At 71.2% G+C, this 110,250-nt stretch carries 104 protein-coding genes and 8 pseudogenes (1 of these 112 only partly in view); 43 read left to right on the top strand and 69 right to left on the bottom strand.

Features of this window, described 5'->3' with window-relative positions; all coding sequences use genetic code 11:
* Positions 1 to 63, bottom strand: partial view of an aKG-HExxH-type peptide beta-hydroxylase gene (locus ABT084_RS08450; RefSeq protein ID WP_351039569.1) — the 5' end (the start) only. It extends 753 nt beyond the left edge of the window; 63 of the gene's 816 nt are visible here — the first part of the coding sequence; the start codon lies at positions 61 to 63; its stop codon lies beyond the left edge, outside the window.
* A 626-nt stretch (positions 64 to 689) separates the two neighbouring features.
* Here ABT084_RS08450 and ABT084_RS08445 point away from each other — a divergent pair.
* Complete coding sequence (locus tag ABT084_RS08445) at positions 690 to 1,985, top strand: MFS transporter (protein ID WP_351039566.1); 1,296 nt, start codon at positions 690 to 692, stop codon at positions 1,983 to 1,985.
* Here ABT084_RS08445 and ABT084_RS08440 read toward each other — a convergent pair.
* The 3 genes and pseudogenes from ABT084_RS08440 to ABT084_RS08430 all read right to left on the bottom strand — a co-directional run.
* A complete protein-coding gene (locus tag ABT084_RS08440; protein ID WP_351039563.1) occupies positions 1,980 to 2,531 on the bottom strand; it encodes a YciI family protein in 552 nt (183 codons plus the stop codon). The two genes, ABT084_RS08445 and ABT084_RS08440, sit on opposite strands and share 6 nt — an antisense overlap.
* A gap of 82 nt (positions 2,532 to 2,613) precedes the next feature.
* Positions 2,614 to 2,907: pseudogene (locus tag ABT084_RS08435) on the bottom strand (MerR family transcriptional regulator); the annotation flags it as partial.
* 46 nt (positions 2,908 to 2,953) lie between these two features.
* Positions 2,954 to 3,392 (bottom strand): annotated as a pseudogene (locus ABT084_RS08430) (helix-turn-helix domain-containing protein); the annotation flags it as partial.
* Positions 3,393 to 3,621: 229 nt separating this feature from the next.
* Here ABT084_RS08430 and ABT084_RS08425 point away from each other — a divergent pair.
* On the top strand, positions 3,622 to 4,053 hold the full coding sequence (locus ABT084_RS08425; protein ID WP_351039560.1) for a VOC family protein: 432 nt from the start codon (positions 3,622 to 3,624) through the stop codon (positions 4,051 to 4,053).
* Positions 4,054 to 4,318: 265 nt separating this feature from the next.
* Here ABT084_RS08425 and ABT084_RS08420 read toward each other — a convergent pair whose 3' ends face one another.
* Positions 4,319 to 4,924 carry a hypothetical protein gene (locus ABT084_RS08420; protein ID WP_351039557.1) on the bottom strand — a complete coding sequence of 202 codons (606 nt, stop codon included), beginning with the start codon at positions 4,922 to 4,924 and terminating at the stop codon, positions 4,319 to 4,321.
* 254 nt (positions 4,925 to 5,178) lie between these two features.
* On the opposite strand from ABT084_RS08420, the gene ABT084_RS08415 reads away from it, so the two are divergent.
* From ABT084_RS08415 to ABT084_RS08400, 4 genes are all read left to right on the top strand, one after another.
* Positions 5,179 to 6,210 carry a YihY/virulence factor BrkB family protein gene (locus ABT084_RS08415; protein WP_351039555.1) on the top strand — a complete coding sequence of 344 codons (1,032 nt, stop codon included), beginning with the start codon at positions 5,179 to 5,181 and terminating at the stop codon, positions 6,208 to 6,210.
* A gap of 344 nt (positions 6,211 to 6,554) precedes the next feature.
* Entirely contained in the window at positions 6,555 to 6,962 is a 408-nt protein-coding gene (locus ABT084_RS08410) for a phage holin family protein (RefSeq protein ID WP_351039552.1), read from the top strand.
* Positions 6,959 to 7,489, top strand: coding sequence for a DUF3618 domain-containing protein (locus ABT084_RS08405; protein WP_351039549.1), 531 nt, complete (start codon positions 6,959 to 6,961; stop codon positions 7,487 to 7,489). Before ABT084_RS08410 ends, ABT084_RS08405 begins: the two co-directional genes overlap by 4 nt.
* The gene (locus tag ABT084_RS08400; protein ID WP_351039546.1) at positions 7,486 to 7,752 is read left to right on the top strand and encodes a DUF4235 domain-containing protein; all 267 of its coding nucleotides are present in this window, start codon (positions 7,486 to 7,488) and stop codon (positions 7,750 to 7,752) included. Before ABT084_RS08405 ends, ABT084_RS08400 begins: the two co-directional genes overlap by 4 nt.
* A gap of 47 nt (positions 7,753 to 7,799) precedes the next feature.
* Here ABT084_RS08400 and ABT084_RS37975 read toward each other — a convergent pair whose 3' ends face one another.
* The 3 genes from ABT084_RS37975 to ABT084_RS08385 form a co-directional block, all read right to left on the bottom strand.
* The gene (locus ABT084_RS37975; protein WP_502968866.1) at positions 7,800 to 8,000 is read right to left on the bottom strand and encodes a hypothetical protein; all 201 of its coding nucleotides are present in this window, start codon (positions 7,998 to 8,000) and stop codon (positions 7,800 to 7,802) included.
* A 466-nt stretch (positions 8,001 to 8,466) separates the two neighbouring features.
* On the bottom strand, positions 8,467 to 8,646 hold the full coding sequence (locus tag ABT084_RS08390) for a hypothetical protein (protein WP_351039745.1): 180 nt from the start codon (positions 8,644 to 8,646) through the stop codon (positions 8,467 to 8,469).
* A gap of 10 nt (positions 8,647 to 8,656) precedes the next feature.
* Positions 8,657 to 9,571, bottom strand: a complete 915-nt coding sequence (locus ABT084_RS08385) for an alpha/beta fold hydrolase (RefSeq protein WP_351039543.1) — start codon at positions 9,569 to 9,571, stop codon at positions 8,657 to 8,659.
* Positions 9,572 to 9,655: 84 nt separating this feature from the next.
* On the opposite strand from ABT084_RS08385, the gene ABT084_RS08380 reads away from it, so the two are divergent.
* The 3 genes from ABT084_RS08380 (at position 9,656) to ABT084_RS08370 (ending at position 11,710) form a co-directional block, all read left to right on the top strand.
* Positions 9,656 to 10,327, top strand: a complete 672-nt coding sequence (locus ABT084_RS08380) for a TetR/AcrR family transcriptional regulator (protein ID WP_351039540.1) — start codon at positions 9,656 to 9,658, stop codon at positions 10,325 to 10,327.
* A 408-nt stretch (positions 10,328 to 10,735) separates the two neighbouring features.
* On the top strand, positions 10,736 to 10,909 hold the full coding sequence (locus ABT084_RS08375; RefSeq protein ID WP_351039537.1) for a LapA family protein: 174 nt from the start codon (positions 10,736 to 10,738) through the stop codon (positions 10,907 to 10,909).
* A 63-nt stretch (positions 10,910 to 10,972) separates the two neighbouring features.
* Entirely contained in the window at positions 10,973 to 11,710 is a 738-nt protein-coding gene (locus tag ABT084_RS08370; protein WP_351039732.1) for a hypothetical protein, read from the top strand.
* A 61-nt stretch (positions 11,711 to 11,771) separates the two neighbouring features.
* On the opposite strand, the gene ABT084_RS08365 is transcribed toward ABT084_RS08370, so the two are convergent.
* Positions 11,772 to 12,335, bottom strand: a complete 564-nt coding sequence (locus ABT084_RS08365) for a nitroreductase family protein (RefSeq protein ID WP_351039534.1) — start codon at positions 12,333 to 12,335, stop codon at positions 11,772 to 11,774.
* A gap of 163 nt (positions 12,336 to 12,498) precedes the next feature.
* Positions 12,499 to 13,860, bottom strand: a complete 1,362-nt coding sequence (locus ABT084_RS08360; RefSeq protein ID WP_351039531.1) for a PucR family transcriptional regulator — start codon at positions 13,858 to 13,860, stop codon at positions 12,499 to 12,501.
* 245 nt (positions 13,861 to 14,105) lie between these two features.
* Between ABT084_RS08360 and ABT084_RS08355 the strand changes: the two genes are divergently transcribed.
* Positions 14,106 to 15,473: a lipase family protein gene (locus tag ABT084_RS08355; protein ID WP_351039528.1), complete on the top strand. Its 1,368-nt coding sequence runs from the start codon at positions 14,106 to 14,108 to the stop codon at positions 15,471 to 15,473.
* Between the two features lie 311 nt (positions 15,474 to 15,784).
* Here the strand turns inward: ABT084_RS08355 and ABT084_RS08350 are convergent, their stop codons facing one another.
* The 4 genes from ABT084_RS08350 to rpmB all read right to left on the bottom strand — a co-directional run bounded on the left by ABT084_RS08350 (position 15,785) and on the right by rpmB (position 18,675).
* On the bottom strand, positions 15,785 to 17,092 hold the full coding sequence (locus ABT084_RS08350; RefSeq protein ID WP_351039525.1) for an FAD-dependent monooxygenase: 1,308 nt from the start codon (positions 17,090 to 17,092) through the stop codon (positions 15,785 to 15,787).
* A 341-nt stretch (positions 17,093 to 17,433) separates the two neighbouring features.
* Positions 17,434 to 17,922 (bottom strand): hypothetical protein, encoded by a 489-nt coding sequence (locus ABT084_RS08345; protein WP_351039522.1) that lies wholly within the window; start codon positions 17,920 to 17,922, stop codon positions 17,434 to 17,436.
* Positions 17,923 to 18,133: 211 nt separating this feature from the next.
* Positions 18,134 to 18,439, bottom strand: coding sequence for a 30S ribosomal protein S14 (gene rpsN, locus ABT084_RS08340; protein ID WP_351039520.1), 306 nt, complete (start codon positions 18,437 to 18,439; stop codon positions 18,134 to 18,136).
* Positions 18,439 to 18,675, bottom strand: a complete 237-nt coding sequence (gene rpmB, locus ABT084_RS08335; protein WP_351039518.1) for a 50S ribosomal protein L28 — start codon at positions 18,673 to 18,675, stop codon at positions 18,439 to 18,441. The genes rpsN and rpmB overlap by 1 nt, the downstream gene beginning before the upstream one ends.
* Positions 18,676 to 18,742: 67 nt before the next feature.
* On the opposite strand from rpmB, the pseudogene rpmG reads away from it, so the two are divergent.
* From rpmG to ABT084_RS08305, 6 genes and pseudogenes are all read left to right on the top strand, one after another.
* Positions 18,743 to 18,906 (top strand): annotated as a pseudogene (rpmG, locus tag ABT084_RS08330) (50S ribosomal protein L33).
* A 37-nt stretch (positions 18,907 to 18,943) separates the two neighbouring features.
* The gene (locus ABT084_RS08325) at positions 18,944 to 19,189 is read left to right on the top strand and encodes a type B 50S ribosomal protein L31 (RefSeq protein ID WP_351039515.1); all 246 of its coding nucleotides are present in this window, start codon (positions 18,944 to 18,946) and stop codon (positions 19,187 to 19,189) included.
* Positions 19,189 to 20,340, top strand: a complete 1,152-nt coding sequence (locus ABT084_RS08320; protein ID WP_351039513.1) for a CobW family GTP-binding protein — start codon at positions 19,189 to 19,191, stop codon at positions 20,338 to 20,340. Before ABT084_RS08325 ends, ABT084_RS08320 begins: the two co-directional genes overlap by 1 nt.
* Before the next feature lie 70 nt (positions 20,341 to 20,410).
* Complete coding sequence (gene rpsR / locus ABT084_RS08315) at positions 20,411 to 20,647, top strand: 30S ribosomal protein S18 (RefSeq protein WP_351039510.1); 237 nt, start codon at positions 20,411 to 20,413, stop codon at positions 20,645 to 20,647.
* Positions 20,648 to 20,924: 277 nt separating this feature from the next.
* The gene (locus ABT084_RS08310; RefSeq protein ID WP_351039508.1) at positions 20,925 to 21,995 is read left to right on the top strand and encodes a permease; all 1,071 of its coding nucleotides are present in this window, start codon (positions 20,925 to 20,927) and stop codon (positions 21,993 to 21,995) included.
* Positions 21,992 to 22,828, top strand: a complete 837-nt coding sequence (locus ABT084_RS08305; protein ID WP_351039505.1) for a TIGR03943 family putative permease subunit — start codon at positions 21,992 to 21,994, stop codon at positions 22,826 to 22,828. Before ABT084_RS08310 ends, ABT084_RS08305 begins: the two co-directional genes overlap by 4 nt.
* 122 nt (positions 22,829 to 22,950) lie before the next feature.
* Here the strand turns inward: ABT084_RS08305 and ABT084_RS08300 are convergent, their stop codons facing one another.
* The gene (locus ABT084_RS08300; protein ID WP_351039502.1) at positions 22,951 to 23,562 is read right to left on the bottom strand and encodes a CGNR zinc finger domain-containing protein; all 612 of its coding nucleotides are present in this window, start codon (positions 23,560 to 23,562) and stop codon (positions 22,951 to 22,953) included.
* A 103-nt stretch (positions 23,563 to 23,665) separates the two neighbouring features.
* Between ABT084_RS08300 and ABT084_RS08295 the strand changes: the two genes are divergently transcribed.
* On the top strand, positions 23,666 to 24,574 hold the full coding sequence (locus tag ABT084_RS08295; protein WP_351039499.1) for an SDR family NAD(P)-dependent oxidoreductase: 909 nt from the start codon (positions 23,666 to 23,668) through the stop codon (positions 24,572 to 24,574).
* Positions 24,575 to 24,694: 120 nt separating this feature from the next.
* On the opposite strand, the pseudogene ABT084_RS37970 reads toward ABT084_RS08295, so the two are convergent.
* Positions 24,695 to 24,877 (bottom strand): annotated as a pseudogene (locus ABT084_RS37970) (IS110 family transposase); the annotation flags it as partial.
* A gap of 266 nt (positions 24,878 to 25,143) precedes the next feature.
* Between ABT084_RS37970 and ABT084_RS08290 the strand changes: the two are divergent.
* Positions 25,144 to 25,299: pseudogene (locus tag ABT084_RS08290) on the top strand (integrase core domain-containing protein); the annotation flags it as partial.
* Between the two features lie 45 nt (positions 25,300 to 25,344).
* Here ABT084_RS08290 and ABT084_RS08285 read toward each other — a convergent pair.
* A pseudogene (locus ABT084_RS08285) lies at positions 25,345 to 26,324 on the bottom strand (IS5 family transposase).
* Positions 26,325 to 26,404: 80 nt separating this feature from the next.
* Between ABT084_RS08285 and ABT084_RS08280 the strand changes: the two are divergent.
* On the top strand, positions 26,405 to 26,695 hold the full coding sequence (locus ABT084_RS08280; RefSeq protein ID WP_351039496.1) for a hypothetical protein: 291 nt from the start codon (positions 26,405 to 26,407) through the stop codon (positions 26,693 to 26,695).
* A gap of 92 nt (positions 26,696 to 26,787) precedes the next feature.
* Here ABT084_RS08280 and ABT084_RS08275 read toward each other — a convergent pair whose 3' ends face one another.
* A complete protein-coding gene (locus ABT084_RS08275) occupies positions 26,788 to 27,981 on the bottom strand; it encodes a hypothetical protein (protein WP_351039494.1) in 1,194 nt (397 codons plus the stop codon).
* Positions 27,982 to 28,172: 191 nt separating this feature from the next.
* Between ABT084_RS08275 and ABT084_RS08270 the strand changes: the two genes are divergently transcribed.
* Entirely contained in the window at positions 28,173 to 28,781 is a 609-nt protein-coding gene (locus ABT084_RS08270; RefSeq protein ID WP_351039492.1) for a Tat pathway signal protein, read from the top strand.
* Between the two features lie 474 nt (positions 28,782 to 29,255).
* Here the strand turns inward: ABT084_RS08270 and ABT084_RS08265 are convergent, their stop codons facing one another.
* From ABT084_RS08265 to ABT084_RS08255, 3 genes are all read right to left on the bottom strand, one after another.
* A complete protein-coding gene (locus ABT084_RS08265; RefSeq protein WP_351039490.1) occupies positions 29,256 to 29,594 on the bottom strand; it encodes a MerR family transcriptional regulator in 339 nt (112 codons plus the stop codon).
* A gap of 823 nt (positions 29,595 to 30,417) precedes the next feature.
* On the bottom strand, positions 30,418 to 31,320 hold the full coding sequence (locus ABT084_RS08260; protein ID WP_351039487.1) for a SigB/SigF/SigG family RNA polymerase sigma factor: 903 nt from the start codon (positions 31,318 to 31,320) through the stop codon (positions 30,418 to 30,420).
* A 229-nt stretch (positions 31,321 to 31,549) separates the two neighbouring features.
* Positions 31,550 to 32,107 (bottom strand): cysteine hydrolase family protein, encoded by a 558-nt coding sequence (locus ABT084_RS08255; protein WP_351039485.1) that lies wholly within the window; start codon positions 32,105 to 32,107, stop codon positions 31,550 to 31,552.
* Positions 32,108 to 32,427: 320 nt separating this feature from the next.
* On the opposite strand from ABT084_RS08255, the gene ABT084_RS08250 reads away from it, so the two are divergent.
* Complete coding sequence (locus ABT084_RS08250; RefSeq protein ID WP_351039483.1) at positions 32,428 to 32,901, top strand: hemerythrin domain-containing protein; 474 nt, start codon at positions 32,428 to 32,430, stop codon at positions 32,899 to 32,901.
* Between the two features lie 294 nt (positions 32,902 to 33,195).
* Here the strand turns inward: ABT084_RS08250 and ABT084_RS08245 are convergent, their stop codons facing one another.
* Positions 33,196 to 33,609 carry a winged helix-turn-helix transcriptional regulator gene (locus ABT084_RS08245; RefSeq protein WP_351039481.1) on the bottom strand — a complete coding sequence of 138 codons (414 nt, stop codon included), beginning with the start codon at positions 33,607 to 33,609 and terminating at the stop codon, positions 33,196 to 33,198.
* Positions 33,610 to 33,710: 101 nt separating this feature from the next.
* On the opposite strand from ABT084_RS08245, the gene ABT084_RS08240 reads away from it, so the two are divergent.
* Positions 33,711 to 34,562 (top strand): alpha/beta fold hydrolase, encoded by an 852-nt coding sequence (locus ABT084_RS08240; RefSeq protein WP_351039478.1) that lies wholly within the window; start codon positions 33,711 to 33,713, stop codon positions 34,560 to 34,562.
* A gap of 183 nt (positions 34,563 to 34,745) precedes the next feature.
* Here the strand turns inward: ABT084_RS08240 and ABT084_RS08235 are convergent, their stop codons facing one another.
* From ABT084_RS08235 to ABT084_RS08220, 4 genes are all read right to left on the bottom strand, one after another.
* Complete coding sequence (locus tag ABT084_RS08235) at positions 34,746 to 35,057, bottom strand: STAS domain-containing protein (protein WP_351039475.1); 312 nt, start codon at positions 35,055 to 35,057, stop codon at positions 34,746 to 34,748.
* A 184-nt stretch (positions 35,058 to 35,241) separates the two neighbouring features.
* Positions 35,242 to 36,612 carry a hypothetical protein gene (locus ABT084_RS08230; protein WP_351039473.1) on the bottom strand — a complete coding sequence of 457 codons (1,371 nt, stop codon included), beginning with the start codon at positions 36,610 to 36,612 and terminating at the stop codon, positions 35,242 to 35,244.
* Complete coding sequence (locus ABT084_RS08225; protein WP_351039470.1) at positions 36,609 to 37,613, bottom strand: NADP-dependent oxidoreductase; 1,005 nt, start codon at positions 37,611 to 37,613, stop codon at positions 36,609 to 36,611. Before ABT084_RS08225 ends, ABT084_RS08230 begins: the two co-directional genes overlap by 4 nt.
* A gap of 182 nt (positions 37,614 to 37,795) precedes the next feature.
* Positions 37,796 to 38,482 (bottom strand): SDR family oxidoreductase, encoded by a 687-nt coding sequence (locus ABT084_RS08220; RefSeq protein WP_351039468.1) that lies wholly within the window; start codon positions 38,480 to 38,482, stop codon positions 37,796 to 37,798.
* 113 nt (positions 38,483 to 38,595) lie between these two features.
* On the opposite strand from ABT084_RS08220, the gene ABT084_RS08215 reads away from it, so the two are divergent.
* Entirely contained in the window at positions 38,596 to 39,156 is a 561-nt protein-coding gene (locus tag ABT084_RS08215; protein WP_351039465.1) for a TetR/AcrR family transcriptional regulator, read from the top strand.
* Here the strand turns inward: ABT084_RS08215 and ABT084_RS08210 are convergent.
* Positions 39,119 to 39,490, bottom strand: coding sequence for a hypothetical protein (locus ABT084_RS08210; protein ID WP_351039463.1), 372 nt, complete (start codon positions 39,488 to 39,490; stop codon positions 39,119 to 39,121). The two genes, ABT084_RS08215 and ABT084_RS08210, sit on opposite strands and share 38 nt — an antisense overlap.
* Before the next feature lie 552 nt (positions 39,491 to 40,042).
* On the opposite strand from ABT084_RS08210, the gene ABT084_RS08205 reads away from it, so the two are divergent.
* Positions 40,043 to 40,504: a DeoR/GlpR family DNA-binding transcription regulator gene (locus ABT084_RS08205; RefSeq protein ID WP_351039460.1), complete on the top strand. Its 462-nt coding sequence runs from the start codon at positions 40,043 to 40,045 to the stop codon at positions 40,502 to 40,504.
* A 147-nt stretch (positions 40,505 to 40,651) separates the two neighbouring features.
* Here ABT084_RS08205 and ABT084_RS08200 read toward each other — a convergent pair whose 3' ends face one another.
* Positions 40,652 to 41,383, bottom strand: a complete 732-nt coding sequence (locus tag ABT084_RS08200) for an SDR family oxidoreductase (RefSeq protein ID WP_351039457.1) — start codon at positions 41,381 to 41,383, stop codon at positions 40,652 to 40,654.
* A 79-nt stretch (positions 41,384 to 41,462) separates the two neighbouring features.
* Here ABT084_RS08200 and ABT084_RS08195 point away from each other — a divergent pair, with 79 nt between their 5' ends.
* The gene (locus tag ABT084_RS08195) at positions 41,463 to 42,311 is read left to right on the top strand and encodes a LysR family transcriptional regulator (RefSeq protein ID WP_351039729.1); all 849 of its coding nucleotides are present in this window, start codon (positions 41,463 to 41,465) and stop codon (positions 42,309 to 42,311) included.
* A gap of 218 nt (positions 42,312 to 42,529) precedes the next feature.
* Here ABT084_RS08195 and ABT084_RS08190 read toward each other — a convergent pair whose 3' ends face one another.
* A complete protein-coding gene (locus tag ABT084_RS08190) occupies positions 42,530 to 43,579 on the bottom strand; it encodes an alpha/beta fold hydrolase (protein WP_351039455.1) in 1,050 nt (349 codons plus the stop codon).
* Between the two features lie 211 nt (positions 43,580 to 43,790).
* Between ABT084_RS08190 and ABT084_RS08185 the strand changes: the two genes are divergently transcribed.
* A complete protein-coding gene (locus ABT084_RS08185) occupies positions 43,791 to 44,552 on the top strand; it encodes a helix-turn-helix domain-containing protein (protein ID WP_351039452.1) in 762 nt (253 codons plus the stop codon).
* 35 nt (positions 44,553 to 44,587) lie between these two features.
* Here the strand turns inward: ABT084_RS08185 and ABT084_RS08180 are convergent, their stop codons facing one another.
* The 4 genes from ABT084_RS08180 to ABT084_RS08165 form a co-directional block, all read right to left on the bottom strand.
* Positions 44,588 to 45,178 (bottom strand): hypothetical protein, encoded by a 591-nt coding sequence (locus ABT084_RS08180; RefSeq protein ID WP_351039449.1) that lies wholly within the window; start codon positions 45,176 to 45,178, stop codon positions 44,588 to 44,590.
* 104 nt (positions 45,179 to 45,282) lie between these two features.
* Positions 45,283 to 47,259 carry an RICIN domain-containing protein gene (locus ABT084_RS08175; RefSeq protein WP_351039446.1) on the bottom strand — a complete coding sequence of 659 codons (1,977 nt, stop codon included), beginning with the start codon at positions 47,257 to 47,259 and terminating at the stop codon, positions 45,283 to 45,285.
* A gap of 538 nt (positions 47,260 to 47,797) precedes the next feature.
* Positions 47,798 to 48,211 (bottom strand): rodlin, encoded by a 414-nt coding sequence (locus ABT084_RS08170; RefSeq protein ID WP_351039443.1) that lies wholly within the window; start codon positions 48,209 to 48,211, stop codon positions 47,798 to 47,800.
* A 145-nt stretch (positions 48,212 to 48,356) separates the two neighbouring features.
* Positions 48,357 to 49,262: a LysR family transcriptional regulator gene (locus tag ABT084_RS08165; protein ID WP_351039440.1), complete on the bottom strand. Its 906-nt coding sequence runs from the start codon at positions 49,260 to 49,262 to the stop codon at positions 48,357 to 48,359.
* Between the two features lie 80 nt (positions 49,263 to 49,342).
* Between ABT084_RS08165 and ABT084_RS08160 the strand changes: the two genes are divergently transcribed.
* Positions 49,343 to 50,407, top strand: coding sequence for a DMT family transporter (locus ABT084_RS08160; protein WP_351039438.1), 1,065 nt, complete (start codon positions 49,343 to 49,345; stop codon positions 50,405 to 50,407).
* Positions 50,377 to 50,907 (top strand): YbaK/EbsC family protein, encoded by a 531-nt coding sequence (locus ABT084_RS08155; protein ID WP_351039435.1) that lies wholly within the window; start codon positions 50,377 to 50,379, stop codon positions 50,905 to 50,907. The genes ABT084_RS08160 and ABT084_RS08155 overlap by 31 nt, the downstream gene beginning before the upstream one ends.
* 155 nt (positions 50,908 to 51,062) lie before the next feature.
* Here ABT084_RS08155 and ABT084_RS08150 read toward each other — a convergent pair whose 3' ends face one another.
* A complete protein-coding gene (locus tag ABT084_RS08150; protein WP_351039432.1) occupies positions 51,063 to 53,102 on the bottom strand; it encodes a M4 family metallopeptidase in 2,040 nt (679 codons plus the stop codon).
* 579 nt (positions 53,103 to 53,681) lie between these two features.
* Between ABT084_RS08150 and ABT084_RS08145 the strand changes: the two genes are divergently transcribed.
* Entirely contained in the window at positions 53,682 to 54,455 is a 774-nt protein-coding gene (locus ABT084_RS08145; RefSeq protein ID WP_351039429.1) for a maleylpyruvate isomerase family mycothiol-dependent enzyme, read from the top strand.
* 160 nt (positions 54,456 to 54,615) lie between these two features.
* Here the strand turns inward: ABT084_RS08145 and eno are convergent, their stop codons facing one another.
* The gene (eno, locus tag ABT084_RS08140; RefSeq protein ID WP_502968872.1) at positions 54,616 to 55,863 is read right to left on the bottom strand and encodes a phosphopyruvate hydratase; all 1,248 of its coding nucleotides are present in this window, start codon (positions 55,861 to 55,863) and stop codon (positions 54,616 to 54,618) included.
* Between the two features lie 32 nt (positions 55,864 to 55,895).
* On the opposite strand from eno, the pseudogene ABT084_RS08135 reads away from it, so the two are divergent.
* Positions 55,896 to 56,057: pseudogene (locus ABT084_RS08135) on the top strand (MarR family transcriptional regulator); the annotation flags it as partial.
* A 165-nt stretch (positions 56,058 to 56,222) separates the two neighbouring features.
* The gene (locus ABT084_RS08130; RefSeq protein WP_351039426.1) at positions 56,223 to 56,882 is read left to right on the top strand and encodes an MSMEG_1061 family FMN-dependent PPOX-type flavoprotein; all 660 of its coding nucleotides are present in this window, start codon (positions 56,223 to 56,225) and stop codon (positions 56,880 to 56,882) included.
* Between the two features lie 25 nt (positions 56,883 to 56,907).
* On the opposite strand, the gene ABT084_RS08125 is transcribed toward ABT084_RS08130, so the two are convergent.
* The 7 genes from ABT084_RS08125 to ABT084_RS08095 form a co-directional block, all read right to left on the bottom strand.
* On the bottom strand, positions 56,908 to 58,191 hold the full coding sequence (locus tag ABT084_RS08125; RefSeq protein ID WP_351039425.1) for a JmjC domain-containing protein: 1,284 nt from the start codon (positions 58,189 to 58,191) through the stop codon (positions 56,908 to 56,910).
* Positions 58,188 to 59,468 carry a hypothetical protein gene (locus ABT084_RS08120; protein WP_351039422.1) on the bottom strand — a complete coding sequence of 427 codons (1,281 nt, stop codon included), beginning with the start codon at positions 59,466 to 59,468 and terminating at the stop codon, positions 58,188 to 58,190. Before ABT084_RS08120 ends, ABT084_RS08125 begins: the two co-directional genes overlap by 4 nt.
* A complete protein-coding gene (locus tag ABT084_RS08115) occupies positions 59,465 to 62,143 on the bottom strand; it encodes a DUF4135 domain-containing protein (RefSeq protein ID WP_351039419.1) in 2,679 nt (892 codons plus the stop codon). The genes ABT084_RS08120 and ABT084_RS08115 overlap by 4 nt, the downstream gene beginning before the upstream one ends.
* A 113-nt stretch (positions 62,144 to 62,256) precedes the next feature.
* Complete coding sequence (locus ABT084_RS08110; RefSeq protein ID WP_351039416.1) at positions 62,257 to 62,424, bottom strand: hypothetical protein; 168 nt, start codon at positions 62,422 to 62,424, stop codon at positions 62,257 to 62,259.
* Between the two features lie 71 nt (positions 62,425 to 62,495).
* The gene (locus tag ABT084_RS08105; RefSeq protein ID WP_351039413.1) at positions 62,496 to 62,645 is read right to left on the bottom strand and encodes a hypothetical protein; all 150 of its coding nucleotides are present in this window, start codon (positions 62,643 to 62,645) and stop codon (positions 62,496 to 62,498) included.
* Between the two features lie 471 nt (positions 62,646 to 63,116).
* The gene (locus ABT084_RS08100) at positions 63,117 to 63,485 is read right to left on the bottom strand and encodes a GNAT family N-acetyltransferase (RefSeq protein WP_351039410.1); all 369 of its coding nucleotides are present in this window, start codon (positions 63,483 to 63,485) and stop codon (positions 63,117 to 63,119) included.
* A gap of 192 nt (positions 63,486 to 63,677) precedes the next feature.
* Positions 63,678 to 64,088, bottom strand: a complete 411-nt coding sequence (locus ABT084_RS08095) for a RidA family protein (protein ID WP_351039407.1) — start codon at positions 64,086 to 64,088, stop codon at positions 63,678 to 63,680.
* Positions 64,089 to 64,310: 222 nt separating this feature from the next.
* Here ABT084_RS08095 and ABT084_RS08090 point away from each other — a divergent pair, with 222 nt between their 5' ends.
* A complete protein-coding gene (locus ABT084_RS08090; RefSeq protein WP_351039726.1) occupies positions 64,311 to 65,414 on the top strand; it encodes a pentapeptide repeat-containing protein in 1,104 nt (367 codons plus the stop codon).
* Between the two features lie 168 nt (positions 65,415 to 65,582).
* Here the strand turns inward: ABT084_RS08090 and ABT084_RS08085 are convergent, their stop codons facing one another.
* Positions 65,583 to 66,422 (bottom strand): hypothetical protein, encoded by an 840-nt coding sequence (locus ABT084_RS08085; protein WP_351039404.1) that lies wholly within the window; start codon positions 66,420 to 66,422, stop codon positions 65,583 to 65,585.
* A 1,081-nt stretch (positions 66,423 to 67,503) separates the two neighbouring features.
* Between ABT084_RS08085 and zapE the strand changes: the two genes are divergently transcribed.
* Positions 67,504 to 68,565 carry a cell division protein ZapE gene (gene zapE, locus ABT084_RS08080; protein WP_351039401.1) on the top strand — a complete coding sequence of 354 codons (1,062 nt, stop codon included), beginning with the start codon at positions 67,504 to 67,506 and terminating at the stop codon, positions 68,563 to 68,565.
* 310 nt (positions 68,566 to 68,875) lie between these two features.
* Here the strand turns inward: zapE and ABT084_RS08075 are convergent, their stop codons facing one another.
* Complete coding sequence (locus ABT084_RS08075; protein WP_351039398.1) at positions 68,876 to 70,105, bottom strand: MFS transporter; 1,230 nt, start codon at positions 70,103 to 70,105, stop codon at positions 68,876 to 68,878.
* Between the two features lie 119 nt (positions 70,106 to 70,224).
* Positions 70,225 to 71,166: a RimK family alpha-L-glutamate ligase gene (locus ABT084_RS08070; protein ID WP_351039396.1), complete on the bottom strand. Its 942-nt coding sequence runs from the start codon at positions 71,164 to 71,166 to the stop codon at positions 70,225 to 70,227.
* Positions 71,167 to 71,492: 326 nt separating this feature from the next.
* Here ABT084_RS08070 and ABT084_RS08065 point away from each other — a divergent pair, with 326 nt between their 5' ends.
* Entirely contained in the window at positions 71,493 to 73,001 is a 1,509-nt protein-coding gene (locus ABT084_RS08065) for a DUF4246 domain-containing protein (RefSeq protein WP_351039393.1), read from the top strand.
* A 3-nt stretch (positions 73,002 to 73,004) separates the two neighbouring features.
* Here ABT084_RS08065 and ABT084_RS08060 read toward each other — a convergent pair whose 3' ends face one another.
* On the bottom strand, positions 73,005 to 74,768 hold the full coding sequence (locus tag ABT084_RS08060) for a BCCT family transporter (RefSeq protein WP_502968865.1): 1,764 nt from the start codon (positions 74,766 to 74,768) through the stop codon (positions 73,005 to 73,007).
* Positions 74,769 to 75,042: 274 nt separating this feature from the next.
* Here ABT084_RS08060 and ABT084_RS08055 point away from each other — a divergent pair, with 274 nt between their 5' ends.
* Positions 75,043 to 75,483: a VOC family protein gene (locus ABT084_RS08055; RefSeq protein WP_351039390.1), complete on the top strand. Its 441-nt coding sequence runs from the start codon at positions 75,043 to 75,045 to the stop codon at positions 75,481 to 75,483.
* Positions 75,484 to 75,531: 48 nt separating this feature from the next.
* Here the strand turns inward: ABT084_RS08055 and ABT084_RS08050 are convergent, their stop codons facing one another.
* The 7 genes from ABT084_RS08050 to ABT084_RS08020 form a co-directional block, all read right to left on the bottom strand.
* Positions 75,532 to 75,957 carry a hypothetical protein gene (locus ABT084_RS08050; RefSeq protein ID WP_351039387.1) on the bottom strand — a complete coding sequence of 142 codons (426 nt, stop codon included), beginning with the start codon at positions 75,955 to 75,957 and terminating at the stop codon, positions 75,532 to 75,534.
* Positions 75,954 to 76,277, bottom strand: a complete 324-nt coding sequence (locus tag ABT084_RS08045) for a hypothetical protein (RefSeq protein WP_351039384.1) — start codon at positions 76,275 to 76,277, stop codon at positions 75,954 to 75,956. The genes ABT084_RS08050 and ABT084_RS08045 overlap by 4 nt, the downstream gene beginning before the upstream one ends.
* Positions 76,274 to 77,269, bottom strand: a complete 996-nt coding sequence (locus tag ABT084_RS08040) for a GTPase family protein (RefSeq protein WP_502968871.1) — start codon at positions 77,267 to 77,269, stop codon at positions 76,274 to 76,276. The genes ABT084_RS08045 and ABT084_RS08040 overlap by 4 nt, the downstream gene beginning before the upstream one ends.
* A gap of 182 nt (positions 77,270 to 77,451) precedes the next feature.
* Positions 77,452 to 79,830 (bottom strand): sensor histidine kinase, encoded by a 2,379-nt coding sequence (locus tag ABT084_RS08035; RefSeq protein WP_351039381.1) that lies wholly within the window; start codon positions 79,828 to 79,830, stop codon positions 77,452 to 77,454.
* Positions 79,827 to 80,525 carry a response regulator transcription factor gene (locus tag ABT084_RS08030; RefSeq protein WP_351039378.1) on the bottom strand — a complete coding sequence of 233 codons (699 nt, stop codon included), beginning with the start codon at positions 80,523 to 80,525 and terminating at the stop codon, positions 79,827 to 79,829. The genes ABT084_RS08035 and ABT084_RS08030 overlap by 4 nt, the downstream gene beginning before the upstream one ends.
* A 113-nt stretch (positions 80,526 to 80,638) precedes the next feature.
* Positions 80,639 to 81,058 (bottom strand): peptidase inhibitor family I36 protein, encoded by a 420-nt coding sequence (locus ABT084_RS08025; protein WP_351039375.1) that lies wholly within the window; start codon positions 81,056 to 81,058, stop codon positions 80,639 to 80,641.
* A 143-nt stretch (positions 81,059 to 81,201) separates the two neighbouring features.
* Entirely contained in the window at positions 81,202 to 82,224 is a 1,023-nt protein-coding gene (locus tag ABT084_RS08020; RefSeq protein ID WP_351039372.1) for a winged helix-turn-helix domain-containing protein, read from the bottom strand.
* 235 nt (positions 82,225 to 82,459) lie between these two features.
* Between ABT084_RS08020 and ABT084_RS08015 the strand changes: the two are divergent.
* Positions 82,460 to 83,077, top strand: a pseudogene (locus ABT084_RS08015) (DMT family transporter); the annotation flags it as partial.
* A 49-nt stretch (positions 83,078 to 83,126) separates the two neighbouring features.
* Here the strand turns inward: ABT084_RS08015 and ABT084_RS08010 are convergent.
* The 3 genes from ABT084_RS08010 to ABT084_RS08000 form a co-directional block, all read right to left on the bottom strand.
* Positions 83,127 to 84,563, bottom strand: coding sequence for an endo-1,4-beta-xylanase (locus tag ABT084_RS08010; protein WP_351039370.1), 1,437 nt, complete (start codon positions 84,561 to 84,563; stop codon positions 83,127 to 83,129).
* Between the two features lie 252 nt (positions 84,564 to 84,815).
* Positions 84,816 to 86,108 carry a glycoside hydrolase family 6 protein gene (locus ABT084_RS08005; RefSeq protein ID WP_351039367.1) on the bottom strand — a complete coding sequence of 431 codons (1,293 nt, stop codon included), beginning with the start codon at positions 86,106 to 86,108 and terminating at the stop codon, positions 84,816 to 84,818.
* A gap of 121 nt (positions 86,109 to 86,229) precedes the next feature.
* Positions 86,230 to 87,204 (bottom strand): glycoside hydrolase family 6 protein, encoded by a 975-nt coding sequence (locus ABT084_RS08000; RefSeq protein ID WP_351039364.1) that lies wholly within the window; start codon positions 87,202 to 87,204, stop codon positions 86,230 to 86,232.
* Positions 87,205 to 87,534: 330 nt separating this feature from the next.
* Here ABT084_RS08000 and ABT084_RS07995 point away from each other — a divergent pair, with 330 nt between their 5' ends.
* Positions 87,535 to 88,566, top strand: coding sequence for a LacI family DNA-binding transcriptional regulator (locus ABT084_RS07995; RefSeq protein ID WP_351039361.1), 1,032 nt, complete (start codon positions 87,535 to 87,537; stop codon positions 88,564 to 88,566).
* 563 nt (positions 88,567 to 89,129) lie between these two features.
* Here the strand turns inward: ABT084_RS07995 and ABT084_RS07990 are convergent.
* From ABT084_RS07990 to ABT084_RS07975, 4 genes are all read right to left on the bottom strand, one after another.
* Positions 89,130 to 90,143: a LacI family DNA-binding transcriptional regulator gene (locus ABT084_RS07990; protein ID WP_351039358.1), complete on the bottom strand. Its 1,014-nt coding sequence runs from the start codon at positions 90,141 to 90,143 to the stop codon at positions 89,130 to 89,132.
* Between the two features lie 219 nt (positions 90,144 to 90,362).
* Complete coding sequence (locus tag ABT084_RS07985; protein ID WP_351039355.1) at positions 90,363 to 90,938, bottom strand: DinB family protein; 576 nt, start codon at positions 90,936 to 90,938, stop codon at positions 90,363 to 90,365.
* A gap of 188 nt (positions 90,939 to 91,126) precedes the next feature.
* The gene (locus tag ABT084_RS07980) at positions 91,127 to 92,446 is read right to left on the bottom strand and encodes an aldehyde dehydrogenase family protein (protein ID WP_351039352.1); all 1,320 of its coding nucleotides are present in this window, start codon (positions 92,444 to 92,446) and stop codon (positions 91,127 to 91,129) included.
* 62 nt (positions 92,447 to 92,508) lie between these two features.
* Positions 92,509 to 92,940, bottom strand: coding sequence for a MarR family winged helix-turn-helix transcriptional regulator (locus tag ABT084_RS07975; protein WP_351039718.1), 432 nt, complete (start codon positions 92,938 to 92,940; stop codon positions 92,509 to 92,511).
* Between the two features lie 213 nt (positions 92,941 to 93,153).
* Here ABT084_RS07975 and ABT084_RS07970 point away from each other — a divergent pair, with 213 nt between their 5' ends.
* Positions 93,154 to 94,254 carry a hypothetical protein gene (locus ABT084_RS07970; protein ID WP_351039350.1) on the top strand — a complete coding sequence of 367 codons (1,101 nt, stop codon included), beginning with the start codon at positions 93,154 to 93,156 and terminating at the stop codon, positions 94,252 to 94,254.
* Between the two features lie 143 nt (positions 94,255 to 94,397).
* Here ABT084_RS07970 and ABT084_RS07965 read toward each other — a convergent pair whose 3' ends face one another.
* Positions 94,398 to 95,129 (bottom strand): DUF4839 domain-containing protein, encoded by a 732-nt coding sequence (locus tag ABT084_RS07965; RefSeq protein WP_351039347.1) that lies wholly within the window; start codon positions 95,127 to 95,129, stop codon positions 94,398 to 94,400.
* Between the two features lie 69 nt (positions 95,130 to 95,198).
* Positions 95,199 to 96,152, bottom strand: coding sequence for a hypothetical protein (locus ABT084_RS07960; protein WP_351039344.1), 954 nt, complete (start codon positions 96,150 to 96,152; stop codon positions 95,199 to 95,201).
* Positions 96,153 to 96,276: 124 nt separating this feature from the next.
* Here ABT084_RS07960 and ABT084_RS07955 point away from each other — a divergent pair, with 124 nt between their 5' ends.
* The gene (locus ABT084_RS07955) at positions 96,277 to 100,476 is read left to right on the top strand and encodes a S8 family serine peptidase (protein ID WP_351039341.1); all 4,200 of its coding nucleotides are present in this window, start codon (positions 96,277 to 96,279) and stop codon (positions 100,474 to 100,476) included.
* Positions 100,477 to 100,583: 107 nt separating this feature from the next.
* Here the strand turns inward: ABT084_RS07955 and ABT084_RS07950 are convergent, their stop codons facing one another.
* On the bottom strand, positions 100,584 to 100,925 hold the full coding sequence (locus ABT084_RS07950) for a hypothetical protein (RefSeq protein WP_351039339.1): 342 nt from the start codon (positions 100,923 to 100,925) through the stop codon (positions 100,584 to 100,586).
* Entirely contained in the window at positions 100,915 to 101,544 is a 630-nt protein-coding gene (locus tag ABT084_RS07945; RefSeq protein ID WP_351039337.1) for an RNA polymerase sigma factor, read from the bottom strand. The genes ABT084_RS07950 and ABT084_RS07945 overlap by 11 nt, the downstream gene beginning before the upstream one ends.
* A gap of 136 nt (positions 101,545 to 101,680) precedes the next feature.
* Between ABT084_RS07945 and ABT084_RS07940 the strand changes: the two genes are divergently transcribed.
* On the top strand, positions 101,681 to 102,052 hold the full coding sequence (locus ABT084_RS07940; protein WP_351039335.1) for a hypothetical protein: 372 nt from the start codon (positions 101,681 to 101,683) through the stop codon (positions 102,050 to 102,052).
* A 62-nt stretch (positions 102,053 to 102,114) separates the two neighbouring features.
* Here the strand turns inward: ABT084_RS07940 and ABT084_RS07935 are convergent, their stop codons facing one another.
* From ABT084_RS07935 to ABT084_RS07925, 3 genes are all read right to left on the bottom strand, one after another.
* Positions 102,115 to 102,594, bottom strand: a complete 480-nt coding sequence (locus tag ABT084_RS07935; protein ID WP_351039333.1) for a pyridoxamine 5'-phosphate oxidase family protein — start codon at positions 102,592 to 102,594, stop codon at positions 102,115 to 102,117.
* 58 nt (positions 102,595 to 102,652) lie between these two features.
* A complete protein-coding gene (locus tag ABT084_RS07930) occupies positions 102,653 to 103,066 on the bottom strand; it encodes a VOC family protein (protein WP_351039330.1) in 414 nt (137 codons plus the stop codon).
* Between the two features lie 110 nt (positions 103,067 to 103,176).
* Positions 103,177 to 103,512, bottom strand: a complete 336-nt coding sequence (locus ABT084_RS07925; RefSeq protein ID WP_351039327.1) for a VOC family protein — start codon at positions 103,510 to 103,512, stop codon at positions 103,177 to 103,179.
* A 167-nt stretch (positions 103,513 to 103,679) separates the two neighbouring features.
* Here ABT084_RS07925 and ABT084_RS07920 point away from each other — a divergent pair, with 167 nt between their 5' ends.
* From ABT084_RS07920 to ABT084_RS07910, 3 genes are all read left to right on the top strand, one after another.
* Positions 103,680 to 106,466 carry an ATP-binding protein gene (locus ABT084_RS07920; RefSeq protein ID WP_351039324.1) on the top strand — a complete coding sequence of 929 codons (2,787 nt, stop codon included), beginning with the start codon at positions 103,680 to 103,682 and terminating at the stop codon, positions 106,464 to 106,466.
* A gap of 130 nt (positions 106,467 to 106,596) precedes the next feature.
* Positions 106,597 to 108,015: a serine/threonine-protein kinase gene (locus ABT084_RS07915; protein WP_351039322.1), complete on the top strand. Its 1,419-nt coding sequence runs from the start codon at positions 106,597 to 106,599 to the stop codon at positions 108,013 to 108,015.
* Positions 108,016 to 108,243: 228 nt separating this feature from the next.
* Positions 108,244 to 108,795 carry a YceI family protein gene (locus ABT084_RS07910; protein ID WP_351039320.1) on the top strand — a complete coding sequence of 184 codons (552 nt, stop codon included), beginning with the start codon at positions 108,244 to 108,246 and terminating at the stop codon, positions 108,793 to 108,795.
* Positions 108,796 to 109,034: 239 nt separating this feature from the next.
* Here the strand turns inward: ABT084_RS07910 and ABT084_RS07905 are convergent, their stop codons facing one another.
* On the bottom strand, positions 109,035 to 109,310 hold the full coding sequence (locus ABT084_RS07905; RefSeq protein ID WP_351039317.1) for a hypothetical protein: 276 nt from the start codon (positions 109,308 to 109,310) through the stop codon (positions 109,035 to 109,037).
* 51 nt (positions 109,311 to 109,361) lie between these two features.
* Positions 109,362 to 109,997, bottom strand: coding sequence for a hypothetical protein (locus tag ABT084_RS07900; protein ID WP_351039314.1), 636 nt, complete (start codon positions 109,995 to 109,997; stop codon positions 109,362 to 109,364).
* Positions 109,998 to 110,250 lie beyond the last annotated feature (253 nt).

Genomic DNA, 110,250 nt, shown 5'->3' with positions numbered 1-110,250 from the left:
GACGCGCTCCTCCTCGGCGGCGAGCGTCGAATCGACGTATCTGCTGTCCGCGAGCGCGGCCAATTCCGCTTTACAGTCAGGTGTGTTGCAGATTCGGCGCAATGCCTGGTCGAGTCCGTGCCGAACGGTGGGTTCCAGCGCGGTTTCCGGAAGGATCCGGCGTCGGCCCGGGCCGGTCGGCCACTCATCGGGGGCGATGCATTCGAGAAGGAAGTCGTAGGTTTCGTATAATCGGTTGAGGATTCCCGCCGGTTCAGCGAAGACGGGATGGCGGGAGAGGGTCAGGAGCGCAGGCTCTTGCATACAGTGGTCCCTGTCGAAGAACGTCCGGCGCTCATTGCGCAATTCGAGCTCATTGCGTCACTCATTGCGTCATTCGAGGGGCGCGGCGGACGGCACGGGTCAACAAGACTGTCGGCAAAGTCGAGGACGCCGCAATCGCAACTGGCGTTCCTTCGACTCATCGACCGTGCCACGGGAAGGGAAGGCGCGTCAACCGCCACAGGCGACGGATCCAAACAAACCGGCGGCGCCCATGGGGAGTTCACACATTCCGTCGAACAGCGTGAATGGTTCGCCACGGAGGGGGCATGCGGGGGTGGAAGTGTGCCTGCTCGTGGCACGGCCGTTCCTTCGGGTGTATGCGTGTGCGCGCCGCGACGTCCCGCCGACGAAAGAATCCGCTACCCATGACATTCGCCGGTCCTCCCTCTCGTCCGGCCACCGGGTCCCGGACGCCGACCCTGCGCCGGCTCGTCACCGCCAACGCGCTCAGCGCGGTGGGGGACGGCGCGCGGTTCGCCGCGCTCCCCCTGCTGGCGGCCTGGACCACCGGCGACGTGTTCTGGGTGTCCGTGGTCGCCGCCGCGGGCCGGGCGGCCTGGCTGCTCGCACCCGTCATCGGCACCCTGGTGGACCGCATGCCGGGGCGCCGCCCGATGGTCGGCGCGGATCTGGCGCGCTGCGTGATGATGCTGGTGCTGTTCGCCGTCGTGGCGACGGGGCGGACGTCGGTGACGGCGCTGGTGCTGCTGGCGTTCGCCTCGGGGGTGGCCGAGGTGTTCTTCGACTGCGCCGCGCAGGCCGTCGTTCCGGTGCTGGCCGCGGACCACGAACTGGAACGGACGAACGCCCGGGTCATCGCCGCGCAGATCACCGGAACGGGGTTCGTGGGGCCGCCGACCGGGGCCGCGCTGTGGGCGGTGTGGCACCCCTTGCCGTTCCTCCTGGACGGCGTGACGTTCCTGGCGTCGGCGTTGCTGCTCATGGGCCTGCCGTCGCGGGCCGCGCACGCCGGGGCGGGGGCCGACGAGCGGGGCCTGCGCAGCCTGTTGCGCGACACCTGGGCCGGGCTGCGGTTCCTGGGGCGGGACCAGGTCCTGCGCCGGCTCATGGTGGTGGTGGCGGTCCTGGGGGTGGGGCAGCAGGCGGTCTACGCGGTGCTCGTCGTGTACGTGGAACGCAAGCTCGGGCTGCCGGCCTACGGTTACAGCCTGATGCTCGTCGCGGGCGCGGTCGGCAGCCTCGCCGGAGCGAGCGGGGCGGCCCGGGCCGCGCGGTGGCTGGGGTCCGGGCGGAGCCTGAAACTGTCGGTGTCGGTGTCGGCGCTCAGCTATCTGGTGGTCGCCCTGCTGCCGTGGTGGCCGCTGGTCACCCTGATGCTGGCCCTCAACAGCGCCGGAGTGGTGCTGTGGAACGTGTGCACCGTCTCGCTCCGCCAACGCCTCGCGCCACCGCACATGCTGGGCCGCGTCACCAGCGGCTACCGCCTGGCGGCCTGGGGGGCCATGCCGATCGGCGCGTCGGCGGGCGGAGCGCTGGCCCAGCACGCCGGGCTCGGCGCCCCGTGGGCCCTGGCGGGCCTGCTGCTGCTGGCCTGCCTACCCCTGCTGCGCGGCGTACCGCCGGGGAAGTCTGCGGCGGGGTCGGGGGCGCGGGATGCGGGCCGCGCCCTCACCCCGCCCGCCGACCCCTCCGGCTCATGACGGGCGCCCCCCGCACTGCCAGAGGTGCACCTCGACATCGGCGTACCGGTCCGGGGTCAGGACGGCGCCTGCCGTCTGCGGATCGGGCGCCCGGACCAGCGCCGCCGTACCCAGCCAGGTCGCGCCGTCGTCGGACAGCAGCGGCCCGTAGGCGATCAGTTCGTCCCGTTCCGGTGGCAGGGCGAGGTCGGCGGCCTCCCCTCCCCCGAGGCCGAGCACCAGGTACCGGTTGCCTCCGGTCCGGCCGCCGGGGAAGTCCCACATGGTGCGGCCGAGCGTGTTGCGCCAGCGGCGCAGCAGCACGTCCCGGTAGATGCCCGCCTGGTAGCCGGGCTCGTCGAAGGCGAAGGCGCGGGCGGCCGCGGGGTCGGGCAGGTCGAGTATGTGCACGCTCCCGGTGGCGGTTTCACCGTCGTCGGTGAGGGTCGGGCCGCGGGCGATCATCTCCTTCGCGTACTGGTCCATGTAGGACCAGTGCTCTTCCAGCAGGTCGTCGCGCAGAGCTGCGGAGTCGGGCCGGTCGCGGTGGTAGCAGAGGAATTCCATGCCCACAGGGTCGCTTCGGGGGACGGCCGAGTCGAGCGGGTTTCACCGCGGGGGCGGCTCCGCCCGGCGGTGGGCCGCTACAGGCCGCTGTCCCCGGGTGCGGGGATCCGGCGCGGCGGCGGTAGTCGGCGTTGAGGCGCTGGGCTTCTTCGAGTTGGTCTTCGAGGATGACGATGCGGCAGGCGGCCTCGATCGGGGTGCCCTGGTCCACGAGTTCGCGGGCGCGGGCGGCGATGCGGAGCTGGTAGCGGGAGTAGCGGCGATGTCCGCCCGGGGAGCGCAGTGGGGTGATGAGGCGGTGCGTGCCCAGGGCGCGCAGCAGATGCGCACCGTGCCCACCGTGCCCACCGTGCCCATCCACGCCACCTGGCACCACAGCCCCACCCGCACGCAGGGGGACTCACCCGACACCTCACCCACGCCTGACGGTGGGGCATCACGAGCCCGGTGCCTGGATAGCCGCCATCGGCGATGGTCGCCGTCTCGCCGACGGCGCCCTTCGCGCCGGATTCCGCCCATGCCCTGCAGTCCTTGCGGTTGCCGGGCAGCGGCCGGCCGACCACGACGACGAGCCGGGTGTCGGCGTCGATGACGACCTGGTGGTTGGTCGATGATCCGGTCGGCAGCGGACTTGGACACGCCGAAGAGTGGGGCGAGCTGGCGCAGCGTCATATTCGTACGCCAGTAGGCCGCGACCAGCAGCACCCGATCCTCTAAGGGCAGGCTCCATGGCCGCCCGCGACGTGCCTCGCCAGGAATTTCGCGGCGCATGACGGTCATCAACTTGCCGAAGGAGCGGGGGCTCAGCCCGGTGAACGGGGCTGTCCAAGACGGTTCCGACGCCGTGATCACACCAGCCACTCCGAGATCACCTCATCGTAGCCACCGTGACCGTGCTGTCCCGTAACTGATCTTTGGCAGCACGAGAGTGGCCGGCCGGGATCGCGTCCCAGGTTCCCTTCGGCCAGGCAGTCGCCTCGGTTCACCCCTGCGACCGCACGACACAGCAGCGGGTAGCAGGCGCCTCCTCCCGACCACGTGCGGACCTCCCGACCTGGGGAGATGCGCAGGGCCCTGTTATCGTGCGCCGATGTCAACGATCAAAAAGTTCCAAGTGACCTTCGACTGCGCGGAGCCTGCGCGCCTCGCCGCCTTCTGGTGCGAGGTGCTGGGGTACGTCCTGCCGACGGTCCCGGAGGGCTTTGCCACGTGGGAGGAGTACCACCGCTCACTGCCGCCCGAGGATGAGATCTACTTCGCGTGCACTGACCCCTCGGGTGCTGCCCCGCGCTTGCTCTTCCAGCGAGTTCCCGAAGGCAAGGTCGTCAAGAACCGGGTGCATCTCGATGTGCGGGCCGGCGCCGGGCTCGTGGGTGAGGTGCGCCTGGCCACACTCGAGGCCGAATGCGCACGGCTGATGGCGCTGGGCGCGAAACACGTGCTGACGCAGCGCGCCGATGGCGTCAACGAGTCGTGCATCACGATGCAGGACATCGAGGGCAACGAGTTCTGCCTCGCCTGATTCTCGCCCGAGACGGCGAGGTGGGGAGCCGTCTCCGGCTTCGGGAACATCGGTGCAGCCGGCCTATGTTTCCGACGGCCGACCTCCCGTCGCCGCACCGATAATCACTCTAAGCACCCACGGTTTTACATACTGCGATTGAGCGGCTCCGGTTTCTCTCGGCTCGACCGGACAAGTCCTAAGCGACTCGAGAACAGAACAGGGGCCGCTCGGCGGTACGCGCACCCACCGCGCCGGGGGCGGTCCGCCACCCCCGCTCCGCCCGTCAGGGCCGCAGGCCGGCCCTCCTGAGTGCGACCGTGCAGAGTCCGGCGATGACCTGCTGGTCGCCGCGACGCCATGCGTCGGCGAGACCGCCCTCAGGTTGCGGGAGTGCCGCGAGGTCGCCCAGTGGGCCGGTAAGGGCGCGCAGGGCCAGCAAGTCGGCGCCTCCGGGCGCCTGGAGGAGTTGCCGGACGTTGGCGCTGCGCCGGATCCAGCGCAGACGCGGGGGGAGCCACAGCAGCAGGACGAAAGCGACGGGGACGGCGATCAGTGCCGTGGTGGTCAGGTCGGCGATCTGGCCGACGGTGTCCTGGAGCGACTGCCCGGCGTCGGCGAACCCTGTACTGGCGTCGGCTGCCGACCGGAGAGGATTCTTCAGAGCGTTACCGACGAGCGGGACCTTCGAGGCCGCGTCGGCGGCGTGGGCGAGTTCGGAGGCGAGAGCGTCGCCCGAGGTCTCGACCTTCCGCCCCGGCACGGCCAGCAGCATGACCGCTTCCCGAACGGCGAGAGCGAACCACACAGCGGCGGCCACCAGGGCCACCGCGATCACGTCCCCGAGCACCTGTCGGTTGCGGCGTGCCGGAATCTGAGCGTAGAGACGCATCGACGGGCTCCCGTTCGGGTCATGGACGTCGGGAGGACCGGTCCCGCCGGATCAGGACCGGACGGCCGCTCGACCGTACGTCCGAGTCGACTCTTCCACCGGCCCGCACACGTAAACGTCCAAGACCGAGGGGCCGCTGCGAAGCGATGCATGCCGGGCTGCACTGGGCGTGACTTTGTCGCGAGAACAGGCTCTTGTTCCTTATTGCGCCGCATGGGCGGCATGGGTACGGCGGGAGTGGAAATGCGCCGACCATGAAACCCACAAGGACGCCGGAGCCCGGGGAAGGCCGGCCGCCCGGCGGCGAGGCCACGGGTCCTGACCGGCAGGGCGAAGAGCGGGCGCCGGATCGGCTCTCGCAGTTGCCCAAGCGGTCCTGGAAGGCGGTGCTGCGCGGGACGCTGAAGGAGTTCAAGGACGACGAGCTGGCGGACCGGGCGGCGTCGCTGACCTACTACGGGGTGCTGGCCCTCTTCCCCGCCCTGCTGGTCCTGGTGTCGCTGCTGGGCATCGCGGGCGACTCGGCGACCAAGCAAGTGCTGGACAACCTGCAAAAGCTCACCCCCGGAGCCGCTCGGGACGTGATCAGCAACGCGGTGCAGCAGTTGCAGGGCAACGCCGGCATCGGCTCGCTGGTGGCGATCGTGGGTCTGCTGGTGGCGATCTGGTCGGCTTCCGGGTACGTGGCCGCGTTCATCCGTGCCTCGAACGCCGTCTACGACATGCCCGAGGGCCGGCCGGTGTGGAAGGTCCTGCCGCTGCGCGTCGGGCTGACCGTCGTGCTCATGGTCCTCGCCGTGGCCAGTGCGCTGATCGTGGTGTTCACCGGCACTGTGGCCCGGCAGGCGGGATCGGCGCTGGGGGTGGGCGACACCGCGATGACGGTGTGGTCGATCGCGAAGTGGCCCGTCCTGCTGGTCCTGGTCACGGCCATGATCGCGCTGTTGTACTGGGCCGCGCCCAATGCCAAGGGCCGCGGCTTCAAGTGGGTGACCCCGGGCAGCTTCCTCGCGTTGGTGATCTGGATGATCGCCTCGGCCGGGTTCGCGTTCTACGTCGCGCACTTCGGCTCGTACAACAAGACGTACGGCACGCTCGCAGGCGTGATCATCTTCCTGGTGTGGTTGTGGATCACCAACCTGGCCGTCTTGCTCGGCTTGGAGTTCGACGCCGAGATGGTGCGCCAGCGCGCGATCGCGGGCGGCCACCCCGCGGGCGAGGAGCCCTACGTCGAGCCGCGGGACACCCGGCAATGGAGCGAGGAGGACCGCCATCGCCTGGACTGAGTGTCCAACGGCCCGACTGAGGGGAACCAACGGAGCATGAGGGTGCTGGCCGGTGAGCAGGACTGTGAGCAGCGGCTGACGCGGCGCATCGCGGGTCTGGGGTTCCCGGTCGGTGCGCCGGCTGCTGCCCGCCATCGAGGAAGCGGCCGGGCACACGAAGCTGTGATGGGCCGCCGCCCTGCTGATGATCGGCCGGGGGTGGCTGGCAGGGCCGCAGCGCCGTACGGTGCCCCGTCTCCTGGTGCGCTGTCGGCGATGTCCACGCGTGCCCAGATGGGTGACCGGCGGGCGGCAGGGTAGGCGCGCGCCGGGAACCCCGGGAGTGGAGGAAGGTGAACAGTTCGATGAGCGCCATGGGAAGCCACCACAACGACGCGCCGGTGGGCGAGCTCGTGACACGGGCCTCGCAGCAGATCTCGGAGCTGGTCCGGGAAGAGATGCAGCTGGCCCGCGCGGAGATGACCCAAAAGGGCAAACAGTACGGGCTGGGCGGGGGTCTCTTCGGGGGCGCCGGCCTCGTCGGCGTCTTGGCCGCCCAGGCTCTGGCCGCCGCCGCGATCGCTGCCCTGGCCCTGCTCCTGCCGCTGTGGGCATCCGCCCTGATCATCAGCGCCGCTCTGGCGGCCCTGGCCGCAGTGCTGGGGGTGGCCGGCAAGAAGCAGATCGCCCGGGCCGGCAGTCCCGCCCCTGAGAAGACCATCGCCAGCGTCAAGGCCGATGTGGCCGAGATCAAGGAGAAAGCAAACCGATGAGCCACCAGCCGCAGGGCGAGGAGCCCGCACCGACTGCCGACCAACTGCGCGAGCGGATCGAGCACACCCGCGACCAGCTCGGCCAGACCCTGGAGGCGCTGGCCAGCAAGGCCGACGTCAAGGCGCAGGCCAAAGTGAAGGCTGCCGAAGTCAAGGAGCAGGCCAAGGTGAAGGCCGACGAGGTCAAGGAGCAGGCCAAGGTGAAGGCCGGCGAGGTCAAGGAGCAGGCCGGCGAGCAGGCCGCGCTCCTGACCGGCCAGCTCCGGTACAAGGCATCCCAGGCCGCCCAACTGATCAAGGACAAGACCCCGGACCCGGTTCTCGACACCGCAGCCCACGCCGCGGCTCAGGTCCGTGACAGCGCGGCCCACACCGGGCACCTGGTGGCCGAGAAGACCCCGGGCCCCGTACGCGAGAAGGCGGCAACAGCCGCCAGCCTGGCGCGGAGCAACCGCGCCCCGCTGCTGGCCGCCGCCGCGGCCCTGGCCGTCTTCCTCCTCCTGCGCCGCAACCGGAGGAACAGATGAGAGCATCCAAGATCGCCTACAAGCCCGTAGGGCTCACCCTCGGCGCCGTCAGCGGCATGGCCGCGGGCCTGGCCTTCAGGCAGGCATGGAAGATCATCGGCCACCAGGACGACGCCCCGGACGCCACCGACGAGAACCGCACCTGGCAAGAGGTCTTCCTCGCCGCGGCACTGCAAGGTGCGATCTTCGCCGTCGTCAAAGCCGCCGTCGACCGGGCCGGAGCCGCCACCACCCGCCGACTGACCGGAACCTGGCCCGGCTGAACCGTCCCCCGCCGCACGGGAAGCGCCCGGCCGGGCGGCGTCTGCGCTCACCGCGGCTCCCCCGCCGTCTCGGCCGGTCTCCCCACGCCAACAACGCCGAGACCACCGGTGCTGACCGTCGCGGAACGGGTGCGCGAGAGCGCCTGGAGGAGGTCGCCGACCTGCGGGTCGGGCAGGGCGCGGGCGATCGCCCCCTGGGCGGCGACGCCGACCAGACGGTAGCCGTCGATGACAGGCAGGAGGCGCACCGGGCACCGGGCACCGGGGGCACGGCATCGTGTCCGGGTCGCGAGCTTCCGTCGAGTCATGTACACAGTTGCTACGAACGTCGGCCGGCCGACACTCCGGCCGGTGACCAGCCGGTACTGATCGATCTGCCCGTGCGTCGGCCGTACTGGGATCCCGTCTGGCAGCTGCACTGCCGACGAGGGGGAGCCCGACGCTACTGCGAGCGATCATGGGCATGCCTGATCCGCTCCGGGCCGCCCCCAAGAGGGCGCGTGCGCAGAGATCGCGCAAGCCTGGCCGCGGCGTTCGGGCTTCGCCGTTCCTGGCGGAGCGCCGGTACGCCGCCGGGAGCGGGCGGCGGCAGGGTGCCCGCGCGCCACGGGCTTCAGGACCACGGTGCCGGCCACCAGCTACAGGACCTGCCACGTGCTGGTGTACCGGCAACCACAACACCCCCCGGCGCCAGTGCACATCACCCGACGCGCATCAATCGTGAGTCAGAAGGCCGGCCTGACCGAGGCGCAGCTCGCCGAACTCGACATGTGGATGCGGGCGCTGGACAGCGACAGTGTGCGTACCCTTCTTCACTCCCCCGGTTGCGTCGGCGACCAACACCGCGTCCTCGTCGTGCAGATGGTTCAGCACGTGGTTGTGCCCCGCGGCCACCGCTTGGTCCTCAGTCTGCACAGACGGCGGGTGGCTGGTTGTCGACCTGGTCGGCGAGTGCACGCAGTTCGTCGGCGTAAGTGGCCCAGATGTCGCTGCCGAGGAAATGTCCGACACCTGGCAGCGCACGCAGACGGGCGCCGGGGACGGCGGCGGCGATGTCGCGTGCGGCAGAGACGCGCAGCAGCGGGTCTCGCAGTCCGTGCAGCACCAGGGTCGGCGCGGTGATCCTGGTGAGCGGGCCGCCGTGCCATTTCGCGCCGATCTGGCGGCTCAGTGCCTTCTGGTCACGGAAGCTGTCGACCTGGTGCGCGGCCTCTTTGTCCACGAACTCACGCATGTCGTACTCGTCGATGTACTGACCGGGTGCGGCCAGGAGGCGGGCGACCGCCAGGGCCAGGGCCAGGTCTCCTTGCGGCGTCTTGGGGTAACGCAGCCTGGCGAAACGGGCCAGGGTCGCCAGGCGCAGGTAGCGCAGGACACTCAGCCCCGTCGCGTCGCTGGGCACGGCCGAGGATGTGGCGAGGGTGTGCACGCGTTGTGGATGGCGGATCGCGATGCGCTGCGCCACGAGCCCGCCCATGGAGTGGCCGAAAAGGTGGGCCCGCTCCCAGCCGAGCGCGTCGAGAACGGTGACTGCATCGTCGGTCATGTCCTCGGCGCTGTAGGCCGGGGGCGCGTGGCGAAGCAGGGCTGCGACCGGCAGGCGCTCACGCCGGTCGGGCAGGTGCGTGGATTGGCCGGCGTCGCGGTGGTCGTAGGCCACGACATGGAAGCCGCGGCGGACCAGTGCGTCCACCAATCCGTCCGGCCACCAGAACCGCGAGGTTCCCAGTCCCATCAACAGCAGCAGCGGGTCGCCGCCTGCCCCGCCGAGGTCTTCGAAGGCGATCTGGATGTCGTCGTTGTGTGTGAAACGCGGCATTGCGACTCCCTCTGATCAATCGCGAACATCGTTCGCGAACACCGTAGGTGGAAATGTAGAGTGTTGGCAACACAGGAGGTGACAGTGGCGGGACAGCAGGAACCAGTGATCTGGCTGCGGCCGGAGCAGGCACTCGTGGGACGCCCGGCCGAGCGCAGCCGCGTTGAAATCACCGCCGCCGCAGTGGAACTGGCCGACCGCGAGGGCCTGGATGCCGTCTCCATGCGCCGCCTCGCGGCGACCCTGGGCACCGGCGCCGCCTCGCTCTACCGCTATGTGGCCACCCGCGATGACCTGCTCGACCTGATGACCGACCGCACCGCCGGCGAATACCACCTGCCTGCCCCAAGTGGCGACTGGCAGGCGGACCTTCTGGAGGTCGCTCACCAGGCCCGACGGATCATGCGACGCCACCCCTGGCTGCCGACCCTGGTCGTCACGCGGCCTACCCTCGGCCCGCACGGGATCGACCTGCTTGAACACCTGCTCGACGTACTCTCCGACCACCCGGCCGAGCCCGCCCACAAACTCGAGGCATTCGCCGTACTGAACGCGCTGACCGCACTGTTCGTCCAGAATGAACTGGCTGCGTCAGACCCCGGAGCCCAGCGCCAGTCCTCCTACCTGTGTCACGTGGCCACCGCCGGCACCCACCCTCGCATCGCCGCGATGCTCGCCGCCACCCAACCCGAACGCACCTCCCACGACCGGTTCGCCACCGTACTCGCCCGCGCCCTCACCGGAGTGCTGGGCTGACTCCACCACAGCCTCAGCACACGACCGAGCACCCCGGCGCCGGCGTGTGGTCGCAGAAGAACCGGCGGACGAAGAGGCGCAGGACAACGCTTCGGCCGCCCAACGCCGGAGGGGACCACGGTGCCCCACAGCCCTGCCCGGCGCGTCCACCGCACCGGAACGGACACCACCAGCCACTGACCCGCCCCCGGCCACACATGGGCCGGCCCGGCCGCCGAGCGGGGCGGACGTGCGGTGGTGGCCTGTGCGGGTGAGAGTGGTGGGAGCCGGCGCGTGCTGTCAGGTGCTGTCGGGTGATGGTTCATGCCGGTCAGTGTTTCCCGGAGGACGGAGTGTTCGATGGCCCAGACGAAATCGACCCGGCGCACCGCTGGTTCCGGATCGCGGCCGGCTCCGTCTCCACGGCTGGTGGCAGGCCTGGTACTCGCGGGACTGGCCGTGTGGTTCGTGCTGATCAACACGCGGACGGCGCGGATCCACTTCTGGATCCCGTGGGTCGACGCACCGATGTGGTTCGTGCTGGCCGTCACCTTCCTGGCGGGAGCCGTGACGGCATGGCTGCTCGGGCGCCGCGGCAAGTAGCCGCCGGCCGCGGACGCGCGCAGCGGTCGCACGGGTCGGGGCATGGACGGGGAGGGCGACGACATGGGTGACTGGTGGTACCGCAACATCGTCGAGCCGGGGAAGCTGCCACTGTTCCTGGCCCTGTCGGCGTTCGTCCTCACCTTCGCCGTCACCCGGGTCATCACCCGAATGATCAGGGCGGGGAAGGGGCCGTTCCGGAACGTCACTCCCGGCGGTCTGCACGTCCACCACGCCGTCCCGGGGGTGATCCTCATGACGGTGGGCGGTTTCACCGGCAGCGCGGCCGGCCGGACGGGGTGGGGGGCTTCGCTGGCAGCGGTGGTGTTCGGCATGGGAACGGGTCTCGTCCTGGACGAGTTCGCACTGATCCTGCACCTGAGCGACGTCTACTGGACCAAGCAGGGCACGATCAGCATCGAGGTGGTGATCATGACCTCGGCGCTGGCGGCGCTGCTGCTCTGCGGGTTCCTTCCGCTGGGGGTGGACGGGCTCTCGCCCGAGGAGGAGCGCAGCCGGCTGACGGTGATGACCACGGTGGTGGGCAACCTGCTGCTGTCGGTCGTCGCCCTGTACAAGGGGAAGCCACGGATGGCCGTACTCGGGGCAGTGGTCCCGGTGATCGCCCTGGTCGGGGCCGTCCGGCTGGCCCGACCCGTGTCACCGTGGGCCCGGCGCTTCTACCGCGGCCGGCACACGGCCCGGGCCAGGGCCATCAAGCGGGCCTACCACCACGACCGGCGCTGGAGCGGCCTGAGGCGCCGGGTGGACTACCTGATCGGCGGTGCGCCGAGCCAGTAGCCGCGCGAGCGGGGTGCCGGGGGGGGCGTCGGCGCTCCGACGCTCCGGTCCGACCCGTCCGTCAGTGCGGGGTCACGGCCCACGGGGCGGAACGCAGATCGTCCGTACTGCGCCGTGCCCGCGTGCTCACGGGCGCGTCGGCGGCCTTCCCTATCGCGGCCATCGCGACGATCTCCCATCCAGGGTTCGGCCGGAGCTCTTCGGTGAGCGCTTCGAGGTCGAAGGCGCGGAACTGGTGGGTGGACAGACCCATGGCCTGGGCTTGGAGGCTCAAGTGGGCCACCGCCTGCCCGAGGTCGTAGTCGGCGAACTCGGAGTAGACCAAGCCGGCCCCGTCGGCATGGCGGCGCGCCAGCGCCACGACCAGCAGCCCCGCGTCCTTGGCCCACCGCGCGGAGCTGGGCGCCAGGTGGGGCACCACTCGTTTGTAGTCCGGCTCCCCGGGCCTGGCCATGAGGAAGCCCCAGGGCTGGGAGTTGCCCGCGGAAGGGGACCACCTGGCCGCTTCCAGGAGCAGTTCCAAGGTCTCGTCCGGCACGACACCAGCCGGATCGAAGGCGTACGGGCTGAACCGAACGGCCAGCAGCGGGTGGACCCGACCGGCCCACTCAAGATCATCAGACATGATCGTCACCAACAGCCGTCCCGACCGATTCATTTCCACCCGGCGCGCGAGTCCGTACGACCCTGCGCGATACCGTACGAGCCGACCCGACTCGGGACGTCTCTCCGGACGTCTCTCCGAACGTCTCTCCGCGGCTGGTCCCGTCCGAGGCGCTGCCGGAGGTCTACGTCCGGGCCGACCACCAGTTCGGCGGCCGCGGCGTCCCTGGCCGACCCGCGTCCAGCTCGGCCTGGTGTATGGCGTCGTGGGCGGCCAGGGAGGCGCGCAGGGTCAGGATGTCCGCGCCCCGGGAGGCGTCCAGCCCGGTGAGCTCGGTGGCCTTGCGCAGCCGGTAGTCGACCGTGTTGGGGTGCACCTGGAGCCGGGCGGCGGCCCGGCGTCGATCGAGCCCCCGAGCCAGGAAGACGCGCAGCGTGTCGAGCAGCTCCGGGCGGGCGTCCAGCGGTTCGAGCAGCGCGGCCAGCCCCGCCCTGGCCGGGCTCGGGCGGCTCAACTGGTACTCCAGCAGCACGTCGTCGAGCAGGTACAAGCCAGGCCCCCGGCCGGACGCCTCCGCCACCGCCCGCACCTCTCCGGCCAGTCGGGCGGCATCCGCCACCCCTTCCGGCGCCGCGGCGGTCGCCGCGGCCAGCAGCTCGGCGCCGCACATCCGGCCGAGCTGCCCGACCAGCCGGGACAGCCACGCCCGGTCCACGTGGCCGGATTCGGCCGACGCGGCCTCGTACGGGATGAGCACCGTCCCACCGTCGCCGGACAGCACCGAGAGCGGAACGCCTGTCGTCTGGCGCTGGATCTCGTTGCGCAGCCGCCGGAGCTTGCGGCGGGTGGCGACCGAGTGGTTCACACCGGGCACCAGTTCGTCGGGGTGCGGCCCCACCGCGATGCTCAGCACCAGGTAGCAGGCCGGCAGCCGGATGCCGGCCCGGTCCGCCGCGCCCTGGGGACTGCCCCCCTCCAGCAGACGGGACAGCAGCGACTGCAGCGCGACCTGCTCGTCGCTGAGGGCCGTCTGCCGCTCCTGCACGTACCCCGCGGCCACTTCACAGCTCACCAACCGCAAGTACGCGAGCATCTGGCGCTGCACCAGCAGTACGTCGGCCAAGTCGCCCGGCTCGGCCGCCGGGAAGACCCGGGCGGCGCATTCCTCCGCACCGAGGTGGTGGGCACCGACCACGGCCTCCAGCGGCACGCCCTCGTCGGCGCGCCTGGCCGACGACTCGCGGATGACCGCCGCCTCGGCCTGCCCGAGCATCTCTCCGGTGCGCAGGACCGCCGCGAACCCCCGTATGCCGTGGGCCACCTGCTTGGCGATGTCGCCGCCGAGCTGCTCCGCCGGTAGCGTCCCGTATACGGGGAGCCCCTCGACCAGCCTGACCATCACGGCGCGTTCGAGTGCACCGGCCGCGTCCTGGAGCCGCTTGTGGACCGGCACCCCGCCGAACCGCGGCACCCGGTCCCGTTCCCGGGCCCGTTCCCGGTCCCCTCCCCGGTCCCGGTCCCGTTCCACCGCGTTGGATCCGGTCACAATCCACCTCGCACATCTTTGTTCCCCACCCCGGAGACCCGGCCGCGTACCGGCCCCATGATGTTTCCGGGACATCACTTACTGGTTGGTAACACGACTGGCCGGTGCATGGCCAGATGTGGCAGGACCTCGGCCGCATCGTTCACCGCATCTCCTTGCCGGGGACCGCCCACCCCGGCCCGACGCGGCGCGCACCGGACCCCATGCGGCTGCGTCGGACCCCCCACCCAGGATTCGAGGAACGCATGTCCAAGACGGCCGTTCGCCTGATATCCGTCGCTGTCGCTGCCGCCGCAGCCATGGCCACGGCGCCCACCGCCAGCGCCGCCACCGCCGTCGCAGCAACGCCGTCGGCCGCCGCACCGGCAGCTGCGGCGGCCTCGGCGAGCGACCCGTTCTACCGCTACGGCGGAAGCGAGCCGCTGTCCACGTTCGCACCGGGCACCGTGCTGGGGACACGGACCCTGCCCTACCACGTCCTTGGCATCCCCACGCCGCTCAAGGCGGTCCAGCTGCTCTACCGCACCACCGATGCCCAGGGCCGCCCGGCCGCCAACGTGACCACGGTGGTGCGCAGTCTGACGGGCGACAGCAGCAAGGCGGTCTCCTACCAGTCGTTCTACGATTCGCTGAACCCGCAGGACAGTCCCTCCCGCGCGATCGCCGGCGGCGTCACCCTGGGCGGCGCCATCCCCAATGTGGAGGCCCTCTTCATCGCGCCGCTGCTGCTGCAGGGCTACAACCTCGTCATCCCGGACACCGAGGGACAGCAGGCGAACTTCGCCGCGGGACCGGAGTACGGGACGAACACCCTGGACTCGATCCGCGCCGCGACGAGGGCGACCGAGACCGGCCTGGACTCCACCACGTCGTTCGGCCTCCTCGGCTACTCGGGCGGCGCGATCGCCACCAACTGGGCTGCCGCGCTCGCGCCGAGCTACGCGCCGGACGTGAACCGCCGACTGGTCGGCTACGCCGAGGGCGGCCTGCTCGTGGACCCGGCGCACAACCTGAAGTACGTCGACGGCTCGCTGGCGTGGTCCGGCGTCATCCCCATGGCCGTCATCGGCGTCTCCCGCTCGTACGGCATCGACCTCAAGAGCTACCTCAACAGCTACGGTCTGAGCGTCTACAAGGACCTGGAGCGCGGCTCGATCATCAACGCCCTCGGCCACTACCCGGGTCTGACCTGGAAGAAGATGGCGAAGCCGGAGTACGCCGACCCCAACTCGATCCCCGCCTTCCTGACGGCGATGAACAAGCTCAACCTCGGCTCCGCCGGCACCCCGTCGGTCCCCGGCTTCATCGGCCAGGGCAACGGAGGCGTCTTCGAGGGAACCTTCAGCAACCGTCCGGGCATCGGCACGGGCGACGGCGTGATGGTCGCCGGCGACGTGCGCTCGCTCGCACGGCAGTACTGTGCCACCGGCGGCTCCGCCGTCAAGTACGACCAGTACGAGCTGCTCAGCCACACGGGCGCGACCCTGGCCTGGGCCCCCGCCGCGCTGGGCTGGCTGGGCGACCGCTTCGCCGGCCGGACGGCGCCGTCCGACTGCGGTCGGATCGCCGGCGGCAACTCCCTCGCCCCGGAGGAAGCCGCTCCGCGGTCGTGATCCGCAGCGTCCCCCTGCTACCGACGGCGCCGGCGGCTCGTGCACCCACGGGACGCCGGCGCCGCCCGGCATCGACCGCAGGTCCGTGCGCTGTACCACGTCCTGGTCGGCTGCGGCGCCGACGGGAGGTGAACCCGCGGACAGAGGGGAGCAGGTCCGCCCCGTCTCCGTCAGTCGCCGTGGGAGGGACCTCGCCCACGGCGATCGCAATGGACCGTCAGGTCGGAAACGGCACACCCGGCCCGTGGAACACGTTCATCCGGCACGCCGACGCCATCGCGGAACACGCCCTGGCGCGCCGCATGTGACGCCTACGGCTTGGCTGACGAGGTGATCGTGACCGGGGTTCCGGCCGGGGCCGCGTAGTCGGGCACCTCCGCGTAGTCGGGCAGCTCGATGCCGTTGATCGCGCGCCCGACCAGCTCGGTGAACCACGCGCCGGCGAAATCGGGGAGCGGCTCGGCGTCCGGCCCGGGGACGGCGCGGCTGCGGGCGTTCAGGCGGCCGATCTCCTGGTTGGCCTCGACGAACGAGCGCATCCGCGCCTCGTAGCGGGCGAACCCGGTGGCGGGGTCCCACCCGGCGGCGGCCAGCTCTCCGGCCAACAGGTAGGCGCCGACCAGGGCCAGCCCGGTGCCCTGCCCCGACATCGGTGACGAGCTGAACGCCGCGTCCCCGAGCAGCACCACCCGTCCGCTCGACCAGCGGTCCATCACGACCTGGGCGACCTGGTCGAGGTAGAAGTCCGGGGTGTCGTCCAGGTGCGCGAGGATGTCCGGGGTCAGCCAGCCCAGGCCCGCCATCCGCTTGCGCAGCAGGCGCTTCTGGGCCGCGACGTCACGGTAGTCGACGTCGACGTCGGCCGAGGCGAAGTAGAACATGGCCATCGCCCGGGTGGCGTCCTGGATGGGGCGCAGGAGGGCCGAGCGCCCGGACTCCTGCTCCTGGTACTCGAGCAGCCAGCGGTCCAGTCCGAACTCGTTGGGCACGCTGTAGAAGGCCAGCACGTGCCCGAGGTGGCGCAGGAACCGCTCGTGCGGCCCGAAGACCATCGCCCGCAGCTCCGAGTGCGGCCCGTCGGCCCCGACCACCAGGTCGAAGCGCCGCCGGTCGCCGCTCGCGAAGGCCACGTCGACCCCGTCCGCGTCCTGGACCAGCTCGGCGATCCGGTCGCCGAAGACGTACTCGACGCCGTCGCGAGTGTCGTCGTACAGCATCCGGGACAGGTCGCCGCGCAGGATCTCGATGTCCGCGATGAACCCGTCGCCGCCGTCGTCGTCGGCGCGGAAGGTCTCCAGCACCTTCCCGTCCGCGTCCACGGTGTGCGCGCCGGCGGTGTCGGTGCATGCCGCGCGCACCGCCGCGTCCAGCCCCATGCGCGCGATGACCTCCTTGGCCACGCCGCGCGCGTCCACCGCCTGCCCACCGGGACGCAGCTCGGGAGCCCGCTCCACCACGGTCACCTCGGCCCCACGGCGACGCAGCCAGTGGGCCAGCGCGGGCCCCGCGATGCTCGCCCCGGCGACCAGCACCCTGGGACCGCTCACCCGCATCCCCTGCCCGCCGGTCCGGATCGTGTGCCCCTGTTCGGAGTCGCTGACGCCCATCACTGCCTCCATGTGCTTCCTCCCGCGCCGGAACGTTTCCGTCCCGGCACGGGCCCACCGCTGTCGGTGGATCCAGGGTGTGGACTGCGGATCGGCACAAGACTCATCGGTACGGCCGACAACGGCGGCAGCCCGGGGGTGCCGCGCAGGACCGGGACCCGTATCAGCGGCAGGTACAGCGAGCCGCTGAGGCAGTGGCGGTACCCGGAACTCAGCCAGCCGATGATCGACACGAACCCGGCTCCCCACGTGCGCGGCGACTCCTTCCGTGAGGCCTCGTCCGGCGCCCGAACGCTCCTGACTCCGGCCTGGAGCCTGTCCGATGGGTCGTTGTGCAGGCGATGAGCCCGAGATCAGCGCAGGTCCACCTGGATTGCGTGTCGGTGGTCGGTGGGGCAGGTGAAGACACGCAGGTCTCCCCATCGGCCGACGACTACCCCTGTCTCGTCGTAGTGCGTGGGCGACGGCAAAGGTGTCAACTGGCGTGTCACGTCAGCGGCTCGGCGCCACCGCACCTCGATCACGGGGCTGGCGTCGGCCTGCTGGGCTGGAGGATCCCAGTGTCCATTGGGACACCAGAGGATCTGCGAGAGGTCGATGCCCGCGGGCCACCACGGCCCCGGCGCGTCGCGGCGGAAGGTCTGGGCGACCGGCACCATGGCCGTGGCCGGCACGCCGACAGGATTGTCCTCATCAGGCAACGAACACGCGGGCCACGGCTCGTCACTCGGCCACAGCAGCGGGCCGCCGATTGAGCTGTGCCCAGAGTCCGGCTCTCCCCGCTCGGGATGGAGCACGACCGCTTCGCGCGCGTAGGCAGCGAGTTCGGTACCAAGGACCACGGACCACGGACCAAGGACAAGACGAAGCCCTGCTCAAGCATGCACCGGGGAACCGCGAGGGGCCTGCGGGTCGCGGTGATCGTCAATGACATGAGCGAGGAGGTCACCATCGGTGGTCTTTCCCGCGCGAGGAAGCCGGACAGGCGTCCGCGTGCGGCGCCCTCCGAGCCTCTCCTGCCCGCCCGGGGGTGCCGCACGCGGACGGACGCGTCTACCAGGACGACTTGGTCACTCCGGGGAGGAATCCGGCGTGCGCCTGCTGCCGTGTCCGTACCCGGGAGAGTCCGAACTTGCGCAGGTAGCCGCGGGGGCGGCCGTCCACGCTGTCGCGGTTGCGTACGCGGGTGGCGCTGGCGTTGCGCGGCTGCCGGCGGAGCTCCGCGAGGGCGGCCTCCCGCTCGGCCGGGGTGGAGGACGGTCGGCGGATGGCCTCCTTGAGCTCGGCCCGCCGGGCGGCGTAGCGCTCGACGATCTGCTTGCGCTTCTCGTTCTGCGCGATCTTGCTCTTCTTCGCCATCAGACCTTCCCTCCTCGTGCGCGGATCCGGGCCACTGCGGCCTCGATGCCGATCGCGTCCACTGTCTTGACCGCCTTCGCGCTCAGCGTCAGGCGGACGTGGCGCCCCTCGCCGGGCAGCCAGTAGCGCTTGTGCTGGATGTTCGGGTCGAAGCGGCGCGAGGTGCGCCGGTGGGAGTGGGAGATGGTGTTGCCGAATCCCGGCTTGGCGCCGGTCAGTTGGCAGTGGGCTGACATGGGTGGTGGGGCCTCTCTCGGTGGGCGTGCTTGTTGGTAATGAAAATCAGTGTCATATACTAGCCTCATGGCACGCAACGAGATCCGCCGGTCATCAAGCTCCGCTCCACGGCGGGCACCGGCTTCACGTACGTCACGCGCAAGAACCGGCGCAACGACCCCGACCGGCTGGCGCTGCGCAAGTACGACCCCGTCGTGCGCCGCCACGTCGACTTCCGTGAAGAGCGCTGACCCCGCAACCCCGCCAGACCGTCGAAAGGTTCCTGCCATGAAGCCCGGCATCCACCCCGCCTACGGGCCCGTCGTCTTCCGCGACTCGGCCTCCGGCACCGCTTTCCTGACCCGCTCCACGATCACCAGTGACAAGACCGTCGACTGGGAGGACGGCAACACCTACCCGGTCGTCGACGTGGAGATCTCCTCCGCCAGCCACCCCTTCTACACGGGCACCGCCCGTGTGCTCGACACCGCCGGCCGCGTCGAACGCTTCGAGCGCCGCTACGGAGCGCGGTGATGGAGGAAGGACGCAAGCTGCCCGTCGTGATCGTCGCCGGTATCCACGCCGACGCCCGCAGGCAGGTGGTCGACCGTCTCCTGCACTCCGTACCAGGCAGCGTGGCGCTCCATCACGACCTTGCCGGTGCCGTCGACGGCACCGTCCGCCGTCTCGTCCGCGACGCATCCGGCGACATCTCGCGCGATGACACACCATTGGTCAACGACTGTGCGTGCTGCGCACTGCGCGAGGACCTCGTCCCGGAACTGGTGCGGCTGGCCGGGAGTGGCCTGACCCGTCTCGCCGTGGTCGAGCTGTGGGACTCGGTCGAACCGAAGGCCATGGCCGAGGTGGTCGCCGCGCATGCCGGCGAGCGGCTGATCCTGACGAACGTGATCACCGCTGTGGATCCCGCGCTCGTACTGCCCTGCCTCGCCAACGGCGACGACCTGGCCGAAGTCGGCCTCGCCGCCGCTCCCACCGACCAGCGGACCGTCGGCGACACCTGGGCCCGCCAACTGGAGTACGCGCCCGTCCTCGCTCTCGTCGACAGCGACGAGGCCGACGACGAGGACCACGCTCTCCTCGCCCAGCTGCATCCCACCGCCCTTCGCGTCCAAACCGGTTCGGGTGACCTCTCCCAGGTGGCGTTTGCCGGCTTCGACGTGGAGGCGGCTGCCGCTGCCCAGCATCCCGCCTGCGCGCTCCTGCCCCAGGAGGCGGACGAGGCGGGCGTGGCCACGCTCGTCTGGCACCGCAGCCGGCCGTTCCATCCCGAACGCCTCTACCAGGCACTCGAGGACCTGTGCTGCGCCGCCGCCCGCAGTCGCGGCCGGTTCTGGCTCGCCGACCGGCCCGACACACTGCTCGCCTGGGACGCGGCGGGCGGAGCGCTGTGCGTGGAGAGCGCCGGGCCGTGGCTGGCGTCCTTGCCCGACGCGGCCTGGGACATGGTCCCTCCCATGCGGCGGGCGGCAGCCGCCCTCGACTGGCACCCCGACCACGGCGACTGCTGCCAGCACCTCGTGTTCACCTCTCCCGGCCTGGACCGGGACGGGCTGGAGGGGCTTCTCGACTCCTGCCTGCTGACGGACGCGGAGTACACCGCGGGCCGCGACGCCTGGAAGCACCTGCCCGCCGCGTTCGACTCCCTCCTCGACGCCGGCTGACACCCCGTCCAACCCGCGCGCGGCCTGGTGAGGCTGCGAAACGAAACGTTCATGCAAGGAGAAACCCGCCATGACCCGACGACCCCTCCTCCGTAAGCCTGTGAAGTCCCGGCCCAACCCGCTCGACGCGGCCAGGATCACCTACATCGACTACAAGGACACCGACCTACTGAGGAGGTTCCTCTCCGACCGCGGGAAGATCCGTAGCCGGCGCGTCACCCGCGTGACTGCCCAGCAGCAGCGGGCCCTCGCCACAGCGATCAAGAACGCGCGCGAGATGGCTCTGCTGCCGTACGCCAGTCGCTGACGGCATCCGGGCGGACCGGGGGCGGGGCCCCCGGAAGTCAGGCGGCCAGGGGAATCAGCCCCGGCCCCCTGCCGTGCTTCAGCTGTCCGCGACCTGGCCCTGTTCTCCCGAAGCTGCCGGGAAGTGACGTCGTGCGGATCGGTGTCGCACCTCTGGGTCGCCACGATTCGAGGAATCCAAGCGTCTGCGCGGACGGGATTGTCGTCGGCTAGTGTGTGCTCGCTCGCGCCGGGGCCTCCTCCGGGCGGGCTGAGCGCGTACCGGCGCGTCGCGCCGGATGAAGAGCGAGGGGCGCAGCGTGGTCGAGGGCTCGGCGGGTGCGGCGATGGCACCACCTCCACGTCCTTTCGACCCGCGGGGCGACGGGGTCGACTCAGAGCAGCGGCGCCGGGCGAGGCCCGGCACGGTCACCGCCACCCTGGTCGCGGCCGTGGTGGTCGCAGTGCTCGCCGGACCGTGGCTGGAGCGGCTGTTCGGGCTCGCGGCATTGGGGGCATGGCGCACGCTGCTGGTGGCCATCGTCATGCAGGGCGTACCGTTCCTGCTTCTCGGCACCGTCGTCTCGGCGGCCATCGGTGCGTTCATCCCCACCCGGGTCTTCTCCAAGGTCCTGCCCCGCAACCCCGTCCTCGCCGTGCCGGTGGCCGGTGCCGCCGGAATGGTGCTGCCGGGGTGCGAGTGCGCCTCTGTGCCGGTCGCGGGCAGTCTGATGCGCCGGGGCGTGGCTCCCGCGGCGGCCCTGACGTTCCTGCTCGCCGCGCCCGCCGTCAACCCGGTGGTGCTCGTCTCGACGGCGATCGCGTTCCCCGGCAAGCCGGAGATGGTGGCCGCTCGGTTCGGTGCCTCGCTCGTCACCTCGGTCGTCATGGGCTGGCTGTGGATCCGGTGGGGGCGCGAGGAGTGGCTGCGGCTGCCCGCCGGGCACGCGGAGCACGCACCCGGCACGGGCCGGCTGGAGGCCTTCCGGCGCGGGCTGGAGCACGATTTCCTGCAGGCGGGCGGGTTCCTGGTGGTCGGCGCCATGGCCGCTGCGACCTTCAACGTCCTCGTACCGCCGTCCGTCCTGGAAGCCTTCTCCGGTTCTCCATGGCTGGGCATCCTCGTGGCGGCGGGGCTCGCGGTCCTCCTGTCGGTGTGCTCGGAGGCGGACGCGTTCGTCGCGTCCTCGTTCGCCGGCTTCTCGCCCACTGCCCGCCTCGCCTTCATGGTGGTGGGCCCGATGGTCGACATGAAGCTGATCGCCCTGCAGTCGGGGGCCTTCGGGCGGGCGTTCGCGGTGCGGTTCTGCGCCGGTACGTTCGTGGTGGCGATCCTGTGCTGCGTCGTCGTGGGAGGCGTATTCCTGTGACCGGACGACCCCCCGCCGACGCGGCGGACACGCGCCTGCTGAGCGGACTCGGCCAGCCCGTCCTGCTGGTGCTGACCGGCACCGGCCTGCTGCACACCACGGTGCGCAGCGACGTGTACCTCCGGTACGTGAAGGAAGGGCTGCGGCCGTACCTCATCGCTTCCGGAGTCCTGCTGGTCGCCCTGGGCCTCGCGGGGCTCGCAGCCGAGCTGGTGCGCCGCCTGCGGCAGCCGCCGGACGAATACACAGAGGGGCGCGACGACCACGGGCACGGGCACGGGCACGGACACGGACACGACCACGGGCACGACCACGGGCACGGACACGGGGGTGCCACGCACATCGCCTGGCTCCTCGCCGTGCCCGCCCTCACCTTGATGTTCGTCGCCCCGCCGGCGCTCGGCTCGTACACGGCCTCGCGGGACGGGGCCGCGGCCAGGGTGGAGCACAGCGCCTACAAGGACCTGTTGCCGGACGCTCCGATCACACCCCTGGCCCTGGAGGAGTTCATCGGACGCTCCGTGCACGGGCCGAACACCCTGCGCGGCCGCAAGGTCCGGTTGCTCGGATTCGTCTCCGCAGGCAAGAGCCCGGACACCTGGTACCTCAACCGCTTGAAGCTCAGCTGCTGCGCGGCCGACGCGCGGACCCTGCGGGTGGAGATGCACGGCGCGGAGGCACCTGACAACGACACCTGGGTCGAGGTCACGGGCGTGTGGCGGGGCGACGAAGTCATTGCCGAGAACCCCGTCCCGACCATGGAGATCGATGCCCTGAAGCCTGTCGACCAACCGCTCAACCCCTACCACGACGCGCCGCCCACGGACGGCTGAGTCCCCGATCACAGCAGCCAGACCGGGCCATCACATCGCGGGTGGGCTCATTGCATGCTTCTGGTTCTTGCGCTTGTGCTGGCCGGTAAGGATGCTCACCCTTCTTCTCTGGAAGGGCGGTCTCACGCCTCGGACGGCGCACCACTGCCTTGGCGCTGCCGCTGGCGGTGTTTGCGCATGGACACCTGAGAGCCGCAGCCGGTACTGCAGTACAGCCCTCCCCCATTGCGGGTGCGGTCGAAGAAACCGAAATGACATGGGGGGTTCCGGCACGCCTTGATGCGCCCCCAGTCGCTGCTCTGCGCGAACATCGTCACCGCGGCCAGTACGGTTCCGAACACGCGCGGCACCCCCGCCTGCGGCGAGGCCAGCTCTACACCACCGGCCGTGACCACCGTGGCCAGCGGGTAGAGCGAACCCACACGTCGCAGGTGCCGCTCGGCACGCAGCAGCGGCTCACCGAGACTTTCCTCATCGCCCGAGTGCGCGAGCAGCACGGCCACCAGAGCGTCACGCAGCTCGCGCGCGACCGCGGCGTCGGCGTCGGTCACCACGGTTTCGCCACCGAACTCGTCGCGCCCCGCCAGCCACGCCGCAAACGAGTCCCCGTCCCCGAACAACTCGCGGCGGCCCGATCCGTCCGCACGCGTGTTCACGAACGCGAGAACGGTCTCCACCATCGGCGTGACGGTGCGTGGACTGGGTTTCGGGTATCCGGCTGCCGCAGCGATCATCCTCCCAGCCTACATCAGAGCGATGGGCCCTAATCCAGCTAGTAGGCAACCTTCCACCCGATCGAGGTTGACGAGTTGCGATCTAACAACTTACGGTCGCAACATGAACGAGACACCCAACCACCAGACCCACCACCGCACATGGCTGATCACCGGGGCAACATCCGGCATCGGCCGCGAACTGACGCTCCAGGCACTGGAGAGCGGCGACACCGTCTCGGCCCTCGCCCGCGACACCTCCTCCCTGGACGAACTGGCGCAAGCCCACGGTGAGCGCCTGCTTCTCATCCAGGCGGACGTCCGTGACGAGCGAGCCGTTCGGGACGCGGTGGACGGCACGCTCGCACGGTTCGGCCGTATCGACGTCCTGGCCAACAACGCGGGATACGGGCTGTTCGGAGCCGTTGAGGAAGCCTCCGACACGCAAGTCCGCGCCGTGTTCGACACCAATGTCTTCGGAGTGCTCAACGTGCTCCGCGCAACGCTGCCGGTGCTCCGCGCCCAGCGATCCGGGCACATCCTCCAGGGCTCGTCGGTCTACGGGCAGTCCGCCCATCCCGGCGTGGGACTGCTGGCCGCCACCAAGTACGCGGTCGAGGGGCTGTCGGACGCGCTCACGGCCGAGGTCGCACCGCTCGGCATCAAGGTCACGATCATCCAGCCCGGAATGACCGCGACCCCCTTCCTCGCCAACCTCGATGTCGCAGCCGGCCTGGCCGACTACGACCAGACCGTCCGCGAGGTCCACAAGAGCATCGGGCAGATGCCGGCGTCCGCGTTCTCGGCCGCGGCGCGGATCGCCGAAGGCATCCGGACTGCGGTCGACAGCCCCAACCCTCCGCTCCGCCTGGCCCTTGGCACCTCCAGCGCAACGGACATGCGCCCCGCGTTGGAGGCGCGGATCGCAGACCTGGACAGCTGGCAGCATGTGACGGACGCCGTCGACAGGCAGCATCCGGTCAGCACGGCGCGGGCGGCGGCCTCGGCGTCGATGGCGCCGGTCTTGCCGTGACAGCGTCGGGCCGTTGTGCCGGGCTGATTGACCTCGGTCGCCCTCGGTCGCTTCGATGCTGCCCTCGGCACGCAGGTGACGGGTCAAGGCAGATCCGTATGAGCCGGTGCACTCGACCCCGGCCCGCCGCAGCACGCCAAGTGACCGTACCCAGTCGAGGAGTCGCCGAGAGCCATCGGCACTCGCGGGAAAGCAGCGGCCGTCCAGGGCGGAGCCGAACACGGTGATGACAGCTGCGGCGTGACTGTCCTTGTGCGTGTCCACGCCGAGCAGGACGTCCCCGGCGTCGGCCGGGGGTGACATGGGGTGGTGGACTGCGCGATGCCGGTCGAGGTCGCCTGTCTCCTGATCGCCTCGGGAACCGGTGGCCGCCGCCGGGCCTGGGGCGGTCAAGACTGTGATGGTGCCTGGCGCGAAGGCCCCCATCGGGACACGCCCCCGGCCCTGCGGCAGCGAGCACCGCCCGAAGCGGCGCCTGAACATCCTCGGAGTCGTAGGGGACCTTCCCGGTCGGCACTCCCCTCATATGCGGGCGGCGATGTCAAACCATTGGCTGTGGCCTAGGTATAAAACTGCTGGACGGCGGTTACACAGACGACACCGGCGTCTTCAACGACAAGCTCCGCGAGTGGGAGGACCACTACAACTACCACCGCCCCCACGGCGCCCTCGGCGGCCAGACACCCTACGAACGCCTCAAGCAGAAGACCCAGACCCCGCTGTAATCAAGCTGCGGCAGTCGCACACCTAGGGCCTGTGTGATGTCGTGATCAGTCGGCGGCTTTCAGGAGGTCGTCGATCCAGATCATGGCGGCGCGGAGGTGGAGGCCGGCGAGGTAGCTGTCCGGGGACTTGTCGTAGCGGGTGGCGATCCCTCGCCAGGCTTTCAGCTTGTTGATCAGGCGCTCGACGGTATTCCGTTCCTTGTAGAGGTCGGCATCGTGGACGACGGGCCGACCACCTCGTGCGCCCTTCTTCTTGCGGTTGGCTGCCTGGTCCCGTTTCTCCGGGATGACGGCCTTGATTCCGCGTCTGCGCAGGTAGGCGCGGTTGCCACGGGACGAGTACGCCTTATCCGCGGCGACCGCGCCGAGCGTTGTGCCGGGACGGCCGACCGGCAGGCGGACTCTGACCTTCGCGAGTACGGGGATGAACTGCGGGCTGTCCCCGGCTTGCCCGACAGTCAGGACCAGCGCGAGCGGACGACACCGGCGGTCCGCGGCGAGGTGAATCTTGCTCGTGAGTCCGCCCCGGGACCTGCCGAGCAGGGCTTCCTTCAGGCGGAGCCTGTGTCTGCGCCGGATGCGCCGGCGTTCGTCCTGTCCGTTCTGTTCCTCCGCGCCGCCCCCTTTTGCCGGGCTGTCTCCTGCTCCTGCACGGCTTCTTCCAGAGCCTTCATCAGGTGCTTGCCGACCCGCATCCCGGCGGCGTCTTGGTGGGCACGGACCGTGGTGGAGTCCACGCTGACCAGCGACAAGTCCGTCCTGCCCACCCGGGCCCCCTCCGCGATCAGGCCTTCCAGCAGGGCCGTGAACACACCGGCGTCCCGCCACACGCGGAAGCGTCCGTAGACGGTGGCCCAGGGGCCGAACTCGGCGGGCATCTCCCGCCACTGGCCACTGGAGCGGAACCGCCAGATCACACCCTCGAACTGCTCCCGCAACCGCGCCGGATACGGACCGTACCTACCGATCGGCAGATACGGCTCGATGAACTTCCACTGAACATGGGTGAGTTGCCTACGCGTCACGACCCCAGTCCTACCGGATCCCACCCCTCAAACAGGCCAGAACCCAGTAGTTGATCACGACATCACACAGGCCCTAGGGCATGCCGAAGGACATCGTCCTGCTGGCAACACCGAGTGGCTGGCGCCACAGCACCACCACCGTGGACGGCACGATCATTTGCGGGATGACCAGGGTGCCCGTCACGGCTACCGCGGAGCAGGCCAAGGAGGGCGCCGCCGCGATGCTGAGGGAACTCGGACGCGAGTTCCACGGGACTGCCCTCGAAGTCACCTGGGAGCCCGACCGGGTGCCCGGATCCTGCATCGGCCACATCCAACCGCGCCCTGAATCGGAGCACAAGGAAGCCGGCCAACTCACGACCGAAAGTTAAACGGCAACGATCGACAGCCCCTGGTCTCCCGGTCAATGCACCGCCCCTATCAGCCGATGCCGACGGCGGCCAGGGCGGTGGTCCAGTAGGCCTCAGCAGGGTACGTCGCCGCCGCACCGCCACAAGGTTCCCCGGTCCGCGTAGACGTTGGCGCGGGGTGAGAAAACATGGCCGATCCACTCCTGCCCGTCGCCTGCCGCGATGTACGCCTCCGCCTGATAGGCCAGTGGGGCGCTCTGGCGTGCGATCTCGCAGTGGGCCGGTTCCGTGGTGAAAGTGGTGCCCGACTCGACGGTGATGTGGGTGGTGCCAGGGCCCGGATTGCAGTCGTGGGCCGCTCCTGCCCAGGAGCCCCCCACCTTGACCGTGACGTCGGCGGCGGAGGCCGTGGGATTGTCGACCTTGAGGGCGAAAGCCACCTTGTCGTGCTCCACCTTCGCGCAGGCGCGCAGCTGAACTCCGGACGGACCGCTTCTGGGAGGAGAACAGCGGCTGTCTCCCCCCAACGCGTCCCGGGGCTGGGCAGCAGTTGTTCCTGCGTCTGATACCGCAGTGCTGGAGGAGGGCCTGGCCTGACCACCCTGTTCGCTTGACGCTGACCACCCCTTCACGGCGATGCCCACGACGATCAAGCTCACGGCCGCGACGGCGACGGCGACGGCAGGCAGCTTCCATGAGCCGGATGCCGCAGGGGCAGGAGGGGCTGCGATCGGCAGCGGGGCAGTCGGGCCGACTGCGGGCCGCTCGCTGTCTTCTTCAGGGAAAACCTGGCCGAGTCCCGCCGCCGGTGCCTGCGCCGACGTATCGCCAGGGAGAAGTGGCGGCCAGTCTGCGGATTCCGGGTGAACCTGCGAGGCGGCGGCCGGGTCCGGCGAGCCAGGCTGCTCCGGGGCCCTGAGGGCGCTGACCACCGCGCTACGCCACTGGTGCCCCTTGATCGTCTGCAGCTGCGTCCGGTGGAACTCGATCCGCCCGGCGACCGCCATCAGCCGCTGGCGCTGAGAGGCGGATTCGGGCCGGAAGGCCTCCACGATCCGGGCGGTGTCCTGGACGGTCGGTACGCGGCCGGACCTCTTGTTCTCGCCGAGCAACTGATCACGGCCGAGCAGCCAATGCCCCAGAAGAGGGCTGTCGATCTTCGGGTCCGCGCCCCGCAGCCGGGCGATGAGCCCCGGCCGGGAAGGCCCTGGCCCCGCCATCACCTCCTGCAGGCAGTCGCTCCACTCGTCCAATGCCTGGACGAGTGCGTACGCCAGCCCTTCGAAGTTCTCTTCCTGCTCCCCCACCGCTGCTCCTCCTGCCAAAGATTGCACTGCGCTAGTGAAACGGCAGGTCAGACAGTGCGCTCCTGGCACTGCAAGCGCCTGCCGGACGATGGATCTGGAGCGAGCTTCCGGCGTTCAGGAGAGTGGAACGCGGCGGACGGCACCGAGCCGATCCGCCCTCAACTCACCTGTGCAGAAACGGAGTCCTGCCCATGAACCGATCGACGACCCGAAAGCATCCCACACTCCTGACCCTCCTCGCGGCCGTGGTGTCGGCGACCGTGGCACCGATGGCCGCCCCTGGTACGGCAGGGGCCGCCACGGGCGGCCAGGTGTGCCTCTTCCTGGACAAGGAGGGCGCCCCGATCCTCGGCCGGACGTACGGACACGTCGCCTGGGCGATCCGCGACCCGAAGAACACCAACCACTGGATCTGGGGCGCGACCGAGGGGGGCAAGCTGCACATCCCGGCGGGCCAGAACAACGGCAGCTGGATCAAAGGCGGCACCTGGGACGACCTCCACAAGAGCATCAAGCCGGACGGCCACCACAGGGCGGGCTACTACGACGCCTACCGGTGCATCAACACGGCCGGCGGCGACCTCGGGGCCGCGCAGCGCACCTTCCGCAACATGAAGGACAACGGCTACGACATCGGCTTCAACAACTGCCTCACGAAGTCGATCGCGATCTTCCGCAAGTACAGCCCCGCCCTCAGCAGCAAGCACCTGCCCGATGGTCAGACCCTCCCGCCCAGGAACTACTTCGCAACCACGCTGGACAACGCGAGCGGCTGGGGGAAGGCCAGTACGTACCGCTGAGGGCCGATCAGCAGCCAAAGGCGCGGTGGGCCGCCGGGCCGACCAACGACATCCAACCGACGAACAGAAACGAGAAGAGCACCCACCATGTGGAACAAGTGCCAGCGATGCAACGGCAATGGGAAGTGCACCACCTGCGACGGATCCGGCTACCGCGGTGTGTGGAAGTGCGACAGCTGCCGCGGAAGCGGTGACTGCAAGGCGTGCGATGGACGCGGCTGACCGGTTGAACACCGGCTGATGACCTGACCTGCTCTTCGGTGAGGGCCCCTGCCCCGCGGCACGAGCCCTCACCCCTGGGGGTCAACGCAGGGCAGCCAACGGCACCGTAGGCCCGCTCACCTGGCAGCATCGACTTGTGCACCAATGGCCACAGCACGTTCGACCGAAAGCGCAGCAACGGAGACCGCGAGTACGTGCGCAATGTCCGCGACCGGCCGCGGATTCGAGGAGGAAGTGCGGATCCCGGTCCGTTCAGGCCGCTGTCCCCGGGTGCGGGGATCCGGCGCCGCGGCGGTAGTCGGCGTTGAGGCGCTGGGCTTCTTCGAGTTGGTCTTCGAGGATGACGATGCGGCAGGCGGCCTCGATCGGGGTGCCCTGGTCCACGAGTTCGCGGGCGCGGGCGGCGATGCGGAGCTGGTAGCGGGAGTAGCGGCGATGTCCGCCCGGGGAGCGCAGTGGGGTGATGAGGCGGTGCGTGCCCAGGGCGCGCAGGAAGTTCTGGGTGGTGCCGAGCATGTCGGCGGCCCGGCCCATCGTGTAGGCGGGGTAGTCGTCGTCCTCGAGACGCCCGAAGGAGTCCTCTGCTGTCATCGCACCTCTCTGTGAAACGCGTGGAGGGGCCCCGGTGCGAGTGCTGCACCGGGGCCCCGAAGGAACTGCTACACCATCTGCCGGCCCTGATACTGCGCCGGCCCTCTCTTTCCGCCCACCCGGCTCGACGACGACGGGGTGTGCGGGGATCGCGGATGCGTGACCGGAGACCACCTCACTATCGATGTCCTGCGGTACCCGGGCCTTGGCTCTGTTCGCCCGGGCGATCCTGATGGCGCGTGGTCCCTCCGTTCATCCCTCTGGATTGAACACTTACTCACCAAACGGAACTGCGTACTGCATGCGGCCTGCCCAAGCGCCGCTCTCCGGCAGCCAGCCCCGTCGCCCATCCCGCATCTGCTCTGGCTTAGAACCCCACTGCCGGACCTCCCGGTGCGCGCGCCCGCAGCCGACGCCTTCACCGAGGTACAGCCCATTTCACTGCTGGGTACTGCTCACTGCGTCAACCACTGTCGGCAGCCCCTGATGACTGCGGGCCACCCGGTCCGGTCGCCAGTCCCGTCGCCGTCCTGCAACCACTCTGGCTTCGACACTCCACAACCGCACCGTCCTGCGCACTGCGCACTGCGTACTGCGTACTGCGTACTGCAACTACAGACTGCTGCCCGGCAGTTCATCTCTGCCAGGCCCTTCGTTCTCGCTGGGCTACGAGAGAAACCATAACCACACCACCGCCCAATGTCTACTCCAGCCAGCATAGATTTCCGCTGGCGTGTCGGAGAGGTAATCGACCCTCGCCGGGATGGGTGAACGGCGGGCCCCGCCAGCTTGTCCCTGACCCGGCTCCTCGATCTTCGAGGGGTCAGGCGGCGAGCATTCCGGCGCGGAGCTGCGTGAGGATGCGGGTCAGGAGGCGGGAGACCTGCATCTGGGAGATGCCGAGCTCCGCGCCCATCTCCGACTGCGTCATCTCCTGGCCGAAGCGCATCTGCAGGATGCGGCGGTCGCGGGGGGCCAGGTCCTTCAGGAGCGGGGCGAGGGTGTGGAAGTCCTCGAAGAGTTCCATTTCCGGGTCGACGTCCCCGACCGAATCCGCGAGGGAGCGGGGCTGCGCGTCGGGGCGGCTGCCTCGGGAGGCGGGCTCCTCGAGGGAGCCGCTGGTGTAGCCGTTGGCGGCGACCAGGCCCTCGATGACCTGTTCCTCGGAGAGTTCGAGGTGCTCGGCGAGTTCCTTGACCGTCGGGGCGCGGCCGAAGATGTCGTTCAGGTCCTCTTGGCTCTTGGCGAGTTCGATGCGAAGTTCCTGTAGGCGGCGCGGGACGTGGACGGCCCAGGTCGTGTCGCGGAAGTACCGCTTCATCTCGCCGGTGATGTAGGGGAGGGCGAGAGTGGAGAACTCGACCTCGCGGTCGGGGTCGAAGCGGTCGATCGCCTTGATCAGGCCGATGGTGCCGACCTGGAGGAGGTCCTCCAGGTCGATTCCGGAGGAGCTCGCGCGCGCCCTGAAGCGCCGGGCCGCGAAGTTCACCAGGGAGATGTTCATCTCGATGAGGGTGTTACGCGTGTACTGGTACTCCCGCGTGCCTTCGTCCAGGCTGCGCAGCCGGTCCAGGAAGACCCGGGAGAGTTCGCGTGCGTCCGAAGGCGCCACGTTACGGGCGTCATCGATCTGCGGGAGGGGCTGTGCGGCCTGGTCGGCCGCGGGTCCGCAAGCGGGACTGGTCGCACTGCGGGTGGGGTTGGCGGTTGCGGCAGCGTGGGACATCCTGCATTCCTCCCTGATCGGATGACTTGCAGGGCCCGTTTGCCCACGATGAACCGTTCATATGCGTGTCCCGTGGATGATCTTCAGCTTCATGGCTGCATGGGGCACCTGAGGGGGGCACCGGGGCGGGCACACGGGGTTTCTCGAGTCGGTCTCTCGCCTCCCGGGATGCCGGCGGCCCGCTCGTGGTGACGGCCTCTCGCGGCGCGGCCCGGGCGCACGTGTTCTTTCATCGTTCGGGTGTGGCGTCGTCGAAGGAGATGTCGCCGACTGGGCAGGTGGCGGCCGACATGTTGCGTCGCATCATCTCCAGGGCCGCTTCGGCCAGTCCCTCGTCGATGTGGGCGACCGCATCGGAAGCGATCGTGACGTCGTAGTGGCGGATGTGGGCGTCCAGTGCCGAATACAGCACACACTGCTCGGTCACCTGCCCGCACAATACGATCCGCTCCGCGGCGAGCTGACCGAGCAGGTAGGCCAGCGGTGTCTCGAAGAACGCCGAATGCCGTGCCTTGACGACGAAGAGCGACTCCCCGTCGGGGGCGATGGGCGCCACCAGGTCCGGATGCCGGCCCGACAGGGCGGTTTGCAGGATCTCGCCGTGGTGGGAGCGCCAGTCGCCGAAGTTGTCGTTCACGTAGATCACCGGTGAGGTACTGGCCCGGGCCCGGTCCAGGAGTTCACGCAGAGCCGGGAGGATCTTGCGGACGGACGGGACGAGGCGGTCCGCGTCCTGGTGGTCATACGGGTTCAGCATGTCGATCACGATGAGAGCCGTATGTGCCATGGCGACGACAATACGTCTCAGCCATACGCGCAGGCGGGTGCGCCTCGGCGTTCTCCGTCGGCAGAATTCGAAAGTGGGCTCGGGGGCGCGGCAGGCCTTGGCCGGGGGCCGGGGCAGCCACCCGCGCCGCTCCCTGGGCTGTTCCAAGGCCTCGGGTCACCCGTCGGTCTTGGCCGGACCGCTCCGGGGCGGCGTACGGCCCAGTGGCGTTCCTCCTTCCGGGGCATCCGTGCCATGGGCGTCGCGTACGCGTGCCGCCTCCGGGTACACGGCTCCCGGGCAGCCCACGCCCCCGAAAGCGCGATCTATGGAGGCCTCTGGTGGACGGCATCGTGTTGCTCAAGGAAGACCACAAGACGGTGGAGAAGCTGTTCAAGCAGTTCGAGAAGGCCGGCGACAACGCCCACGCCGAGAAGCGGAAGATCGCCGACCAGGTCATCGAGGAACTCACCACCCATACCTGGATCGAGGAAACGATCTTCTACCCGGCCGCCCGCGAGGCCGACCCGGAGGCCAAGGACCACGTCCTGGAGAGCATCGAAGAGCACCACGTCGTGCTGTGGATGCTCTCCGAACTCAAGGGCCTCGACCCCAGCGACGAGCGGTTCGACGCCAAGATGACCGTCCTCATCGAAAACGTGCGCCACCACGTCGAGGAAGAAGAGAAGGAGTGGTTCCCCGACGTCCGCAAGGCCATGGGCCGCAACCGCCTCACCGAGCTGGGCGAACAGATGGAAGCGGCCAAGAAGAAGGCCCCGGGCGACCCTCTCGCCGTGCCCAGCGCCGACCAGTAAGCCGCGGGCAACTCCCCCGCGCCCGGCACGGCCCGCCGCGCCTGGGACGCGAACCCGAACATCGACGCGGCCACTGTCCACACGCTCGCCAGTGCCGTATCAGGCCACGTCTGCCCTGTCGACGACGGCGTGCAGGCGCTGTCGTCGGCGTGGCGGCCTCGCCAGATGATGCAGCGGCCGATCACGCTGCCCTGCTCCTTGTGGGTGGCGTGGTCCGTGCCGTCGCCGTACGGGATGGCCTGGTGGACCTCCGCGGGGTCACAGCAGGCTCCGGCCGCGCTGCCCCATCCCTGGTCAGCCCGGTAGCGACTCATCGGCAAGCCGGTTGCTGCGGTTGATCTCCGGCATGTGTGTCTCGGCCCAGACCCGCAGGGCGGAGAGCGGTCTTTCGAGGGACAGGCCGAGCTCGGTGAGCCGGTAGTGGACGGCGGGCGGCACGATGGGTTCCACGCGGCGCGTGACCAGGCCGTCGCGGACCAGGCTCTGCAGGGTGACGGACAGCATCTTCTGTGAGATGCCGGGGATACGGCGCCGCAGTTCCGCGAAACGGAGCTCGTCAGGAGCCTCCTGGGCCAGCACCTTGATCGCCATCGACGTCCATTTGGTGCCGATACGGTCGAGCAACTGGCGGGTCGGGCAGAGCGGATCCAGCAGATCACCCCGCCCACCGGGCCGCCGACCGGGTTCGCCGGTCCTCGATGTGGTCACTCGGGGCTCACCACCTGAAGGGAAAGTGCCGTCTTGGAGGAGCCAGGGTAGTTCCCTAGCGTGACGTGGTCACCATTCCTCACCACACCTGGAGCCCCTCCATGCCTGAGCTGCGACGCGTCCCCGTCAACGGTGTCGAACTGAACGTCGCTCTCGCCGGATCAGGCCCGGCCGTCCTGCTGCTGCACGGCTTCCCGCACACCTGGGAGGTGTGGACGGACGTCATGGCCGGCCTGTCGGGCCGCTACCGCGTCATAGCGCCGGACCTGCGCGGGTTCGGGGCGAGCGGCCGGGCCGCCTCCGGGTACGACGCGGGCACCCTGGCCGAGGACGCCGCGGCGCTTCTGACCGCGCTCGGCGTGTCCTCGGCCGCGGTGGTGGGCATCGACGCGGGTACGGCGCCGGCCTTCCTCCTCGCCCTGCGTCGCCCCGGCCTCGTCCGGCGCCTGGTCGTCATGGAGTCCGTTCTGGGCAGGCTGCCCGGCGCCGAGGACTTCCTCGCCGACGGGCCACCGTGGTGGTTCGGCTTCCATTCCGCCGCGCCCGGCCTTGCCGAGACCGTGCTGGAGGGTCACGAGGCCGCCTACGTCGACTGGTTTCTGCGCGCCGGGACGCTCGGCGACGGGGTGCGCCCCGCTCTCCGGGACGCCTTCGTCCGCGCGTATACCGGCCGCCAGGCGTTGAACCGCGCGTTCTCGTACTACCGGGCGCTGCCCCAGAGCGCGGTACAGATCGAGCAGGCGGTCGCCACTGCCCGCCTGACGGTGCCGACGATGGCGTTGGGCGCCCAGCCCGTCGGTGCTGCGCTGGAACGCCAGCTCCGCCCGGTCACCGACGATCTCACCGGACACCTCATCGAAGACTGCGGCCACATCATCCCGCTGCACCGCCCGCGCGCCCTGCTCTCACTGCTGCGTCCCTTCCTGGCCGGTGAGGACGCGAAGGCGAGGTGACCGCAGTAACCGCACGGACGCGGACTCTCGCCGGCCCCCTCCCGACCAGCGCTTCATCACCCGTCGCGGCAGCCACCCTGCCAGGTGTCGCCCGCTTGGAGGCGCCCCGGCCGCCTTGACGACGTACATCAGGAACTGCGCATCCCCGCACGGTTTCCGGGCGGGGGTGCGGTGTCGTGAACATCAGGTCCTGAGGGCGTCCTCGACGCTGGGGCGCAGGTCCAGCACCCGGTCCGCTCCGGTCATTTCGAAGAGCCGCGCGAGCTGGCCCTGAGGAGCGGCGATCCTCAGCCGTGTGGCGTGGTGGGTGCGGATCAGGAGGTTCAGGAACGAGGAATCGGCGAACGTGATGGCGGACGCGTCCAGGACGACCATGCGGTGGGCCGCCGCCGCGGCGGAGAGCTCGCCGGAGATTGCGTCCAGGGTGTCCAGGTCGTACTCCCCCGACCCGGTCACGACCACGATGTCCTGCTCGTCATGTGTCTCGTCTGCCATGGCCACAGCATGTCAGCCCGCATCCGGAACCGGCCCCCGCCGGGACGACACACAGCACCGTTGCGGGCGCTGTCGGCGTACAGGTGAACGTGCCCTGGTGGCGGCCCGACGCCTTCCGCTCCCGAGGGGAGTGACTGGTGAAAAGGAAGGGGGCTCCGAGTCCGCCGTTGTCCAGGATGCGGCGCTAGGATTTCCCGCACCCTTCCGCGCGGCTTCGCGCAGGGTCCTTGAGCGCCCGGCGGTCGCCGGTCGGCACGCTGCGGCGCCCGTTCGCTCTGCCCGGCAGCGGCCAGGACGCGTACGAGGGCCATCCGCAGCCCGACGAGCACAGTCCGTGGAAGGGAACGACGTGCCCGGCGTGCGGGAATTGGCCGTCCGTGGTGGGGGTCGCCGCGACGAGGGCGTCGAGTAGCCGGGGGGCGGTGGGGTCACCGACGTGGGTCATGGTCGTGGTGTGGTGCAGCAGGATCCGCAGGTCGTGGGGGTGCTCGGCCAGGGCCCCTTCGCCCGCGGCGCGCGTTCGGACTATGCCGGCGGGTCCGAGTCGTGCGGTCTGTACGGTCCGGGCCAGCAGGATGCTGCTGTCGGCGAAGGTTCCGGCGCCGCGCCCCATCAGGGCGTCGAGTACGGGGAGTTGGGTGTCCAGTTCGCCTTGGGCGGCGTACACCAGCAGAACGGACTCGGCGACGTCCGGCGCGTACAGCAGTGTTCGCCAGGCGCCCTGGTCGTCCGGCGCCGGGCAGTGGCGGGCCGCGATCCGGGTCCCCGGCCGGTCGAGCGATGCGAAGGGGCCGGAGCCGGTGGCTGTCAGCGCATACAACGCCTCCTGGTGGAGGATCGCGGTGAGCGCGCGGGCCCGGGCGACGGCTTCGCGGATGCGCAGGGCGGGTTCCAACGCGTCCCCGGGTCCGGCGTCTTCCAGGAGGAACGCCGCGAGATGGCCCAGCAGTTCGCCGTCCGCGGCGTCCAGGACGGGGCGGAACTCCTCCCGCGCGAGGTGGGGGACCAAGGGCGCCAGCAGCGCGGCGACGGCCTGGGCCCAGCCGTCGCCCATGTCGCCGAGGCCGTCGGAGGTCACCTCGTGCAGTACGGCCGCGGCATCGCCGGGCGAGCGGTCTCCCACAGCGGCCGCGATCCGCAGCAGCCACACCTGGGCGATGTTCCGGGGGTACGTACGGGCCTTGAGGACCCCGGCCTCGGCGCCCCACGACAGGGCGGCCCACGACAGGGCGGCCCGCACCGGCGTCCCGGCGTCGGCCCCGCCGCCCGCCTCCACCAGGTCAAGAGCCAGGCCGGCGGCCCTGGTGTAGGCGCGGGTGCTCAGGGAAGCCTCCAGCGCCAGGCCGAGGGTGGTCAGGTGCGGGTCCCGGATGGGCGCCGAGTAGGCGGACCCGCTCGTGGCCCATGCCCGCACGGCGTCGGACAGCCGGCTGCGCCCGATGAACCCGGCGATGACAACGGGCGACGGAAGGGACAGCGCGCGGTGGTGGTCGGGTGGGCTGAGCCCGGAGAAGGGTCTCCGCTCGCCTACGAGAACGCTTCCCGTCCGTCTCACCCCATCGTGACGACGACCTTGCCGGCCTTGGCGCGGCCCTTCTCGGCGTACTCCAACGCCTCGCGCGTCTGGTCGAAGGGGAAGACGCGGTCGACGACGGGGCGGATCTCTCCCACGTCGATGAGCCGCGTGAGTTCGCGCAGCTGGCCGCCGTTGGCCTGCATGAAAAGGAAGGAGTAGGTGACGCCCTGGCGCTTGGCCTGGCGCCGGGTCTTCCAGCTCAGCGCGTTCATCGCCTGCCGCAGGACCGGGTTCGCACCGAGCTCGCGGGCGAAGTCAGCGTCAGGGGGTCCGGCGATGCTGATGATCTTCCCGCCTGGCTTGAGGACCCGCAGGGACTTCTCCAGGGTTTCGCCGCCGAGGGTGTCCAGGACGACGTCGTAGCCGTCCAGGACCTCCTCGAAGTCCTGCGTCCGGTAGTCGACGACGACGTCCGCACCGAGCTCCCTGACCAGGTCGGCCTTGGCCGCGCTCGCGGTGGTGGCCACGTGTGCGCCCAGCCGCCTGGCCAGCTGGAGGGCTACGGTCCCTACGCCGCCGGAGCCCCCGTGGATCAGGACCTTCTGGCCCGGCTGGACCTGCGCCCTCTCGACCAGCGCCTGCCATGAGGTGAGGGCGACCAGGGGGAGGGAGGCGGCCTCCGCCATGGTGAGGGTGGCCGGCTTGGGTGCCAGGTCGTTCTGTTGGACGGCGATGAGTTCGGCGAAGGTGCCGATGCGGCCCTTGTCGGGCCGGGCGTAGACCTCGTCGCCCACGGCGAACCGGGTGACGTCCGATCCCACCTCGGCCACCACCCCGGCGAGGTCGTTGCCCAGGACGAGAGGGAGACGGTACGGCAGGATCGCCTTGAAGCCGCCGTCGCGGATCCTGAAGTCCAGCGGGTTGACGCTCGCCGCGCGGACCCGGACCAGCACGTCGTCGGCGCCCACCCGCGGGTCCGGGGTCCCGGTGATGCGGCCGCCGTCCTTGTCGCCGTACCGCTCGATCATGAAAGCCTTCATCGGTGTCTCCGTTTCCCGCCAGCGGGGGGCGTGACTGTCGCCCGTCCGTCTTCTGCGATGACGACATGGTTCGTAGGGTTCGACCCGGTGTTTACTGGCGTCCCTCGTCGATGCGACGGTCGGTCGTCACCGGCTCGGGCGCCTTCGCCGGGCATCGAGGCAGCCGACGGGACGTGGTGCGCTCACGCCGCGTTCGGCGATGCGGCCAGGTTCTGCTTCACGTACCGGGTGATCTCGTCGGCGAGGATCTCGGGCAGGCCCGCTTCGACGCCGGCCAGGGCCTGGGCGGCGACCTCGGCGGGGTCGGCCCTCTGGTCGGCGGGGACGCTCGCGGCCATGTCGGTGTCCATGTATCCGACGTGCAGGGCCGAGACGGTGATGCCGCGGGGCGCCAGCTCTTCCCGGGCCGCGTCGGTGAGCGCCCACGCCGCGGCCTTGGCCGCTGCATACGCTCCGAGGCCGGCGGGGTGCAGCCAGGACAGGACCGACAGGACGTTGAGAACGCCTCCGCCGCCGTTGGCCTCGATGACGGGAGCGAAAGCCCGCGTCACGGCGAGCGGACCGAAGAAGTTCACCTCCATCTCCAGGCGCACCGCGTCCGGGCTGCCCGCGATCAGCGGGGCACCGGTGGAGATGCCGGCGTTGTTCACCAGCAGCGTCGCGTCGGACGCGACGCGGGCCGCGGCGCGGATCGACTCCTCGTCCGTCACATCGAGCCGCAGCGGGGTGACCCCCGGCAGGTCCACCGTCTCGGGGCGCCGGGCCGCCGCGTACACGCGCGCTCCGCGCTCCACGAGCTGGGCGGCCAGATGCCGCCCGAGCCCCCGGTTGGCCCCGGTGACCACGACGACCGCGTCCTTCAGTTCCATGTCCACTCCCAGCGTGACGGCCGTCGTCAAGCGACGGCGCGATTAGATTACGACCACAATCTAAGCACTGGTTTAAGATAGATGCCAGTCGACATCCAATCGGGAGGTGGCCGATGGGCCGCGTATCGCAGGCACAGGCGGAGGAGAACCGTCGGCGGGTCGTGGAAACCGCGTCCCGGCTGTTCCGCGAACAGGGGACGCACGTCAGCGTCGCCGACCTCATGAAGGCGGCCGGTCTGACCCACGGCGGCTTCTACAAGCAGTTCGCCTCCAAGGAGGCGCTCATCGACGAAGCCACCGCCCACGCCTTCGGCGATCTCGCAAGGCGCCACGACGACGGACTCCAGCAGCACGGCGGCCGACGCGCCGCCGCCCAGCGGGCACTGATCGACACCTACCTCTCCCCCGAGCACCGCGACAGTCCGGCGGACGGCTGTCCCGTCGCCGCGCTCGCCACCGACATGGCGCGCGAAGGCGGAGATCATGAGGCCCGTCGGATTTACACCGAGGGCGTGGGCGACTTCGCCGAGTGGCTCACCACGGAGGACCAGGACGGCCTCACCCGGTTGTGCACCATGTTCGGCGCACTCGTCCTGGCCCGGGCCACCAGCGGCTCCCCGCTCTCCGAGGAGATCCTCACCACCGCGCGTGCGGCATTGACCGCAGCCGACTGATCAGCGCCACGCCGCCGGGTGCCGCCAGAGGCAGCATGACGATGACCCGGCTGAGGGCGGGCTCGTGGCGCCCGCGGTGGCGCGCGGCCTCGATGCTGCGGGCGCGCCGGCGCTTCGGGTCGTGGCGGCCTGAAACTCCGCGGTTCTGGAGCGGGCGGGTCGGGGGAACGTAGTTGCCCTGCCGGTACGGTGCTGACCGCTTCGCCGCCCGGCCGTGCGGCTCGCCGAGCAGGTCCACGCTGCGCTGGTCGACCTCGCTCCAGCTCGCGAGGTCCGCGGCGGCCAGATCGGCCCTCAGACGCTCGTCGAGCGGGATCCCCAGCGTGTCGTACACCTCCTTCCAGTAGGCGGGGCCGGACCTCGCCGCGCGGGCCCGGCACGGCGTCGGGGTCCGGGGCCTTCCTGCGCAGCCACAGGCTGAGCACAGCGCAGGCGGCGGCCAGTACGAACGGCAACAGCGGCACCGTCTTGATGTCCATCGTGTCGATCACGCCGCCCAGCAGCGGCGGGAAGGCCACGCCGCCGATCATCGAGGCGGCGATCACATAGGCGCCGGCCGCGGCCACGCTCGGTTTGGGCGCGACCATCAGGCCGACACCGAAGTACGCGTACGGGGCGACGGCCGGGATCCGTGCTGCGGTGACCGAAGCCGATGGAGAGCAGCCGGTTGAGGCCGTAGTCGATGCCCCCGAAGCCGAGTCCGATGACAAAGGTGCCACCCAGCGCCGGGGTCCAGCCCGGCGAGAACGCGAAGACACGGCGCCGGCCGCCATGAGTACGTACGAGCCGCCGAGCAGCACCCGGTTGTTCAGCCGCCCCCGCAGCACGTGGTGGATCAGCACGCCGACGAGCGCCCCGACGAAGTGGGCGCTGAGGCTGAGCCCGGGTGAGCAATCTGCCGGGCGGGGTCGAGCCGCCGTACGCGATCCGCGCGATTTCCGGCGCACAGGCCAAGGAACGACTGGCTCGCACGGTGGTGTCGCTGCTGACCGACGGCGAGACCGCCGCCCTTGACACCGGAACGACCGCGGTGGCCGTCGCCCAGGCCATGGCGACCCGACAGCTCACCGTAAGCCCTCTCTCCCTGCACGCCACGTTCGCCCTGTCCGGGCGTCCGGGCATTCAGCTGCTGATGCCCGGCGGCCAGGTGCGCCCCGAGGAGCTCTCCTTCCACGGCCACACACCGGTCCAGATGTTCAAGGACTTGTGCTTCGACACGTTCATCCTGGGCTGCTGCGGCATCGCCCCGGTCCAGGGCGCCACCGCGTACAACCTCGACGACGTACAGGTGAAGCGCGCCGCCGTGGCCGCCGCGCAACGCGTCATCCTGGTCGCGACAGCGGACTAGCTCGGCCGTGCGGCGCTGGGGCGGATCTGTTCGGTGGAACAGATCGCGCTGATCGTCACGGACGCGCCGGACGTCTCACCGATGGTCAAGGAACTGCGGGATCGCGGCGTGGAGGTGGTCCACCCCCCGGAGGACTGACGGCCGGTTCTACCAGGGCACGGTGCCCTGGTCGTCGGTGAAGGTGCCGGTGGGTCCGTCGGCGGGGATGGTGGCCATCTGGACGGCGGCCACGGCACCTTGGGCGGGGGTGCGATGGCCGGCGTGATGGTTGAGGTCGGTTGCGCAGTAGCCGGGGCAGACGGCGTTGACCAGGATGCCGTCGGGGCGCAAATCCCTGGAGTACTGGACGGTCAGGGCATTGAGGGCGGTCTTCGACGGGACATAGCCGACAGCGATCGGCATCTCCGGGCCGGTACCGAGGGCCAGTGAACCTACGCTGCTGGAGACGTTGACGATGCGCGGGGCGGTCGAACGGCGTAGCAGCGGCAGCAGGGCGTTGGTGACGGTGATGACGCCGAAGAAGTTCGTGTCGAAGACGCGGCGGACGGCGTCGAGGTCGGCGGAGCGGGGGCGCTGGCTGCCCAGGTCGGTACCCGCGGGAGCGGCTACGCCCGCGTTGTTCACCAGCGCGTCGAGCCTGCCGTACCGGGCGCTGACCGTATCGGCGGCCGCGACGGCAGAGGCAGGGTCGGTCACGTCAAGTACGACGGAGGTGGCGTCGGCGCCGGTGGCTCGCAGTTCGGCGGCCGCCTTCTCGCCGAGCTCGGCGCTCCGTGCGCCGATCACGACGGTGTGCCCGAGGGCGGCGAGTTGGGCGGCGATCTCACGGCCTATGCCTTTGTTGGCGCCGGTGACCAGGGTGATCATGGTGTTGTTCATGACTCCATGACGCCACAGTGGGGGCCGCGCAGGCCAACACCGATGCCGTCTCGACCGATACCCTGCGGGTATGGATTCGTTGGAGACACGGGAGCTCGCGTATTTCGTGGCCGTCGCGGAGGAGTTGCACTTCGGCCGTGCTGCCCAGCGACTCGGCATGGCGCAACCACCGCTGTCCCGCGCCATCCAGCGGCTTGAGCGGCGGATGGGGGTGGTGCTCCTGGAACGCACGAGCCGCGCGGTGAGTCTGACGCCCGCCGGCGTCGTCTTCCTCACGGAGAGCCACAAGGCGCTCGACGCGGTGGCCGCGGCGGTGCGGCGGGCGCAGCGTGCGGGGCGAGACGTGCCGCGGTTGAAGGTGGTGATGAAGCCCGATGGGGACGCCGGCCTGTTGGAGCGGATCATGCCGCTGTACCGGCGGGACCCGGATGCCGTCGATGTCGAGGTGGTGGTGTGCGGGATCGGGGAGCAGGCGGGGATGCTGCGCGACGGGCGCGTCGACCTCGCGTTCCTGCACGCCCCGCACGACGACTCCGGTGGGTTCGACACCGAACTCCTGTTGACCCAGGACCAGATGGTGGTGCTCCCTCGCTACCACCGACTGGCCGACCGCTCCGCCCTGGTGCTGGCCGACCTCGCCGGCGAACCGACCCCCCGCTGGCCCGGAACGAGTCCGGAAGAGGCGAGCGGCCCCGAGGTGCGCGACACCGGGCAGCTGATGCAATTGGTCGCGCTGGGCCAGGTGGTCGCTCTGGTCCCGGTATCGGTGCGGCGCCATGCGCGCTCGGATGTGGCGTGTGTGCCGGTGCTCGACGCGCCGAGGAGTTCGGTCCTGCTGGCATGGCCCGAGCGGACGCGATCGCGGGCGGTGGCCGCGTTCGTCCGGGCGAGCACCGACATCGCGGCCGGGGTGGCGGTGGCTTCCTAGGCGGGGAGCGGGTCGGTGCCAGAGGTAAGGCCCCGGCCGGTCCCGTCGCCCCTGTCCGGTGTGGCTCCTCGCCAAAGGGGCCTTCCGCGCCAGGTCGCGCAGCCGGGTACTGCCCGCGATCCGGCCGTCCTCCGCGCGCAGGACCGTAGAGGAGACGGCCAGGCCGCCAAGCCCGGGGGCCGGTGCCGCGCACCTGACGGGGTCGTGGTGATGCCCGGTCAGCGTGACGCGGTCTCGAGGGCAAAGCCGTGCAGCAGGGCTCCGGTCGTGTCGGGGGCCTCGTACATGGGCGTGTGGCCGACACCGTGCAGGATCTCGATCCGGGCGTGAGGGACTCGGCGGTAGTCCTGGGCGGAGGACGGCTGCCACCTCCGGTCCAGGGAGCCGAAGATCACCAGGGTGGGCAGGTCGAGGCGGGTGAGGCGGTCGGGTACGGGCCGTTCCTTCACGTACGCGGTGGACGCCGCCTGGGTCGCGGTGAGGCTGCGGTAGGTCATGCCGCGGATATCGGCGATCATCCGGTCGGGGGTCGGCACTTCGCGGGTGAACGCGGTGCTCGCCGCGTCACGGATCAAGCTGTCGGTGCGCAGCCGCCAGAGCAGTTCCCCGACCACCGGTGTGCTCATCAGGCGGCCGGTGAAACTGTCGCCGAGGAACGCGTCCACCCGCGGGCCCGTATCGATCAGCGCGATCGCCGCCACCAGGTCGCGGCGCTGTTCGGCCAGCGCTGTGGCAACGGTGCCGCCGGTCGAGTGTCCGATGACAGTGGCGCGGCGCACCCCGAGCTGGTCGAGGACGGCGCCTACGCGGTGTGCCTGCTCCGCGATGCCGTAGCCATCGGCCGGTTTGGCTGATGTGCCGTGGCCGAGCAGGTCCACCCGCACCACGTGCAGGTCCCGCAGCGCCGACATGACCGGATCCCACCATGTTGTCGAGCCGGCCAGTCCATGCAGGAGCACCACCGTGGGCGCGCCGGGCGGGCCGTCCTGCACGACGTGGATGTCGCCGCCGGGAAGGCGCACGATCTGTCCGCCGGAGGCTTCGGCCGTCTCGGTGAGCACCGACTCGGTGTTCCACGCGAGGAGGGCGGCCAGTACGCCGACGGCCAGCAGCGTGATCCGCCGCCGTCGGCTCCACGCCCGTCGTCGGCTCCACGCCCGCCGTCCGCGGGGGGCGCCCGGCGCCGCGTCTGCGCGGCCGTGGCTGTGGCCGTGGCTGTGGCCGTGGCTGTGGCTGTGCGGGTCTTGTGGCCTGGTCGTCTCGTCCATGGCTGCTCCGTCGCTCGGTTCGTGGCGTCCTCACCCTCCCGCCGGCCGGAGCCGTGCGTCTTGGAGAAATGTCCACGCCTCGCGCGTGGTTGCTCCGACGCCGGGCCGCTCGTACAGTCGAGGAGTGCGACCAGTCGGGGGGACGGCAGGCCCCACCGCTGCCTGGGAGATCGAGCGACCGTCGCGGGCAGCGGCGCTGCCCGGTGTCGACATGGCTGGATTCCGTATACGCGGCGACAGCCCCATCAACCTGCGCGCCATCCCCCACCCAGCCGTCACCCTGGCCATCGAGTTCGGTGACCGCCCGTTCGACATACACGGCACGGCCGGCCGAATGCGGTCGGTGAGCCTGGCCGCTGGGCTCTCTTTCAGCGCGTTCCAGGTACGCGCCGAAGGTATCGCGTGTGTGCAGGTACGCCTGTCTCCGCTTGCCGGGCACCCCGTACTCGGGCTCCCGCTCGCGGAATTGGGCGGGAGCGTCATCGCACTCGATGACCTGTGGGGACGCGACACGGCACGCCTGCGGGAGCGGCTTCACCATGCGCGAACCTGGCCGGAGCGTTTCGCGCTGATCGACACGGAACTGATGACCCGGCTCGATAGGGGCAGGGCGGTCGATCCCGAGGTGGCCTGGGCCTGGCACCAGATCATCGCCAGTCACGGCCGCGCGCGCATAAACGACCTCGCAGCCCGGACCGGGTGGAGCCGCCAGCGCATGTGGGCCCGCTTCGGTTCGCAGATCGGCCTGACACCCAAACGCGCCGCCATGCTGGTCCGCTTCGACCAGGCCATCCACCGCCTGGTCCACGGCCACACCCCCGCCCAGGTGGCGGCAGACTGCGGCTACGCCGACCAGTCCCACCTCCACCACGATGTCCGCGCGTTCACCGGGACACCCCCAAGCGCCGCTGCGAACGAACCCTGGCTGGCTGCCGACGACACAGCCTGGCCATCACACCGCAGCGCGACCTGAAGCCCGCGGCCTCGGCGGTCCGTGACGGGCTGCGGCTAGCGGCGCTCGCGGCGGCGGCGTACGAGGATGCCTGCGACCGCCCCGATCAGGGCTGCTGCCGTCACACCTGCCGCCGTCCACCAGACGGCAGGACCCGATCCTGGTTCCGCGCGGTCTGCGGGAGGCTCAGAGGACGGCGGCTGGGTTCGGGGCGTGGCGGGTGAGGGTGTGGCGGGGCGGGGGGTCGGCGTGCCGGTGGGCGGAGCCGGGTCCACCGCCGGTGCCTCGAGCTGGAGTTCGCCGTGTCCGAGGGCGGGGAAGCCCACGTCGACGGTGACGTTCCATGAGCCGGGCGGCAGGGACTCGGCGGTGACCCAGCCGGCCGGCTTCTTGGCGGGGTCACGCACCAGCCGCCAGGGCCCCATGGTGCGGGCACCGTCGCCGCTGACCGCGTTCACGGTGGCGGCGACCGTCTCCTCGATCGGGTCGCCGTCGTTCTCCCAGGCGATGTCGGCAGTGACGTGGCCCTCCCGCTGCCCGGTCATCACCACCTTCACGGTGTCGCCGTGGGCGTGCGCCGCGGCGGGGCACAGCAGGATCAGGCCGAGTGCGGTCAAGGCGGCGTGGAAAGCGATTCGTATGCGCATCGTGGAGGTGCTCCGGGCCGGGTCGGTGGGGTGGCGGGTGGGGTGGGGTGGGGCCGGCGGACGGCCGCGCGACGCGGCCGTCCGCCGGAGTGGGTTTCAGGAGGTCAGCCGACCTTCTGCGCGGTCCAGGACTGCGCGGCGCGGCCGTCCGCGCGCTGGAGGTCCAGCAGCCAGTTCCCGTAATAGGGGCGGCTGCTCACGGTCAGCGCGAAGCCACCGCTCGGGTCGGTGACGGTCAGCGCGGCGCCTCGGGAGGTCAGCTTCCAGGCCTGCGCGCCGCCGCCGCAGGGCTGCTGGGCGACCCACATGCCCGCGGCCGGAGCGCCGCCCGACTGCAGGCACTTGCCGGAGACGGCGGAGCGGATACGGACCAGTCCGTTACCCGCGTCGTCGAAGTACCACTGTTGCTGGGCGTACCCGTTGGAGCGGGCGCCGACCAGCACGGTACCGTCCGCGCTGCGGCCGCCCCAGACTTCTGCGTTCATGCCGGTGCTGCCGTTGCCGAGCAGGTAACGGGCGCCGGGGGTGGTCGCGCCACCGCCCGTGCCCTTCGTACGGAAGGACGCGGCCTTGCCGGGCCCGGTGTCCCGGCCGGCGTTGTCGCGGACGGAGACGGCGACCGTGTACGAGGTGTCGGGCCGGAGGTTGTAGACGCGCAGCACCGGGGACTGGACCCAGCCCAGGTGTTTGCCGTTCAGCAGGACCTGGTACCAGGCAGCGCCTTCGACCTTGGGCCAGTTCACGACGGCGGAGTCCGACTGGACCTGCCCCACCGTCACGTCCGGACCGCCCGTGGGGCTCTTGGTCGGTGTGGGCGTCGGCTTCTTGGTCGGCGTGGGGCCGGGGTTCGGGCCCGGGTCCGTGCCGCCCCCGCCCTGGCTGCGCATCAGGAACTGGTTGTCGGCGATGTTCCAGTGCGTGGCGAGGTAGCTGCCGGCCTTGGGGCTGGTGTTGAAGTAGTCGTCGTGGTTGCAGTCCAGGATGTTCTCGGACGCCTGGTTGGTGCAGACGTTGCGCATCTGCGGGTAGTAGGGCGTGTCCGAGTAGCACATGACGTCGAATTCGTCGGTGCAGTGCGCGCCACGGCTGCTGTTCGGGGCGCTGTTGTTGACCGCTCCGAGATTGTGGCCGAGCTCGTGCGCCGCGGTGTGGCCGCCCCAGCAGCCCGAGTCCGTGCGCCCGTACGAGGGGCCGAAGTTGCTGATGTTGGCCTGGCCGGGCCGCTCGTCGCCGTTGAAGGTGCCTATGCCGCAGTAGACCTGGGTGTCCGCGAAGATCATGTACTTGCGGTCGCGGCGGTCGAGGCCCTTGCCGGCGAGGGCGGTGTTGGTCGCGCTGAACTCGGCCAGAGCCGAGTCGGGGAGCTCGATGTTGACCACGGTCGGAGTGCAGTCGGCCGCCGTCACGTAGCGGATGTGGCGGATCCCGCCGGTCTCCTGGGCGCTCGTCGCGTAGATGAGGTCCGCGTCGGCCGCCCATTTGCGGAACGAGGCGACGTACTCGGAGTAGCGGTCGCGGTTGGGGCCGTGGACGTACACGACCTGGACGCGGTTGCCCGTGCTGCCGTCGCCGTCACACTGGACGGTCTGGCCCGCGGGGCCGGCGGCGACGGCCTGACCAGCGGGCGAGGGCGCGGGCGCGGCGGACTTGTCGGCGGTGCGATCGGCGTCGGCGGCGGGCGCGTCCTCGGGACGTCCGCCGCCTTCGGAGCTGGCCGGGTCGTCGGCCTGCGGGCGGGCCGGATCGGCCGCCGGCGCCTGGGACTTGACCGCGGGCTGGATGTCCTTCGTGATGTCGACGCCCTTGGGCGGAGCGTCGGGGCCGTGGGTACAGAGGCCGGCACCGGTCCGGTAGACGCCGGCACACCGGTCGCCCTCCGGCGCGGGGTCGAGACCGTCGTAAATCATGCCGCGCGCGCTCTCGTTGGCGGGTGCGGCAGCGAGCGGCTTGGGCTGCTGATCCCGGGCGGGCGCGGCGGCCGGTGCGGCGGCCCCCGCGGCGGCTTGTACGGGCACGGCCTGGGCGCCGTCACCCATGCCGGAGTAGGCGATGCCTACCGCGATCACCGCCGCCGAGCTCATGGCGGCGGTGAAAAGTATCAACCGCCGGGGTTTGCGGCGATGCTCGCGGCGTCTGCGTCGTCCTGTCATGCGCACCTCAACTGTGAATCGGATGAGTGGGTGCGCGGAAGCCTGCCAGACGGATGCGGCGGAGAATTCGGACAAAGAGGGAGCGCGGTCAAGAAATCATTCCGTGACCTGCTCGTCGAATTTGACGAACAGTCACCACGCAATGAAACAAGGCTAGTTACGCGCGTCACTCATGATTGGTCCAGGCCTTATCGGGGCAGTCGTTATCGAAATGAAATATGAGCCGAAGGCTTATTGACGAGAATTCAGTCAAGAATTCACCCATTTACTACCTGCCGAATTGCCTTCGTCACGGCCCGTGAGGAATGTGAACGTCCGGTGGAGGCGGCGGGCTTCAGTGCGGTGACGGACCGGTTCCCGGCCCTCGGCGACCGCGCGGTGGTGCCGGCGCGGGAGGTGGTTGGCGGGCCGGGCACTGGCCGCACTCGTGCATGCGGCCAGTGCCCCGGCTCGCCGGGGAGCGGCCGGATCAGCTGCCGTTGGAGAGGTTGCCCGAGAGGACCGGGATGTTGTCCAGGATGTGCGACAGCGGCTCGTCGCCCTTGGCCTGGGTGGAGTTCTCGGTGCACTGCTGGTTCATCGGGTTGGACAGGACGGGGATGTCCTGGACACCGACGTTGGCGATGACCGCGACCAGCGACTGGGCGTTGACCTTGACGGGCAGGCCGACGCAGGGCTTGTTCAGGGTGCCCTGGACCAGGCTGAGCTGCGGGCTCTGGTCGCCGGCGGTCTTCTGGTTGCCGTAGACCTGGGAAGCACCGTTGCCGTTGACGGTGTTGACCCCGTTGTCGTTGCCGATCGCCATGGCCGGGGCGGCCACGGCGGCGCCCGCTCCGAGGATGGACGCGGTCGCGGCGGCGGTGGCCAGAATCTTGTTGAACATCACAGGTCCTTCTATGAGTGCACGGACGTTGGCGTCTCGATCAACGACGAAGCCGGCCGTAGGTGTCTGTGATCCGCCTGAACAGCCCACTGCCGGGATCCGGTTCGGCGCTGCGTGCGGGGAGCTTCGGCCATGTGATCGATGCTCAGCGGCTGCGGCCCCGGATCTGGGCGGCGGCGCGGTGCAGCTCGGCGAGGACCGTTCGGACGGCCTTGCGTGCCGTGCGCTCGGGCCGGTGCAGGACGTCGATGTCGCGTCGCGCGCGCACTCCGCTCAGCGGCCGCAGGACGACGTCCGGGTGTGGCCGGGCGGTCCAGCGGGGCATGAGCGCGAGGCCTCCGCCGGCGGCGACGGCCTCGGCGACCACCGCGAACTCGTTGATGCGGTGGACGATGTCGAGGCGGCGGTTGGCGATGCTGGCGATGGCCTCGATGGTGGACATCAGCGGGAAGCCGTCGTGGACCGTGATCCACGGCTGGTCCGCCACGTCCCGCGGGGTGAGCCGGGGCTTGGACGCCAGCGGGTGGCCGGTCGGCAGGGCGACGTCGAGGGGCTCGCGCAGCAGCGTCGTCGAGGTCACGGTGCGCGGCCAGGGCGGGCCGTGGTCGAGGCGGTGGGCGAGTACGAGATCGTAGTCGCGGGTGAGGGTGGGGAAGCGGTCCTGGGGAACGTCCTCGTCGGCGAGTGCGGGGCGGGGGCGTCCGGGGCCGGCGAGACCGCGCAGCAGCAGGGGGAAGAATGCGGACCCCGCGCTGTGGAACGCGGCCACCGACACATCGCCGTCGGGTTGCTCGGCGAAGTCGGTGATCGTGTGCCGGGCCTGGGCCAGGGCGGTCTCGACCTTGATGGCCGCCGCGGCCAGGGCCTGCCCGGCGTCGGTCAGCACCACCCGGCGTCCGGCGCGTTCGGTGAGCGGGACGGGAATCGAGCGCTGCAGCAGCCGCAGTTGCTGCGAGATCGCGGACGGCGTCACATGCAGCGCCTCGGCGACCGCGCTGACGCTGCCCAGGTCTCCCAGTTCGCGCAGGATGCGCAGCTGACGTTCGTCCACGCTGACATTGTAGTGCCGCTACACCGTGGGTTTAGAAGTTGGTCATAGCCTTCAACCTGCTGGTGGGGCAGCGTGGCGGCATGCATGTTGCCCGCCGCACCGATGCGGTACTTTTCGTGGTCGCGCTGGTCTGGGGTTCCAGCTATCTCGCGGCCAAGACGGCCACCGTCGCGCTCCCGGTCCTGGCGGTCCTGTTCGCCCGGTACGCGATATCCGCACTCGCGTGCGCAGCCCTGGTCGCCGTACGCAGCCTCAGTCGCGGTCGCGGTCGCGGTCGCGCCCGCCGCTGGACCCGGGCGGAGGTCCGCGCCGGGTCACTGCTGGGAGTCACCCAGGCGGTCGTGCTCGTGCTGGAGACGTACGGGGTGGCGCACACCAGCGCCGCGAACGCCGGGTTGATCATCAGCCTGACCATCGTGCTGACGCCCCTGCTCACTCCGCTGCTGGACCGCACCGGCAGCCGACGACTGCCGTGGACGTTCTTCCTCGCCGCCGGAGTCTGCGTCGTGGCCGTCGGGCTGCTCACCGCAAGCACCGGACTGCACGCGCTACGGACCGGAGACGCGCTGATGCTCGCCGCCGCGCTCGTCCGGGCCGGGCACGTCGTGCTGGTCGGCCGGCTCACCGGGGGTCGTCCCGTGGACCCGCTGCACCTGACGACCGTACAGACGGCGGTCGGCACGGCGCTGTTCCTGCCGCTCGCCGCCATCCACCTGCCGGGTCTCTTCCACAGCAGCGCCACCACCTGGGCCCAACTCGCCTATCTCGCCCTGTTCTGCAGCGTGTTCGCCTTCCTCGCGCAGACGTGGGCCGTGCAGGGCACTTCCGCCAGCCGGGCCAGCCTGCTGCTGGGCACCGAACCCATCTGGGCCGTCGCCATCGGAATCAGCGTCGGCGGCGAACGGCTCACCTCGTGGGCCGCCCTGGGCGCCCTGCTGATGGTCGTCGGCACCTATTGGGGCCAGGCCATCGAACGTACCCACCGTACTGACCTCACTGACCGGACCGACAGGATCGAACAGACCGGCAGGACCGGCAGGACCGGCAGGACCGGGCAGACCGAGCGCCCCGCCACGGCAAGAGCAAGAGCAAGCACCGGGAAAGAGGACGAAGCATGCCCGAACATGACACCTACCAGCGCCTGATCACCCTGTTCGACACCACCGGGACGCCCTACCGGCTCATCGATCACGCACCGGAAGGCGCCACGGAGTCGGTGTGTGCCCTGCGCGGACACCCCGCCTCGCATGCGGCGAAGTGCATCATCCTCAGGGTCAAGACAGACAAGAAGACCACCCGGCACGTCCTGGCGGTCGTCCCGGGCGACCGGCGCGTCGACCTGGACGCCGTCCGTACGCTGTTCAACGCCCGCTACGTCGGCTTCAGCGACGCCGCCACGGCCGAGCGACTGGCTCACGCCGTCCCCGGCACCGTCCTCCCCTTCGCCTTCGATCCCGACCTCGAACTCGTCGCGGACCCCGAAGTGATCGCCCGGCCCCAGCTGTACTTCAATGCGGCCCGGCTCGACCGGTCGGCGGTCATCTCGGGCGAGGACTACGCCCGGCTCGCCCGGCCACGCGTCGAGCCCATCGCGAGTAGCGCGACAGACCCGAGCGCCGCGGCCGCGGCCGACACCACGGTGTAGCCCTGCTCCGCCTGGGGACATGAAAGAGGTGCCCGGGGCCTGGGAAGGCTCCGGGCACCTCTCTTCACGTCACGGCCGGTCGGCCGCTGGGCCGATCAGTCGCTCAGTCGCTGAGTCGCTCAGTCAGTCGTTCGGTTGCTCAGTTGCTCAGTTGCTCAGAAGGTGAGCTTGAAGTCGGTGATCGTGCCGACGTCGGCGGCGCCCTTGTCCTGGACCTTCAGCTTCCAGGTGCCGTTGGCCGCTACGGCCGAGGCGTTGACCGTGTAGGTCTTGTCCAGGTTCGCCGTGGAGTCGGACGACGAGTTCTGCAGGCGGAACGAGGTCCCGTTGGGGGCCACGAGGTCGATCTGGAGGTCACCGATGTAGGTGTGCGTGATCTTCACGCCGACCTTGAGGGCACTCGGCGCGTTGCCGGTGACTCCGCTGACGGCGACCGACGAGGTGACCGCGGGGCCGGGCGAGTCGGGAATGGCGACCCGGGTCGTGCTGTCGAAGACGTTCCCCGGGGTGGTGGTGCCACCACCCGAACGGGCACCCACGTTGACGGCGGCCCAGGCGTCGGTGACGTTCTTGACCTCGGCGCTGCCGGCACCGTACAGCTCGGTCGCCGCGGCGATCGTGCCGGCGCGGGCACCCGCGTAGTCCGTGCTGGAGTTGAACTTGGTGGTGAGGGCCTTGTACCAGATGAGCTGCGCCTTGTCCCGGCCGATGCCGGTGACGGGCAGGCCGTCGGAGGTCGGCGAGTTGTAGCTGACCCCGTTGACCGTCTTGGCGCCGGAGCCCTCGGAGGCGAGGTAGAACCAGTGGTTGGCCGGGCCCGAGGAGTAGTGGACGTCGAGGTTGCCGACGCCGGAGTACCACGCGTCCGCGGAGCCGCCGTCCTTGCTCGGCTTGTCCATGTAGCGCAGCGGGGTGCCGTTGCCGTTGATGTTGATCTGCTCGCCGATGAGGTAGTTGCCCGGCGCGCTGGGGTTGTTCGCGTAGAACTCCACGGACGTGCCCATGATGTCGGAGGTCGCCTCGTTCAGGCCGCCCGACTCGGCGCTGTACTCGAGACCCGCGGTGGCGGCGGTGACGCCGTGCGTCATCTCGTGGCCGGCGACGTCCAGCGAGGTCAGCGGATCGTTGTTGCCCGTTCCGTCGCCGTACGTCATGCAGAAGCAGCCGTCGTCCCAGAACGCGTTGACGTAGGCGTTCCCGTAGTGGACGCGGGAGTAGGCGGCGACGCCGTCGCCGCGGATTCCGGAGCGCCCGAGGACGTTCTTGTAGAAGTCCCAGGTGACCCCGGCGCCGTAGGCGGCGTCGGCGCCGGCGGTGGCGGCGTTGGAGTTGGCCCCGTTGCCCCAGGTGTCGGTGGACTGGCTGAAGAGCGAGCCCGTGCCGGACGTGCCGTGGTTCAGGTTGTACGTCTTGTGGCCGCCGCGGGCCGCGTCGTTCAGCGTGAAGGTCGAACCGGACGCCGACGTGCCGAGGGTGACCTGGCCGCTGTAGTGGGTGTTGCCGACACCGGTCTCAATGCCCTGCCACTGGTGGAGCTTCGCGCCCGTCTTGGCGTCGGTGATGACGTGGAGCTGGTTGGGGGTGCCGTCGTCCTGGAGGCCGCCGATGACGGTCTCGTAGGCCAGGGTCGGCGTGCCGTTCGCCATCCACACGACCTTGCGGGGCGCGGAGTCGGCCTTGTCGGCCTTGGAACCGATCGACTTCGCCGCGTCGAGGGCCTTCGCGGACGCCGCCGCCGGAGCGTCGGCCGGGGCGGAGGTGGAGACGCCCTGCAACTGGGCGGGGGACGCCTTGCTCACGCTCTGCGTCCGGTCCGCGGCGGTGCGGCTGACGACCAGGTCGCCACCGAGGACGGGGAGGCCCTCGTACGTGCGCTCGTACCGGGTGTGGGTGGTACCGTCCTGGTCCTTCACCACGTCATGGACCAGGAGCTTCTCCTGCGCTCCGAGACCGAGCTCCTTGGCCGTGGCGGCCGTGGTGCCCTGCGCCTTGGCTATGAGCTCGGCGCGCTGCGACGGGGAGAGCTGTGCGGGCAGTGCACCAGGGTTGCGAACGGCGCCCCCGGGGGCGGTCGTGTTCGCGGAGGCTTCGGGCTGCGCGCTGGCGCTGCCGGCCTGGACGCCGACGGAGAGCAGAGCGGCGGCGGCGAGCAGGGCGCCGGTTGCGGTGGCGTTCCGGCGGTGCGTGGACTTCACGCGGACTCCTTCAAAAGTGTGGGGGGTGGAACGAACCGGCGGGTGGGATGAGGCCGACCTGCCGGGCAGAGCCTGTGGTGCATGTGGTGCATGTGGTGCTGGTGGTGCATCTGGTGCTGGTTGTGCATGTGCTGCTGTTGGGGATGGGGAGAGGCTGCCAGCGATCTTCATGATCGCCATGGACACGCCAGGTATCGGCCAAAACACGTCCGGATCTCGACCTGTCGCGACCGCTGAGCGGACACTCCAGGGCGGAGCGAATCGGCCCCGATGGATCTGAACTCGCCCATCCCGGACAGCGTTTGACTAGATCCTGACACTCAGTGCCGTCTTTCGCATTCAGGTAAAGCGTTCGGCATCAAGCGTCAAACAGTCTTGTTTTGCGCACGAGTTGACGGGTGTGATCACGGGAGCCACTTCGCGCGGCGCCGTCACCGAAGGGAGTCCGCCATGCCGTCACTTCGTCGCACGCGGCCTCGCGCCGTCGCGATCACGGGGCGTCGGCTTCACCCGGCCGTCGACGCGTTCGTCCGGGAAATTCGCTAACTGGCCTCCGGAGCAGCGTGATACACAACCGACGTGCACAACACATGGGAGTTCCCCGAGGTCCTGCGGCTGATCGAAGACCGATCGGCCGCGTTCCGCGCCGCGATCGCGTCCGCCCCCGATCTTGATGTCCAGGTCCCGACCTGCCCGGACTGGACGCTGCGCGAACTGGCGCAGCACCTCGGCGACGGCCGCCGCCGCCAGGCCGCCATCGTCGCCGCGGGCCCGGGCGCCGAGCCCCCGGCGAGGACGGACCCGAAGGGCGCCCCGACCGCGCCCCGCGACCGCGAAGCCCTGGATGCCTGGCTCGCCGAGTCGACCGGGCTCATGCTCGACGCGATGCGCGAGGCCGGCCCGGACCGCGGCTGCTGGACCTGGTGGGGCCGCTCGCAGGCCCCGGAGACCAGCGGTGCCCTGGCCCGGCACCAGGTCCAGGAGTTCGCCGTCCACACCTACGACGCCCAGCTCACCCAGGGGGCCGCAGAGCCGCTGCCGACGGACGTCGCGGTCGAGGGCGTCGACGAGTTCCTGACGACCGTCTCGGCGACGACCGTAGCCTGGCCGTTCAAGCCGGCGACCATCGACCTGCACGCGTCCGAAGGCCGCTCCTGGCGCCTGACCCTCGACGCCGACGGCGTCCGCTGCGACGACCTCGCCGCCGACGCGGAGCCGGGCGACATGGCGATGCGAGGCGGGGCGAGCGAACTGGTCCTCTATTTCTACGCGCGCATCCCGCTCGACGGCCTGGAGACCACCGGCGACCCCGAGCCGATGGAGCAGCTCGCGGAATGGGACCCGAACGAGTAACCCGAACGAGTAGCCCGAACGGGTAAGACGCTGCGGACAGGGCGGTGTCGGAGCCCAGGTGGCCTTCCTTGTTCGCCACGACGCCGCTGTCGATGGCGGCACACGTGCGGGCCCCCGATCATGATCGGGGGCCCGTCTGGTCACTATCTCCGCCTGGTTGTCACGCCCGGCGCAGTGCGGAGCGGCCCACGTAGCGCGCCGAGGCGCCCAACTCCTCTTCGATGCGGATGAGTTGGTTGTACTTCGCCGTGCGGTCGGAGCGGGAGAGCGAGCCGGTCTTGATCTGGCCGCATCCCGTTGCCACCGCGAGGTCCGCGATGGTGGTGTCTTCCGTCTCACCCGACCGGTGCGACATGACGGCGGTCCAGCCCGCCTGGTGGGCGGTGGCCACCGCGTCCAGCGCCTCGGTCAAGGTCCCGATCTGGTTCACCTTGATCCGGATCGAGTTGCCGGCGCCGGTACGGATGCCCTCGCGCAGCAGCGTCTCGTTGGTGCAGAACAGGTCGTCGCCGGTGAGCTGGCAGTGATCGCCGACCCGGGCGGTCAGCTCGCGCCAGCCGTCGCAGTCGTTCTCCGCCATCGGGTCCTCGATGGAGAGGATCGGGTAGGTGTCGATGAGCTTGACCAGGTAGTCGACGTTCTCGGAGGGAGTGCGGCGCACGCCCTCGCCCTGGTAGTCGTACACCCCGTCGCGGAAGAACTCCGAGGACGCCGGGTCCATGATCAGGCCGATGTCCGTTCCGGGGCGGTAGCCGGTGCGCTCGATGGCGGCCGTCACGAAGTCGAGCGCCTCTTCGGCGGTGCGCAGCGCGGGCGCGAAGCCGCCCTCGTCGCCGACGCCCGTGGAGTGCCCGGCGGCCAGCAGATCACGGCGCAGCGTGTGGAAGACCTCGCTGCCCATGCGGACGGCTTCGGCGAAGGTGTCCGCGCCCACGGGCGCGATCATGAACTCCTGGAAATCCAGCGGATTGTCGGCGTGGGCGCCGCCGTTGACGATGTTCATCATCGGCAGCGGCAGGAGGTGGGCGTCGGCGTCGCCGAGGTATCGGTACAGCGGCTGGCGGTGGGCCGCCGCGGCGGCCTTGGCCGCGGCGAGGGAGACGCCGAGGATGGCGTTGGCGCCGAGGCGGGACTTCGTGGCGGTGCCGTCGAGGGCGACCAGTGCGGCGTCGAGGCCCGCCTGATCCGCCGCGTCCCGGCCTCGTACGGACGCCGCGATCTCCCCGTTGACGTGGGCCACCGCGCGGTCGACGCCCTTGCCGTGCCAGCGGGCCGCGTCTCCGTCACGCAGCTCCACTGCCTCCCGGGCGCCGGTGGACGCGCCTGAGGGGACGGCCGCGCGCCCCAGGGAGCCGTCCGTCAGGGTGACGTCGACCTCGACCGTGGGGTTGCCCCGGCTGCCGATGATCCGGCGGGCGGTGACGGTCGGTAAGGTGCCTCATGCCCACCCCGGAAGCCGCCGCCATCGCCACCGAACTGCGCACCGCGATGGGGAAGCTGACCCGACGCGTCAAACACGAGGACCACATCCCACTGGGCCAGGCCGCCGTGCTCGGTGCACTCGACCGCAACGGCGCCATGACCACCAGCGACCTCGCCGCCCGCTAATGCAACGAGGAGGGGCGGCGCCCCCGGCACGCGCGCCCTGGCCGGCGGCGCGCGCTGAGCAGCTCCGCCCGGTACCGCGGCGCGGGGCGGTCGCCCACCTGATGGCCCCGTTGGGTCGCACCACCCGCTGCCGGCTACGGGCCCTTTAAGGTCGAAGGCATGACGACATCCCTTGCCGGCAGCGCCTTCGACTCGCTCCGCCTCGACGCCGTGCCCGACCCGGAATCACTGCGCCGGACGTACGAGCTCCCGGGCGACGCCGCCGTTCGGAAGCAGATGACCGAACTCACCGAGCAGACCGCACGGTTGATCGGCTGCTCATCGCTGGTTCTGGTAGCCAGCGCGGATGCCGAGGGCAACTGTGACGTCTCCCCGCGCGGCGGCCCCGCCGGGTTCGTTGCCGTCCTGGACGCGCGGACGGTGGCGATACCGGACGCTACGGGCAACAAGCGGCTGGACACCCTGCAGAACGTCATCGCCACCGGACGGGCCGGGCTGCTGTTCGTCATCCCGGGGCGCACCACGACACTCAGGGTGAACGGCCGCGCCTGCGTCTCCACCCGCCCGGAGCTGCTGTCACAGCTGACCGCCGTGGGCAAGCCGCCGGCCAGTGCGCTGGTGGTGGGGATCGAGGAGGTCTACCCTCACTGCCCCAAGTCGCTGCTGCGCAGCTCGGCCTGGAAACCGCGGGAGTGGCTGTCGGCGGACGCCCAGCCGGCCTCGGCCGAGGTGACGCTGGCCCAACTGCGCATGCCGGAGCTGACCATCGCCGACATCGAACAGGCGGAGGCGGACTCGCTGAAGTACCGGTACGAGTGACGGTCCGCCCTCCGGTGGGCCAGTCCTAGTCCCGGGTCAAGGCGCGGAAGGTTTCCAGAGTCTCCAGCACGTGGCGGGCGTCCTCGCGGGCAGTGGGCGGGAGTTCCACCAGCAGGTCGCCGACCGGGGACGACTCTCCTTCGGCGAGGCGGTCCAGCAGGCGCTCCACCTGTCGCTCCGTCAGCTCGGCGCGCAGCACGTTCCCGTTGGCGGCGCACAGGACGGCTCCGGTGACCGGCTGGTGGAGCACTCGGGCGCGGGCGCGTACGGGTGTGCCGTCGTCCAGGGGCCGCGGCGCCTCGGGCGGCGGTACGGGACACAGGCCGGACGCGCTCCAGTTGCGGAGCGAGACCGAAGCGACCCGGTCCCGCATCCGTGCGGGGTCGTGGTACTCCTGGAAGACGCGCAGGGTCTGCTCCAGCGCTTCGGGCAGCGCGCCGTCCGACGGCTGTTCGGGCACCGACAGCGGGGCGGTGGCGGCGGGCAGCCGCACCAGGCCGACGTCCGGATCGACCATCGCGTCCGGGGCCTTGCCCAGCAGCAGGTCGTCCACGTCGTAGACCGCACGGTGCGCTTCGCGCGGCACGCCGATGTTGACGCTGGTGGCGGCCCCACCGTCGACGCTCTCGCCGACGTGGTAGTAGTCCGCGGGCCAGTACAGCAGGTCGCCGGGCTCGGGTTCGGCGGTGAACGAGCCGGTCAGGTAGGGCTGGTAGTCCAGCACCGTGGTCACCGGCTCGGTCCACGGGCGCTCCCGCCAGAAGCGCATCCGCTTGCGCCCTTCGAGGGCGAACATGAAGGTGGCGAACCGGTCCTTGTGGACGCCGACCGGGGTGTGCTCGTAGTTGCCGTGGAAGAGCGTGGTGATCGCCCCCGACAGCGGCAGACCGGTGCGCTCCCACAGCGGTTCGAGGAACGCCCGCTCGCGCTCCCACTGCCCGGCGTGGAAGGCGTGGAAGGCGTGCACGACCAGTGCGTACCGACGCTCCTTCGAGAAGGCCGCCAGCTCGCTGTCCAGCCGCTGCCGGTAGCCGTCGAACGTGCCGTCCTCGGCGCGCGGGAACCAGTTGGCCGGCTCGGACTGCTGAAAACGGCCGACGGCGAACTGGGCGTTCGGCGGCATCAGATACGCGCCGGGGGGCCGGGCCGCGAGCGCGGTGGCGGCGAAGACCTCGCGCAGCTCGAAGGGCTCCGGGCGGACGGCCTTGAACAGCACCGGGTGCCGGTCCCAGTGGAGCGCGGCGAACTCGGCCCAGTCGATGGGCCCTTGGAGGATGGCCAGGTGGTCGCTCGCGTGCGCCGTCGTCATCGTGATCCGTCCGTCCTCTCGCCGTCGGCGAGGTCGATCGCGCGCAGCCGGTAGAGCGTGCGCAGCAGCGCCGTCACGGCGCCGTTGTGCTCGTCGGTGCCGACGGCCCGGCACAGCTCTCCGGCCGTCAACACGCGTCCGGGTGCTAGCTGTTGGGCGATCCGCTCCCCCGCCGCCCCGCCGATCGGGAAGGCGTGCCCGTTGACGGCCCAGATCCGGCGGCCGGGAGCGTCCGGGTCCGGCGTCCGGACGATCGCGCGCGCCACCCGGAACCGCTGTCCGGGGCCGAGTGCGACGTCGGCGCGCGGCTCGGGTACGGGCTCCAGCCCGGCCGAGGAACACCAGGCCGCCCAGCGGGTGCGCAGCGCGGCGGGCAGCTCCGGGCCCCCGGCCGCCGCGCGGGCCGCCGCGCCGACGGCGATCATGGACTCCGGCGGGGCGGCCGGGCCGCCGGTGGGCGGCGGGTAGGGCAGGCAGGGCACCGTCCCGTCGTACTCCAGGCGGTCCCGCACCTCCTCGGCCAGCAGGTTCTTGACCGCGCCGGTCGCGAGGCGCTGTGCGCGGGGGACGGAGATCCGCAGCGTCGTGCAGCCGTCGAGGTGGTGCTCGCGCCAGCGGGAGCCCTCCGGCCAGTAGAGCAGTTCGCCGGCGGTGGCCCGCAGGACGCGCGGGTCGGCGTCCGCACCTCTTCCTGTCCGGCCGTCCCGGGCGCCGTCCGCCCCGCCGTCGGCCGAGCGCTCCGCCCCGCCGTCCGCCTCGTGCACTTCGGCCTCCAGGGTGCCGTCCAGTACCCAGGTCAGCACCGCGTGCTCGGAGGCGACGGCCAGGCCCCGTACACGGGTGAAGTCGTCCCCCTCGGTCAGCTCGGCCTCGACCGGCAGGCACGGCCAGCCCACCCGGTGCCACAGCTCGGCGAGGGTGTCGCGGACCGCCGACCACAACGGGTAGTCGGTGTGCAGGGGCTGCCGGACGCTCAGCAGGAACCCCGCGTCCGGCCCGCTGCCCGACGGTTCGCGGCGCATCCGGGCCCGGTAGGCGGCCGGGCTCGAATCGGCGGCGTCGGGCAGCAGCCGTCCCGGGGCGCCGAGCCAGCCGAGCGGGGTGTGGAAGCGGACCTGCGGGAAGGTCCGGAACACCGTTCCGGCGCGGAAGGACTCGCAGGCGGCGACGATCGTGCGGTGGAGGTGCGCCTCGTCCGTCGGGGCCGCGGCCGGGAGCACGGCGGGCTCCTTGCCCCATGCGCGGGCGAGGCCTTCGGTCCAGTCGGTCGCGATCACGCCTCTATCCCTTCGGTCTGGGGTGCCTGGTGCCGTACGGGTTCGGGCGCCGGGGGTCGTGTGGGCTCGGGTGCGGGGTGCCGGGTGGGCTCGGGTGCCGGGGGTCGCTCGGGTTGGGGCGTCGGGTACCGCTGGGCCAGCACGGCCGCGTAGTCGGCGAGCGGATCGAGGCCGACGGCTGCGCGGCGCTCGTCCACCCGATCCTCGTCCTCGATCGGACAGGGCCGCAGCTCGCCGCCCGCGCCCCGTTCGAACTTCGTGCCGTACAGCTGCGGGCGGCCCTCGGCCCGGCGCAGCGCGTCGGTGAGGTAGGCGACGTCGCGCCGGAGCATGTCGTCGTCCTCGGCCGCGGCCTCGATCAGGGCCAGGCACTCCCGCTGGAAGGCCGGGTCACCGGTGTGGTGCTGGAGCAGCGCGCCGGCCGCGGTGGCGGCCTCCGTACCGACCAGCCGGCGTCCGGGCCAGCCGTGCTCGGCGACCACGCCGCGCAGCCAGGCGATCCCGGCACCGGTCAGCCGCTCCAGGCGTGCTTCCAGCTCGGTGTCAGTGAAGCCCCCGGCCGCCCAGGGGGTGCGCAGCGCCGCGTCGGTCCGGCTCAGGCGCAGCAATCGCTCGCGGATCTCGGCGGCCGACCGGGCCGGGGTGGCCGCCGAGACTCCCGAGTCGGCCGACCGGGCAGCCGCCCGGCCAGCCGTCCCGGCAGCTGTCCCGGCCGCCGGGTCGGGCGCGGGGTCGGCCGCCGGGTCGGCCGCCGGGTCGGCCGCCGGGTCGGCCGCGGGGTCGGCCGCGGCGATCAGGGGGTCGATGCGCAGCCGTAGCGTCGCCTCGTCCCAGGTATAGGTGATGCGGCGGGCCACTTCCGGCCAGTCAAAGGAGACCTCGCCCTCGCGCGGGCCGCGCAGGGTGAGCCGCACCCCGTGCCCGGGGTCGTACAGGTCGCTCCGCGCCGGATCCAGGTCGCCGTACACGTGCTCGACCGCGTCGCGCAGGGCGATGCCGAGCCCGGCGAGGTTCAGCTTCCCGCCCTCGCGGACGGCGGCGACCGGCGGCCAGGGCCGGTCCTCCGCCCAACCGGGGGCGTCGGTCGGGTACGTACGCAACTCGCGGCCGGGCGGCATCCGCACCGACAGCAGCGGACCGCCTCCGGCCGCGCGGAAGAAGTACGGGACGTCGCCGCGGGCGAGCTGCTCCGACTCGCCCGCGGTGAACGGTACGTCGCCACCGCCCGCTCCCCCGCCACCGTTACCGCCGCCGCCGCCGTCCGGGTAGTCGGCCGTCGGGCGGGCGATCACGCGTACGACGTGCCCGGCCACCCGCTCCCCGATGAACTCGGCGATCCGGGCGCGGTTGCGGCACATCAGCGTCCAGGCGTCGAACATGCCGCGCAGCAGCGCCGTCAGGTACGGGCCGTATCCGGCGCGGCCCTCGGTGTCGCCGACCACCGTGCGGGTCTCGGTCCGGGTCAGGGGCAGGGTGCGCCGTTCCAGCCGTAGCGAACCGTCCGGCTGTGGGCGCCAGCAGTTCGCGGGGCCGTCCAGCTCGCACCAGCGCGCTACGTTCTCGAAGCCCGAGTGATGCTGTGCGGAGACCGCCGGGTCGTAGAGCAGCCCGGTCTCGAACAGGCGGTCCAGATCGGCGAAGTACGCCTCCAGGTCGACCGGGAACGGCAACGGTTCGCCGTCCTCACCGCGTTGGCCGATCAACACATTGCTGCCGATCAGGTCGGCGATCCCGAACGCGAACGCGGCGGCGGCCAGCGATCCGGCGCGATGCCAGTAGCGGGTCGCCGCCCCTGGTTCGAGGACGGCGCCGTAGAGGCTCAGTTTGCCGTCGGTGCGCAGGACTCCCCACGCGTCCGGCGGCTCGATCCACTCGTGCCAGGAGTAGCACTCCCGGTCCGGGCCGGTGCTCGCCCAACTCCGCATGGTCGCGAGCCGGATCGGCCCGGATGCCGGGGGCAGGGCGTTGAGATGGGCGAACACCGAGCCCTCGGTGGCCAGGAACAGGATCTCGCCGGTCGCCGGACGCGGCTTGTACGCGAGTCGGGCGCCGTCGGCGAACTCGACGCGCAGCACGCGTTGGCCGCCGTTGTGCGTCTCCTCGCCGTTCACCCACAGAGCGGTGACCCTGCGGCCGGGGGGCTGGTCGCGGGCCAACCGCTCCAGGAACAGGGTCAGGAAGTCCAGGTACTGCTCGGACCGTTGGGCGACGAAGGCGGCGGCGTGCTCGAGCGGTTCACCCTCGCCGCCCGCCCGGCCCACGCAGGCTTCCAGGGCTTCGGCGAGCAGCGGCCCGAACAGGTCCCCGTTCTCCAGCCGCAACACCTGCGGATCGAACCGCCGGACGTGGGCGTGCGCGTAGGGGTGGGCGTCCGTACGGTCGCATCCGCCATCACCATCGCCATCACCATCGACCCGCGTGCACCAGGCGTCGATACGGCGCAGAGCCTCGTGCAGCGGCGCGAAGCGGGCGTCGGCCAGGGCGTGCGCCACGGCCCGTGCGTCGGACGGGCCGCCGAGCTGGCGTTCGACGAGGAGGGTGCCCTCCGGCCCGGGGCCGACCACGGGCGGGAACACCCGGCCCGCCCTGCCCTCCGCCAGAGCCGCGATCAATGCACGTGTGACGGGCGGGAGTTCCGGAGCACGGGTGGCGCCACCGGGATCGCGCAGTTCCATTCAGCCCCTAGTCAGGCGGTCGATGCACGGCCGCGCGGCGCGGCAGCTCGGGCCGGCGCCGCGCGGGTCTCGCGTGCGGGTGCCGTGTGCGGGTGTGGTGGTCCGCGCCGCGACTAGAAGCAGCAGTAGACGCCCGCACAGGACGACGAGTGCGGGAAGCTGTTCATCTTGGTCTGCAGGTGCTCCGGAACGCTCTGCTCCAGGTCACCGATCACCAGGTCGAACTCCTCGTCCGCCGTGAGCGCGTCGGACGTCCGTGCCTGCACGATCGAAGTTTCCATCGATATCTCCTGACAGTAGAGGTGGCCGTGGCAGGGCAAGAGTCGGGGTGCCGCCAAATTCGGCAGAATCGTTACTGCAACAGGCAGTAGACGCGGTGACAGCTCCCGATCTCCCGGCTGCCTTCCGGAGCACTCTGCTCCAGTTCACCGATCACGAGGTCGAACTCCTCGTCGGTGACGAGGGTGTCGCCCAGCTGCGCTTGTACGGTCGGAGCTTCCATGGAGTCCTCCTGACACAGGGGTGACGCCACAAGCCACCACGACCTCCGGTGGCCAGGCGTCGTGCGATTTCACTGGACATGCCTTGGCCGCGTGTGGCGCGACCGCGAGTCAGTGTTGCCCAGCCGTACCGGACGGTCAACACAACTGCCCTATGCATAGACCGACTTGAGTCGCCTTTGACCAACGACCATGTCCCGGCGCCTGTCAGGTGCGGTGCACGCGGGCGCGCAAGCGCTCGGCGCCAAGTCCCACTGGGCTCCCGCACATACCCCGATGATTCCTGCGACGACGGCTCCCGGCCCGACGACCCACCACGAGAGATCGACGGCGGGCAACGAGACCTTCGCAGCGCACACTGCCCCTGTCCCGCACCCCTGACCAACCGCGGAGCGGCGTATACGTCAACCGAGGAGAAAGACCAACTGCGCGCACCATCGGTTGCCATCGGGCAGGTAGCAGGTCGGCCATGCTCAGGGCCGGCAGGGGCCGGTCGGATGGATCCGCCCGACGGCCCCTCGCGCGTCGAACGCCACCCACGTGTTCGCCGACAACTCGGGCTTCCCGGGCACCGGACGCCGCTCCTCGGTCCAGGCCTCGCCCGCGACTTCGGAAGCGACGCGACGCCAGAAGCGTGCCGCGCCCGCGTTCTCCTCCTGAAAGGCGATCTCCCATCGGCCGGGGTGCGCGGCGAGGACGGCCTGCACCGCTCGCAGCCCGAGGCCCGCCCGACGCGCCCCACGCACCATGAAGAAGCTGTTCAGCACGCGCGCCTCGCTGTCCAGCGCGCGTACGAACGCGAAGCCGACCGGCCGGTCACCCGACCATACGAGGTAGGCCATCCAGGTGGGATCGCTGATCGCCGAGCGGACACGCTCGCGGCCACCCGCCCGTCTCATCGACCAGGACCCGCTCCCGGAGCGCGATCCAGGCCCGCGAGCGCTGACACCCGGCCCAAACCTCGGCGCCCGGCAGGGCGGCCCGACGCGCGAAGGAGGCGCCCCGACCCCGCGGCCCGCTCCGGGGATGAGCGGCTACCCGGGCAGGGCCGCCGTGAGGTCGACCTCGATCAGCTGGCCGGAGAAGCCGAGTTGGGCGACTCCCAGCAGCGTACTCGCGGTGGTGAACGCCGTACCGATGACCGACCCGTTCAGGCGCCGCCAGGCAGCACCCAGAGCCGCAACATCGTCGCTGACCACATAGATCACCGAGCGGACGACGTGCTCCGGACGGGCACCCACCGCGCTCAGCGCAGCCATGGCGTTGGCTGCCACCTGGTCGATCTGGGCGTCGAGATCACCCGGACCCACCAGCTCCCCGGAACGGTCGAGGGGACACTGTCCCGCCAGGAACGCCGTCCGGCCCGCCTCGACGACGGTGATGTGGTGATACCCGGGAGTCGCATGGAGTTCGCCGGGGTTGATGCGTGTGATCTCGGAGGCCATGCGCGCGAGTCTGGCAACTCCCCCGACGCGGCGCACCAGATTTTCAGCGGGCCCATGGCCGGGTGGCTCTGAGGAGCGCTGTGAACAGCTGAGGCGGAACCGGACGGACCGGTCGTCGGCGCGGAAACCGCTTCGGACGCCATTCCCTGATCTTGATGTCGGTTCTACGCTGAAGGCGTGGCGGCCAGGAGCGAGCGTTCAGGTCCGGATCCTCTAAGCGTGATGCGGTGGCCTCTGAGCCTGCATGTTGCGGTGGTGCTGTCGCTGTCCGCCCTCGCCGCCGTCATCGTCGCGGCAGCCCTCTGGCTCCTGCTGGGCATGCCCCGGCTGCACGTAGCCGGTCCGCTCAAGCCCGGAGATGTCTTCGACGGCATCAAGATCGTACTGACGATCGTCGCCGGAGCCGGCGGGGTGGTGGCTCTGGTCGTCGCCTACCGCCGTCAGCACCTCAACGAGGCCAGTGAGGAGCGCGACCACGGCAGGTCGTTCACCGACCGCTTCGGGGCCGCGGCCGATCAGCTGGGCGCAGATCAGCCAACGGCCCGGATGGCGGGTGCGTATGCCATGGCCCGACTCGCCGACGAGTGGCGTCATGAGCGTCAGACCTGTATCGACGTGTTGTGCGGCTACCTCAGGATGCCCCACGCGCCCAACCCTCCGGCCGAAGAGCCGGGCTTGACCGCCTGGCAACGCGAACGCGAGATACGCAAGACCGTCCTCCGGCTCATCAGCGCACATCTGAGAGGCGACTCACCTGAATCCTGGCAGGGATACGACCTCGACTTCACCGGCGCCGTACTCGACGAGGCCGACTTCCGCGGCGCCCGCTTCACCGGCGGCGACATCATCTTCATCAAGGCGCTCTTCGTCGGCCATGATCGCGACCAAGTGGTCTTCGACGAGGTCGAGTTCGCCGACGGGAGTTACGTCTACTTCCGTCTCGCCGAGTTCCGCAGCGGCTCCGTCCGCTTCGACCGGGCCGTCTTCAGCGGCGGCTGGGTCACCTTCGACTCCACCCGATTCACGGGTGCGCGTGTGAACTTCCGTGATGCCTCCTTCATTGCGGGAGAAGTCCGTTTCGAGGACGCGGAGTTCTGCGACGGGCTCGTGGACTTCTCCGGCTCCACCTTCGCCGGCACCCGCATGGGCTTCGGCGAGCACCACCTGGAGAGCCTTCATGTCACCGCCCCACCGGCACGCTTCACCGGGGGCACCGTCGATCTTTCCCGCACCGCGACGTTCACCCACCCCCCGCACTTCGGCCTGCAGACAGCGCCTCAAGGGCTCCTGCTGCCGCCAGGCACCCGCATCTGCGACCTGCCCTGAGAGCGCACCGGCGAGCCCCTCCGACTCGTCCCCGGCACGGGGGACCCCAAGGCCCCCGTGCCGGGGACGGTTCGCCCCGCGCAGCACGCCGCACGCGCCGAACCCGGCCGGGGTGCGGCTATGCCTCCGCGCTTGTCCTGCTGGTCATCGCAGTGCCAAGCCGGGCGGTCAGACCTTCCTGATGTTGTACGAGACGCCGCTGCCGACACAGCTGCTGCTGCTCTGCGTACCTGCGATGACCCAACCCGCGGGGATCGGCGAGAAGGAGCAGACGGTGGCGTAGGCCTGGGTGGTGATCTTGGCGATGGTGTAGGCGACGCCGGTGCCCGCGCAGCCGGCACTGCTGTACGAACTCGTGACGACCCACCCGGCAGGGATGGGAGACATCGAGCACACGGTGGCACCGGTCCGGCCGGCGGTGTTGGCGATCGCGTACGCCACACCAGTGCCCGCGCAGCCTGCGCTGCTGTACGAACTCGTGATCACCCACCCGGCAGGGATGGGAGACATCGAGCACACGGTGGCACCGTTCTGATTGGCCGTGTTGGCGATCGAGTAGGCGACGCCGGTTCCGGCGCAGCCAGCGCTGCTGTAGGAGCTGGTGATCACCCACCCCGCGGGGATGGGAGACATCGAGCAGACAGTGGCACCCGTCCGGCCGGCGGTGTTGGCGATCGCGTACGCCACACCAGTGCCCGCGCAGCCGGCACTGCTGTACGAACTCGTGATCACCCACCCCGTGGGGATGGGAGACATCGAGCACACGGTGGCGCCGTTCTGCCCGGTCACATCGGCGATGGTGTACGCGACGCCGGTGCCGGGACAGCCGCTGCTCTGGTAGGAGCTGATGATGACCCACCCTGTCGGGATGGGCGAGTTGGAGCAGACGACGGCGCTGGCGGTGAGCCGTTGCGGGGCCGCCTGCGCTTGCGCGGTTACGGCGGACATCATGCCCAGGAGCATGAGCACGACCGTCACCAGGTGGGGTATGCGGTTACGTAAGGTCATCAACGCTGGTCTCACATCTTCTCGACGTTCTACGGCATGGTGGTGTGGTCGAGGCGAACGATGGGCCCTTCACCTCGGCTGAAATGGTGTCAGAGTTGCCCACGGGTCACCAGTGCCCCAAATACGGCGATCAGGTTCATGCTCCGCGGTGAGGGAGCAGTCGTCCGCATCGCCCACCAGCCCCGGATCGGCCCAGCCGCGGGAGACAAGTACGCGCCGGCCATGTGCGCGGGCCGCCTCGGCGGATATCCCGACACCGGCCAGCAAATTCCGGGAACCCCGCGTCCGGCGGTGCGCACACGCGTACCTCCGCGCCGCGCTCCCGCAACTGCGCGGCCAGTCCCGCCAACGGTGCGTTGTCGCCGCGGGATCGGTACGCCATTGGTCGTGGTCGGGGACGGTCACGGCCGGAACGGGGCTGACGAGGGTGCGGACATGTAGTAGGTCACCCTTCAGGACGGGCGGGCTGTTGGCCATCACCCTGGCCAGGTTGGAGTGGCATGGCCGTAACCCTGCCGGTTGATCTTGATACATTCCCGATGCTTCTTCGATGCACGCACGGGTGACCCCTGGAGTGACTGCATGCGTTTCACGATCCTCGGCCCGGTGGAGGCCGTGGCTCCCGGTTCGGACGCGTCCGGTCTGGCCCCCCGCCATCGCGCGGTGCTCGCCCATCTGTTGCTGCACGCCAGGGAGACCGGATCCCGCATCGGCGAGATCGTCGTCCTGAACGGCATCGGGCTGCTGTACCAGCGGCAAGGCCGCTACGACGAGGCCCGGCACCAGCACCACAACGCCCTGCTACCGAGCCGCAGATACGACTTCCCCGGATACGAGGCGGCCTGGCGCACGTCCACCGCGACCTCGGACGCATCGACCACGCCCACGACCACGCCCGGCAGGCCCTCGACCTCTACACCGCCCTCGCCGCCGTACCTGAGGCCGACGGAATCCGCACCTTCCTCACCGGATCGCCGCCGGCGGCGAACGCTCCCGAACCGCCGGAGACATCCACCGCTCCTACGACCCGATACGACTCCGACGGTCACGAAACCCCACGTACGAACGGATGAGTTGCCCGATGCCCAAGCACGACCAGGCCATGCGCCGTCATTTCCACGAGGCCGCGGCGCGACGCGGCTTCTCCGTCTCCCCCGCACAGGAGCCCGCCGTCGAGCGGCTGTGCAGGCTGGCAGCCGAACTCGCCAGGCCCGCCTGGACGTTCCCCGCGCCGCCTCGCGATCTGTACGTCTGGGGCCCGGTGGGCCGGGGGAAGAGCTGGCTGGTGGACACCTTCTACGAGGGCCTGCCTGCCGGGCGCAAACGCCGCCTGCACTTCCACGACTTCTTCCGGCGCCTGCATGACGGAGTGGGCGGTCCGGGCGCCCGCCACGACGGGCAGAGCGCCGTCGACAGCGCCCTCGACGAGTTGATCGGGGACAGCCGGGTCCTCGTGTTCGACGAGTTCCACGCGCACGACGCGGGTGACGCGATGCTGATCGCACGCCTCTTCCGCACCCTGCTGGACCGCAGGATCACCTTGGTCACCACCTCCAACTACCCGCCCGCCGGGCTCATGCCGGACCCGCTCTACCACCACTTGTTCGAGCCGACCATCACGCTCATAGAGCAGCGGATGGACGTCCTCGATGTCACGGGGCCCGTGGATTTCCGCCGGCTCGCGGCGCCGCCGCCGACGGGCGACGGCCGCCGGTTCGCTACGGGCCTGTGCCTCCCCGCCGGGCACACCGGTCTGGAGGCGCTCGGCCTCACCGTCCCGGCGCCCGCGGAGGCCACCGCCGTCCAGGCCCACCTGCGGGAGCTGCCCGCCCGCGCGGTGCGCGGCGAGCTCGTCTGGTTCGGCTTCGAGGCGCTGTGCGAGGCCACGACGGCGGTCCCCGACTACCTGGCACTGGCCGAGCGGTTCGACACCCTCGTCCTGGACGGCGTACCCCCGCTGACCGCGGCATCCGCCGACGGACGGCAGCGGTTCGCGAACCTCGTGGACGTCGCCTGCGACCGGGACGTCCGGCTGATCCTCATCGGCTCCGACCCGTTGACCGCCCTCCCTGCCGACCAGGCCCTGACGCGCGACCTGGACCGTACGGCGAGCCGCCTCGCGCTGCTCCAGCGGGTGAGCTGATCCAGGACGCGTGGCCGCACCACGGAGCCCCCGGAATGAATTGAACGCCCCCCGCCCGCCGGCGCCGCCCTGGGGGCGGGGACCATGGCGGGGACCTGGGTCGACCACACGGCTGGCACGCTGGTCTTCACCTCGGACGGCAGGGTCACGGCGTCCGGCGTGGGCCAGCACCGCCCGACGTCCCGCCCGGCGACCCGCCACGACGCTGTTCGGGCTCCGGCACGTGGTCGTACCGAACGGGGTGCGACGTCCGGAGCCAGGACGTCAGCGTGCGCCGGGCATGGACGGCCGGGCCCGGCGGGGAGGCCACTCAAGGGGGTCGCACGCGGTCGGCGGTCGGCGAACGCGTGGGGCGGCGCCGGTGCGCGGTAACGGATACGGCGGCCAGCGCCGAGGCCAGGCCGCCGGCCGCGAGGCCGGCGCGAGGGTGCACCGCGCTGGAGATCCAGCCGATCAGGGGGGCGGTGAGCGGCGTGGTGCCGAGGGAGGCGAGTGTGTACAGGCTCATGACGCGGCCGCGCACGGCGTCGTCCGTGCCGAGCTGCAGCTGGGACTTGGCGGCCGTCATGAACAGCATCAGCACCGCGCCGGTGGGTACCAGCATGAGCAGGAAGGCCGCGAGGTTGGGCATCGTACTCGTCAGGACTTCCAGGACACCGAAGCCCCAGGCCGTGCCCGCGAGGTATCCCCTCCCGCAGCGGCCCCTGCGGGAGGCCGCCACGGATCCGGTGACGGCGCCGACCGCGAACGCGGTGGAGCCGAGTCCGAACGCGAGGGGCGCGGTGTGGAAGACGTCGCTCGCCATCAGGGCGGTGGTGATCTGGAAGTTCATCCCGAACCCGGCGACCACCGCGACCAGGACGAGGGGGGTACCGAGGTCCGGGCGGGCCCGTACGTAGCGCAGCGCCTGGCGTACCTGGCCCTTGGCGCGGCGGGCCGGATGGGGGCCCCGGTCTCTGGCGCGGGGGGCCGGCTTCATGCGCAGCAGGGCGCCGAGTACGACGAGGTAGGAGAGGGAGTTGAGGAAGAACGCGGGAGCGACGCCGAAGCCGCTGATCACGGGACCCGTCAGTGCGGGCCCGGCGATCCGCGCGAGGTTGAACACCGCGGTGTCCCATGCGACCGCGTTGGGCAGGTCCTCGGTGGGAACGGTCCGCGCGATGAACGCCTGCAGGGCCGGCTTCTCGGCGACCAGAGCCAGCCCCATCGCCAGCGCCACGGCGTACACGGCCGCCAGGCTCACCGCGCCGGTCAGGGCCAGCACTCCCGGCAGCAGGGAGAGCAGGCACAGTACCGACTGGGTGACGAGCAGGATCCGGCGCTGCGGACAGCGGTCCGCGAGGACCCCGCCCCACGGTCCGAGGACCAGCAGCGGGAGGAACTGGAGCGCCGTGATGACGCCCACGGCCGTGCCGTCACCATCGGACAGGTCGAGGACCAGCCAGGTCTGCGCCACCTTCTGTATCCACGTCCCGGTGTGGGAGGCGAGCTGGCCCGTGGTGAGCAGCCGGAATTCGCGGTGCCGCAGCGACCTGAGCATCCGTCGGCTGTCATCGCCCTGTGCGGGCGACCCGGCCCCGGGGCCAGGGTTGCCCTCGCCGGATGGTGCATCCGGGCGCATGACACCCCCCTGCCCGGGCATGCCGGTCGTCCGCGGGGTCACCTACCGGCGCGCAGCCGTGCTGCGCAGGTCTCGGCGATGGCCGGGACGATCTGGTCCAGGTGCCGGCCCCACCCGACGTTCGCGTTCACCTCGCAGATGGTGAAGCTGCCGTCGGGCTCGAAGAGCAGGTCGACGCCGGCGACCCCCAGCCCCAGTACTTCCGCCGCCGCCACCGCGAGCGCCTCCCCGGCCGGGTGCAGGCCCGTACACGGGGTAGCGGTTCCGCCCAGGGCCAGATTCGACTTGAGCCCGCCGCCGGCGGCCACGCGGACCTGGGCCGCGACGGCCCGGCCGTCGACCACGACGACGCGCAGATCCCGCCCGTGCGAGTACCGCACGTACTCCTGGAACAGGTAGGGCGCGTCGGTGCTGAGGCTGCCCTGGATGTCGTGCAGCATCGCCGCGTCGGGGGCGAGGAACACGCGCCGCCCGCGGTGGCCGCGTACCGACTTCACCACGCACGGCTCGGGCACCCCCGCGCGCAGCACGTCCGTCATCGACGCGTCGACGTAGGTGCGGGTATCGGGGACGGGCAGCCCGGCGCCCGCGAGCTGTTGCAGGTGCCAGAACTTGTTCACGCAGGCCAGCACCGCGTCGATCGGGTTGAGCAGCACGGTGCCCATGGCCTCCAGATGCCGCAGCAGGGTGATCTCCCGGTCCGTCGAGAGTGCGGGGGTGGAGAGGCGCGCGTAGGCCACTTCGGGCGCGGCGAGAGACGCCCCCTGGAGGTCGTGGAGCGTCAGGCGTCCCCCGGTCACACCGAGTACGAGCTCGCTGGTCCTCATCGCCGTGCTGCGGTCGCCCAGAGCACGCTCGAAACCGGATACGAGTTCATCGGTGATCCGGTCCTGGTCCAGGCTCCCGCCGAGAATCAGCCAGAAGGGAGCCGTGACACGGCCACCCGGGAGGACCCTGGTCGGGGCGTTGGTTACGGTCATCGAGGCGCTCCTCAAGACATGGACGGCTACTCCCTGCCCGGCCGGCCGTTCACATGCCGGGTGCACACCATCACCGGTGCCCCCGGACACCGTGCCTTGGCAGGTTGACGACAGTGCCACCATGAACGGCGAAATGCCGCCAATGCGCCCGAACGCGGTCGTGTTGCGACGCCTGGGATCGGACCGGCGGCGGGCAGGGCCTCCGGCCGGGAGGCGGGGGCTGGTTGCCGGCCGGACCCGCGAGGGCAGGGGTCGGCGCTGCTGCGGTGTCAGTCCGCTGAAGTAGTCTTCCCGCCACTGCACACCGACTTCGAGGACACAGAGACTTGACCGGCCTGTCTGCTTTCCCGCTGCCCTTCAACACCGCCCGTTCCATAGCGTTCGCGACACCCCGAACGCTGCGGGAACTCCAGATGATGCAGTGCAGCGCACACATTCGGGCGAAGCCGGGGTGGTTCGACAAGATGAACGACGCCGACATCGTCGCCCGGTGGACGCGAGAAGCCGTCGCCCAAGGTCTCACCGAAGCGCAGGTTCGTTACGTGCTCGCCGAACTCTCGCATTACGCCGTGCTGCGGGACGGGGTCACCGGCGTCGAGGTGTCCGCCGTCGACGGGGTGTGGCAGTCCGACACGCTGGTCGACGACGAGCTTCGTTCCCGGCTGCGCGAAGCGGTCCGGGTTCTGGAAGAGGTCCCCGAAGCGGAACGGGACTGGCACCCCGGTTCCGACGGCCAGGTGCTGGATCTGGTGCATCCCTCGCTCTTCTGCCTGGTGAGGGAGGCGAGCGGGGCGTACGAGCGGGCTTGGCAGAACCCGACGGACCACTACTCGAAGTACGAATTCTCCGAGAAGTTCCAGTGGCTGCCCACGGACGTCGAGGTCGGTGACGACGGCGAAGTCGCCTTCCGTTCGTACGTGAACAATGTCCACCCCGAGACCCATCACGAACTCGCCGCCGTGCTGCCGGACGTGCTCGCGCGTTTCCGTCCGCTGCTGGAGAACGTGCTCACCGATCTGCGCCATCCGCGACCGCTGCGGATCGAGGCCGATCCCTACGGGTGGTACGACTCCGCGCCGGAGTATCCGAACAAGGCGTCCTACAGCGACGCCGCGGCGTACTCGGAAGCACGCAGTGCATGGTCAGAGGCGCATGACCACTGGTGGGAGACCCGCCGTCCGGTCGTCCCGGACGCCCCGGACTTCACCCCGCCCGAGGTGCCCGACGCGGCCGCCCGGGTCGATCTGCGCGGCCGCGGTCTCCAGGTCATCGTCAAGCTCGCCACCATTCATCTCACGCCGGACGAGCCCGAGTACCCCGGCGGTTCCTGGCACGTCGAGGGGATGCTGAACGAGCGGATCGTCTCGACCGGCATCTATTACTGGGACAGTGAGAACATCACCGAGAGCCGGCTGAGCTTCCGGGCCGCGCTCGACGACCCGGACTACGAGCAGAGCGACGACGACGGCATGCGGCAGGTCTACGGCCTGGAGAACGAGGACGCGCTGAACCAGCTGCTGGGTTCGACATCGACCCCGGCGGGCCGCTGCCTCGCCTTCCCGAACATCCTGCAGCACCGCGTCGGATCGTTCCGTCTCGCGGACCCCACCCTTCCGGGGCACCGCAAGATCCTCGCGTTCTTCCTCGTCGACCCGTCGGGACGGATCGTCTCGACCTCCGATGTACCGCCGCAGCAACCGTGGTCCGCCACGTCGACCATGACGCTCGAACAGGCCAAGGAGTACCGCGAACAGCTCATGCGGGAGCGCAAGTTCTTCGTCGACGAGCACAACGAGCAGCTCTACGAACGGGAATTCTCCCTCTGCGAGCACTGAGCCTCAGGCGGCCGGGGGCGGGTCCTCCGGGGCTTTGCGGTCCCGGCCGTCCTTGGCATCCCCCGGTTCCTCGTCCTGGGCCGGGCCGATGCGGATCTCGAACCCGTCCGCGTACTTCTCGCGGCCCGCGATGACGGCCTCCTCCACCGCCTCCTCGGCGAGCTCGCCGCGGACGATCAGCGGGTCCTGGCGGAGGTCCCGCAAGAGGGCCCAGCACATGCCGATCATCACCAGGGCGAACGGGGCCGCGACGAGGATCGTGAGGTGCTGCAGACCCGCGAGGGCGTCGCCCTTGCCCTGACCGACGAGCAGCATCACGGCCGCGACGCCGCCGGTCAGCACTCCCCAGAAGACGACGATGATCCGGTCAGGCTCGAAGGTGCCCTTCTGGGAGAGGGTGCCCATGACGATCGATGCCGCGTCGGCGCCGGAGACGAAGAAGATGCCGACGAGGATCATGACGAGGAGGCTCATCGCGCCAGCGAGCGGGAACTCCTGGAGCACGCCGAAGAGTTGCGCCTCGGGCGTGGTCGCGCCGCCGAGGCTGCCCTGCTCCTTGAGGCGCATCGCCGTGCCACCGAAGATGGCGAACCAGACCAGGCTCACGGCGCTGGGCACCAGGATGACGCCGCCGATGAACTGACGGATCGTGCGGCCCCGGCTGATGCGGGCGATGAACATGCCGACGAACGGCGTCCAGGAGATCCACCAGGCCCAGTAGAAGACCGTCCAACTGCTCAGCCACTCGGCGACGCCGCCGCCCCCGGTGGACGCCTCGGTCCGGCCGATCAGCTGGGGCAGCTCGTCGATGTAAGCGGCGAGGGAGGTGGGGGTCAGGTCGAGGATCAGGATGGTGGGGCCGACGACGAACACGAAGACCGCGAGGATGACGGCCAGCACCATGTTGACGTTGGAGAGCCACTGGATGCCCTTCTCCACACCGGAGACCGCGGAGAAGACGAAGCAGACGGTCAGCACGGCGATGATGAGGACGAGCAGCCCCGTTCCGGCCTTGCCCAGCCACCCCACCTCGTGCATGCCGCTGCCGATCTGGAGCGCGCCGAGTCCCAGGGAGGTGGCGGAACCGAACAGCGTGGCGAAGATCGCCAGGATGTCGATCACCCGCCCGGCCGCGCCTTCGGCGTGCCTGCGTCCGATGAGCGGGACGAAGACGGCGCTGATCGTCTGCCGCCTGCGGCGCCGGAAGGTGCTGTACGCGATGGCCAGCCCGACCACCGCGTAGATGGCCCACGGGTGCAGCGTCCAGTGGAAGAGCGTGGTGGCCAGCGCCGTCTGCATGGCGTCCGCCGAGTCGGCGGGGCGGGTGCCGGGCGGCGGGGTGGTGTAGTGCGCGAGGGGTTCGCTGACGCCGTAGAACATCAGGCCGATGCCCATGCCGGCGCTGAACATCATGGCGACCCAGGAGACGGTGCTGAACTCCGGCTTCTCGTGCTCCTGACCCAGCTCGATCCTTCCGTACCGGCTGACGGCGAGCCAGAGGGCGAAGACGACGAACCCCGAGGCGACCAGGACGAAGGCCCAGCCGCCGTTGTGCATCAGGCCGTTCAGCAAGGTGTCGGAGACGCTCTCCAGCGAGGTGGTGGACGTGGCGCCCCAGACCACGAAGCCGAGGGTCAGCACGGCCGTCACGCCGAAGACCACCCGGTCGGTCACGGGCGCCTGGTCCTCGTACGGGTGGCGGCCGGGCAGGGCCGCCTTCACGGGCAGCCGGGGCCTCTGCCCCGGCGTGCGTTGGTCCTGAGACACAGGTGGCACCTTTCGTGATCACTGCCCGATATGGGTCCCGGCGTGGTTCCTGATATGCCGTATCACGGCGCGCGCACCTGTCCCGTGCGCAACAGGCGTCGACGGGATGTCCTTCCGCGAGGGATAGGCCGCACGGGTGTCGGAGAGGAGCCGCGCGGGAAGCACGCCGCGGGGACCGCGAAGGGGCGGGAGGATGTCGAGAACGTGTCACCGGCTCCGTCCCGGGGACAGCCGCGACCGTCACCGGCCGCACGAGGAAGAAGGAGAAGCCCGCATGGCGATTCAGCGGATGGACAACGTCGGCATCGTCGTCGAGGACATGGATGCCGCCATCGCGTTCTTCGTGGAACTCGGTATGGAGCTGGAGGGCAGGACGGAGGTCAAGGGCCTCGTCGCCGACCAGTGCACCGGGCTCGACGGCGTCCACTGTGACATCGCGATGGTCCGGACCCCGGACGGTCACAGCCGGCTCGAACTGGCGAGGTACCGCAGCCCCGCGGCGATCAGCGCCGGGCCGCGCAACCCGCCGCACAACATTCTGGGCACGCACCGCGTCATGTTCGCCGTCGACGACCTCGAGGACACCGTCGCGCGGCTGCGCCCTCACGGCGCCGAAGTCCTCGGCGAGATCGCCCGGTTCGAGGACAGTTACCTGCTCTGCTACGTCCGAGGTCCGGAGGGCATCATCGTCGGACTGGCCGAGCAACTGCGCTGAGCACGAGGGAGGGCCCCGGTACCGCACCGGACCGGGGCCACCGGATCCTCAGAAGAGGGTCCGCACCAGGCTCCCCACGACGCGTCCCGCCGCCGCTCCGAGCGTGCCCGCCAGCGCGTCGGTGAGGTGGCCGAGCCACGAGCGGAAGGACGCCTCGCCCGCTCGGCGGATCTCGGCGAGGTCGCGGCCCTGCTGGATGAGGATCTCGACCAGCAGGGCGGCGACGCGGATGATCTCCCGCAGGGCGGCCTCCACCTCGGCCGCCTCGAAGCGGCGCCCGCAACCGCAGTGGAACCGCGTCTCCCACACGCTCCAGGTTCCCCGGCAGGCCGCGCACCGCACCCGCGCCGCGTTCGGGTCGACGTCCAGCGTCGCGCCGTCCCGGCGTCCGGCCGGGCAGTCCCGGTGCCTGCTCGCGCTCCATGCGCGGGAGCAGGCAGGACACGCGGGGAACGGGAACTCCACCCACGTCATGCGCGCCCACCTCGCGACCGGCGGCCTGACTCCGGCACCTTGCGCGCCGTGCGGTATCCCTCGTGGTACGCGCCGACGAAGGTGTGGCCCGCGCGCCGCGCGATCGAGCCGACGTCGTCGAAGAACGCGTGGACGCGGGCCAGGGAGAGACCCAGGGCCGCCGCGACGCGCTGGGCCAGGCTGTCGACCCACAGGCGGAAGGAGACGTCCGAGAGCCGGACGATCTCCTCCATGTTCTGCTGGTTCTCGGTCATGGCGGCCCACACGCGTTCGAGCAGTTCGTCGACATCCACCTCGGCGCCGGCGGGTTCCGTGTTCATCGGCCGCTCTCCTGCTCCACGCGCCGGGTGAATTCGAGGAACAGGGCGCGGTCCTGGCACAGTTCGCGCCACTTCGCCTCCGGCAGCGCGGCGAACGCCTCGGAGAGGCGGGTGCCGGTGGCGGGGGCGGGAGCCGGGGCGGGAGCTTGTGCCGGGTGTGTGGTGTGTGCTGTGTGTGCGGTGTGTGCGGCCTCGACGGCGGCCTGGGGGCGGACTTCGGCGAGCATGCGGGCCGAAGCGGCCCGCAACAGCTTCCGGTCCACCTTGGCCGTGAAGTCCGCGAGGTCCATCCGCCGCTCCAGCACCCAGCGGCGCTCCTTCGGGACCGCCCGCATCATCTCCTTGAAGAGCGCCGTCAGGTTGTAGTGCTGGCGCGCCGAGTAGGTCACCGCCACGCCCTGCCAGGCGGGCAGGACCCGGACGATCTTTTCGGTGAAGTCGGCGGCCCGTTCCCGCAGCGCCTCCGACTGGCGCGCGGACGGCAGGTTGGCGCTCCGGTTCCAGTCGTGCGGATCGATCTCGTCCGCCTTGTTCAGGGCCAGCACGAGCCGCCCGCACAGGTCCGGAGCGCCATGCCCGAGGAGGTCCAGGAGCGCCTGCTGGACGAGGTGGACGCTGCGGTCCTCGGCCGGGTGCACCCAGACGATCGCGTCGGCCGTCGGCAGGACCCGGAGGTAGAGGTCAAGGTAGCGACGGTAGTTGGCGACGTCGTCACCGATGCCCGGCATGTCGACCACTTCCAGGACGCCGCGCCGCCCGCTGACCTCCTCGACCTGAACGGCGTACGCGTGGTCGGTCGTCGCCCGGGTGTGTCCGACCGGCTGGCCCGCGTTGAAGAGGGCGTTGACGGTGGTGGACTTGCCGACGCCCGATTCCCCGATGAGGACCAGGCGGGGCGGGCGCTCCCCGTCGAGGGCCGTGTCGAACTCCCGCAGCAGCTGCTCCTGTTGGGCCGGGGTGAGGGCGTCGGAACGACCCGACGCCGCTTCCAGTTCCTTGCGGAACGTGTGGACGAGCCTCTTCCGGTGTCTCCCTGGTCGACGCGCCGGGGAACGGGTTCCGGGGCTGCTCCCCGGACCTCGCGGCGTCCCTCGATGCTCGCGGCCCGGACCACCTCCTGGCTGTCCCCAGCGATGGGGACAACCCCTTCGACTCCCGTCGGCCCGGGTCGGCTTCAGGCCGTACGGACGCGGGCCTCGACCCAGGTGGACTCGGGGGCGTCCTCCACGACCGCGCTGAGCCCGGCGACCGCTTCGCGCAGGGCGCTCGCCCGCCGCCCGTCCCCCGGCAGCACGACCAGCGCCGCGTCGACGGTGTCCGCCGCGGCCGTCACGCTGAGGACCAGCTCCCGGGGCGTGGGCCCGGTTCCCAGGGCGGTGGTCAGCAACAGGCGCAGCAGAGCGGGCGGATGCGGGTCGTCCGCGTCCGACTGGATCGTGACGACGCATCCCGCGGTGCGCGCCGCGCTCAACAGGTCGCGGGCGGGGCGGTCGAGGACCCCGGGGATGTGGATCTCGTCGCGGACGGCGTAGCCGAGCAGCCGTGCGGTGTCGCGGACCTCGGGGTCCCTCGGCGAACGCCGGCCGGTGGCGGTGGCGTCGAGGAAGGGCAGGATCTCCTCTCCCAGGTCGGCGAGGCGTCCGCGGTGCAGGGCCTCGCGGGCGTCGCGGACGGCCTCGCCCGCGAGGGCGGCGGCGCTCTCCGCGTTGGCGCGCGTGGTCACCGCCCCGAGGCGGGCGACCGTACGGCCGATCGCCATGCCCATGAACACGCCGAGCGCCGGGGCCGACAGGGCGGGGAGGGTCAGGGCGAGCGTCCCGCCGAAGGTGGGTGCGATCGGCGGGCCGGTGAGCACGAGGAGCGCGAGGCCCGCCTGCTCCAGCGCCATGGCCGCCACGGCTTCCCGGGCGGGCCGCACGATCACCAGCAGCGTCAGCAGCGGCGTCACCGCGCCGATCGGCCAGGAGGTGTAGTCGGCGAGGGCGGCCAGCGGCAGTACGAGGAAGCTCCCGAGCGCGCCCGCGACGGCGAACGCACAGGCCGCCAGCGCGGCGGCCGGGCCGATCCCGCTCCGGGCCCGCAGCAGCAGTGCCACGGTGATCACGGCGAGGGCCGCGTACCAGGCGGTCAGCCAGAGCGCTCCGGGAACGTGCCGGGTGTGGATCACCGCGATGACGCCCATGACCAGGAGGAAGGGCAGGCAGACGGCGGCCAGCGGGCGCCGGACGTCGCCGATGGCGGCGTTCATGTGCCGCACCTTCACGGGGACCGGGCGCGGCGCCTTCACGGACCGGGCAGGCTCGACAGGCCGGTCGGCCTCCACGGACCGGGCGGACTGGTACGCCGAGTCCGCCGCCGCTTCGCCCGCGCTCGCCGATCCGTCGTCCGTCCGCCCCGATCGGTCCGGGGCCCGCTCCCGCTGCCGTTCCGCGTCGGCGGGCGCCGGCCATTCCAGGCGTACGGTCGTTCCGCGTCCCGGTGCGCTGCGGACCTCCGCGCGCCCGCCCACCGCCTCCATGCGCCGCATCATCGAGCGGCGGACGCCCACGGACGTTTCCCGCAGTTCCTCCCTGACGAAGCCCGCGCCGTCGTCGGTGACGGACAGGACGAATCCCGTGCGGTGCTCCCGGGCCGTCAGGCAGATCCGTACGGCCTCGGCACGGGCGTGGTCGGCCACGTTGCGCAGGGCCTCCCGCGCCGCGCCGATCGTGGCCGTCGCCACCTCGTACGGCACCGCGGTGACGCCGTCGGCGACGATGCTCGTCCCGGTACCCGGCGCGGGCGCGAGGGCGCGGACCAGGGCGGCCAGGTCGGTGCGGCCTCCCTCTCCGCCCGGGGCCCGGGCGGAGGCGATGGCGGCCACCGCGCCGCGCGCCGCCTCCCGAACCCGGTCGACGGCGATCCCCGGTTGGCCGATGGCGCGCAGGGCGGCGCTGACCTCGTCGTGCAGCATTCCCTGGAAGTCCCGGTGGGCCTCGCGCCGGGCGGCGGCCCGCGCCGCGTCGGCACGCGCCGCCGCGGCCCGGCGCTCGGAGCGGTCGGCGCCGTCGCCGGCGGCGCGCATGAGAGGGGCGAGGACCGCCCCGGCCACCGCCGTCGCCAGCGGCGGCCAGATGCCTTCCACCGCCGCGGCCGGGCCGTCGGCGGGCCAGCTGGTGCCGAGTTGGGCGGCGAGGGCGGCGAGGCAGGCCCACCGTCCGGCGGTCCGGGGCAGGAACCCGGTGGCGAGGAGCACCGCGGGCGCCGTCAGCATGCAGCGCTGCCCGATCACGACGTACGGCGAACCGTCGGCGAGGGCGAGGACGGGGTGCGCGACGACGGCGACGGCGAGGGCCGCCAGGGCGTCGGTCCCGTCCAACCGGACCCGTGCGCCGCGGACCACGAGGCGGAGGCACAACGCCACGAACACGACCGCCACCGCCAGGACGCCGGGAGACGGCCGGTCGCCCGACAGCGGGACCGTCACCCAGTTGAGGGCGAACAGGACCGATACGGCGGCCACGGACCGGGAGAGCCCGACCTCCACCCCCTCCCGGTAGGAGTGCCGGGTCATCGCCCCGGGGTGTCGGGCCGCTCCGGGCCGATGTCGATGTGTCCGTCCGCGACGGCCCGCCAGACGATCTCGGTGTTCTGCCCGAGGAGACCGTCTCCGGCGTCCGTGTAGGCCTCGATGGCCCGTTTGCGGTGCGTGCGGACGGTGTCTTCGGTGATGTGCAGGAGCTTCGCGATCTGTCCGTGCGGCAGGCCCCGCGCTATCAGTTCCAGCACCCGGTGCTGTTGCCGGGAGAGCCGGATGCCCCCGCGCGGGTCGTTGACGATCTGGTGCGCGAGCCGGCTGGAAACGTACGCCTCACCGGCGTGCGCGGCGCGGACGGCTTCGGCGAGCCTGGTCTGCGGGTCCTCCTTGAGGACGAGTCCCAGGGCGCCCGCGTCGAGCGCCCTGCGGATCAGGGCGGGCCGTTGCTCGGTGGTGTAGGCGAGCACGCGGGCGCCGGTGGCCCGGATCCGTCGCACGTTCTCGCCGATGTCGCTGTCGTCGCGCAGCCGCAGGTCGAGCAGGACCACCGACGCGGTGACTCCCTCCTCCTGGGCGAGGAGGGAGTCCACGTCCTCCGCGATCGCCACCAGCGCGATGTCGGGCGTGGTGTCGGCCAACGACGCGCGCAGACCGACCAGGATGATGGGATGGTCATCGACCGCGGCCACCCTGATGGGGGCGGGCGCGTCCTGAGCGGGTAATGGATCCACGGTTCCCCCCACGGCGCGGCTCGTGCCGGAATCGTATGCTCCGTCGGCCCGGCCCGCGGGGTTTCGGTACGACCGGGCGGTGTCGGGGCGGGGCCGCTGCGGGGCGGCTCCGCCTACGAGCCCTTGTAGGAACCGATCGGGGTGGCGGTGCCGCAGGACGTCCCGCCCAGCTTCTGAACGGACGAGATCTTGTCGTGGAGGCCGAACCAGTCACCGAGGTTCGACACCGAATAGCCCGGCCGGACACAGTACTTGGCGCCCCCGTTGTACGCGTCCACGTAGACGTACCAGGAGACGCTGTTGCGGTTCCACAGGGAGTCGAACCGGTCGTTGTCGCCGCCGAGAGCGGGGGCGGAGGCCGTGTAGGCGGTGAAGATGCCGCCGTAGTTCGCGTCGGACCAGGCGCATAGGCGGTTGTCGGCGCACTGGGCGGTACTGGCCGACGCGGGTGCCTGAGCCGTCGCGAAGGCGATCGCCGCGGCGCCCATGAGGACCGCGGCTCGCTCCCCCGCACGGCGCGCGCGGGACTTCATACTCGGTGAATTCGCTGTAACTGCCATGCGTGTGCTCCCACTTCAGTGGCGGATGTGGTGGTCCGCCGGCCCTGCGGACCGGCGGCGACGTCACGCATCCTGCCGACGACCGGGGTCCGCCGACCACGGTGTTAAGTCACCGCTTAAGGCCGGCCGCCGCCCCCGACGCCCTCGCGCATCCCGCCGAGCAGCTCGCGTCCGAGGGCCGTCGTCACGTGCAGCACGCAACCGCCCCTGCGGCTCGTGGTGATGAGGCCCGCGCCACGCAGGGCTTTGGCGTGCTGACTCGCCGCGGCCGGGGTGATGCCGAGCCGCCCGGCGAGTTCGGTCGTACCGCAACCGTCCACGAGGAGTCGCAGCGCGGCCGCCCGGGTACGGCCGAGCAGGGTGCCCAGGGCCTCGTCTGTGCCCGCCCCGTCGCCGTCGTGCCACAGGGCGGAGCCGTCCGCCGGGTCGGTCACCGCCGGAACGGTCAGCCGGGGCACCGACTCCTCGTCGTACGGGTCGTACAGGAGGCTGAGCTCGCGCCAGGAGAAGAGCGTCGGCGCGAGGACGATCCCCCGGCCGCCGAGGTGGACATCGAGGTGGCGGGGGTGGCGCACCTCCAGCACGGGCGGGCTCCACCGCACCAGCGGTGGGCACAACGTGGCGAGCAGGCCCTCCACGCCGGTGTCCAGGAAGGTGCGCGCGAGCTGCGCGCGGACCGCTTCGAGGCGCGACCGGGCGGCCGGCCAGTACGGGCCGACGGTCGCGCGGTGGCAGGCCACGAGCGCTGCCGCCAGGTGCCGGCGGGCTTCGCCGTCCCCCTCGGCGAGGGACCGCGCCCAGGAGGAACGGGCGGAGTCGAGGGCGACCGCCTCCAGCTCTCGGCGTACGCGTGAGCGCGGGGCCCGCAGCAGGGTGTCCGCGGCCTCGCCGATGTCGGGCGAGTCCCCCGCCAGGGTCAGCAGGTCGAGCCCGGGGCCGTGGTCCGGCATCAGGACGGTGAGCGGTCTGGCGTCCTGCGACAACCGGCCGGTCACCTTCGCGCGCCAGGGTTGGAAGGGCGCCGCGAGGGAGCGTCTGCCGAGCATCTCCAGGCTGTAATAGGTCTCCGCCGCGGCCCCGATGGTCGAGGCCACCCGGGTCCGGGCGAGGTCGTCCGCGGTGAAATGAATGCGCAGCACCAATGGCCCCACTGATCCCGGGCTCGTACGGCGACGCAGGCTGATCCCACGTCACTCACGACCGGCCGCTCGCGGGACGGACAGGGCGGGCGGGCAGACGGGTTGTGGTGGACATTGTCCGGCGCCGCCGGGCGGCGCTTCAACAGCGTTTCCGGACCTTTCGCGCACGGACGGTCCAACGCGCCCGTCCGGTGGTGGCGTCGCGCTGTCCGGCGGCGGGACGGCGGGAGGATCGATGGAACTGCCGCTCGCGCTGCTCATCGCCTCGCTGGTGACCCGGCAGCGGCTGCCGGGGCCCCTGTGGCTCGCGGTGGGCGCGGTCGTGGCCGGGCTGGGGCTGGCCCTGGCCGCGGCCTCCCCCGCGGGGAACCGTACGCACGTCCCCCTCGACCGCTGGCTGCCCGCCCTGGTGGCGTGCGCGGGCGCGGCGCTGGCCCTGGCCGCCGCCGGACTGCGGCGGCCGCCCGGCCGCGCCCGCGCGGGCTGCCTCGGCGGGGCGACCGCGATCTGCTACGCGCTGACCGCCGCCCTGATGAAGTCCGCCGTGCTCGTCCTCACCGACCGGGGGGTGGTGGCGTTCCTGACCACCTGGCAGACGTACGCCTTCGGGGCGACGGGCATCGGCGCACTGCTGCTCCTCGAACACGCCATGCAGGGCGGCCCGCTGGTCGCGTCCCAGCCCGCCCTGACCCTGGGCGACGCTACGGTCGGTGTGGCGCTGGGAGTCCTGCTGTACGGGGAGCGGCTGCGCGCCGGCTGGTGGCTGCTCCCCCAGCTCATCGGCGTGGTCCTGGTGTGCGCGGGCGTCCTGGCCCTGGCCCGGCTGTCCGCCCCGGTGGCACCCACCGCGTGACGGCCGTGCGCCGGGCCGTCACCCCTTCGGCGCTGCGGTCAGGTACGGGTCAGGTACGGGTCCAGCGTTGGTTACTGCCGTTCCAGCAGGAGTAGAGCTGGACCGGGGTGCCGTTGGCGGTGCCGTTCGCCGCGGCGTCGAGGCACAGGCCGGACTGGACGCCGACGATGGTGCCGTCGGAGTTGAGACGCCATTTCTGGTTGTCGCCACCCCAGCAGCCGTAGATCTGGACCTTCGCTCCGTTGCCGGTGCCCGCGGCGTCCAGGCACTTGTTGCCGTAGACCCTCAGCTCGCCCGCGGCGGTGTAGGTCCATTGCTGGTTGGTGCGGTTGTTGCAGTCCCACAAGTCGAGCTGGGTGCCGTCGGTGGTACTGGAGCCCGGCACGTCCAGGCAGCGGCCCGAGGCCTCGCCCTTGACCTGTCCGGGCGTGGGGGTCGGAGTGGGGGTGGTGGAGCCGGCGTTGAGCGCGTTGAGGACGGAGGTGTAGGCGGGCTTGGCGCTGCCGTTGCCGTTGAACAGCAGCGGCGACTGTTCCGAGCGCCAGGAGTCGGTGTCGCGCACGCCCCAGACCGTGACGCCCAGGCACCGGGTGACGGCCAGGCAGTCGTTCGTCACGGCGGCGTAGGTCGCGGGCGGGGCGCCCTGGATGTCGAGTTCGGTGATGGCCACGTCGACGCCGAGGGCGGCGAAGCTCTGCAGGGTGGTGCGGAAGTTGCTGTTGTAGGGGCTGTCGTTGTTGAAGTGGGACTGGAAGCCGACGCAGTCGATGGGCACGCCGCGCTGCTTGAAGTCGCGGACCATCGCGTATACGGCCTGGGTCTTGGCCCACGTCCAGTTCTCGACGTTGTAGTCGTTGTAGCAGAGCTTGGCGGCCGGGTCGGCGGCGCGCGCGGTGCGGAAGGCGACCTCGATCCAGTCGTTGCCGGTGCGCTGCAGGTTCGAGTCGCGCCGGGATCCCGAACTGCCGTCCGCGAAGGCCTCGTTCACTACGTCCCACTGGGCGATCTTGCCCTTGTAGTGGGCCATCACCCCGTTGATGTGGTCGGTCATCGCCTGGCGCAACGCGCTGCCGCCGAGGTTCTGCATCCAGCCGGGCTGCTGCGAGTGCCAGGCCAGGGTGTGGCCGCGCACCTGCTTGCCGTTCTGCACCGCCCAGTTGTAGACGCGGTCACCGGCGGAGAAGTTGAACTGGCCCCGCTGGGGCTCGGTGGCGTCGATCTTCATCTCGTTCTCGGGCGTGACCGAGTTGAACTCGCGGCCCGCGATCGCCGTGTAGGCCCCGTCGTTGAGGCGGCCCGAGGCGATCGCGGCGCCGAAGTAGCGGCCGTGCTGCGCCGCCGCGGCGCCGAGCGTGTCTCCGGCGGCGTGTGCGGTCAGCGGCGCCCCCAGCACGGCGGCCGCGCTGAGGACACCGGCGACCAGGGCCGTACGGAGACGGCCTGACGTGCGGCGGAGGGCGGGTGAGGGGATGGCGTTCAAGCCCATAACTGAGCCTCCAGGAAGGGAATCACGGAAGGATTGCAGTGCGGCAGAACGAATGCGTTCAGGAAATGCCGGCGTCCATGGACGAAAGACGCGCACCAGCAGGGCGTTGCGACTCAGTGTGGAAACACCGCAGAAACATGTCAACAGTTTCGAAAGTGTTTCGCTCTTCGTTCCTTTGACTTGCCCTGGGAGCTTGACCGAACTCACGGGCGCGACCGAAAGCTTTTCGACGGTCCGCGCGGTGCGCCGGGGTCAGCGCACGGCAGTGTTGAACTCCAGGGCCGGACTGGCGTTCCGCACGAGGGACGTGGCCTGCTCCGGCCACCACACGCCGGCCGCGGGATCGACGATGCCGTACTCCGGATCGACGGTGCCGCCCGGGATGTTCCGGTTGCACTGGCCGTCCGACTGGCCGACGGTCTTGATCCACAGGTAGGCGTCGACGAGCGGGACGCCGGTGTTCGCGGTGGGGCGGTCGCCGATGCCCCGGCCGGGAGCGTTGCACCAGGTCTGCGGGTCGCCGCTGTACTTGCCGGGGGGCGGTGTCCAGGGACCCTGGCCGTTGCGGCCGGTGTCGACGACGAGGTGCGCGAGCTCCCGCGGGGGCGGAGTGCCGACGTTCTGCTGGAACCACAGGTCGGTCCAGTGCCAGGTGGCCGGATCGTCCACGTTCACGGCGTTCCCCGGCTGCCCGTCGTTCGGCGCGGCGGGCGAGTAGTACTGGCTAGCGCACCGGTCGGGGTGCCCCTTGCCCTGGTCCGGGCCCTTGGTGGCGAACCAGAGACACTGGGAGACCCAGGTGCCGTAGTGGGTGGACGGTTCGGTCGCCAGGTAGTTGGAAACGTTGAGCGAGAAGCCCTGGGTGCGGGTGACGCCGGCCTGGAGGAGACGCCCCGCCATGTCCCCGACGCCGCGCCAGTGACTGTTGCCGGCGTCCAGGTAGACGACGCTGTTCGGCTGCCGTTCCAGGACGTCGATCGCGTGGTTGAGGTCGGCGTAGCGTCCCGTGGTGATCGCACCGGTGGGGTCGCTGTCGGGGCCGCAGTCGGACGGGAGGTTGGCCAGCCCGTCCGGTTCGAGGATGACGACGGCCTTGCTGCGGCCGAGCCCCCGGGCGAAGGCGCTGATCCACGCCTGATACGCGGTGTCCGACTGCGCGCCGCCGGAGGAGTACTGGGAGCAGTCGCGCAGCGGGATGTTGTAGGCCACCAGGACGGGGACCGTGCGACTGCGCTCGGCGCGGCGCACCAGGTCGCGCACGCGGGTTTCGACCTGGTCGGGGGTTCCGTCGGTGAACCAGGCGGCCTCGGGCCAACTGGCTAGTTGCGCCATGGACTTGGCGCCTTCGAAGTCGTGGTGGAGTAAGTCGGTGACGGCCTGGTGGGCCGCGTCGCTGCCGGGGTCGACGGAGAAACGGGAGTTCGCGGGGAGCGTGTGGGAGGCCGGCGGGGTGCCGGCTTCAGCGGGGGCCGGGGCGGCGGCGAGGACGAGGGCGAGCGCGCTCACGCTCGCGCTCAGGACGGATCGGAACAGGGGGATGCGCACGGAGTTCCTTCGGCAGAGGTGGTCGGTGTCACGGTCAGGGGCGTCGGACAGCGAGGTGACCGGCCGGGCGCCGCGGCCCGGACCCGGGCGAGGGGAACAGGTCAGGTCAGGTCAGGTCAGGTCAGTAGCCGTAGATCATCTTGTAGGCGACCTCCGGGAGGAACTGCCCGGCCGAGGAGCCCGTCCCCACGCCGCAGTTGCCGTCGGACTCGCCGGGAACCTTGATCCACAACAGCATCTCCGCGCCGCCGCCGCGCTGGCTGGGCGTACCGATCCGGCGGCCGGCCGGGTTGCACCACTGACCGTCGGAACCCTTGCCGTTGCGGCTGGTATCGACGACGAACGGCTTGGTGTATCCGTACGCGCCCAGCGCGGAGTTGACGGCGTTCCCGTAGGAGGTGTTCTGGTCGGTGGTGTAGTAGTTGGAGACGTTCAGCACGAAACCGTGCGCCCCGCCGACACCGGCCGCGACGAGCTGGCGCGCCATGGTCGGGGCGTCGATCCAGCCGGGGTTTCCGGCGTCGAGGTACACCCAGGTGTTCGGCGCCTTCGCCCGGAACTGGGCGATCGCGTTCTGCAGCATGGCGTTGCGCGCGGCAATCTGATTGGCCGTCATGCAGCTCTCGTGGCCGAGGGCGTCGGGTTCGAGGACGACGACGGCCGGGCGGTTCCCGATGCCGCCGGCGAAGGCGGCGATCCAGGCGTCGTACGCGGCCCGGCTCCCGGCTCCGCCGCCGGAGTGACCGGCGCAGATGTCCCGGTCGGGGATGTTGTACGCGACCAGGATCGGCAGCTTGTCGTACGAGTCCGCGCGGCCGACGTAGGAGCCCGCGGCGGCGCCGATGTCACCGCTCCAGTTGCCGAACCAGCGGGCTGCCGGGGTGTTGGCGATGGACGTCCGGATCGCCGCGGCCCGCCCGTCGCCGGGGTTGGCATTGACCCACCGCGCGGCGGAGTTGTCGGGATCGGCGTAGAAGCCGCTGGTCATGGTCGTCGGGTCGGCGGCGTAGGCCGGACCGGCGCCGATCGCGGTCAGACCGGCGGTGAGCACACCGGCCAGCAGGGCGGATGATGCTGCTGCGAGGGACCTGCGCATGGTTCGTCCTCCGAGGGTGGGGCCAAGGAATTGGAAGCGCTTCCAGTCGTACTGCGGGCCGGACCGCGCTGTTGGGATGATTGGGGCCGACGTGATGGAGTGTCAAGAGGTTGAACACAGAACCGTCAGGGTGGGGCGGTATGGCGCGATGAGTTGGAAGCGCTGCCGGCGCGAGGCCCGGGGCATCATCGGCCCGCAGGCCCGGAGCCGGCGCCGGGCCGGGGCCGAGGGGGAAGACGAGGAGAGGCCGAGGGGAAGCCGAGGTGGAAGGGCGCATGGAATCATGAACCCCTGCTGGCCGCCCGCGTGAGCCCGAGGAGCCGCTTTTCCATGGAGCCGTCACCCAAGCGCATGCCGACGCTCGACGAGGTGGCCGCACGCGCCGGAGTGTCGCGCACGGCGGCCTCCCGGGTGATCAACAACGCCCCCCATGTCAGCCGGGCCAAGCGGGAGGCGGTCCAACGGGCGGTGCGTGAGCTCGACTTCGTACCCAATCCGTCGGCGCAGGCCCTCGCGAGCCGCAGGGTCGGAGCGGTGGTGCTGGCGGTCTCCAGCAACGAACCGGGGCTGTTCGCGGACCCGTTCTTCGCGGAGGTCGTCGTGGGCGTCAGTGCGGCGCTGGAGCAGACGGAACTGGAACTGATCCTGCTGCTGGCCAACACCCCGCGCGGCCGGGAGCGGTTCGAGCGCTTGCTGCGCTCCCGCCGGGCCGACGGCGTCATGCTGATGGCGCTGCGGGGCGACGATCCGCTGGGACGCCTGGTCGAGGACGTCGACCTGCCCGTCGTCTACGGCGGACTCCCGCTCACGGGCGAGCCGACGTGGTACGTGGACGCCGACAACCGGGGCGGTGCCCGCCTGGCCGCCGAGCACTTCGTGCGCACGGGCCGCCGGCGGCCCGTCATGATCACCGGGCAGGTGGACACCCGGGCCGCCGTCGCGCGGGAGCAGGGATTCAGCGAGGGGCTGACGCTCTCCGGCGTGCCGCTGGCCGGGGTCGAGCCGGGGCATTTCACCGAGGACGGCGGCGCCGAGGCGATGGAGCGGCTGCTCCGGGCGCACCCCCGTACCGACGCGGTGTTCGCCGCTTCCGACGCGATGGCCATCGGCGCCCTGCGCACCCTGCGGGAACGGGGGTTCCGGGTGCCCGAGGACGTCGCGGTGATCGGCTTCAACGACCTGGCGAGCGCCCGGCACACCAGCCCGCCGCTGACCACGGTCCATCAGCCGGTGCGGGCGCTGGGGCAGGAGATGGCCCGGATGCTGGTCAGCGCCATCGAGGGGCATGACCCCAGCCCGCTGATCCTCCCGACGCGCCTGACCGTGCGCGAGTCCGCCCCCGGCCCGCCCTCTCCGAACTGATCGGCGGACGCCTCGGGCCGCGACGGCCCTGTTCTGCATGGGTGTGCTCGCGGGGCGTCTTCCGGCCATGATGCCTTCAGGTCTTGACACCACACCCTGGTCCGGCGTGAAGCGTGCGGCCCGGTCCGGGAGGCGCCTTCGGAAGCGCTGGGGGACGGGTGGTGGAAGCGCTTCCAGGGACCGCGGCCCGGCCAGTGGTCACCGCGGCGAGCGGAGGGTGGACCGTGCGGCCAGAGGCTGCGCCCTGCGACCAAGCCAGATCACGAGCGCTGGGAGGCCGAGTCCGCCTACTTCGCGATGCTGCGGACCGCCCGTGACCAGATCATCCAGGCCGCCAGCGTGATCGCCGATAGCGCCGTGGACCTGATCGGCGCTCTCGGCCGCGCGGTCCTGGACCACCTCATGCCCGCCCGCCGCCTGCGGCTGAGCCTCGCGCCGTCAAGCGCCCACTGTCCCGCTACGCGTACAAGAGCCTGCGCGTCGACCGCCGCGCCTACAAAGCCACCCTCAGCATCGACATCCTCTCGACAGAGGCGATCAGCCCGTCACTTCACGGCCTTGACCTAAAGAGGGGGCAGTGCGGTGGAGAGCCGGAGCTTCAGCTCGGTCGAGAGCTCCATCCGGGGACTGACCAGGGGCTGGCCGTCCAGGAGTTGGAAGAGCGTGCGGGCGGCGAGGCGGCCCATCTCCTCCAGCGGCTGACGCACCGTCGTCAGTGGCGGTGACAGCCATTCGCATGTCGGCAGGTCGTCGAAGCCGACCACGCTGAGGTCCTGCGGGATGCTCAACCCGCCCTGCCGGGAGGCTTCGTAGACGCCCATCGCCTGCTGGTCGCTGCCGGCGAAGACGGCGGTCGGCGGGTCGGGAAGGGCGAGCAGTTCCTGGGCGCACCGGAAGCCGCCCTCGTGCTGGAAGTCGCCGAACCGGATCAGTTCGCGGTCGACCTCGATACCGGCCCGCTCCAGGGCGGCCCGGTACCCGTCGATCCGGGCCTGGCTGCAGAGCATCTCCTTGCGCCCGCCGATCGCGGCGATCCGGCGGTGCCCCAGCTCCAGCAGGTGCTCGGTGGCGGCGAGGCCGCCCGCCCAATTGGTCGTGCCGATGCTCGGTACGCCGTTGCCCGGCAGGTCGATCGGGTCGATGACCACCAGTGCCACCCCGGCCCGTTCGACCTGGGCGCGCTGAGCCGCGGTGACGGAGGCGGTGACCAGGATGACGCCGTCGCTGTGGTGCAGGACCGGCAGTGCGGCCCAGCTCGACGGAGTGGCCTCGCCCGGCGGGACGAGCGATACGACCGTGCCGACGCCGCGCTGGGCGCACTCTGCCTCCACGCCGCGCAGTATTTCCACGGCCCACGCGCTGTCCAGGCCCCCGATGATCAAGTCGACCAGGCCCGATCTGCGGGCCCTGCCCTGGGCGCCGGGGCGGAGGTAGTTGTGCGAGCGCAGCAGGTTCTCGATGCGTTCGCGTGTCGAGGGTGCGACATCGGAGCGGCCGTTGATCACCTTGGACACGGTGGCCTGGGAAACCCCCGCCTCCGCGGCGATGAGAGCCAGGGTCGGACGCTGCTCGCTCAACTTCTCTCCTCTGCGCGAACGCCGTGGACGAGTGGCGATTATCGGAAACTTTCGAAGAGTTTCCGGTCGGCGCGACCGGCTTGTCAAGGTCGACGAGGGTTCATTGAGGCGTACATCTTGACCCTGGCGCCGACCGTTCGTACTTTATGGCAGCGCGGAATGGGAGAGCGTTTCGAAACATTTCGCTGCGGCCCGATGTCCCGGCGCGCTGGTGGTCGATCATTGCCCCACTCGGCCGTCGATCCGCTCGCGCAGCAGGTCGGCGTGGCCGCAGTGCCGCGCGTACTCGGTGATCTGTGCCACCAGGATCTCGCGAAGCGGCGCCTCCCCCGTCCGCGTGGCGAGGTCGGCGAAGCCCGCGATGAAGCGGTCGGTCCTCTCGCTCTCGGCCCGCCACTGCCGCCAGGCGTCCGCCATGACCGCCGGGTCGGCGATCGCGCCGTTCCAGTCGCCGTCACGGTCTTCTGCGGTGCGGTAGATCCTGGGCGCGTCCTCGCCGGCCATCCGGCGGAAGTGCCGTTCATCCTCGGCCAGGTGCCGTACCAGCCCGAGGAGGGACATCGTGGACGGTGGCACGGAGCGTAGCGCCATCTGTTCGGCGTCCAGGCCCGCACACTTCAGCTCGATGGTCAGGCGGAAATAGCGCAGATTGTCCAGCAGCGTGTCGCGTTCGCCGACGATCTCGACTTCGGTCTCGCGCGGATCGTCATCCGGGTCGACCCACATGTCGGGGTAGCGGGTGGAAGGCGTCCACCGGGCCACCGCCGCGTCGTTCTCGCGGTCGCTTGATCCCATCCTCGTATCTTTGTGCGCATCGATGCCGTACGCCACTGAATTCCGGTGGCGGATGCCGCCTCCCGCGACCAGCGGGTGTACCCCGACAGGCCGGCACACCAAGCGTTTGCGGGGCCGCGCGACGGAGCGCGGCGCCGTCGCTCCGACCCGCCGCCGGGGCCGGTGGCGGGTCGGGGCGGTCGCGGCCGTCAGCTCAGGGGCTTGTCCAGTACGGCCTTGCGGTGGCTGAAGGTGTCCAGGGAATAGCGGCCGTGGTAGTTGCCCATGCCGCTCTCCCCCACGCCGCCGAAGGGCAGGTCGGAGACGGTGAGGTGGGCGACCGGCAGGTTGAACGTCAGGCCGCCCGAGGAGGTTTCCCGGCTCAGGCGTTCGCGGGTGTCGTCGGATTCGGTGAAGGCGTACAGCGCCAGGGGCTTGTCGCGGTCGCCGATGAAGGCGATGGCCTCGTCGAGGTCGGCCACCTCGACCAGGGGCAGGATCGGGCCGAAGATCTCCTCGCGCATGACCGGGGAATCGGGTGCCACTCCGGCCAGGACGGTCGGAGCGATGTAGCGGTCGGCCCGGTCGTGCACGCCGCCGGTGACCGTGCGCCCGGAGTCGAGCAGGCCCGTCAGGCGGTCGAAGTGGCGTTCGTTGATGATCCGGCCGTAGTCCGGGGCCGCCGCGGGGTCCTCGCCGTAGAGACCGCGCAGGGCCTCGGCGAGAGCCTGCTCCAGCTCCCTGGCGGTGCCGGGATCGGTCAGCACGTAGTCGGGCGCGACGCAGGTCTGGCCCGCGTTCATGAACTTGGTGGCCGCCAGGCGAGCCGCGACGACGCCGATGTCCGTACCGCGGTCGACGAAGACCGGGGACTTGCCGCCGAGTTCGAGCGTGACGGGGGTGAGGTTCTCGGCGGCGGCCCGCATGACGATCCGGCCGACCTGCCCGTTGCCCGTGTAGAAGATGTGGTCGAAACGCTGGGCCAGCAGCTCGGTGGTTTCGGGCACCGCACCCTCCACCACGGCCACGGCTTCGTGGTCCAGGTAGCGGGGCAGGAGGTCGGCGACCGCGCGCGAGGTGGCGGGCGACAGCTCGCTGGGCTTGGCCACGACGCAGTTGCCGGCCGCCAGCGCGCCGACGACCGGAGCGAGCAGGAGCTGGAGCGGGTAGTTCCACGGGGCGATCACGAGGACCACGCCGAGCGGGTCCTGCACGGTGTGCGCGGTCGCCGGGCTCAGCCGCTCCGGTACCGGGGCGGGCTGGGGGCGCAGCCAGTCGGCCAGGTGGTCCAGGGTGTGGTCGATCTCGCGCACGGTGAAGTCGATCTCGGTGCGGTAGGCCTCCGCCCGGCTCTTTCCGAGGTCGGACCGGAGCGCGGCGGCCAGCTCGTCGCCGCGCTCGGTGAGCAGCGTCCGCAGCGCTTCGAGCTGGCTGGTGCGCCAGCTCAACGGCTTCGTACGGCCGGTGGCGAAGGCGGTCCGGAGGCGTGCGACGACGTCTGCGGGCTGTTCGGGGGTGCGGTCCGACATGCGAATCTCCTGGGGGTCGCGCGGGACACGGAGTCGCCCGCGCAGTTCGGTGCATATAGCAACTAAAGGGTCTGGGGTATTCCGCCGCCGGGGTCCCGGTCGTCCCGCTCCGACCCCGGCCAGTCGTTGTAGCGGAGCAGGTAGGCGGCGAAGCGGTCGAGGTCGCCGGGGTGCCAGTCCGCGAGGCGGTCGCGGAACATCGCCCGCCGGTTTTCCGTCGCCCGCGCGAGGGTCGCGGCGCCCGCGGGGGTGGGTTCCAGTACGTACACCCGATGGTCATCCGGGTCGGCGCGCCGCTCGATCAGCCCCGCCCGCTCCAGCGCCGCGACCTGGCGGCTGACGGTCGACTTGTCCAGCGCGTAGTGGGCGGCGAGATCGGAGACCCGGGTGCCCGGATGCTCCTCCAGGTGGCCGAGCAGGGTGAAGGACACCAGCGAGAGCTCCGGATGCATCCGCGCGGCCACCGACCGGGCGCGCCGGGCGAAGGCGGTCATCTCTCGCTGGATCGTCTCGACGGCCGCGTCGCGGCGCGCCTCACCCTGGCCGTCGGCGCCGCTGGACGGCGCTCGGGTCCCCGATGCGTTCCTGATCACGGCCACTCCTTCCAACTCATAGTTGTATAGTACAACCACCACGACCGTTGCATATACCAACTATCTGCCGGTGGGGTGTACCGCAGCCCGAGCCGACATCGGAGGTCCCGTCTCATGTCCGGTCACACGACCACCCCGCACCACCCGGAGAAGTCAGCCCCGAACCCCGCGCTCCGTCATGTGCTCACCCACCTGCTCACCCCCCTGCTGATGTGCCTGGGCATGGGACTCGCCTACATGGGCGCCTTCGTCCAGCCGGAGCCCCACCACCTGCCGGTCGCCGTGGTCGGCGAGGGGCCCCAGGCGATGGTCTTCGCCCAGACCGTGAAGGACCGGGCCGGTGACGCCCTCGACGTGCGCACGGTGGCCCGTCGCGCCGACGCGGTGCAGCTGCTCAAGGACCGCCGCATCACCGGCGCCTACGTGCCGAGCGGCACCGCGCCCGAGCTGATCGTCGCCACGGCCGCCTCCGACACCGGCGCCACCGTCGCGGAAAAGATCTTCACACCGATCGCCGCCCGGCAGGGTGCCCCGCTCGCGGTGACCGATGTCGTCCCCACCGTCGACGACGACCCGACCGGACAGGGGCTGTTCTTCCTGCTCGTCGCCGTCAGCATCGGCTCCTACGCCTCGGTGGCGGTACTCGGCGGTGCGGGCGCCGCGCTGCGTATGCGCGGCCGCGCGCTGCTCGTGGTCGGCGTATCGGGTGTCGTCAGCGCGATCGGCGCCCTGCTCGCCGGACCGGTCTTCCACCTCGCCCACCACGGACTGGCCGGTGTCTGGGGCCTGACCTGGCTCTACTCCGCGGGCATCCTGTTCATCGGAGTCGGCCTGCACACTTTCCTGGGGCGCTGGACGACGCTGGCCATGATGGTGCTGTTCGTGATGCTCAACTTCACCAGCTCCGGCGGATTGTTCCGGCCGGAGCTGCAGAACGGCTTCTTCGGCTCCCTGAACGCCTTCTGGAACGGCGCGGGATACATCGGGGGCCTGCGCAGCCTCCTCTACTTCGGCAACGCCGACCTCTCCCGCCAGCTGGGCACCCTCGCCCTGTGGCTCCTCCTCGGGCTCGTGCTCACCGCCACGGCCGGACTCGTCGAACGCCGACGCTCCACGGGGGCGGAGGACGTGAAGGAGCCGGGCGCCAAGGAGCAGGACGCGAAGGAGCAGGACGCGTCGGTGGAGGAGGAGATGGAAGAAGCGGTCGGCGTCTGACGCCGGGCGTGGTTCCTCGGGTGGTGGTTACGGCAGCTTCAGCCAGGGGCTCTTGTTGGCCATGGTGGCGGTGTGGCTGCCGGTCCAGTACTGGCCGCACCCGGCCAAAACGGGGCAGCAACACCAGGAGCCACCCACCTTGACTACCGGGTTTCCGTCGACACCGGGTTGAGGAAGAAGAGGCACTGCTTGGCGTTGAATTCGCCCACTTCGGCGACGAAGCGGAAGGTATCGCCCGCGCGGACGGTGGCGGGGGTGTTCGCGCCGGTCAGCTTCAGGTCGAGGACGTTGACGTCCGTGTACCTGAAGGCTGGGCCGATCCCCGTCTTCGGCCCCTGGTCGCCCGGGCCCAGGAGGACGTCGTAGCGGGTGCCGTCGTTCCCGTGGGGCATCATGTGCACGATCGAGCCGTCGAAGGCGACCTTCTTGCCCTTGTACTTGGTCGCGAAGTCCAGGTTCGCGCTGTCGCACGAGTCCGGCGTCTTCAGCAACGCCGCGAACTCCGGGTTGTTCTGCAGCGTGATCACTTCAACGGCAGCCGACCCGGCCCCGGTCGGGGTCGACGGGGCGGAGGGTCGTGCGCTCGCGGTGGCCGGCGCCGGCTTGTTCGCCTCGTCCTTCTTCTCGTCTCCGTCCTCGAGTGCCGCGCCTACGCCGATGACGATGACCAGGAGCGCGAGAACGCCGACCGCGGCGCCGATCAAGAGCCGCGGCAGGGGCTTCTTCGGCCGACGGAAGTCCAGGGTGGAGCGCAGCATGCCCGGGGTTTGTTCCACCAGCTCCCAGCCGTCCTTCTGCAGCTTCGAGATCACCAAACCGTCGGTGCCGCGAACCGTCTGCACGGTCTTGTACTCGTACGTGATCTCGTCGGCCATGCGGCTCCGCGCCCCCTCGATGAACTGCCCGTACCAACTGCCCCGCGAGCATAGGGGACCCGTGGCGCCTCAGATCCAGCCACGGCGGGTCGCGACGACGCCGGCCTGGAAGCGGTTCACCGCGCCCAGGAGTTCGTGGAGGCGGCTCATGCGTCGGCGCATGGTGCGGACCGACCAGCCGAGCTGGCGGGCTATGGCCTCGTCCTTGAGGCCGCTGACCAGCAGGGTGAGCACCAGGCGGTCCTCCTCACCGAGCGGGTCCTCGGCGGGGACGTCGAGCGGCAGGGCCTGTTTCCAGCACAACTCCCAGTAGTCCGTGAGGGCGTCCAGCAGGGCGCAGGGGCGGATGACCGCAGCGCGTACGCCGTTGAGGTCCAGGGAGAGCGGCATCAGCGCCAACCGCCGGTCCGCGATGGCCAGTTTGATCCGCAGACCCGGCATCACCCGGGCCTGCTCGCCGCGGCGCACGAGGCCGCGGATGTCCTCGAGGACCCCCGGCCACTCCAGCGCCTCGGGGGCGTACACCGCGCGGTAGCGCACACCGCGCCCCAGCGCCGTGCTCTCCACCGGGTTGGAGGTGGTCAGTGCGTACGGCGGCCGGTCCAGGGTCATGACGTCCTCGCGCGCCTCCTGTTGGAGGCGGACGAACCAGCGGCCGAGCGCCTCGCGGCCGGTGGCGATCTCCACCTCGTCCTCCCCGTCGGTGCCGGCCTGGGCCGCCGCGAAGAGGCGGGACAGCTCGCCCGCGGCCGTACGGACCCGGTCCAACTCCGAGGTCCTGGCCCGTACCAGGGACTCGACCGCGGCTCCCGGCTCGATCGCCGCGTACCGGCGGCGGACGCCCGCGAGCCGCCCGACCAGGCCGTGGTCGTGCAGCCGGTCCAGCGCCTTGGCCGCGCGGAGGGGGGAGCAGCCGAGGTCGGCGGCGAGTTCGGCCGGGACCGCCGTGCGCCGGCGCAGCACGGCTCGGTAGACGCTCTCGTCGAACGGATCGATGCCGGCGGCGGTGAGCTCGTTCGTCATATGCGGATAATGGCCCACTTGTGCCAGCGGCAGCAATGGGCCGCCCGGATCTGTTGTACGGAGAGTGACTTCGGCACTAGGACTTCTTCCCATGGCCAAGAACCCACGAAGAAGCCGACGCCTGGTGGCCGTTGCGGTCACCACCGTCGCGCTCGCCGGGACGCTCACCGCGATACCCGGCACCGCGACCGCTACCGCGACCGCGCAGTCACCCGACCCGAACCAGCGGGTCATCGTCGAACTGTCCGGGGACGCCGCCGTCACAGCCGCCCCCGGCGGCTCGCTCACCTCCCAGGCCGTCGGCACCGCCTCCGCCGTCGGCGACGCCCGGCGGGCCCTGGCGGCACGGCAGGACGCCTTCGTGGGGACGGTACGGGCAGCCGGCATGCACCCCGCCGCACCGCGCAAACTCGGCCTGCTCGTCAACGCCGTGGCGATGTCGGTGCCCGCCTCCGAAACGGCGCGGCTGGCGGCGCTGCCTGGCGTCGTCGCCGTACGGCCGGACACCCGGATCCAGGTGCGTACGGACACCAGCGTGCCGCTGACCGGCGCGCCCGAGGTCTGGAAGCGCGAGGACCCGAGCGGGGTGAAGGCGACCGGCAAGGGCACCGTCGTGGCGGTCCTGGACAGCGGCGTGGACTACGGCCACCCCGACCTGGGCGGCGGCTTCGGCACGGGCCACAAGGTCGTCGGCGGCTTCGACTTCGCCAATGGCGACGACGACCCGATGGACGACAACGGTCACGGCACCCACGTCGCGGGCATCATCGCGGGCAAGGCGGCCAAGAAGGGGGGCGTCACCGGCATGGCGCCCGACGCGAGCCTGCTGGCCTACAAGGTCATCGGCGCCGACGGCAGCGGCTACACCTCCGACATCATCGCCGGTCTCGAGGCGGCGGCCGACCCGGCCAACCCCCACCCGGCCGACGTGATCAACATGAGCCTCGGCGGGCCCGGTGACGGCACCGACCCGCTGGGCCGCGCGGCGACCGCCGCCGTGCGGGCCGGGGTGGTCGTCGTCGCGGCGGCGGGCAACGACGGGCCCGGCAGCGGCACCATCAGCAGCCCGGCCTCGGCCGACGGAGTCATCGCGGTCGGCGCCTCCACCAGCGGGGTGCGGACACCCAGCGCCTACCTGGCCGGCAAGCAGCCCGAACTGATCCAGACGTACCGGGGCATCCTGTCCGCGAACCCGCCCCAGGAACCGGTCACCGCGCCGCTCGTGGACGTCGGCGCGGGCACCGCCGAGGACTGGAAGCGCGTCGGTGACGTACGGGGCAAGATCCTGCGGGCCGACATCCTCGTCCCGCCCAGTACGGACGTACTGAGCCAGGGCGACATCGACTGGGCGCGCGAGGCCGAGAAGCGCGGCGCGCTCGCCGTGCTCGGCGGTCTGGCGACCCACGACGGACCCGTGCTCGCCGCCACCCCGGGAACGGTCGAGGCCCAGGCGACCCCTGCCCGCCCCGACCTCGCCCGGGCCGCCGCCTCCGGCGACTCGTTGCGCATGGACCGCCTGGTCGTCATGGGCATCGACGCGACCCAGTACGCGCAGCTGAGCCGTCAACTGGCCACCGGGAAGGTGTCCGTCACCCTGCGCGGCACCGACTCCACCGACGCGATCGCCTCGTTCTCGTCGCGCGGGCCCGGCACCGGCTTCGGCCTCAAGCCCGACCTGGTCGCACCCGGCGTGGAGATCCGTTCCACGATCCCCACCTCGCTGTACGAACCCGGCGTCTACCGCATGTCGGGCACCTCGATGGCGAGCCCGCACGTCGCCGGAGCCGCCGCCCTGCTGCGCCAACTGCGGCCGGACCAGGACCCCGACGGCATCAGGTCCGCGCTGGTCGGCACCGCGAAACAGCTCGCCGGCAGCGGCCCCACCGTCCAGGGCAACGGACGCCTCGACGTCGCCGCCGCGGCATCGGCCGCCCTGAGCGCCTCCCCGACGGCCGTGTCGTTCGGCCTCGCCGACCTGGCGAACAAGGCCGTCGGCGGCAGCGCGAAGGTGCGTCTGACCAACCCCGGCAAGGAACCGCTGCCGCTGACTCTGGGCAGTACCGGCTCCGCCACCGTGTCCCCGGCGCGGGTCACCGTCCCCGCCGGGGGGTCCACGACCGTCACCGTCACCCTGCGCGCCGACCGCCCGCCCACCGACACGGAGATCAGCGGCTCGATCACGGCCACCCCCGCGCGCGGCCCCGCCCTGCGGGTGCCGTACCTGGTCGTCGTCCGGCACCTGGTCGTCCAAGCGTCCCCCGACCCGAGCGACGGCCGCTCCACCGTGCACATCGCCGCCCCGGCCGCCCTGAACGCGCCGCCACAGATCACCGTCACGCCTCCGCGCGGCAAGGCCTTCACCCTGCCCACCACCATGAACGGCGCCGGCTACTACCAGGCCGACGTGACCGGCAAGGCGGCCGGCGCCTACCAGCTGGCCGTGCGGGCCACGACCACCGACGGCCGGCAGATCACCGGAACCGGCGCCTTCGAGGTCACCCCCGTCGGCAGCCGCGGCGACCGCTGGGAGCCCATCGGCCCGAACAGCGAGGCCGGCCACCTCGCGCTCTCGCCGGCCCGGCCGAAGCAGGCCGTCGTCACCCAGTACCGCAAGGCCGCCCCCTGGCTGACCACCGACGGCGGCGCCAACTGGCGCCAGGTGGGCCGGCTGCCGATCGCCGACGGCAACGGCACCGGACCGGTCGTGATCGACGCCCACCGCCCCGATCGCTGGTGGTACGCCGTGAACACGGCCGGTGACCCCACCCGCCGGGGCACGATCCTGCGCACCGACGACAACGGCCGCACCTGGCGCAAGCTGAGCGTGCCCGACGCGCACATCGACGAGTTCGTCGCGGACGAGCAGACCCGTACCCTCGCCGCGCTGGCCGGCGGCGCCCTGCTGGTGAGCACGGACGGGGGCGACAGCTGGGCGACGTACCCCACCGGCGTGACCGGTCCCGTCCGCGAGGCGACCCTCGTCGGCGACACCCTGTACCTGGCGACCTTCGACGGGGTCTGGCGGATCGACGGCGTCGGCAAGGGCGACCCGGGTGCGGCGCACCTCGTCCTCGACGAGCCGGTGAACACCCTCCGCGGCCTGGCGGCCGACTCCACCGTGGTGGCGGCCTACGTCCCCGGTACGGGCGTCCGCGGCTCCTACGACAAGGGCCGCACCTGGTCCACCCTGCTGCCCCTGGCGGAAGGCGGGGACGGACTGTCCGCCTCCGGCGGCGACCTGTACCTGCGCGCGCTGTTCGGCGCCGGGCAGGTGAGCCGCGACCACGGCAAGACCTGGAAGCCCGCGCCCGCCCCCTCGAAGGCGGCCATCGCGATGGACTACGACCGCTGGGCCGACGGCTCGGTGACCGTGTCCAGCGAACAGGACGGCCTCTACCGCGGCTCGGCCGACGGCACCGGTTACCGAAGGATCGGCGTCCAGGGCCTCACCACCCTCGCCCTCGCGGCCAGCGGCGACCAGCTGCTCGCCGGAACGGTGAGCGGCACCTACCGCACCGCGATCCCCGTCGCGGGCCCCGAGTGGGGCCAGTCCGGCGCGGAGGGCATGACCGGTCGCCTGACCTCGCACATCGCCGTCTCGCCCAAGGACACCAAGGTGGTGTGGCAGGTCCGGCGCACCGCGACCGGCCTCTTCGAGGTCTCCCGCAGCGGCGACGCGGGCCGGACCTGGCAGGTGAAGGGCACGTCGTCGGAGATACCGACCTCGATCCTGGTCCACCCGGCCGACCCGGACCGGGTGGCGATCGGCTTCCGGAGCATCTTCGGCGACGGGCTGTTCGCGACGTCCGACGGCGGAAAGACGTGGAAGAACCTCTTCCACGAGAAGTCCTTCGATGCCATGGCCGGTGACCCGCGCGACCCGCGGCGCGTCTGGCTCGGCAACGCCTCGGGCCTCTACCGCTCGGACGACGGCGGCGTCACCAAGACCAAGGTCGCCGAGGGCCCCGTCTCCGCGATCGCGGTGGACGGCCGACGCCTGGTCGTCGGCGGCTCGTCCGTCCGGGTCAGCACCGATGACGGCAAGACCTTCCGCACCTCCGACACCGGCCCGCTCGCGGTCCACGTCTCGGACCTGCTGCGGGTCGGCGGAGCGCTCTACGCGGCCACCGCCAGATCGACCGCGTCCGGGCTCGTCCAGGGCGGCCGGGGCGTACTGCGCAGCACCGACAACGGGCTCACGTGGGAGAACATCTCGAACGGTCTGCAGAACACCGACACCACCAAGCTGGCCGCCGCCGCCGACGGCCGCACGCTCTACGTCGGCGCCGTCGACGGCGGGGTACACCGCCTGAAGCTGCGCTGATCCCCCACCCCGCACGCCGGGAGCGGGGCCGTACGAACCCTACGACAGCGCCGACCGGGTCCGGGACTTCCGGACCCGGTCGGCGCTCGTGCGCGTGGTCGGCGGCACTAGGCGCGCCGTAGTTCGCAGCTCCCGCTGACGCAGGAGCGGCGCAGCCGCCCGGCCGAGACGGTCTCCACGAGGCCGATCGTCCAGCACATCGGGCAGCCGCGCAGGGCGACGAGGCCGACCGGGGCGAGCAGCAGGCTCCACGGGCCGGTGACCGGCAGCAGGGCCAGCGATCCCACGAGCGCGCCGAAGCCGAGGGCGCCGCGGGCCAGATGCCGCGGGACCGTGGCGCTGGCGTAGCCGCCGCGCTTCGGCGCACCTCCCCCGGCCGCGCCGGGCGGGGAACCGGGCGGGGAACCGGGTGGGGCGGTGCTCGTCGCCGTGGTCGGATCATGTGCCATCGTCGTCACCCCTCGGGCGTATCGGTTCCTCGCTCAGTGCCTCGCGCACCGCCGAACGGGCCCGGTGCAGGCGGGACTTCATCGCTGCGGTGCTCAGTCCGAGCCGGTCCGCGACGGTGCGGCCCGGCAGGCCCTGGATGTCCCGCATGACCAGTACCTGCCGCTGGTCGGCGGGCAGGGCGGCGACAGCGGCCCCCACCCGCTCGGCTTCCAGGCGCAGCAGGACGTCCTCCTCGGCGGACCGCGCGGCGCCGCTCGCCTCGTACTCGTCCGGCGACTCGTACCGGCCCGGCCCGTCGTACCGGCGGGGTCCGCCGCTGCCCGGGGCGGCCGTCCCCCGGGGGAGCAGGGCACGGGTGCGTCGCAGGCACTCGTTGCGGACGATCCGGAACATCCAGGACGCCAGCGCACCGGAGGCCCGCAGCATGCCGATCTTGCGGTAGAGGATGATCAGCGCTTCCTGGGCGGCGTCCTCGGCGTCCTGAGGTGTGGCGCACAGCGTGCGCGCGAACCGCTGCACGTGCGGGTACGAGCCGTACACCAGGGCGGTGAGCGCCTCCACGTCGCCGCGCTGCGCCGCGGTGACCAGGGTCGCGCCGGGCCAGTTGTGATCAGCCACGCTGACGCCTCCGGCGACGCAGCAGCGTGACGGTGCACGCGCACAGCAGCAGTGCCGCGGCCACGGCGATGACGACGGTGCTGGTCATGGGGTCCTCCCGTTGGGGTTCGGGGCGGACGCGATCGTCCGCACGCCTATGAGAGGCACGGCGGACGCGAAAGGATTCACCAGGCCGGCCGAACTCGCAACCACATGGACCGATGCCAACGGCGGCACCCTGGCACTGAAGCCGGATGGAGCTTTCACCGCCCACCACGTGTGCGGCGACTGGATGGGCGCCTCGGACTCGAACTGGACGGAACCCCGGTCAGGATCGGGCACCTGGAACGACGAATCCGACAAGACGGGGACCGACGTCCGGCTGGCGTTCGACATCAAAGGCCCCAAGGGGGACGCCGTGGGAGACGTCCTCAGCGCCCTGCGGCATGGAGAGACTTTGATGCTCTGGACCCGCGTGGGCGACGAGGACAACGGCGGCCCCCACTGCGTCCTGACCAGAGATCCTTGACAGCTGACGGCAGTCCCGGCCGAGACCTTCGGCCGGGAGGACCACGCCCGTCATGATCAACGCTACGTCAGCCACTCGCCGTCGACCATCAGATCCCTCCCCGCGATCTCGTTGGCCTCGCGCCAGGCCTGGATCAGGACCGGCCGGATGCGGAAGTACGGATGGTTGCGCTGCTCGCGGGGGTCGAACCCGGTCTTGGTCGCGAACGCGTCGGCGACCTCGTCGGTGATCCCGTCGGTGATCCCGTCGGTGATCCCGGCGGGAATCCCGGCGACGACGACGGCGGATCCCTCGATCAGGACCACGTCGCGGGTCGGTCCGATCGTGAGCCGGACCCGGCCGTCGGCACGGAGATTGCGCGCCGTGGGATTGCCGGCCGCCGTCGAGATCAACAGCGTCTCGCCGTCCCAGAGGAACGACAGCGGCACCAGATACGGCGTACCCGCCCGGTCGGCCGTGGCCACCCAGGCGTCGACGTCTTCGTCGAGGCGGCGCCGGGTGTCCTGCGTGCGCTGTGCGAGCGGTCGAGGCGGGGCGGTCATGGCGTCGGGCCTCCTGTTTCGGATACGGGTGGTGAAGGAGTTCGGCCGCTGTCTCGGACTACTCCGCGTAGGGCTGGTCGGTCCCCTTGGCGCTGTAACCGAGGCTCCAGACGTAGCCGTCCGGGTCGGCGAAGGTGCCGCCGTACCCGCCCCACGGCAGAGCGCCGGCGGGCTTGAGGATCGTGGCGCCCGCCCTCCGGGCCTCCGCCATGATCTCGTCGACCCGGGTCTCACTGCGGACGACGTAGGTCAGAACCAGTCCGCTGAAGCCGCTGCCTTCCTGGTCCGTGCCCACCTGCTTGGCCAGGCCCTCGCGGCGGTAGAAACCGACCGGCGAGGCGCCGTCCGATGCGAAGAACACCGAGATGCCGAAGTCGTTCTGGATCTTCCAGCCGAGCCCCTCGGTGTAGAACCGCTTGGCCCGGTCCATGTCGCGGACGCCAAGAAGGATCGAGCTGACGTGTGCCTTCATGTCTTGCTCCTCATGCATGGGTGGTTGTGTGGTGCGTGGCTGGTTGTGCCGTGCGTGGGTGGTTGTGCCGTGCGTGGGTCCGCCGGTGGAACCGGTCGCGAGCGCGGAGCTCAGCGGTCCTGGATGAGGCCGAGGACGTTGCCGTCGGGATCGGTGAAGGTGGCCACCAGGCGGCCGTCGCCGACGTCGTGCGCCGCCTCCCGCACCTCGGCCCCCGCGGCGGTCACCGCGGCGAGCTTCGACTCGATGTCCGGTACGTGCCAGTAGGCGACCGGGGCGGTCATGCCCTGCGGTCCACCGTTCGGCACCAGCCCGATGTGCTGGCCGTCGGCCTCGAAGCCGACGTAGTAAGGAGTGTCGTTCTGCGGCTGAAGGCCGAGCAGGGCCGCGTATACCTCCTTGGCCTTGGCCAGGTCGGACACGGGGTGCAGGACGGTCTTGATCATGATTGCTCCCGTAGGCGTCGGTGCGGTGTGTTGTGCTCCTAGCTTCCGTCCCGGCCCGATCGGTGAGCATCCGTGGTGACCACGGAACGGACCACGGAGCCGACCACGGACCCACCACCCCTCGTTAACCCGGTTGGGTCGTGGAGCGGATGAGACAGAATGCGGCCATGGCGACAGCAAGCGACATCTCCCCGAGAGAGGCCGAGGTGTTGGAGCTTCTCGGCTCCCACTCCACCAACGCCGAGATCGCGGCGCGGTTGTTCATCTCGGTACGCACCGTCGAAAGCCACGTTTCCTCGCTGCTGCGCAAGCTGGACCTGCCGGATCGGCGGGCGCTCGCCCGGCGTGCCGCCGTCGATCGGCCCCGTCGGGAACCGGTCCCCCTGCCGGCCCCGCTGACCTCGTTCATCGGCCGGGCCGGGGAGCGGGCAGCGCTGTCCGAGCTGGTTCTGACGCATCGTCAGGTGACCGCGGTCGGTCCTGGCGGCGTGGGCAAGACCCGGCTCGCGTTGGCGGTGGCAGCGCAGGCAGCCGGCCGGTACGCCGACGGGGTGTGGTTCGTCGACCTGGTCCCGGTCACCGATCCCTGCCTGATCGCGACCGCGGTCGCGGGCGGGCTGGGGCTCGGCGAGCAGCCCGGCCACGACTTGACGGAGTCGGTGGTCGCCGCGCTGACCGACCGGCAGGCGTTGCTGGTGTTCGACAACTGCGAACACCTGGTGGACGGGGTGGCGTTGTTCCTCGAGCGGCTGCTCGCGGCCTGCCCTCGGGTGACCGTGCTGGCGACCAGTCAGGCCCGGCTGTTGGTGCCGTTCGAGCGGGTGTACCAGGTCCCGCCGTTGTCGCTGGCCGGTGAGTCGGACGCGGTCGCCTTGTTCATGGACCGTGCACAGGCGGCCGGTTGGCCGTTGGACCCGTCGCAGGCCGACCAGGTCGCCGCGATCTGTGCGCGGCTGGACGGTATGGCGCTGGCGATCGAGCTGGCCGCGGCCCGCTTCCCGACGCTCGGGCTCGACGGCATCGACGCCGCTGTGTCCCACCCGCTCCGGATGCTCATCGGCGGCTCCCGTGCCGATGGGCGGCACCGCTCGGTTCGGGCCGTACTGGACTGGAGTCACGCCCTGCTGGAGCCGGCAGACCAGGAGCTCCTGCACCAAGTGTCGGTTTTCGTAGCGCCGTTCACCCTCTCGGCGGCGGCCGAGATCGCCGGATCCGCGACGGGCGAGGTCGCCGACGGACTGGCCCGGCTGGCCGAGCAGAGCCTGCTGGGCGTGACGGCGTCCCCGAAGGGCACCCGCTACCGGGCCTTGGAGACCATCCGCCAGTACGGGACGGAACGGCTGAGCCAGGCCGGTGAGCTGGCAGGCGCCCGGGCCCGGCACCTGCGCTGGTGCCTCACCCAGGCCGTCGACCTGGCGGAGGCCGGTCACGACTCGCGGGACTGGCGCGCCAGGTTCGACGCGGCGGCCGATGAGCTCCGCGCCTCGCTGAGATGGGCGGCGAGCGAGCCGGGCGAGCCGGAGCGGCGCGCGGACGCCTGCCGCCTGGCCCGGCACGTGGCCGAGCTGACGTTCACCCGCCATCTGCTCGGGGAATCGCAGCAGCGGTACGAGCAGGCGTCCGCGCTCGCCGACGACCCCGCCGCCACCGCGTCCATGCTCCGGCGGGCCGCGGAGGTGGCCGGCTGTCGTACGCGCGGCGAGGACATGTACCGCCTCTACCGCGCCGCCGCGGATGCCGCTCGCCGTACCGGGGACAGCGCGGGCGCCGCCGTGGACCTGGCCACCGCGGCCACCGCCGCGTACCGGTTCTCGAGCACGTTCGCGCAGACCCCGCCCGAGGAGGAGGCGATCGCCCTGGTCGGCGAAGCGCGGGAGCTTGGCGGCGAGGACCCGGCGGCCGCGGCGGCGGTGGCCCTGGCGGAGGCCGGGGTGCTCAGCGATGCGTTCGGCGCGGTGCAGGGACCGGCCGACAACGCCGTGCCGGAGACGCTGGCGCGCGCCGAACGGGCGGTCGAGCTGGCTCACCGTACCGGCAACCCGCTCGCGGAGTCCGCGGCGCTCGACGCGCTCACCGCGGCGCACGCCTGGGCCGGTGACACGTTCGCTTGCGCGGCCACGGCCGGGCGCCGGATCACGCTGCTGTCCTCCATGGCGGGCCGGCCGGAGACGCCGGGCGGTGTCCACGAGCTGATCGACGGGCTCGGCATGGCCGCACAGACCAGCCTCGGCGTGGGGAACCTGGCGGACGCCCTGCGGAGCGGACGCCAGTTGGCCGACCACCCGGCACTGGCCGAGGTGGGCCATCGGGCCACGAGCTGGCTGCTGGTCGCCGACGCGCTGGCGGGCGACGTCGAGGAACTGCTCGTCGGAAGCACGCGCTTCCTCGATGGGTGGCGGCGCGCGGGCAGCCCGGCCAAGGCGTCCCTCGGCCCGGCGGCCGCCGCGGTGGCGATGATCCACAGCTTCCGCGGGGACCACGACGCCGAGCGTGAATGGCAGGTGGTTCTGGATCGGCTCGGCGATTCATCCGAGCGCACGTACGGCTACGGGGCGCTTTTCGACGCGATGCGGATGCTCCACCACGGGCGGGCTGGGGAGGCCATGGAGCGGATGGCGCCCGAACCCGGCGCGGTGTGGAAGTGGGTCACCTGGATCTGGCTTCACTGGTACGTGGCGATACGCGCCGAGGCCACCGTTCTCGCCGGAGGTCCCGAGGCGCGCGACCGCCTGGCCGAAGCGCATGTCATCACGGCCGCCAACCCGGTCGCCGGGGCCATCGTGGAGCGGGCGGAAGCCCTCCTCGACCACGACCACGAGCGCCTGCTCGCCACCGCGGACGGGTTCGAGGCCGCCGGTTGCCGCTACCAGGCGGCGCGGACGCTGGTGCTGGCCGGTGGCGAACATGCCGCCCGTGGCGCCGCCGCCCTGGCCGCTCTCGGGGCTGGGCCGTGACGGCCACGGTGCTCATCGGGGCGTTCAGGACTCCGCCCGGGCTGTCAGGCCCCGGCAGCGCCGTGACGGCGTAGGACTCTCCCGGTCGGGTAAGCGCGTGGCACTGCCCACGAGTCGAGGAGGACCCCGCATGTCGGCCCGGCCCGTTCCCCCGTACGGCGCACCGTCCGAAGGCAACGACTTGCTCGCCGGTCGCTACCGACTCCAGTCGGCCATAGGCAGCGGCGGTACCGCGGACGTGTTCCGCGGCGTCGACGAGGTGCTGGGGCGCGAGGTGGCGGTGAAGGTGTTCCGACCCGACGCGGACACGGTGACCGCCGACACCTTCTGCGACGAGGCACGCACCCTGGCCCAGTTGTCGCACCCTGCCCTCGTGACGGTCTACGACGTGGGGCGCCATGCGCAGGGGGCGTTCATGGTCACGGAGCTGATCCGGGGCATGACCCTGCGCACCCGAATAGACGCCGGTCCCCTTGGCGCCGTTCAGGTCGTACGGCTCGGGGGCGAGATCGCCTCGGCCCTCGACCACGTACACGCGCGCGGCATCGTCCACCACGACGTGAAGCCGTCCAACATCCTCCTGAGCGAGGGCGGGTCCCCGCACCTGGCCGACTTCGGTCTGTCGAGAAGGATCCACGGCCGACCCGACCGCGATCCCGAGGTGCTCGTCGGTACGCCTGCCTACATGGCTCCGGAGCAGCTGCTGGGCGAAGGCGCGAGCACGGCCGGCGACGTCTACGCCTTGGGCCTGACCCTCATCGAAGCCCTCACCGGTCGACGCGAGTACCAGGGGTCACCCCTTGAAGCGGGCACCGCTCACCTCCTGCACCCGCCCCGCATACCCGCCGGCCTGCCGGGTGACCTCGGCCGGCTGCTCGCCGCGATGACCGACCCGGAGCCCCGGGCGCGGCCCGACGCCGCCCGCGTACACCTGCGTCTCCAGAACATCACGCGCGGCCGGGCCACGACAGCCACCGGCCCGGTCGGGCCGCTACCCGCCGTGGTGAACGCCGTGGAGAACGCGCCGGGCACCGGCCCGGCCACCCACCGCTCCGCACCCGCGCCCCTCACGGCCACCCGTCACACCGCTCCCCCGTGGCCGGCGCCGGCGCGGTTGGGCCGGCACGCCGCGACCCGGCGCAGTGCGGCCGCGTGGGGCCTGGCGACAGCGAGCTTCGCCGGTATCTGCACCCTGCTGATGGGCGGCGTCCCGCACGGGGTGGAGGCCTCTCCCCCCACCACGCCCAAGCGGACGTCGGCGCAGGAGCAGGCCGAGGCCCCGGCTCCCCGGTCCCCGCGGCCCTCACCGTCGGTGTCGACCATCCCGGAGCCGGCCGTCGCGGCCGGTTCGGCCGCCCCGCCTCTTCCGGCAGCAGCCACCCCCACCGGTCTCGGGATCCGGCAACCGGCCGACAGCCACCCTGTCAAGAACCCTCCCCCGGCCAAGAGCAAGGCCCCTGCTCCGGGCAAGGACAACGACAAGGACAACGACAAGGACAACGACAAGGACAAGAGCAAAGACGACAAGCGCAAGGGCTCGCCTCACTGATCGACACCCGTCGCGCGCCTGTCCGGCCTCTGGAGTTGTTCGAATCAGCGCCGACCGCGTCTGTGGAGAGGCCGACAGCGGCGAGCTGACGGTCAGGTCGCTGGTCAGAGTGCACTCTGCCGTCGCCCCGTGCGTCCGGCGGGGGCTGGAATCGGTCGCGCCCTAGCGTGGGTCGGAACAACCCGGGCATAACCGCCCGGATCCCAACCTTTCGGAGGAGCCTCAACCATGACCGTCAGCATCCCAGAGCTCACCGGGGACTACGTCCTGGACCCGGCCCACACCCGGATCGGCTTCGTCGCCCGTCACGCCATGGTGACCAAGGTCCGCGGCGCGTTCCACCAGTTCGAGGGCACCGCCCACCTGGACGGCACCGATCCGGCCCGCTCCAGCGCCCAGGTGGTGGTGAAGGTGGAGAGCATCGACACCGGCGTCGAACAGCGCGACCAGCACTTGCGCACCAACGACTTCCTGGACGCTCCCAACTTCCCCGACATCACCTTCCGCACCACCTCGGTCGAGCCGAGCTCCCACACCGAATACCGCGTCACAGGCGACCTGACCGTCAAGGACACCACCCGTCCGGTGACCATCGACTTCGAGTACACCGGCAATGCCGTCGATCCCTACGGCAACCTCCGGGTCGGTTTTGAAGGAGCGGTCACCATCTCCCGCAAGGAGTTCGGCGTGACCTGGAACGCGGCCCTGGAAGGCGGCGGCGTACTGGTCGGCGACAAGGTCGTCCTGGAGTTCGACATCTCCGCGATCAAGCAGAAGTAGCAGCGCCCCACCGGCCGCCGCCACGCCGTCGGGAACGCCGGCGCGCGGGAAGCGACCGTACAGCCCGGACCTGCGGCGACTGGGCCAAACGCCGCCCCACACCTTCACGGCGAACGCCGGGCGGGTGCGGGGCGAAGACGGCGAGCAGGCCGGGCCCGTTCGAATACATCGTGGCCAGGCCGGCGGCGCCGTCGACGAAGCGGGCCCCGATCTGCGTGCGGGTCTTGAGCACCGACTGATCAGGGTGCGTCCCCGGACCAGTCCCAGCGGTTCCGCCTGCCGGGGCGCGGGTCGTACAGGGCGCGGCCGCCGGCGCCGAACTGCCCGAGCTCGGTCCTGAGCGCGGCGCCGGTCCGGACCGCGTCCGCGCTCCAGCCGGTGATGTCGAGCAGCAGGCCGTCCAGCGGGCCACCGACGAGCTCGACGTAGGTGCGGCCGGGCCTCGGGCCCGGATCCGGGTCGTCGTGGTCCGTGCCGTAGACCCGGCCGCGCAGCAACTCCTCATCCCTGTCCATGCGCCCAGCTTCCCAGCCACCACCGACAACGGGGGCTCGCCCGGGTCCGCCCTAGGAGCGGCGGCCGAGCAGCTGGACCAGCCCGACCGGGAGGAACGCGGGCCGGTGGGGCTGTCCGACCTGGTACGGCACGTAGCCCTGGGAGGCCGCGACCTCGACCTCTTCGGTGGTCTCCGCCTGGAAGACGAGTCGGCAGGGCCCCGACTCGGCCTTCGCGCGCTGCCAGAGGGCGGGAGCCGGCTTGCGCTCCGCCTCGGTGCGGGGGGTGAAGATCCGGTCGTCGAAGTCCTGCCAGGCGAAGGGAGCGGCATCCTTCCACGCAGTGTCGACTTCCTTCTTCAGTCTGGCGGCGCGCTCCGCGTCGGTCGCCCCCCAGGAGGGGGGAACGTTGGTGATCAGGCCGATTCTGATGTGGCGTTCGCGCAGGGCACGCAGATAGAAGGCCGCTCCGGACCGATAGGTGATGCCGCCGTCGTCGGCGGTGTGCACGAGGGTCTCGCCCAGGTCGAAGTACACGACGGGGCAGGCGCGTTCGCGAACCGTGCGCGCGAGGGAGCCCGTACCCGCCGGTCCACTCACGCTCGCGGGCGCCGCCGCACTCACGGTGGTGCAGAGCATGGTCGACGCCAGGGCCACGCCGAGCGCGAGGCTCGCCCGCCCTAAGCCCTTGGAGGCGGATGTGTTCATGGGTGTCGTCGCCCTTCTCCTGTGCACGCGAGGATGCGCGATGTCCGGTCCATGACATGCGCGTCGACCATCCTCGCGGCGCCGAGGGGTCTGCGCCAGACCTGGCCGCAGGGCGCCCTTCGCCGACTCGGGTGCGCAAGCGAAGACGGCGGTGGGGGCCGCGGCTGGGGGGGGGGGCCCCCCCGGCGCGCGCGCCGCCGGGGGCGCCGGGGGGCCCCCCCCCCGCCGGGGGGGCGGGGGGCCCCCCAGGAGC

The sequence above is a fragment of the Streptomyces sp. NPDC002138 genome (assembly GCF_040296485.1).
GTDB lineage: Bacteria > Actinomycetota > Actinomycetes > Streptomycetales > Streptomycetaceae > Streptomyces.
Note: the sequence above shows the minus strand (reverse complement) of the source record. Positions and strands in the feature narration are given on the sequence as shown.

Excerpts from the sequence above, each read along its gene's own strand:
- ABT084_RS08445 (WP_351039566.1), top strand. The coding sequence starts at position 690 with ATGACATTCGCCGGTCCTCCCTCTCGTCCGGCCACCGGGTCCCGGACG.
- ABT084_RS08440 (WP_351039563.1), bottom strand. The coding sequence starts at position 2,531 with ATGGAATTCCTCTGCTACCACCGCGACCGGCCCGACTCCGCAGCTCTG.
- ABT084_RS08425 (WP_351039560.1), top strand. The coding sequence starts at position 3,622 with ATGTCAACGATCAAAAAGTTCCAAGTGACCTTCGACTGCGCGGAGCCT.
- ABT084_RS08420 (WP_351039557.1), bottom strand. The coding sequence starts at position 4,924 with ATGCGTCTCTACGCTCAGATTCCGGCACGCCGCAACCGACAGGTGCTC.
- ABT084_RS08415 (WP_351039555.1), top strand. The coding sequence starts at position 5,179 with ATGAAACCCACAAGGACGCCGGAGCCCGGGGAAGGCCGGCCGCCCGGC.
- ABT084_RS08410 (WP_351039552.1), top strand. The coding sequence starts at position 6,555 with ATGAGCGCCATGGGAAGCCACCACAACGACGCGCCGGTGGGCGAGCTC.
- ABT084_RS08405 (WP_351039549.1), top strand. The coding sequence starts at position 6,959 with ATGAGCCACCAGCCGCAGGGCGAGGAGCCCGCACCGACTGCCGACCAA.
- ABT084_RS08400 (WP_351039546.1), top strand. The coding sequence starts at position 7,486 with ATGAGAGCATCCAAGATCGCCTACAAGCCCGTAGGGCTCACCCTCGGC.
- ABT084_RS08385 (WP_351039543.1), bottom strand. The coding sequence starts at position 9,571 with ATGCCGCGTTTCACACACAACGACGACATCCAGATCGCCTTCGAAGAC.
- ABT084_RS08370 (WP_351039732.1), top strand. The coding sequence starts at position 10,973 with ATGGGTGACTGGTGGTACCGCAACATCGTCGAGCCGGGGAAGCTGCCA.
- ABT084_RS08365 (WP_351039534.1), bottom strand. The coding sequence starts at position 12,335 with ATGTCTGATGATCTTGAGTGGGCCGGTCGGGTCCACCCGCTGCTGGCC.
- ABT084_RS08355 (WP_351039528.1), top strand. The coding sequence starts at position 14,106 with ATGTCCAAGACGGCCGTTCGCCTGATATCCGTCGCTGTCGCTGCCGCC.
- ABT084_RS08350 (WP_351039525.1), bottom strand. The coding sequence starts at position 17,092 with ATGGAGGCAGTGATGGGCGTCAGCGACTCCGAACAGGGGCACACGATC.
- rpsN (WP_351039520.1), bottom strand. The coding sequence starts at position 18,439 with ATGGCGAAGAAGAGCAAGATCGCGCAGAACGAGAAGCGCAAGCAGATC.
- rpmB (WP_351039518.1), bottom strand. The coding sequence starts at position 18,675 with ATGTCAGCCCACTGCCAACTGACCGGCGCCAAGCCGGGATTCGGCAAC.
- ABT084_RS08325 (WP_351039515.1), top strand. The coding sequence starts at position 18,944 with ATGAAGCCCGGCATCCACCCCGCCTACGGGCCCGTCGTCTTCCGCGAC.
- ABT084_RS08320 (WP_351039513.1), top strand. The coding sequence starts at position 19,189 with ATGGAGGAAGGACGCAAGCTGCCCGTCGTGATCGTCGCCGGTATCCAC.
- rpsR (WP_351039510.1), top strand. The coding sequence starts at position 20,411 with ATGACCCGACGACCCCTCCTCCGTAAGCCTGTGAAGTCCCGGCCCAAC.
- ABT084_RS08310 (WP_351039508.1), top strand. The coding sequence starts at position 20,925 with ATGAAGAGCGAGGGGCGCAGCGTGGTCGAGGGCTCGGCGGGTGCGGCG.
- ABT084_RS08300 (WP_351039502.1), bottom strand. The coding sequence starts at position 23,562 with ATGATCGCTGCGGCAGCCGGATACCCGAAACCCAGTCCACGCACCGTC.
- ABT084_RS08295 (WP_351039499.1), top strand. The coding sequence starts at position 23,666 with ATGAACGAGACACCCAACCACCAGACCCACCACCGCACATGGCTGATC.
- ABT084_RS08280 (WP_351039496.1), top strand. The coding sequence starts at position 26,405 with ATGCCGAAGGACATCGTCCTGCTGGCAACACCGAGTGGCTGGCGCCAC.
- ABT084_RS08270 (WP_351039492.1), top strand. The coding sequence starts at position 28,173 with ATGAACCGATCGACGACCCGAAAGCATCCCACACTCCTGACCCTCCTC.
- ABT084_RS08265 (WP_351039490.1), bottom strand. The coding sequence starts at position 29,594 with ATGACAGCAGAGGACTCCTTCGGGCGTCTCGAGGACGACGACTACCCC.
- ABT084_RS08260 (WP_351039487.1), bottom strand. The coding sequence starts at position 31,320 with ATGTCCCACGCTGCCGCAACCGCCAACCCCACCCGCAGTGCGACCAGT.
- ABT084_RS08255 (WP_351039485.1), bottom strand. The coding sequence starts at position 32,107 with ATGGCACATACGGCTCTCATCGTGATCGACATGCTGAACCCGTATGAC.
- ABT084_RS08240 (WP_351039478.1), top strand. The coding sequence starts at position 33,711 with ATGCCTGAGCTGCGACGCGTCCCCGTCAACGGTGTCGAACTGAACGTC.
- ABT084_RS08235 (WP_351039475.1), bottom strand. The coding sequence starts at position 35,057 with ATGGCAGACGAGACACATGACGAGCAGGACATCGTGGTCGTGACCGGG.
- ABT084_RS08225 (WP_351039470.1), bottom strand. The coding sequence starts at position 37,613 with ATGAAGGCTTTCATGATCGAGCGGTACGGCGACAAGGACGGCGGCCGC.
- ABT084_RS08220 (WP_351039468.1), bottom strand. The coding sequence starts at position 38,482 with ATGGAACTGAAGGACGCGGTCGTCGTGGTCACCGGGGCCAACCGGGGG.
- ABT084_RS08215 (WP_351039465.1), top strand. The coding sequence starts at position 38,596 with ATGGGCCGCGTATCGCAGGCACAGGCGGAGGAGAACCGTCGGCGGGTC.
- ABT084_RS08200 (WP_351039457.1), bottom strand. The coding sequence starts at position 41,383 with ATGAACAACACCATGATCACCCTGGTCACCGGCGCCAACAAAGGCATA.
- ABT084_RS08190 (WP_351039455.1), bottom strand. The coding sequence starts at position 43,579 with ATGGACGAGACGACCAGGCCACAAGACCCGCACAGCCACAGCCACGGC.
- ABT084_RS08185 (WP_351039452.1), top strand. The coding sequence starts at position 43,791 with ATGGCTGGATTCCGTATACGCGGCGACAGCCCCATCAACCTGCGCGCC.
- ABT084_RS08180 (WP_351039449.1), bottom strand. The coding sequence starts at position 45,178 with ATGCGCATACGAATCGCTTTCCACGCCGCCTTGACCGCACTCGGCCTG.
- ABT084_RS08175 (WP_351039446.1), bottom strand. The coding sequence starts at position 47,259 with ATGAGCTCGGCGGCGGTGATCGCGGTAGGCATCGCCTACTCCGGCATG.
- ABT084_RS08170 (WP_351039443.1), bottom strand. The coding sequence starts at position 48,211 with ATGTTCAACAAGATTCTGGCCACCGCCGCCGCGACCGCGTCCATCCTC.
- ABT084_RS08160 (WP_351039438.1), top strand. The coding sequence starts at position 49,343 with ATGCATGTTGCCCGCCGCACCGATGCGGTACTTTTCGTGGTCGCGCTG.
- ABT084_RS08155 (WP_351039435.1), top strand. The coding sequence starts at position 50,377 with ATGCCCGAACATGACACCTACCAGCGCCTGATCACCCTGTTCGACACC.
- ABT084_RS08130 (WP_351039426.1), top strand. The coding sequence starts at position 56,223 with ATGACGACATCCCTTGCCGGCAGCGCCTTCGACTCGCTCCGCCTCGAC.
- ABT084_RS08125 (WP_351039425.1), bottom strand. The coding sequence starts at position 58,191 with ATGACGACGGCGCACGCGAGCGACCACCTGGCCATCCTCCAAGGGCCC.
- ABT084_RS08115 (WP_351039419.1), bottom strand. The coding sequence starts at position 62,143 with ATGGAACTGCGCGATCCCGGTGGCGCCACCCGTGCTCCGGAACTCCCG.
- ABT084_RS08110 (WP_351039416.1), bottom strand. The coding sequence starts at position 62,424 with ATGGAAACTTCGATCGTGCAGGCACGGACGTCCGACGCGCTCACGGCG.
- ABT084_RS08105 (WP_351039413.1), bottom strand. The coding sequence starts at position 62,645 with ATGGAAGCTCCGACCGTACAAGCGCAGCTGGGCGACACCCTCGTCACC.
- ABT084_RS08100 (WP_351039410.1), bottom strand. The coding sequence starts at position 63,485 with ATGGCCTACCTCGTATGGTCGGGTGACCGGCCGGTCGGCTTCGCGTTC.
- ABT084_RS08095 (WP_351039407.1), bottom strand. The coding sequence starts at position 64,088 with ATGGCCTCCGAGATCACACGCATCAACCCCGGCGAACTCCATGCGACT.
- ABT084_RS08090 (WP_351039726.1), top strand. The coding sequence starts at position 64,311 with ATGCGGTGGCCTCTGAGCCTGCATGTTGCGGTGGTGCTGTCGCTGTCC.
- ABT084_RS08085 (WP_351039404.1), bottom strand. The coding sequence starts at position 66,422 with ATGACCTTACGTAACCGCATACCCCACCTGGTGACGGTCGTGCTCATG.
- zapE (WP_351039401.1), top strand. The coding sequence starts at position 67,504 with ATGCCCAAGCACGACCAGGCCATGCGCCGTCATTTCCACGAGGCCGCG.
- ABT084_RS08075 (WP_351039398.1), bottom strand. The coding sequence starts at position 70,105 with ATGCTCAGGTCGCTGCGGCACCGCGAATTCCGGCTGCTCACCACGGGC.
- ABT084_RS08070 (WP_351039396.1), bottom strand. The coding sequence starts at position 71,166 with ATGACCGTAACCAACGCCCCGACCAGGGTCCTCCCGGGTGGCCGTGTC.
- ABT084_RS08055 (WP_351039390.1), top strand. The coding sequence starts at position 75,043 with ATGGCGATTCAGCGGATGGACAACGTCGGCATCGTCGTCGAGGACATG.
- ABT084_RS08050 (WP_351039387.1), bottom strand. The coding sequence starts at position 75,957 with ATGACGTGGGTGGAGTTCCCGTTCCCCGCGTGTCCTGCCTGCTCCCGC.
- ABT084_RS08045 (WP_351039384.1), bottom strand. The coding sequence starts at position 76,277 with ATGAACACGGAACCCGCCGGCGCCGAGGTGGATGTCGACGAACTGCTC.
- ABT084_RS08035 (WP_351039381.1), bottom strand. The coding sequence starts at position 79,830 with ATGACCCGGCACTCCTACCGGGAGGGGGTGGAGGTCGGGCTCTCCCGG.
- ABT084_RS08025 (WP_351039375.1), bottom strand. The coding sequence starts at position 81,058 with ATGAAGTCCCGCGCGCGCCGTGCGGGGGAGCGAGCCGCGGTCCTCATG.
- ABT084_RS08010 (WP_351039370.1), bottom strand. The coding sequence starts at position 84,563 with ATGGGCTTGAACGCCATCCCCTCACCCGCCCTCCGCCGCACGTCAGGC.
- ABT084_RS08000 (WP_351039364.1), bottom strand. The coding sequence starts at position 87,204 with ATGCGCAGGTCCCTCGCAGCAGCATCATCCGCCCTGCTGGCCGGTGTG.
- ABT084_RS07995 (WP_351039361.1), top strand. The coding sequence starts at position 87,535 with ATGGAGCCGTCACCCAAGCGCATGCCGACGCTCGACGAGGTGGCCGCA.
- ABT084_RS07985 (WP_351039355.1), bottom strand. The coding sequence starts at position 90,938 with ATGGGATCAAGCGACCGCGAGAACGACGCGGCGGTGGCCCGGTGGACG.
- ABT084_RS07980 (WP_351039352.1), bottom strand. The coding sequence starts at position 92,446 with ATGTCGGACCGCACCCCCGAACAGCCCGCAGACGTCGTCGCACGCCTC.
- ABT084_RS07975 (WP_351039718.1), bottom strand. The coding sequence starts at position 92,940 with ATGACCGCCTTCGCCCGGCGCGCCCGGTCGGTGGCCGCGCGGATGCAT.
- ABT084_RS07970 (WP_351039350.1), top strand. The coding sequence starts at position 93,154 with ATGTCCGGTCACACGACCACCCCGCACCACCCGGAGAAGTCAGCCCCG.
- ABT084_RS07965 (WP_351039347.1), bottom strand. The coding sequence starts at position 95,129 with ATGGCCGACGAGATCACGTACGAGTACAAGACCGTGCAGACGGTTCGC.
- ABT084_RS07960 (WP_351039344.1), bottom strand. The coding sequence starts at position 96,152 with ATGACGAACGAGCTCACCGCCGCCGGCATCGATCCGTTCGACGAGAGC.
- ABT084_RS07950 (WP_351039339.1), bottom strand. The coding sequence starts at position 100,925 with ATGGCACATGATCCGACCACGGCGACGAGCACCGCCCCACCCGGTTCC.
- ABT084_RS07940 (WP_351039335.1), top strand. The coding sequence starts at position 101,681 with ATGAGAGGCACGGCGGACGCGAAAGGATTCACCAGGCCGGCCGAACTC.
- ABT084_RS07935 (WP_351039333.1), bottom strand. The coding sequence starts at position 102,594 with ATGACCGCCCCGCCTCGACCGCTCGCACAGCGCACGCAGGACACCCGG.
- ABT084_RS07930 (WP_351039330.1), bottom strand. The coding sequence starts at position 103,066 with ATGAAGGCACACGTCAGCTCGATCCTTCTTGGCGTCCGCGACATGGAC.
- ABT084_RS07925 (WP_351039327.1), bottom strand. The coding sequence starts at position 103,512 with ATGATCAAGACCGTCCTGCACCCCGTGTCCGACCTGGCCAAGGCCAAG.
- ABT084_RS07920 (WP_351039324.1), top strand. The coding sequence starts at position 103,680 with ATGGCGACAGCAAGCGACATCTCCCCGAGAGAGGCCGAGGTGTTGGAG.
- ABT084_RS07915 (WP_351039322.1), top strand. The coding sequence starts at position 106,597 with ATGTCGGCCCGGCCCGTTCCCCCGTACGGCGCACCGTCCGAAGGCAAC.
- ABT084_RS07910 (WP_351039320.1), top strand. The coding sequence starts at position 108,244 with ATGACCGTCAGCATCCCAGAGCTCACCGGGGACTACGTCCTGGACCCG.
- ABT084_RS07905 (WP_351039317.1), bottom strand. The coding sequence starts at position 109,310 with ATGGACAGGGATGAGGAGTTGCTGCGCGGCCGGGTCTACGGCACGGAC.
- ABT084_RS07900 (WP_351039314.1), bottom strand. The coding sequence starts at position 109,997 with ATGAACACATCCGCCTCCAAGGGCTTAGGGCGGGCGAGCCTCGCGCTC.